At 64.1% G+C, this 112396-nt stretch carries 112 protein-coding genes (2 of these 112 cut by a window edge); 56 read left to right on the forward strand and 56 right to left on the reverse strand.

Annotated features, from left to right (window positions below; all coding sequences use genetic code 11):
* From KAK11_RS11185 to fliF, 7 genes are all read right to left on the reverse strand, one after another.
* A protein-coding gene (locus KAK11_RS11185) for a flagellar basal body-associated FliL family protein (RefSeq protein WP_210809212.1) crosses the window boundary here: on the reverse strand, positions 1-552 show its 5' portion. It extends 84 nt beyond the left edge of the window; 552 of the gene's 636 nt are visible here — the first part of the coding sequence; the start codon lies at positions 550-552; the stop codon falls past the left edge of the window.
* Positions 553-691: 139 nt separating this feature from the next.
* The gene (locus KAK11_RS11190) at positions 692-1825 is read right to left on the reverse strand and encodes a flagellar hook-length control protein FliK (RefSeq protein WP_210809213.1); all 1134 of its coding nucleotides are present in this window, start codon (positions 1823-1825) and stop codon (positions 692-694) included.
* Between the two features lie 10 nt (positions 1826-1835).
* Entirely contained in the window at positions 1836-2291 is a 456-nt protein-coding gene (fliJ, locus tag KAK11_RS11195) for a flagellar export protein FliJ (protein WP_210809214.1), read from the reverse strand.
* Between the two features lie 10 nt (positions 2292-2301).
* Complete coding sequence (gene fliI, locus KAK11_RS11200; RefSeq protein ID WP_210809616.1) at positions 2302-3645, reverse strand: flagellar protein export ATPase FliI; 1344 nt, start codon at positions 3643-3645, stop codon at positions 2302-2304.
* A gap of 68 nt (positions 3646-3713) precedes the next feature.
* The gene (locus KAK11_RS11205) at positions 3714-4556 is read right to left on the reverse strand and encodes a FliH/SctL family protein (RefSeq protein WP_210809215.1); all 843 of its coding nucleotides are present in this window, start codon (positions 4554-4556) and stop codon (positions 3714-3716) included.
* The gene (gene fliG / locus KAK11_RS11210) at positions 4556-5554 is read right to left on the reverse strand and encodes a flagellar motor switch protein FliG (protein WP_210809216.1); all 999 of its coding nucleotides are present in this window, start codon (positions 5552-5554) and stop codon (positions 4556-4558) included. Before fliG ends, KAK11_RS11205 begins: the two co-directional genes overlap by 1 nt.
* Before the next feature lie 24 nt (positions 5555-5578).
* Entirely contained in the window at positions 5579-7270 is a 1692-nt protein-coding gene (gene fliF / locus KAK11_RS11215; RefSeq protein ID WP_210809217.1) for a flagellar basal-body MS-ring/collar protein FliF, read from the reverse strand.
* Between the two features lie 172 nt (positions 7271-7442).
* On the opposite strand from fliF, the gene fliE reads away from it, so the two are divergent.
* Positions 7443-7784, forward strand: a complete 342-nt coding sequence (fliE, locus tag KAK11_RS11220; protein WP_210809218.1) for a flagellar hook-basal body complex protein FliE — start codon at positions 7443-7445, stop codon at positions 7782-7784.
* Between the two features lie 6 nt (positions 7785-7790).
* Here fliE and KAK11_RS11225 read toward each other — a convergent pair whose 3' ends face one another.
* The 7 genes from KAK11_RS11225 to KAK11_RS11255 form a co-directional block, all read right to left on the reverse strand.
* On the reverse strand, positions 7791-8555 hold the full coding sequence (locus tag KAK11_RS11225; protein ID WP_246498827.1) for a flagellar brake protein: 765 nt from the start codon (positions 8553-8555) through the stop codon (positions 7791-7793).
* Between the two features lie 19 nt (positions 8556-8574).
* Entirely contained in the window at positions 8575-8874 is a 300-nt protein-coding gene (locus tag KAK11_RS11230) for a flagellar protein FliT (RefSeq protein WP_210809219.1), read from the reverse strand.
* 28 nt (positions 8875-8902) lie between these two features.
* The gene (gene fliS / locus KAK11_RS11235; RefSeq protein WP_246498829.1) at positions 8903-9322 is read right to left on the reverse strand and encodes a flagellar export chaperone FliS; all 420 of its coding nucleotides are present in this window, start codon (positions 9320-9322) and stop codon (positions 8903-8905) included.
* Positions 9323-9570: 248 nt separating this feature from the next.
* A complete protein-coding gene (gene fliD / locus KAK11_RS11240) occupies positions 9571-11055 on the reverse strand; it encodes a flagellar filament capping protein FliD (protein WP_210809221.1) in 1485 nt (494 codons plus the stop codon).
* Between the two features lie 145 nt (positions 11056-11200).
* Positions 11201-12049: a flagellin domain-containing protein gene (locus tag KAK11_RS11245; RefSeq protein WP_210809222.1), complete on the reverse strand. Its 849-nt coding sequence runs from the start codon at positions 12047-12049 to the stop codon at positions 11201-11203.
* A gap of 329 nt (positions 12050-12378) precedes the next feature.
* A complete protein-coding gene (locus tag KAK11_RS11250; protein ID WP_210809223.1) occupies positions 12379-13224 on the reverse strand; it encodes a flagellin domain-containing protein in 846 nt (281 codons plus the stop codon).
* A 329-nt stretch (positions 13225-13553) separates the two neighbouring features.
* Entirely contained in the window at positions 13554-14399 is an 846-nt protein-coding gene (locus KAK11_RS11255; protein WP_210809224.1) for a flagellin domain-containing protein, read from the reverse strand.
* Between the two features lie 253 nt (positions 14400-14652).
* On the opposite strand from KAK11_RS11255, the gene KAK11_RS11260 reads away from it, so the two are divergent.
* Together KAK11_RS11260 and KAK11_RS11265 are read left to right on the forward strand one after the other, a co-directional pair.
* Positions 14653-15801: a glycosyltransferase family 2 protein gene (locus KAK11_RS11260; RefSeq protein ID WP_210809225.1), complete on the forward strand. Its 1149-nt coding sequence runs from the start codon at positions 14653-14655 to the stop codon at positions 15799-15801.
* On the forward strand, positions 15798-17714 hold the full coding sequence (locus tag KAK11_RS11265) for an O-linked N-acetylglucosamine transferase, SPINDLY family protein (RefSeq protein ID WP_210809226.1): 1917 nt from the start codon (positions 15798-15800) through the stop codon (positions 17712-17714). The genes KAK11_RS11260 and KAK11_RS11265 overlap by 4 nt, the downstream gene beginning before the upstream one ends.
* 13 nt (positions 17715-17727) lie before the next feature.
* On the opposite strand, the gene KAK11_RS11270 is transcribed toward KAK11_RS11265, so the two are convergent.
* Positions 17728-17931 (reverse strand): hypothetical protein, encoded by a 204-nt coding sequence (locus KAK11_RS11270; RefSeq protein ID WP_210809227.1) that lies wholly within the window; start codon positions 17929-17931, stop codon positions 17728-17730.
* A 76-nt stretch (positions 17932-18007) separates the two neighbouring features.
* On the opposite strand from KAK11_RS11270, the gene KAK11_RS11275 reads away from it, so the two are divergent.
* Positions 18008-18229, forward strand: a complete 222-nt coding sequence (locus KAK11_RS11275) for a hypothetical protein (protein WP_210809228.1) — start codon at positions 18008-18010, stop codon at positions 18227-18229.
* Between the two features lies 1 nt (position 18230).
* On the opposite strand, the gene KAK11_RS11280 is transcribed toward KAK11_RS11275, so the two are convergent.
* The 11 genes from KAK11_RS11280 to KAK11_RS11330 all read right to left on the reverse strand — a co-directional run bounded on the left by KAK11_RS11280 (position 18231) and on the right by KAK11_RS11330 (position 26425).
* The gene (locus KAK11_RS11280) at positions 18231-18611 is read right to left on the reverse strand and encodes a hypothetical protein (protein WP_210809229.1); all 381 of its coding nucleotides are present in this window, start codon (positions 18609-18611) and stop codon (positions 18231-18233) included.
* Positions 18612-18668: 57 nt separating this feature from the next.
* A complete protein-coding gene (locus KAK11_RS11285; protein ID WP_210809230.1) occupies positions 18669-18947 on the reverse strand; it encodes a hypothetical protein in 279 nt (92 codons plus the stop codon).
* 346 nt (positions 18948-19293) lie between these two features.
* Positions 19294-19506: a hypothetical protein gene (locus tag KAK11_RS11290; protein ID WP_210809231.1), complete on the reverse strand. Its 213-nt coding sequence runs from the start codon at positions 19504-19506 to the stop codon at positions 19294-19296.
* A gap of 651 nt (positions 19507-20157) precedes the next feature.
* Positions 20158-20643 (reverse strand): DUF2147 domain-containing protein, encoded by a 486-nt coding sequence (locus tag KAK11_RS22285; protein WP_375140680.1) that lies wholly within the window; start codon positions 20641-20643, stop codon positions 20158-20160.
* Positions 20631-21095: a hypothetical protein gene (locus tag KAK11_RS11300; protein WP_210809233.1), complete on the reverse strand. Its 465-nt coding sequence runs from the start codon at positions 21093-21095 to the stop codon at positions 20631-20633. The genes KAK11_RS22285 and KAK11_RS11300 overlap by 13 nt, the downstream gene beginning before the upstream one ends.
* A gap of 119 nt (positions 21096-21214) precedes the next feature.
* Complete coding sequence (locus KAK11_RS11305; protein ID WP_210809234.1) at positions 21215-21784, reverse strand: hypothetical protein; 570 nt, start codon at positions 21782-21784, stop codon at positions 21215-21217.
* A 72-nt stretch (positions 21785-21856) separates the two neighbouring features.
* Positions 21857-22351: a GNAT family N-acetyltransferase gene (locus KAK11_RS11310; RefSeq protein ID WP_210809235.1), complete on the reverse strand. Its 495-nt coding sequence runs from the start codon at positions 22349-22351 to the stop codon at positions 21857-21859.
* A gap of 160 nt (positions 22352-22511) precedes the next feature.
* Complete coding sequence (locus tag KAK11_RS11315) at positions 22512-24071, reverse strand: IS1182 family transposase (RefSeq protein WP_210809236.1); 1560 nt, start codon at positions 24069-24071, stop codon at positions 22512-22514.
* Between the two features lie 183 nt (positions 24072-24254).
* Entirely contained in the window at positions 24255-24953 is a 699-nt protein-coding gene (locus KAK11_RS11320) for an ankyrin repeat domain-containing protein (protein WP_210809237.1), read from the reverse strand.
* Between the two features lie 120 nt (positions 24954-25073).
* Positions 25074-25550 (reverse strand): hypothetical protein, encoded by a 477-nt coding sequence (locus KAK11_RS22365; protein WP_510606743.1) that lies wholly within the window; start codon positions 25548-25550, stop codon positions 25074-25076.
* 50 nt (positions 25551-25600) lie between these two features.
* Positions 25601-26425, reverse strand: coding sequence for a hypothetical protein (locus KAK11_RS11330; RefSeq protein ID WP_210809239.1), 825 nt, complete (start codon positions 26423-26425; stop codon positions 25601-25603).
* 234 nt (positions 26426-26659) lie between these two features.
* On the opposite strand from KAK11_RS11330, the gene KAK11_RS11335 reads away from it, so the two are divergent.
* A complete protein-coding gene (locus KAK11_RS11335; protein ID WP_210809240.1) occupies positions 26660-27766 on the forward strand; it encodes an IS110 family RNA-guided transposase in 1107 nt (368 codons plus the stop codon).
* A gap of 427 nt (positions 27767-28193) precedes the next feature.
* Here the strand turns inward: KAK11_RS11335 and KAK11_RS11340 are convergent, their stop codons facing one another.
* Complete coding sequence (locus KAK11_RS11340; protein ID WP_210809241.1) at positions 28194-28802, reverse strand: hypothetical protein; 609 nt, start codon at positions 28800-28802, stop codon at positions 28194-28196.
* A 252-nt stretch (positions 28803-29054) separates the two neighbouring features.
* On the opposite strand from KAK11_RS11340, the gene KAK11_RS11345 reads away from it, so the two are divergent.
* The 3 genes from KAK11_RS11345 (at position 29055) to KAK11_RS11355 (ending at position 32499) form a co-directional block, all read left to right on the forward strand.
* Positions 29055-29618 carry a phage integrase N-terminal SAM-like domain-containing protein gene (locus KAK11_RS11345; RefSeq protein ID WP_210809242.1) on the forward strand — a complete coding sequence of 188 codons (564 nt, stop codon included), beginning with the start codon at positions 29055-29057 and terminating at the stop codon, positions 29616-29618.
* 102 nt (positions 29619-29720) lie between these two features.
* Positions 29721-31289, forward strand: coding sequence for a class I SAM-dependent methyltransferase (locus KAK11_RS11350; protein WP_210809243.1), 1569 nt, complete (start codon positions 29721-29723; stop codon positions 31287-31289).
* A gap of 25 nt (positions 31290-31314) precedes the next feature.
* Positions 31315-32499 (forward strand): glycosyltransferase family protein, encoded by a 1185-nt coding sequence (locus KAK11_RS11355; RefSeq protein ID WP_210809244.1) that lies wholly within the window; start codon positions 31315-31317, stop codon positions 32497-32499.
* A gap of 45 nt (positions 32500-32544) precedes the next feature.
* On the opposite strand, the gene KAK11_RS11360 is transcribed toward KAK11_RS11355, so the two are convergent.
* The gene (locus KAK11_RS11360) at positions 32545-33075 is read right to left on the reverse strand and encodes a class I SAM-dependent methyltransferase (protein WP_210809245.1); all 531 of its coding nucleotides are present in this window, start codon (positions 33073-33075) and stop codon (positions 32545-32547) included.
* A gap of 25 nt (positions 33076-33100) precedes the next feature.
* Positions 33101-34915, reverse strand: a complete 1815-nt coding sequence (locus tag KAK11_RS11365; RefSeq protein WP_210809246.1) for a capsular polysaccharide export protein, LipB/KpsS family — start codon at positions 34913-34915, stop codon at positions 33101-33103.
* Positions 34916-35269: 354 nt separating this feature from the next.
* On the opposite strand from KAK11_RS11365, the gene flhD reads away from it, so the two are divergent.
* From flhD to KAK11_RS11430, 13 genes are all read left to right on the forward strand, one after another.
* On the forward strand, positions 35270-35593 hold the full coding sequence (flhD, locus tag KAK11_RS11370; protein WP_210809247.1) for a flagellar transcriptional regulator FlhD: 324 nt from the start codon (positions 35270-35272) through the stop codon (positions 35591-35593).
* 133 nt (positions 35594-35726) lie between these two features.
* Positions 35727-36311 (forward strand): flagellar transcriptional regulator FlhC, encoded by a 585-nt coding sequence (gene flhC, locus KAK11_RS11375; RefSeq protein ID WP_210809248.1) that lies wholly within the window; start codon positions 35727-35729, stop codon positions 36309-36311.
* A 284-nt stretch (positions 36312-36595) separates the two neighbouring features.
* Positions 36596-37450, forward strand: coding sequence for an HDOD domain-containing protein (locus KAK11_RS11380; protein WP_210809249.1), 855 nt, complete (start codon positions 36596-36598; stop codon positions 37448-37450).
* 217 nt (positions 37451-37667) lie between these two features.
* Positions 37668-38525: a flagellar motor stator protein MotA gene (motA, locus tag KAK11_RS11385; RefSeq protein WP_210809250.1), complete on the forward strand. Its 858-nt coding sequence runs from the start codon at positions 37668-37670 to the stop codon at positions 38523-38525.
* 4 nt (positions 38526-38529) lie between these two features.
* Entirely contained in the window at positions 38530-39456 is a 927-nt protein-coding gene (motB, locus tag KAK11_RS11390) for a flagellar motor protein MotB (protein WP_210809251.1), read from the forward strand.
* A gap of 27 nt (positions 39457-39483) precedes the next feature.
* Positions 39484-39879, forward strand: coding sequence for a chemotaxis response regulator CheY (gene cheY, locus KAK11_RS11395; RefSeq protein WP_210809252.1), 396 nt, complete (start codon positions 39484-39486; stop codon positions 39877-39879).
* Positions 39880-39899: 20 nt separating this feature from the next.
* Positions 39900-40541, forward strand: a complete 642-nt coding sequence (locus KAK11_RS11400; protein ID WP_210809253.1) for a protein phosphatase CheZ — start codon at positions 39900-39902, stop codon at positions 40539-40541.
* A 21-nt stretch (positions 40542-40562) separates the two neighbouring features.
* Complete coding sequence (locus KAK11_RS11405; RefSeq protein ID WP_210809254.1) at positions 40563-41411, forward strand: alpha/beta fold hydrolase; 849 nt, start codon at positions 40563-40565, stop codon at positions 41409-41411.
* 72 nt (positions 41412-41483) lie between these two features.
* Positions 41484-41894, forward strand: a complete 411-nt coding sequence (locus KAK11_RS11410; RefSeq protein WP_210809255.1) for a heme-binding protein — start codon at positions 41484-41486, stop codon at positions 41892-41894.
* A 75-nt stretch (positions 41895-41969) separates the two neighbouring features.
* Entirely contained in the window at positions 41970-42854 is an 885-nt protein-coding gene (locus KAK11_RS11415; protein ID WP_210809256.1) for an HDOD domain-containing protein, read from the forward strand.
* A gap of 27 nt (positions 42855-42881) precedes the next feature.
* Complete coding sequence (locus tag KAK11_RS11420; RefSeq protein WP_210809257.1) at positions 42882-44117, forward strand: GGDEF domain-containing protein; 1236 nt, start codon at positions 42882-42884, stop codon at positions 44115-44117.
* Between the two features lie 521 nt (positions 44118-44638).
* Entirely contained in the window at positions 44639-45262 is a 624-nt protein-coding gene (locus tag KAK11_RS11425) for an SCO family protein (RefSeq protein WP_210809258.1), read from the forward strand.
* A 31-nt stretch (positions 45263-45293) separates the two neighbouring features.
* The gene (locus KAK11_RS11430) at positions 45294-47207 is read left to right on the forward strand and encodes a galactose oxidase-like domain-containing protein (RefSeq protein ID WP_210809259.1); all 1914 of its coding nucleotides are present in this window, start codon (positions 45294-45296) and stop codon (positions 47205-47207) included.
* Positions 47208-47273: 66 nt separating this feature from the next.
* Here the strand turns inward: KAK11_RS11430 and minE are convergent, their stop codons facing one another.
* The 3 genes from minE to minC form a co-directional block, all read right to left on the reverse strand.
* The gene (gene minE / locus KAK11_RS11435) at positions 47274-47546 is read right to left on the reverse strand and encodes a cell division topological specificity factor MinE (protein WP_210809260.1); all 273 of its coding nucleotides are present in this window, start codon (positions 47544-47546) and stop codon (positions 47274-47276) included.
* Between the two features lie 5 nt (positions 47547-47551).
* The gene (minD, locus tag KAK11_RS11440) at positions 47552-48367 is read right to left on the reverse strand and encodes a septum site-determining protein MinD (protein ID WP_210809261.1); all 816 of its coding nucleotides are present in this window, start codon (positions 48365-48367) and stop codon (positions 47552-47554) included.
* A 68-nt stretch (positions 48368-48435) separates the two neighbouring features.
* Positions 48436-49260 (reverse strand): septum site-determining protein MinC, encoded by an 825-nt coding sequence (gene minC / locus KAK11_RS11445; RefSeq protein WP_210809262.1) that lies wholly within the window; start codon positions 49258-49260, stop codon positions 48436-48438.
* Between the two features lie 335 nt (positions 49261-49595).
* Here minC and KAK11_RS21800 point away from each other — a divergent pair, with 335 nt between their 5' ends.
* A complete protein-coding gene (locus tag KAK11_RS21800; RefSeq protein ID WP_310737788.1) occupies positions 49596-51143 on the forward strand; it encodes a methyl-accepting chemotaxis protein in 1548 nt (515 codons plus the stop codon).
* A gap of 3 nt (positions 51144-51146) precedes the next feature.
* Here KAK11_RS21800 and hutG read toward each other — a convergent pair whose 3' ends face one another.
* The gene (gene hutG / locus KAK11_RS11455) at positions 51147-52073 is read right to left on the reverse strand and encodes a formimidoylglutamase (RefSeq protein WP_246498832.1); all 927 of its coding nucleotides are present in this window, start codon (positions 52071-52073) and stop codon (positions 51147-51149) included.
* Positions 52074-52153: 80 nt separating this feature from the next.
* On the opposite strand from hutG, the gene KAK11_RS21805 reads away from it, so the two are divergent.
* Complete coding sequence (locus KAK11_RS21805) at positions 52154-52780, forward strand: type II secretion system protein (RefSeq protein ID WP_246498834.1); 627 nt, start codon at positions 52154-52156, stop codon at positions 52778-52780.
* 20 nt (positions 52781-52800) lie between these two features.
* On the opposite strand, the gene hutI is transcribed toward KAK11_RS21805, so the two are convergent.
* Positions 52801-54015, reverse strand: a complete 1215-nt coding sequence (hutI, locus tag KAK11_RS11465; RefSeq protein WP_210809264.1) for an imidazolonepropionase — start codon at positions 54013-54015, stop codon at positions 52801-52803.
* Positions 54016-54017: 2 nt separating this feature from the next.
* Positions 54018-54626 carry a HutD/Ves family protein gene (locus KAK11_RS11470; RefSeq protein WP_210809265.1) on the reverse strand — a complete coding sequence of 203 codons (609 nt, stop codon included), beginning with the start codon at positions 54624-54626 and terminating at the stop codon, positions 54018-54020.
* A 99-nt stretch (positions 54627-54725) separates the two neighbouring features.
* On the opposite strand from KAK11_RS11470, the gene hutU reads away from it, so the two are divergent.
* Positions 54726-56417 (forward strand): urocanate hydratase, encoded by a 1692-nt coding sequence (gene hutU / locus KAK11_RS11475; RefSeq protein ID WP_210809266.1) that lies wholly within the window; start codon positions 54726-54728, stop codon positions 56415-56417.
* 43 nt (positions 56418-56460) lie between these two features.
* On the opposite strand, the gene KAK11_RS11480 is transcribed toward hutU, so the two are convergent.
* Both KAK11_RS11480 and KAK11_RS11485 read right to left on the reverse strand, forming a co-directional pair.
* Positions 56461-57438 carry a Bug family tripartite tricarboxylate transporter substrate binding protein gene (locus KAK11_RS11480; protein ID WP_210809267.1) on the reverse strand — a complete coding sequence of 326 codons (978 nt, stop codon included), beginning with the start codon at positions 57436-57438 and terminating at the stop codon, positions 56461-56463.
* A 48-nt stretch (positions 57439-57486) separates the two neighbouring features.
* Positions 57487-58656 carry a DUF5005 domain-containing protein gene (locus KAK11_RS11485; protein WP_210809268.1) on the reverse strand — a complete coding sequence of 390 codons (1170 nt, stop codon included), beginning with the start codon at positions 58654-58656 and terminating at the stop codon, positions 57487-57489.
* A gap of 92 nt (positions 58657-58748) precedes the next feature.
* Here KAK11_RS11485 and hutH point away from each other — a divergent pair, with 92 nt between their 5' ends.
* The 3 genes from hutH to KAK11_RS11500 all read left to right on the forward strand — a co-directional run bounded on the left by hutH (position 58749) and on the right by KAK11_RS11500 (position 62176).
* A complete protein-coding gene (gene hutH / locus KAK11_RS11490; protein WP_210809269.1) occupies positions 58749-60296 on the forward strand; it encodes a histidine ammonia-lyase in 1548 nt (515 codons plus the stop codon).
* Between the two features lie 638 nt (positions 60297-60934).
* A complete protein-coding gene (locus KAK11_RS11495; RefSeq protein ID WP_210809270.1) occupies positions 60935-61249 on the forward strand; it encodes a hypothetical protein in 315 nt (104 codons plus the stop codon).
* A gap of 690 nt (positions 61250-61939) precedes the next feature.
* Positions 61940-62176: a DUF1653 domain-containing protein gene (locus KAK11_RS11500; protein ID WP_210809271.1), complete on the forward strand. Its 237-nt coding sequence runs from the start codon at positions 61940-61942 to the stop codon at positions 62174-62176.
* A 28-nt stretch (positions 62177-62204) separates the two neighbouring features.
* Here KAK11_RS11500 and KAK11_RS11505 read toward each other — a convergent pair whose 3' ends face one another.
* The 4 genes from KAK11_RS11505 to KAK11_RS11520 form a co-directional block, all read right to left on the reverse strand.
* Positions 62205-63491 carry an NAD(P)/FAD-dependent oxidoreductase gene (locus tag KAK11_RS11505; protein ID WP_210809272.1) on the reverse strand — a complete coding sequence of 429 codons (1287 nt, stop codon included), beginning with the start codon at positions 63489-63491 and terminating at the stop codon, positions 62205-62207.
* Positions 63492-63552: 61 nt separating this feature from the next.
* Entirely contained in the window at positions 63553-63972 is a 420-nt protein-coding gene (locus KAK11_RS11510) for a DUF6691 family protein (protein WP_210809273.1), read from the reverse strand.
* 10 nt (positions 63973-63982) lie between these two features.
* Positions 63983-64426 carry a YeeE/YedE family protein gene (locus KAK11_RS11515; RefSeq protein ID WP_210809274.1) on the reverse strand — a complete coding sequence of 148 codons (444 nt, stop codon included), beginning with the start codon at positions 64424-64426 and terminating at the stop codon, positions 63983-63985.
* A complete protein-coding gene (locus KAK11_RS11520; protein WP_210809275.1) occupies positions 64416-64775 on the reverse strand; it encodes an ArsR/SmtB family transcription factor in 360 nt (119 codons plus the stop codon). Before KAK11_RS11520 ends, KAK11_RS11515 begins: the two co-directional genes overlap by 11 nt.
* A 52-nt stretch (positions 64776-64827) precedes the next feature.
* Here KAK11_RS11520 and KAK11_RS11525 point away from each other — a divergent pair, with 52 nt between their 5' ends.
* The 13 genes from KAK11_RS11525 to KAK11_RS11585 all read left to right on the forward strand — a co-directional run bounded on the left by KAK11_RS11525 (position 64828) and on the right by KAK11_RS11585 (position 75928).
* On the forward strand, positions 64828-65691 hold the full coding sequence (locus KAK11_RS11525; RefSeq protein ID WP_210809276.1) for an MBL fold metallo-hydrolase: 864 nt from the start codon (positions 64828-64830) through the stop codon (positions 65689-65691).
* Positions 65688-67406, forward strand: a complete 1719-nt coding sequence (locus KAK11_RS11530) for a SulP family inorganic anion transporter (protein WP_210809277.1) — start codon at positions 65688-65690, stop codon at positions 67404-67406. The genes KAK11_RS11525 and KAK11_RS11530 overlap by 4 nt, the downstream gene beginning before the upstream one ends.
* Before the next feature lie 10 nt (positions 67407-67416).
* Positions 67417-67809, forward strand: coding sequence for a hypothetical protein (locus KAK11_RS11535; protein ID WP_210809278.1), 393 nt, complete (start codon positions 67417-67419; stop codon positions 67807-67809).
* Between the two features lie 92 nt (positions 67810-67901).
* Positions 67902-69335, forward strand: a complete 1434-nt coding sequence (locus KAK11_RS11540; protein ID WP_210809279.1) for a TolC family protein — start codon at positions 67902-67904, stop codon at positions 69333-69335.
* 14 nt (positions 69336-69349) lie between these two features.
* The gene (locus tag KAK11_RS11545; RefSeq protein WP_210809280.1) at positions 69350-70753 is read left to right on the forward strand and encodes a multicopper oxidase family protein; all 1404 of its coding nucleotides are present in this window, start codon (positions 69350-69352) and stop codon (positions 70751-70753) included.
* The gene (locus KAK11_RS11550; RefSeq protein WP_246498836.1) at positions 70722-71288 is read left to right on the forward strand and encodes a cupredoxin domain-containing protein; all 567 of its coding nucleotides are present in this window, start codon (positions 70722-70724) and stop codon (positions 71286-71288) included. The genes KAK11_RS11545 and KAK11_RS11550 overlap by 32 nt, the downstream gene beginning before the upstream one ends.
* A gap of 121 nt (positions 71289-71409) precedes the next feature.
* Positions 71410-71919, forward strand: a complete 510-nt coding sequence (locus tag KAK11_RS11555) for a GNAT family N-acetyltransferase (RefSeq protein WP_210809281.1) — start codon at positions 71410-71412, stop codon at positions 71917-71919.
* A gap of 535 nt (positions 71920-72454) precedes the next feature.
* Positions 72455-73048 carry a hypothetical protein gene (locus KAK11_RS11560; protein WP_210809282.1) on the forward strand — a complete coding sequence of 198 codons (594 nt, stop codon included), beginning with the start codon at positions 72455-72457 and terminating at the stop codon, positions 73046-73048.
* 137 nt (positions 73049-73185) lie between these two features.
* Entirely contained in the window at positions 73186-73560 is a 375-nt protein-coding gene (locus KAK11_RS11565) for a DUF5329 family protein (protein WP_210809283.1), read from the forward strand.
* An 18-nt stretch (positions 73561-73578) separates the two neighbouring features.
* Entirely contained in the window at positions 73579-73947 is a 369-nt protein-coding gene (locus tag KAK11_RS11570) for a bleomycin resistance protein (protein ID WP_210809284.1), read from the forward strand.
* Positions 73948-73965: 18 nt separating this feature from the next.
* On the forward strand, positions 73966-74307 hold the full coding sequence (locus KAK11_RS11575; protein WP_210809285.1) for a hypothetical protein: 342 nt from the start codon (positions 73966-73968) through the stop codon (positions 74305-74307).
* Positions 74308-74340: 33 nt separating this feature from the next.
* Complete coding sequence (locus KAK11_RS11580) at positions 74341-75450, forward strand: SMP-30/gluconolactonase/LRE family protein (RefSeq protein WP_210809286.1); 1110 nt, start codon at positions 74341-74343, stop codon at positions 75448-75450.
* A 16-nt stretch (positions 75451-75466) separates the two neighbouring features.
* Positions 75467-75928, forward strand: a complete 462-nt coding sequence (locus KAK11_RS11585; RefSeq protein WP_210809287.1) for a pyridoxamine 5'-phosphate oxidase family protein — start codon at positions 75467-75469, stop codon at positions 75926-75928.
* A 13-nt stretch (positions 75929-75941) separates the two neighbouring features.
* Here KAK11_RS11585 and KAK11_RS11590 read toward each other — a convergent pair whose 3' ends face one another.
* A complete protein-coding gene (locus KAK11_RS11590; RefSeq protein ID WP_210809288.1) occupies positions 75942-76553 on the reverse strand; it encodes a hypothetical protein in 612 nt (203 codons plus the stop codon).
* A 233-nt stretch (positions 76554-76786) separates the two neighbouring features.
* Here KAK11_RS11590 and KAK11_RS11595 point away from each other — a divergent pair, with 233 nt between their 5' ends.
* Entirely contained in the window at positions 76787-79006 is a 2220-nt protein-coding gene (locus tag KAK11_RS11595; protein WP_246498837.1) for a heavy metal translocating P-type ATPase, read from the forward strand.
* Between the two features lie 47 nt (positions 79007-79053).
* On the opposite strand, the gene KAK11_RS22195 is transcribed toward KAK11_RS11595, so the two are convergent.
* Both KAK11_RS22195 and KAK11_RS11605 read right to left on the reverse strand, forming a co-directional pair.
* Entirely contained in the window at positions 79054-79566 is a 513-nt protein-coding gene (locus KAK11_RS22195; RefSeq protein ID WP_310737789.1) for a type II secretion system protein, read from the reverse strand.
* A gap of 53 nt (positions 79567-79619) precedes the next feature.
* Positions 79620-81026, reverse strand: a complete 1407-nt coding sequence (locus KAK11_RS11605; protein WP_210809289.1) for a response regulator — start codon at positions 81024-81026, stop codon at positions 79620-79622.
* Positions 81027-81219: 193 nt separating this feature from the next.
* On the opposite strand from KAK11_RS11605, the gene KAK11_RS11610 reads away from it, so the two are divergent.
* The 8 genes from KAK11_RS11610 (at position 81220) to KAK11_RS11645 (ending at position 89675) form a co-directional block, all read left to right on the forward strand.
* A complete protein-coding gene (locus KAK11_RS11610) occupies positions 81220-82107 on the forward strand; it encodes a DUF2167 domain-containing protein (protein ID WP_210809290.1) in 888 nt (295 codons plus the stop codon).
* A gap of 70 nt (positions 82108-82177) precedes the next feature.
* The gene (locus tag KAK11_RS11615) at positions 82178-82789 is read left to right on the forward strand and encodes a rhodanese-like domain-containing protein (RefSeq protein WP_310737790.1); all 612 of its coding nucleotides are present in this window, start codon (positions 82178-82180) and stop codon (positions 82787-82789) included.
* Positions 82790-82811: 22 nt separating this feature from the next.
* Entirely contained in the window at positions 82812-83177 is a 366-nt protein-coding gene (locus KAK11_RS11620) for a carboxymuconolactone decarboxylase family protein (protein ID WP_210809291.1), read from the forward strand.
* An 88-nt stretch (positions 83178-83265) separates the two neighbouring features.
* Positions 83266-84558: an O-acetylhomoserine aminocarboxypropyltransferase/cysteine synthase family protein gene (locus tag KAK11_RS11625; RefSeq protein WP_210809292.1), complete on the forward strand. Its 1293-nt coding sequence runs from the start codon at positions 83266-83268 to the stop codon at positions 84556-84558.
* Between the two features lie 140 nt (positions 84559-84698).
* On the forward strand, positions 84699-87029 hold the full coding sequence (locus KAK11_RS11630; protein WP_210809293.1) for a methyl-accepting chemotaxis protein: 2331 nt from the start codon (positions 84699-84701) through the stop codon (positions 87027-87029).
* 51 nt (positions 87030-87080) lie between these two features.
* Positions 87081-87860, forward strand: a complete 780-nt coding sequence (locus tag KAK11_RS11635) for a 5-oxoprolinase subunit B family protein (protein WP_210809294.1) — start codon at positions 87081-87083, stop codon at positions 87858-87860.
* Complete coding sequence (locus KAK11_RS11640) at positions 87857-88900, forward strand: 5-oxoprolinase subunit C family protein (RefSeq protein ID WP_210809295.1); 1044 nt, start codon at positions 87857-87859, stop codon at positions 88898-88900. The genes KAK11_RS11635 and KAK11_RS11640 overlap by 4 nt, the downstream gene beginning before the upstream one ends.
* Position 88901: 1 nt before the next feature.
* The gene (locus tag KAK11_RS11645) at positions 88902-89675 is read left to right on the forward strand and encodes a LamB/YcsF family protein (protein ID WP_210809296.1); all 774 of its coding nucleotides are present in this window, start codon (positions 88902-88904) and stop codon (positions 89673-89675) included.
* A gap of 16 nt (positions 89676-89691) precedes the next feature.
* Here KAK11_RS11645 and KAK11_RS11650 read toward each other — a convergent pair whose 3' ends face one another.
* From KAK11_RS11650 to exaC, 3 genes are all read right to left on the reverse strand, one after another.
* On the reverse strand, positions 89692-91158 hold the full coding sequence (locus tag KAK11_RS11650; RefSeq protein WP_246498839.1) for a cytochrome P450: 1467 nt from the start codon (positions 91156-91158) through the stop codon (positions 89692-89694).
* A gap of 82 nt (positions 91159-91240) precedes the next feature.
* The gene (locus tag KAK11_RS11655; RefSeq protein ID WP_310737792.1) at positions 91241-91636 is read right to left on the reverse strand and encodes a DUF779 domain-containing protein; all 396 of its coding nucleotides are present in this window, start codon (positions 91634-91636) and stop codon (positions 91241-91243) included.
* 104 nt (positions 91637-91740) lie between these two features.
* A complete protein-coding gene (gene exaC, locus KAK11_RS11660; protein ID WP_210809298.1) occupies positions 91741-93264 on the reverse strand; it encodes an acetaldehyde dehydrogenase ExaC in 1524 nt (507 codons plus the stop codon).
* 303 nt (positions 93265-93567) lie between these two features.
* Here exaC and KAK11_RS11665 point away from each other — a divergent pair, with 303 nt between their 5' ends.
* Positions 93568-95532 (forward strand): sigma-54-dependent Fis family transcriptional regulator, encoded by a 1965-nt coding sequence (locus KAK11_RS11665; RefSeq protein WP_210809299.1) that lies wholly within the window; start codon positions 93568-93570, stop codon positions 95530-95532.
* Positions 95533-95536: 4 nt separating this feature from the next.
* Here KAK11_RS11665 and KAK11_RS22200 read toward each other — a convergent pair whose 3' ends face one another.
* Positions 95537-97084 carry a methyl-accepting chemotaxis protein gene (locus KAK11_RS22200; RefSeq protein ID WP_310737793.1) on the reverse strand — a complete coding sequence of 516 codons (1548 nt, stop codon included), beginning with the start codon at positions 97082-97084 and terminating at the stop codon, positions 95537-95539.
* A gap of 134 nt (positions 97085-97218) precedes the next feature.
* Positions 97219-97758: a DUF2478 domain-containing protein gene (locus KAK11_RS11675; protein WP_210809300.1), complete on the reverse strand. Its 540-nt coding sequence runs from the start codon at positions 97756-97758 to the stop codon at positions 97219-97221.
* 155 nt (positions 97759-97913) lie between these two features.
* On the opposite strand from KAK11_RS11675, the gene modA reads away from it, so the two are divergent.
* The 6 genes from modA (at position 97914) to KAK11_RS11705 (ending at position 102384) form a co-directional block, all read left to right on the forward strand.
* Positions 97914-98681, forward strand: coding sequence for a molybdate ABC transporter substrate-binding protein (gene modA, locus KAK11_RS11680; protein ID WP_210809301.1), 768 nt, complete (start codon positions 97914-97916; stop codon positions 98679-98681).
* Positions 98682-98691: 10 nt separating this feature from the next.
* A complete protein-coding gene (gene modB / locus KAK11_RS11685) occupies positions 98692-99387 on the forward strand; it encodes a molybdate ABC transporter permease subunit (protein ID WP_210809625.1) in 696 nt (231 codons plus the stop codon).
* Positions 99384-100070 carry an ABC transporter ATP-binding protein gene (locus tag KAK11_RS11690; protein ID WP_210809302.1) on the forward strand — a complete coding sequence of 229 codons (687 nt, stop codon included), beginning with the start codon at positions 99384-99386 and terminating at the stop codon, positions 100068-100070. Before modB ends, KAK11_RS11690 begins: the two co-directional genes overlap by 4 nt.
* A gap of 18 nt (positions 100071-100088) precedes the next feature.
* On the forward strand, positions 100089-100910 hold the full coding sequence (locus tag KAK11_RS11695) for a TOBE domain-containing protein (protein WP_210809303.1): 822 nt from the start codon (positions 100089-100091) through the stop codon (positions 100908-100910).
* Positions 100907-101620, forward strand: a complete 714-nt coding sequence (locus tag KAK11_RS11700; protein WP_210809304.1) for a hypothetical protein — start codon at positions 100907-100909, stop codon at positions 101618-101620. The genes KAK11_RS11695 and KAK11_RS11700 overlap by 4 nt, the downstream gene beginning before the upstream one ends.
* 104 nt (positions 101621-101724) lie before the next feature.
* Positions 101725-102384, forward strand: coding sequence for a glutathione S-transferase family protein (locus tag KAK11_RS11705; RefSeq protein ID WP_210809305.1), 660 nt, complete (start codon positions 101725-101727; stop codon positions 102382-102384).
* Between the two features lie 7 nt (positions 102385-102391).
* Here the strand turns inward: KAK11_RS11705 and KAK11_RS11710 are convergent, their stop codons facing one another.
* The 7 genes from KAK11_RS11710 to KAK11_RS11740 form a co-directional block, all read right to left on the reverse strand.
* Entirely contained in the window at positions 102392-103057 is a 666-nt protein-coding gene (locus tag KAK11_RS11710; protein ID WP_210809306.1) for a tRNA-uridine aminocarboxypropyltransferase, read from the reverse strand.
* Between the two features lie 260 nt (positions 103058-103317).
* On the reverse strand, positions 103318-104868 hold the full coding sequence (locus tag KAK11_RS11715) for a tryptophan halogenase family protein (RefSeq protein ID WP_210809307.1): 1551 nt from the start codon (positions 104866-104868) through the stop codon (positions 103318-103320).
* Between the two features lie 4 nt (positions 104869-104872).
* On the reverse strand, positions 104873-105874 hold the full coding sequence (locus tag KAK11_RS11720) for a cupin-like domain-containing protein (protein ID WP_210809308.1): 1002 nt from the start codon (positions 105872-105874) through the stop codon (positions 104873-104875).
* Positions 105867-106577 (reverse strand): SapC family protein, encoded by a 711-nt coding sequence (locus KAK11_RS11725; protein ID WP_210809309.1) that lies wholly within the window; start codon positions 106575-106577, stop codon positions 105867-105869. The genes KAK11_RS11720 and KAK11_RS11725 overlap by 8 nt, the downstream gene beginning before the upstream one ends.
* A gap of 1 nt (position 106578) precedes the next feature.
* On the reverse strand, positions 106579-108123 hold the full coding sequence (locus KAK11_RS11730; protein ID WP_210809310.1) for a tryptophan halogenase family protein: 1545 nt from the start codon (positions 108121-108123) through the stop codon (positions 106579-106581).
* A 25-nt stretch (positions 108124-108148) separates the two neighbouring features.
* On the reverse strand, positions 108149-111172 hold the full coding sequence (locus tag KAK11_RS11735; protein WP_310737794.1) for a TonB-dependent receptor: 3024 nt from the start codon (positions 111170-111172) through the stop codon (positions 108149-108151).
* 163 nt (positions 111173-111335) lie between these two features.
* Positions 111336-112396, reverse strand: partial view of an Ig-like domain-containing protein gene (locus KAK11_RS11740; protein ID WP_210809311.1) — the 3' portion only. The gene runs 418 nt beyond the window's last position; the window shows 1061 of its 1479 coding nt (coding positions 419-1479); its start codon lies off the right edge, out of view; the stop codon is at positions 111336-111338.

Genomic DNA, 112396 nt, shown 5'->3' on the forward strand with positions numbered 1-112396 from the left:
GCCGGGGGCAGGGGCCTCTTCGACCTCGTCCTCGTCTTCCAATTCAATGCCCATGGGCAGCACGGCCTCGCGCAGAATCTGGCGCGCCAGCTTCTCTTTGCCTTCGACGGTGTTGAGGTCTTGCGATGTCTTGTGCGCCAGCAACATCAGGATGTTGTTGCGGATGGCCGGCATATAGACCTTGAGGTCTTCACCAGCTTTGGCGTCCGTCACCTGCAAGGTGACGCCAATCTGGGCATAGCGGTCGGCCTCGCGGTCCGCCAGGTTGACCACAAACGGGTCCAAGGGCACGAACACGGGCAGGACGGGCTTGTCGTCCTTCTTCTTTTCTTTCTTCTTTTCCTTCTTGGGTGCGGCGTGCGCAGCGTCACCGCCCTCTTCAGCCAAAGCCGCCTCTTCTTCGGCGTGCTTCTTTTTCATGTAGAAGGCTGCGCCCCCACCGCCCAAGGCCAGCACCAGGCCCACCACGGCGAGGATGATGATCAGCTTCTTCTTGCCTTTTTTGGGGGCGGCATCGCCGTGCTCGGCGGCAGCGGCAGCGGGTGCGGACATCGCGGCTCCTTGTTCAAATCACGCTGTGGCCTGCCCGCTGTCACAGACGGCACCACAGCACGGGACTGAAGCCATTATTGGGAGGAGCCCCTCCACGCGATGCCCCGAAAAGCGGGGCAAAAGACCGCGATGACGCCCCTCAGGCGACCAAGTCCACCAGGCTGCGCGGGCGAATCGCCGCCCGCGTGGGGTCTGCGCCGTCCGATCCGGCGGCGGCTCCCTCGGCGCGGCCAAAGGCCTGGGCCAGGGCGGCCAGGGCGGCCGAAGGTTGGCGCCCGCCCTCTTGCTGGGCCTGGCGCTGTGCGCTGTTTTGGTCGGACAGCCCGGAGCCTGCCAATTGCACGCCCACCTCACCCAAGGCCTCTGAGAGGGCCGGCAGGGCCTGAGCCAGGGCGTCGCGGGTGCTGCTGACATCGGCCCCCAGCTCGATGCGGGCCTGGCCGTCGCGCATCGCGATGCGCACTTCAATCGGGCCCAGGTCGCGCGGGTTCAGCTCCAACTGCGCCATCTCCACGCCTTCAGCCACCCACACACTGAGCTGCGCGCCCAGGGCGGCCGTGAAGGCCGGCGTGCCGGGGGTTTGCTCCAGCGTGGCTTGGGTGGGCACAGGCCATGGCGCTGCGATCTCGGCGGGCAGCGGCTGGGCGCCCACGCTGGCCGCAGCCTCGGGCTGCGGCGAGGCCACGGGCAGAGGCTCAGCCAACACTGCTTGGGCCAGCGGTCGCTCGGGGCCATCGGCCGCACGCAGCGGTGTGGCGGCGTCGGGGGCTGGGGTCAGGGCCAGGGCCTCGCCAAAGCGCAAGGCGCCGTCGGCCTGGCGGCCTTCTTCGGCGGTTTCCAGACGCAGGTTCAGGTCCGCCGCGCCAGTGCGCTGGGCTCGGCCCTGGGCGCCCAGGCGCGCGGCAGCGTCACGGGCCCGCTCGGCCAACAGATGGGTCGGGGCCGCCACCGCTGCGGCGGGGCGTTGATCGGGGCTCAGGTCTTCGGCAGCCAGTTGCAGCTTTTTGGGCAGCTTGCTCTTGTCGGCCGTCTCGGTCTCTTGAGCGCTGTCAGACTCGGCCTGGGCTTCATCCTCTTCTTGGGGCTTGGGCTGCTCGGACTTGCAGGCCGCCGCCTCGGGCGGCGCGGGCTCATCGGCCTGGGCCTGCAGACGCAGCAGTTGGGCAAAGTCATTGCCGCTGGGCTGGGCCGAGCCGGTGCTGGCTTTGCGGGCCTGCGGGCCTGACTTGTTCATCGGCGTCAGGGCTTCGGAGGTGGCCGGGGTGATGCTCATCAAAAACTCCTTACATCGGGGCCAAGGTCAGCCCGGCGCGGCGCACGCGCTGGGCGGCCTCGTCGCTGGCTTTTTGTTCGCGGCGTTGCAGCACCTGCTGGGCGGCACTCAGGCGGCGGTCGATCAGGCGCTGCACGGTGGCCAGCTTGATCTCGCGCTGCTGGAGCCGCTCGCGAGCCGCCGCCACGCGGGCGGCATGTTGCTCGACCGTGGCTTGTTGCGAACCAATGGCTTGGTCCAGGCGCTCCACAAAGCCTTGGTAGCAGCGGATGATCTCAATGGGCGCTGCTTGCTTGAACTGGGTGGACCAGCGCTCGCGGTATTCGCTGCGGTAGGTCTCCAACGCTTGGGCCTGGGCCCCTGCAGCCTCGGCCTGCCGCACGGCCTCTTGCCACTGCATCAAGGCTTCATCCCGGCGTTTGCGATCTCGGTCTTCCAGCAAGCGGAGTAAGGCGACGCGGTCCATGGCTTAACTTTCAGAGGTCGGGGTTCAAGGCCAAAAGCTGGGCTCGGCAAGCGGCCAGCGGCGCGGCCTCATGCATGTCTTGTTGCAGCAGGCGCACCAGGCCCGGGCGCACGCGCACGGCGGCGTCCAGCTCGGGGTCGCTGCCCGGCGTGTAGGCGCCCAGTTGAATCAGGTCGTGCGCTTTGTTGTAGCGCGCCAGCCATTGGCGAGCGCGGCGCGCGCCTTCCAGGTGCTCGCGCGTAGCCACCGAGGTCATGACCCGGGAGATGGACTTCTCGACATCGATGGCCGGGAAGTGGCCGCTCTCGGCCAGCTCGCGCGAGAGCACGATGTGGCCGTCCAAGATGCCGCGCGCTGCATCCGCGATCGGGTCTTGCGGGTCATCGCCCTCGGTCAGCACGGTGTAGAAGGCGGTGATGGAGCCCACGCCGTTCAGGCCATTGCCACTGCGCTCTACCAGTTGCGGCAGCTTGGCAAAGCAGCTCGGTGGATAGCCCTTGGTGGCCGGCGGCTCGCCGATGGCCAGGGCGATCTCGCGCTGGGCCATGGCATAGCGGGTCAGCGAGTCCATCAGCAAGAGCACATGCTTGCCTTTGTCGCGGTAATGCTCGGCAATGGCCGTGGCGTAGCTGGCGCCTTGCATGCGCACCAGGGGCGGTGCGTCGGCCGGGGCTGCCACCACCACCGCGCGCTGGCGGCCCTCTTCGCCCAAGATGTCTTCAATGAATTCTTTGACTTCACGGCCCCGCTCGCCGATCAGGCCCACCACGATCACATCCGCCGCGGTGTAGCGCGCCATCATGCCCAGCAGCACCGACTTGCCCACGCCGGTGCCTGCGAACAGGCCAATGCGCTGACCGCGGCCCACCGTGAGCATGGCATTGATGGCCCGCACGCCGGTGTCCAGCGGCTGGCGCACGGGGTCGCGGTCCATGGCGTTGATGGGGCGGCGCTGCATGGGCTCGCGCAGCACATCGGCCAGCGGTCCTTCGCGGTCCAGGGGAAGGCCATGGGCATCGACCACGCGACCCAGCAAGCCATCGCCCATGGGCAGGTGCAAGCCACGATCTTCGCTGCGGCGCCAGGGGTGGTTCTCCACGCCCAGGCGCGGGGGCAGATGCGGCACCGGCAGCGGCACCACCTTGGCGCCACTGGCCAAGCCATGCACTTCGCCGGTGGGCATCAAATAGGCACGGTCCCCACTGAAGCCCACGACCTCGGCGGTGATGCTCTCGGTGTCGCCGGGCACGGTCACGGCGCAGACGGCCCCCACCGGCACGCGCACGCCGGTGGCCTCCAGCACCAAGCCGGTGACCCGCACCAGCGAGCCCTGCATCTCCAGAGGCTGGGGCATGCTGGCGTAGTTTTGAATGTCGGCCAGGTAGCGGTCCCAGCGCTGGCGGCGTTCGGTGGTGGCCGTGCTCACAGCTCAGGCTCCTGGTTCAGGTCGGGTGCGGCGGCAGCCAAGGTCTCGCCGGGAGCCTCGGTGACGGGGGCCTGAGGCGGCTGGGGCGCTGCCGCTGGGGCCGCAGCCGGTGCCGCAGCGGCACCACGGCCTTTGGGCGGCGCGGGCGTGTCCCAATCCAGGGGTAAGCCAAACAAGCCGGCGGCTTGCTGCCAACGGCTCTCAACGCGGGCATCGACTTCGCCCATATCGGTTTCCACCACGCAGCCGCCACGGCTCAGGGCCGCATCGGCCAGCAGCAGCACATGGCGGGCGCGCAGGTCCTCACCCGCCCCGGACTCGATCAAGGCCAAGTCCTGCGGGTGCATGCGCAAGCGCAGGTGTTGGGCCGTCAGCAGCACCGCAGACACCGCCTCGCGGGCCACCTGGGCCACAGCCTCGGGCCGCAGAGCCAGCTCGCTGCGCACCACTTGGCGCGCCAAGCGCAGGCTGGTGTCCAGCACCGCTTGGGCCATGCGGTCTTCCAAGGCCGCCACATCGGTTTGAAACGAGGCCACCAAGCTGGCCATCTCGGCACTAGTCGCTTTAGCGAACTGGCGCTTGGCCGCCTCCAAGGCTTCGAGCCCATCGCGGTAGCCATCGTGATAGCCGGCTTGGCGGGCCTCTTCAATGCGGGCCATCCACTCCTCAGGGGTGGGCGGCGGTGGCTCGGGGGGCTCTGGCGGTAGCTCGGGTTCGGGCTCGACCTTGGGCGCGCCAAAGCTGTCAGGGCGCCAGGCGGCAAAGCCTTTCAACTCCTCGCGCGGAATGAAGCGCGCATAGGGGTTGTGAGGGCGAGTGGTGGTGTCGGTGTCAGCCATCACAGGAAGTCATCCGCACCACCAGAGGCCAACACGATCTGGCCTTCGTCGACCAGACGCCGCACGATCTTGAGCATCTCTTTCTGCTCGGCCTCGACCTCGGAGACGCGCACCGGGCCGCGGCCTTCCAGGTCTTCCTTGAGGGTTTCGGCCGCGCGGCTGGACATGTTCTTGAACACCTTTTCGCGCAGCTCGGGCGTGGCGCCTTTGAGGGCCAGCACCAAGGACTCGCTCTGCACCTCTTTGAGCACGGCCTGGAAGCCCTTGTCGTCGAGCTTGCTGAGGTCGTCGAAGGTGAACATGTTGTCCATGATCTTCTGCGCCAGGTCGGCATCGGCCTCGCGGATGAAGTCCAGCGCCGAGGTCTCGACCGACGAGCCGCAGAGGTTGATGATTTCCGCCGCCGCTTTGACACCGCCCAGCGAGGCTTTTTTGGTCCGGTCGCCGCCGGCCAGCACCTTGCTCATCACTTCGTTCAGGTCTTTCAGTGCTGCCGGCTGAATGCCGTCCAGCGTGGCAATGCGGATCAGCACTTCATTGCGCTGGCGCTCGGTGAAGGTCTTGAGCACGGTGGAGACTTGGTCTTGGTCGAGGTGAACCAAGATGGCGGCAATGATCTGCGGGTGCTCGTTGCGCAGCAGCTCGGCCACCGAGGCTCCGTCCATCCACTTCAGGCTTTCGATGCCGCTGTTGTCGTCGCCCTGCAAGATGCGGTCGATCAGCATATTGGCCTTGTCTTCCCCCAAGGCCTTGCGCAGCACGTTCTTCACATAGGTGTCGGTGTCGGCCACCAAGATGTGCTGGGCTTCAGCCTCATCGGTGAACTTGTCCAACACCACCTCCACACGCTCCCGTGGGATGACCTTGAGCTTGGCAATGGTCTCGCCCAGCTTCTGCACTTCTTTGGGGCCCAGGTGGCGAAAGACCTCCGCGGCCTCTTCCTCGCCCAAGGACATCAGCAAGATCGCGGCATCTTCAATGGTGGATTCGTCAGCCATGAATCATTCCTTTGGGGGTGGGCCTCACGCCTCGCCCGTGACCCAGTCGCGCACGATATTGGCCACAGCGGTGGGGTTCTCGCGGGCCAGCTTGCGAGCGGCCTCCAGCTTGGCGTCCTCTTTGGGCGCTTCCAGGGCCGGCAGTTGGTTCTGGCCGTCTGCGCCGGGCAGCTCTTGCGCGTCGTCCACCACGGCATCCAATGCCGTCACCTCCGACTTGGCCTCTTCAGGCGGCGGCGGCGGCGGGGCCAAGGCTTGGTTGACGGCGGGCCGGATGACCCCAAAGATCAGACCCAAGGCCACCAAAGCCAGTGCCAGCGGCACACCGGCGGCACGCATCAAATCTTGTGCCCAAGGCTGCTTCCACAGCGGCACGGCTTCAGGCTCGACGGGAGCCTCCACCTTGAAGGGGGCGTTGATGACCTTGACCGAGTCACCGCGCTCCTTGTTGAAGCCAATGGCCTCTTGCACCAAGGCGGTCAGCTTGTCCAATTCCTCTTGTGGCAGCGGCACGGTGCTGGTCTTGCCCTTGGCATCCGTGGTGGTGCGGTGGTTGACCACCACCGCCGCATTGATGCGCTTGATGGCACCGGTCGCGTTGCGGGTCACCTTGACGGTCTTATCCACCTCAAAGTTGGTGACGTTTTCGCGGCGGGCACCGCCACCGGCCGCCCCCATCTGCGCGGGCTGCAGCGGGGCCGACGCACCATTGATCGGGGCCTGGGCCGGCTGGGGCGGCTGGTTGGTGGCGGCACCGGGCACGCCCGAAGGTGCGGCTTGGCCGGGCTGCGTGGACTCCAGCGTTTGCTGGCTGCGCACCGCGGCTGGCTGGTCACCTTGGTTGGGTCGATATTGCTCGGAGGTGGCTTCGCTTTGGCTGAAGTCGATGTCGGCGGTGACGGTGGCGCGCAGGTTGTCGCGGCCCACCACCGGCTCCACGATCTCGCGCACCCGCTTCAGGTAGCTGTCTTCAATCTGGCCCACATAGCGCAGTTGCTGCTCGTCCAGGCTCTTGGCCGCGTCTTCACCAGGGCCACTGAGCAAGCCCCCACGCTGGTCCAGCACGCTGACGGCCTTGGGGTTGAGCTCAGGCACGCTGGACGAGACCAAATGCACGATGCCGGCCACTTGGGCGCGGTCCAAGGAGCGGCCTGGGTGCAGCGTCAGCATCACACTGGCGCTGGGCTTTTGCTGCTCCCGAAAGAAGCCATTCTGGTTGGGCAAGCCCAAATGCACGCGGGCTTCTTCCACGCCGTCGAGCTTGCTGATGGTGCGCACCAGCTCGCCTTCCAAGGCGCGCTGCATCATCACCCGCTCTTGGCGGTCGGTCTGGCCCAGGCGCGGGTTGTCCAGCAGCTCGTTGCCCGCCACCACCGACTTGGGCAGGCCGGCCGTGGCCAGCTTCATGCGCACCTCATGCAGGCGGTCGGCCGGCACCAGCAAGGCTTGGCCGCCTTCGCCGTGGCGATAGGGGACATTCAATGCAGAGAGCTGTGCGACCACCGCGCCCGCATCTTTATCGGGCAGGTTGACAAACAAGACCTTCCAGTCGCCCTGATTGGCCCAGAGGCTGACAGCCACCACCACAGCGGCCAGCGCAGCCACACCGATCCCGAGCTTCATGCGCGTGGCCATGGGCAATGCGCCGAGCTTGGCCATCACACCGCGGGGTGCTTCTGCAGGGACAAGAGGGGTCGGGACAGTGAGTTGATCCATGTGTACAGCCATGAGCGCACGACAAGCCCCGCGCTAAAGGGGTGAACACATTGTTGGCGAGCCCCTCGATCCTCCATGGCCGCAAAAGCCGCCCATTCCACGGACATCTCGTGTCTATATACGGATCAACCCTTGCCTATGATCCATGTCATCCCCCTAAGGAGGGCACACCATGGACGTCAAGCTCAAACCCTTTGATTTCGCACAAGCCGCTGCCCGCGCCGGGCTGTCGGTGGATGGCACACCGCTGGCCAAAACCCGCGCGCCTGCCAGCCCTCAAGCGACAGAAGGTGCCAACTTTCAGTCGGCGATGACACAGGCCTTGAAGTCGGTCAGTGCGCAGCAGATGGAGTCCGCGCGCATGCAGCGCGAGCTGCAACTCGACAACCCGTCCGTCAGCCTGGAAGACACCATGATCGCGATGCAAAAGTCGCAGATCGGCTTCCAGGCCGCGGTGTCGGTGCGCAACCGGATGGTGCAGGCCTACACCGACATCATGAACATGCAGGTCTAAGTCGGCTCAGTCGAGCGACATCATCCGACGCCGCTTCTGGGTTTGGTCGATGTAGTGCAACAGCACCCGCTGCGCGTCGGTGTCCAGGTTCAGCAGCTCACAGCCCAGGCGAACGCCTTGAGCCTGTGGTTGAACCGAGGTGATGTGGTGGATCAGCAGGCTGGCTTTGATCTCGGTGTCCGAGTCCAGCTCCACCGTGATGCCGTTGATCAAGGAGCCGGGCTCAACCGGCGGCAAGTCATTGGGCATGAACAAGGCGCAGCCGCCCGCGCTCAGGTCCAGCACCCGCAACTCCAGTTGCACATCGGGCATGGCCGGGTGACGGAAGGTGGCGGTGGGCGCCGTGCGCTCCAGGGTGCGCACGCGGTAGGCATTGCGGCGCTGGAAGCGAAACATCTCGCGCGGCATCATGGCCTGCATCACACAGCTTTGGTTGCCATGGACCAGCATGCGGTCATAGACGTCGAACTGCAGCTTGACTTGCTCCAAGTAGCACACCGCCACCGCCTCATCGGCCTCAATCAACCGGTGAATGGAGGGGGAGAGTAAGTCGGCTGAGAAGGAGATCTTCTCGCGGTTGCTGTCCACGGCCCAGAGCTGGGCAGTGTGGGCGCTGCCATCGGAGCCGCTGATGATGACCGGAATATTGCGGTCCATCACCGACTTCAGCAAGCTGCGGATCTGGGCCATCCCCGTCACCCGAAACGTATCGAGCTCGGGCAAAGGCATGGCTTCCAATTCGGCGGGGCGGGTGTCAGCGAAGTTCATCATGACAGGCTCCAGGGCGCCCTCAGTGCAAGACCTTGGGGCGGCCGTTCATCATCTGGTCCAGGTCTTCGAGCCAAGGCTCGGCCAGGTGCCGGATCTCGGCATCATTGAGCAAGATGCGCTGCATGATCTTGGACTTGGTCTTGGCCTCTTCGGCGCGCAAGGCATCGGTCTGGGCGGCGTTCTTGAGCTGCGAGATCAAGACGGCGCACGCGCCTTCGAGCTTGACCACCTCGTCCCAGTTGCCGGTGCGGGCGGCCTCCAGCATTTCTGCGCTGGCACGTTCGATGGCTTCGTAGTAGTTCAACAGCGTGGTACTCATGGCTGTAGGTCCCGAATGCGAATTGAGTTCAGTGCGTTCCATGATCCACCTGGTCTTTGATGTCACGCCAGGCTTGGCGAAGGGGCTCGATCAAGCTCACGCATTCGTCCAAAATGGCCTCATCGTTGCGGATATTGGCCAAGGTCAAGCGCATGGTCACGTATTGGTAAAGCATCTGCAGGTCTTGCGCCAGCGCACCACCTTCTGACAAGTTCAAGCCTGCTTTGAGGCCCTCGTCAACAATCCGGGCAGCTCGGCCAATGCATCGGCCCTTGCGCTCGATCTCCCCTTCTCGCATCGCGCCGCGCCCTTGCGCGATCGCCTCCATGTAGCCGTCAAACAGCATCATGATCAGCTGGTGGGGTGAAGCGCCCTGCACCGCCGTCTCGACGCCAACTCGGCGGTAGGCCATGGCCATCGCGTTGGGGCGCCCGAAGGCTGAATTCATAGTGGGATTGAACATCTGTGGTGGGTGGTAAAGCTGGTACAACCGTTGAGAAGTTATCGACGCCACCCTGGCGCACTTGAGAGCGACTCATGTCCTGAAAGCCCTGAATTGCATGGGGAAATCCCGCAGCCTTCAGCCCTGTTCTCGCCCCCCAAATCGACCCCTTCAGAACGGCACAAGGCGCCATCGAGGCGCCTTGTGTGCGGCCGCCCAAAGCGGCCTGTTCAGCGGAGCTGGTGGCTCAGTGCTCAGGCACTGGTATTGAGCGAGCTCAGCTGCTGAGAGACATACTGCTGCAGTGCCGACAGGCGGCTCATCTGCGTGTCCAGCGCCTGATAGCGGGCCCGCAGGTTCTCTTCCTTGCCGGTGAGGCGCTCTTCCATGTCGGCTTTCTTCAAGCCCAAGCGAGAGATGTTCTTCTGCAGGTACTGCCCCCGCACTTCCAAGCTGCCCTCGAAGGACAAAACCCGGTCGCCCACATCGCGGAAGCGGTCCATGAAGCCCGAGTTGGCCGCGCTGGTGCCATCGGTGGCCAGCAGCTTGCGCAGCTCGTCGGGCTTGGCCAAGGCGGCCGTCAGCTCGGAGGACTTGGTCTCCAGCGTGCCGTCTTGCTTCATCACGATGCCAATCTGGCTCAGCGCCGACCACTGGCTGGACACGGTGCTCGTCTGGTTGACCACACTGCGCAGCTGCCACTGCAAGTCCACCGCCGCGCGGTCGCCCTGCAGCGGGCCGCCTTTCATCACCACATTGGTGTTGCCGGCCGAGGTGGTGGAGCTGCCCGTCGCGGGCTCAACTTTGGTCTGGTCCCGCAGGTAGGTGGCCAGCTCGTTGTAGGCCTTGATGAATTCGTCGATGCTGGTCTTGATGTTGCCGGTGTCTTGGCTGGTCACCAGCTCGACCGGCGTGGCGCTGACCTTGCTAACGGTCACACTCAGGCCATCAGCCACCTCGGCAAAGGTGTTGGTGGTCGAGTTAACCACGATGCCGTTGATGGTGGCTTGCGCGTTGGCCGAGCGCTGGTTCAGCGCCATGGGGGAGCTGACCGCGGTGGCGTCAAAGGCCAAGGCACTGAGGCCTGTTGCGGCCGCACCGTCATCTGAGGTCTCGGTCGCCGAGATGCGAAAGCCGTTGACCTCGCCCGTGGCCGTGGAGCGCAGCGACAGGCGCGCGCCGTTGGCATCGTTGACGATGGTGGCGGTGACGCCCGCCCCCGCCGCGTTGATCTTGTCGCGAATGGCAGACAGCGAGGTCTCGCCGGCACCGATATTGATGGTCACGGCCGAGGCGCCCGGCTTGGCGGTGAAGCCCGTGGCGGGGGTGCCCGAGCCCTGGTAGCTGCCCAGCTCAATGGTCAGGCTGCCCTCGTTGAGCGTGCTGCTGCTGTTGGCGAACTGGCCTGAGGTGATGGTTTGTGCCGCCGCCAAGGCCTGCACCGTGACGGCATATCGTCCCGCCGGCGAATTGGCGGCCGCACTGGCGGTGACGGCCGTGGCATCCGTGGTGGTGACGGCCATCTTGCCCCAGGCCGTGGTCGAGGTCAGCGCAGCGGCTTTGTCGCGCATCGCGGCGACCAGGCTCTTGAGCTTGCCGATGGACGAAAGCTTGGTGTTGAGACCATCCATTTGGGTCTGCACCAGGCTGATGGGCCGGCGCTCCACAGCCATGAGCGAAGCCACGATGTTCTCCGCATCAAGTCCGCTACCTACGCCGAGTGAGGTGATGGCTGGCATGTCAAAGGCTCCGCTTGCATACGAGGTTGTCGGCCTCGGGGCTTATGGCTTGAGGACTTTCGTCGCAACAGACTGCAACAGCACGCTCAGGCCTGACGAAAAACGGCCGGGGATCGCCCGGCCGTTGTGGGAGGAGATTCGGGCGTCAGCCTTGCAGCAGACGCAGCACCTGCTGGGGCAACTGGTTGGCCTGGGCCACCATGGCCGTGCCCGCCTGTTGCAAGATCTGCGCTCGACTCATGTTGGCCGTCTCCTGCGCGAAGTCGGCATCCATGATGCGGCTGCGGGCGGCGGCTTGGTTCTCCACCGACTGCTGCAGATTGGAGATGATGGCGTCGAAGCGGCTCTGCGTCGCACCGAAGGTCGCGCGGGTGTCGTTGACGGTGTCCAGTGCGGTGTCGATGGCGTCGATCACCGTGGCGATGGCACCAGCCGTGGCCGCTGCACCAATCGACGCCGACGTGCCGGTCACGGCGGTGATGTCCGTCGCGCTCTTCATGTCTTCGGTGGTGACGTTGATCACGTCATCATTGGTGGTGTTGGCACCGATCTGGAAGGTCAGCGTCGTCGCCTCCGTACCCAGAATGTGCTTGCCGTTGAAGGTGGTGCCGCCCAAGACACGGCTGATTTCAGCCTGCAGCTCGGCAAATTCTTTGTTCAGCGAGTCTTTGTCAGAGCTGCTGTTTGTGGCGTTGCGGGCCTGCACCGCCAGCTCACGCATACGCTGCAGGGCGTCACCGACTTTGGAGAGCGCACCTTCTGCGGTCTGCGCCAGCGAGATGCCGTCGTTGGCGTTTCGGATCGCCACATTCATGCCGCGCACCTGGGCATTCATGCGCTCTGCGATCGCGAGGCCAGCGGCATCGTCTTTGGCTGAGTTGACACGCAAGCCCGAGGACAGACGCTGCATCGACACAGCCAGTGACGACTGCGACGCGTTCAAGTTGCGCTGCGCGTTGAGCGACGACAAGTTCGTATTGATGGTCTGTGGCACGTTGGCACTCCTGAAGATACAACCACATCCGGCGGACTGCCGGCTTGTTCAAACCCGCTGCCGAAGCAGTGGGAAGCCTAAGCCCGGCAACCTAGACACCGTGACCTGAGTTCCGGTGCTTGTCGGACGACGTCTTTCAAGTGGAGAGACGTTGGTGTGATTCTGTCGAGGAGGCCTCGGCACTAAAGCACCGAAATGAAGTGATTTGTGCGGCTATCTTCAGGCCCTCTGAACGAGGCAACGCCCCGTGCAGACGGTGCTGCATGGGGCGTTGCGACGGGCTTTGCGAGGGGCTTGCCCGAGAGGGCCCGGAGACCCTGCGCCGGGGCTTATCGCAGCAGCGACAAGACCTGCTGCGGCAACTGGTTGGCCTGGGCCACCATGGCCGTGCCAGCCTGCTGCAGGATCTGCGCTCGACTCAGGTTGGCGGTTTCTGTCGCGAAGTCGGCGTCGGTGATGCGGCTGCGGGCAGCGCTCTGGGCTTCGACCGACTGTTGCAGGTTGGCAATGATGGCGTCAAATCGGCTCTGAGCGGCACCGTAGTCAGCACGCTGGTCGTTCACCGTGTCCAAGGCCACGTCGATCGCGTCGATCACCACGTCAATGGCGCCTGCTGTGGCGGTGGAGGCAATCGAGGCGCCCGTGCCAGTGACGGCAGTGATGTCAGAGCGCGCGTTCATGTCCTCGGACGCCACGGTGATGCGGTCGTCGCCGGTGGTGTTGGCACCGATCTGGAACTCCAGCGACGTAGCGCCCGTGCCCAAGATGCTCTTGCCGTTGAAGGTGGTGCCGCCCATGACGCGGGTGATTTCCGCCTGCAACTGGCTGAACTCCTTGTTCAGAGAGTCCTTGTCAGAGCTGCTGTTGGTGGCATTGCGTGCTTGCACGGCCAGCTCACGCATACGCTGCAGTGCGTCGCCTACTTTAGAGAGGGCGCCTTCTGCGGTCTGCGCAAAAGAGATGCCGTCGTTCGCGTTGCGAATGGCGACGTTCATGCCCCGCACTTGAGCGTTCATGCGCTCGGCGATGGCCAGGCCCGCAGCGTCGTCTTTGGCGGAGTTGATGCGAAGGCCCGAAGACAGGCGTTGCATCGACACCGACAGTGACGATTGCGACATGTTGAGATTGCGCTGCGCGTTGAGCGAAGCAATATTGGTGTTGATGGTTTGCGGCATGTGATACTCCTTGAGGTTTCCAAAAGCCTCCGGTAAAGCACCGGCGTAAACAGTACTGCTTGCGTCAGCGCCAGGTGCTCCTCCGATCGGGTGATGTCTTCACATCGCCTGACCCTTGGGTCTCTCACCGGACCGCAGTGATCGCGTTGGCGACCCCTGTTGTGCTGGATATCGGAGTAGTCAAAAGCAAACTTGAGATTTTTTTTAAGCGCTAAGAACAAGGTGCTTTTTGGAGAGCACCTTGTTCAAGGGATGGGCCGGTTCCGGCTTACGAAGAATTGTTGATAGCCGGGGGCGCCGGCGATCCCTTACCCGGGATCAGGAAACCGTCATCGAAGCAGTGAGAGCACAGTCTGAGGCAACTGGTTCGCCTGGGCCACCATGGCCGTACCCGCTTGTTGCAAGATCTGCGTGCGGCTCAGGTTGGCCGTCTCCGCCGCGAAGTCGGCATCCATGATCCGGCTGCGCGCTGCGCTCTGCGCCTCGACCGACTGCTGCAGATTACCAATGATGGCCTCAAAGCGGCTCTGAGCGGCACCAAACTCAGCGCGCTGGTCATTGATGGTGTCGATGGCGGTGTCAATGTCGTCGATCACTGCATCAATGCCGCCCGAGGTCGTCGAGGCACCAATTGCCGCGCTTGAGCCCGTGACGGCCGAGATGTCGCTGTTGCCCACCATATTGGCGGTCGACACGGTGACGCGGTCGTCTGCAGCGGTGTTGGCACCGATCTGGAACTCCATGTCCGTGGCCGTGGTGCCCAGCAAGCTCTTGCCGTTGAAGGTGGTGCCACCCAGCACGCGGCTGATTTCGCTTTGCAGCTGGGTGAATTCCTTGTTCAGCGAGTCTTTGTCGGAGCTGCTGTTGGTGGCATTGCGGGATTGCACCGCCAACTCACGCATGCGCTGCAGCGCGTCGCCCACCTTAGAGAGTGCGCCTTCAGCCGTCTGCGCCATGGAGACGCCGTCGTTGGCATTGCGCACCGCCACATTCATGCCGCGCACTTGGGCGCTCATGCGCTCGGCAATGGCCAGGCCGGCAGCGTCGTCCTTGGCAGAGTTGATGCGCAGGCCTGAGGACAGACGCTGCATCGAGGTGGACAGCGAGTTCTGCGAGGCGTGCAAGTTGCGCTGGGCGTTCAGCGAACCGATGTTGGTGTTGATCGTCATGGGCATGTCAGTACTCCTTCTCGGGGTATCAAAAAACGAGGTCCTGGTGGACTTTCGGTTGCGCCCCCGGATGAAAGTGGTTGGGGCCGTGATTTGCTTTTCGGAGGGGTGATCGCGGAACTTGAGGGTTTTTTGTGCCGCTTTTCATCGCATCAGTTTTGGCGCCTGGTGCCGAGCCCCCCGCTTCGCTGTGAGATGGCGGCAAACCTGCCTTCTTTTCGGCGCTTATCGCGCGGGTCTGAACCCTCAAGCTCAGGCGATGACTGCCTTGCCCCCTTCCGCCCTGTACCGCGTGGCGCTGGTGATGATCGTGCGCGACGAGGCCCCCCGCATCAGCCGCGCCATTCACAGCCTCAAACCCTGGGTGGATGAATGCGTGGTGCTGGACACCGGCTCGCGCGACGACACCGTGGCGCTGGCCCAAGCCGCTGGCGCCCGCGTCGGCCACTTTGTGTGGTGCGACGACTTTGCCGCCGCCCGCAATGCAGCGCTGGAGCTGGCCGGCGCCGACTGGCATGTGGTGCTTGATGCGGATGAATGGCTCTCCAGCGGCGGGGCCAGCATTGCCGCCCTGCGCAAGCAGGCCCCTGCCTTTGTGGGCCAAGTGATGGTGGACAGCCACTTTGGCCACGAGGGCGAGCGCGCCCCAAGCTGGCTGCCCCGCGTGCTGCCCGGCTGGGTGCGCTATGAGGGCCGCATCCATGAGCAACCCCGCCGTGGCCCACCTACCCAGCGCCTGCCGGTGGTGTTTGAACACCTGGGCTACGCCCCGGCAGCCTTGGCGCAAAAGGCCGGCCGCAATGCCGCGCTGCTGGGCGAAGCCCTGAAGGACAGCCCCCACGACCCCTATCTTTGGTATCAGCTGGGCAAAGACCACGATGTCTATGAACGCTGGGCCCAAGCCATTGATTGCTTTGAGCAGGCCTGCAAGGCCCTGCCACCGCAAGCCCCCCTGCCGAGCTGGCGGCACGACCTGGAAGTGCGCTGCTTGCATGCTTTAAAGCGCGCCGGCCGACATGCCGAGGGCGTGCTGCGCGCCGAAGCTGGGCTGGGCCTGTGGAGCCACTCGCCAGATTTCTTCTTTGCACTGGGCGACCTGCTGCTGGACTGGGCCACCCAAGACCTGGGCCGCGCCGAGGAGCTGCTGCCCATGATTGAAGATGCTTGGCAGCGCTGCCTGATGCTGGGCGAGCGCCCAGACCTCGAAGGCTCGGTCGCCGGGCGTGGCAGCCACTTGGCGGCCCGCAACTTGGTGCTGCTCTATCAAGTGATGGAGCGCCCCGAAGACGCCGCTGCGCTGATGGCGCTGGCCCAGCCGCCCGCCCCCACCCGTTTGGAACAAGCCCAGCCGGGAGCCGCTTATCAACCCGCTGCTGCCCCCGCGGCTGCGGCAGCATCTGCCCCATGAAGAACACCCGCCAACGCGCCGAGGCGCACCGCCAAGCCGGCCTCAAAGCCATGCAGGCCCGCGCCTGGGCGCAAGCCCGCAGCGAGTTTGAACGCGCCACCCAGCTCGCCCCGCAAGATGGCCTGATGTGGATGAACTTGGCCCGGGCCTACTTGCAAACCGGCGACTTGCCCGCTGCCACCGAGGCCGCCCAACGCGCCTTGCAAGTCACCCCCAAAGACCCGCTGGCCTGCCGCTTGGTGGCTGAGTGCCTGAGCCGCACCAACCGCTTTGACGAAGCGGCGGTGGTGTTTGACCACTTCCCCGCCGACGCGCCGCGCGACCACGACTGGCACAACGCCCACGGCAATGCCTTGTTCCAATCTCGCCGCCTGCAAGACGCCGTCGGCGCCTTCTTCCAAGCCCTGGCCTTGAAGATCGACGCCCCGCTGGCGCACTACCGCTTGGGGCTGTGCTTCAAAGACCTGGACATGGTGGCCGAGGCCACCGAGTGCTTCCGCACCGTGGTCACGCTGGACAAGGGCTCAACACGCGCGCTGGCGCTCTCGCTGCTGGTGCACGAGGGCCGCCAGAGCTGCGACTGGAGCCGCGTGGAAGAAGACACCGCTGCCCTGCTGGCTGCGCTGGACGACACCGACACCAGCGTGGGCCAACTGCTCTCGCCCTTTGCCTTGCTGGCCGTGGACGCCAGCCCCGCCCAGCAAAAGCGCATTGGTCAGCTCCGCACCCAAGGCTTGGCCGGCGCGGCCCAGCCCATGCCGGCACCGGGCCCACGCCGCCCCGGCCCCATCCGCATTGGCTATTTGTCCAGCGACTTCCACCAGCACGCCACTGCCGTGCTGATGACCGAGCTGCTGGAGCGCCGCGACCGCCAAAACTTTGAAGTCTGGCTCTACTCCCACAGCGTGGACGATGGGCATGCCATCACCGCCCGCGTGCGCGCGGCCTGCGACCACTTTGTCGATGTCAACCATGCCCAAGGCGGCGAAATTGCCCAGCGCATGCGCGACGACGACATCGACATTGCCATCGACTTGAAAGGCCACACCCGCGGCAGCCGCTTTGAGCTGCTGGCCTACCGGCCCGCCCGCGTGCAAGTGGCTTACCTGGGCTACCCCGCCACCACCGGCGCAAATTTCATCGACTACATCATTGGCGACCCGGTGGTCACCCCGCTGGCACACGCCGAGAACTACACCGAACACATCGCGCAGTTGCCCGACAGCTACCAGCCCAACGACCGCCAGCGCGCCCTGCCCCCGGCCCCCAGCCGTGCCAGCTTGGGCCTGCCCGACGACAAAGTGGTGCTGTGCTGCTTCAACCAGACCTACAAGCTCTCGCCCCACATGCTGGACCTGTGGGCCAAGATCTTGCACCAAGCCCCCAACACCGTGCTGTGGATGTTGGCCTGGAACCCCCAAGCCCGCGCCCGCCTGGACGCCGAGCTGGCGCAGCGCGGCATCAGCCAAGCGCGCGTGTTCTGGGCGCCCAAGCAAAACCTGGCCGAACACATCGCCCGCCTGCGCGCCGCCGACCTGTTCTTAGACACCTGGCCTTGCAACGCCCACACCACCGCCAGCGAGGCCCTGTGGGCCGGCGTGCCCGTGCTGACATTGCCGGGCGCCACCTATGCCTCCCGCGTGGCCGCCAGCCTGGTGACCGCCTGCGGCCAAGCCGAGCTGGCCTGCGAGAGCGAGGCCGACTACGTCCACACCGCTGCCGCCCTGGCCCAAGATATTCCCCGACTGCGCGCCCTGCAGCAGCACCTAGACACCCAACGCCTGCACCTGCCGCTCTTTGACACCAACCGCTATGTGCGCCACTACGAGGCCTTGCTGAGCCGCATGTTTGAGCGCCAGCAAGCGGGCCTGGCGCCAGGAGCGCTGAAGGCGGAGTTGTTGGTGCGGGCGTGAGCTTCAGGGGAGGTCAGCCCCCCGGGTTCTTCTTTTTGGGGCCTTGTGCAACAGGCTCCTTCTGTTCCTTCTTCTTTTGTTTCGGCTTTTGCTTCTGAGCGGTAGCCGACTCGGTCTTTTGCTTGCTGACGGCCGACCCGTCATCAGCCGCCATCGCTGTGGGTGACAGCAAGCTACTGACGACTACCGCCGTGCAAAACGCTAAAGAAGTCTTCATGATTCATCCTTAATGCCCGAGTCGAGAGAAACAAGCATAAGCGTGAATCACAACTTATGCCAAGCATGGGCTCACATTGAAGGTTGCAGATGCCGCCCTGGCCCAAGACCTACCCCGCCTGCGCGCCCTGCAGCAGCACCTGGACGCCCAACGCCTCCACCTGCCGCTCTTTGGCACTAACCGCTATGTGCGCCAGGACCAGGCCCTGCTGAGCCGCCTGTTTGAGCGCCAGCGAGCGGGCTTGGCGCCGGGGGCGCTGAAGGCAGCGTTGTTGGTGAAGGGCCGACAGGGCGCCTGAACTACTTCAGGGTGCCAACCGCAACTTTGCGCCCGCCCTCAAAGACGACAAAGGCCTTGTCGCCAGCACGAACCTTGAACTTCTCGGCGCACACCAAGCTCAGGTCTGCCGTTTGCCCGGGCTCGACCTTCTCAAGCGCTTGGGGCACGCGGACCGTGCAAGTCACCGCGTCGCCTTCGGCAGAAAACTGAACTTGCGGACGGTAGTTGTCGTAGAAGGGGTTATCCCGGCCCACCTTGCCCTCCCGTGCCAACAGCGTGAGGGTGACTGGGGTGCTGACGCCTCCCGGATAGACCACGACCGTTTGGTCAGCCGCCTGGGCGACGCTCGCGGTGCTGAGCGCACACGCTGAAATGAGGAACAAGCCAAGTGTTTTCATCATGGCTTGAGTGTAGGGCCACGACACCGCCTGACGCGGCCCGCCTTCAGACTCGTGGCCTCACTTGGGCACGAACTGAACAATCTCGCCGTTATCGCGCTTGTAGTGCATCACGCCCTTGAGCAGGCGCACCTCGTTGCACGTTCTCTCCCGGCCACGAAGCTGGCCGCAAAGCTTGCCGTCTTCAACCTGCCACTGGCCGTCCCCATTGAAGCCACGGCTGGTGTTGATGAAGAAGTAGCCATTCGCCTTGTACTCCAGCCGCCAGCTCGTGCCATCGGCGAGCTTCACATCGTGGACCTTGTCCTCGACATACTTGCGAATGTCCCCGCTGCTCATGGCTTCTCCGCCCTGAGGAAACTCTTGGGCCAGCGCCGCGCCCTGAAGCGCCATAAGGGTCACAAGGGCCGCAGCGGCAAGCCCATTCATTTGCTTTGACATCGTCTCTACTCCAACAAAAGTTTTCGAGAGACAGAATGGTCAAGCTCGAAGCTGCGCAAACCGGCAGCGCGGTGTTTCTCAAAACACAGCGAGTAGCGCCATCAGCGCCTCCTGATGACGCCGATTGTGAGCAGCATCGAGCTCTGCAGCCTCCTCAGCCTTAAGGAGGAAATGATCAAACGTCGAGGGTCATTACCCCAAGCAGCGACTGGCCATGGCTGCATCGCCCTACATCTGGGAGCGGTCAGCCCCCCGGGCTTCCTCCGCGTTTGGTGCCCTCCGCAACAGGCTTCTTTTCTTCCTTTTTCTTCTGCTTCTGTTTCGGCTTTTGATTCTGAGCTTTCGCTGAGTCAGCCTTTTGCTTGTTGACCGCCGCCCCGTCATCAGCAGCCATTGCTGTGGGTGAAAGCAAGCAACCAACGACCATCGCCGTGAACAACGCTAAAGAAGTCTTCATGATTCAGCCCTCAAAAGAGTCTGGAGAAACAAGCACAAGCATGACTCAAAAACTTATGCCGGGCATCGGCTCACCTTCAAGCTCGCCAACACCGCTCTGGAAGGGAAACCATGACGGTTGACGCTTGACTCAACGGGAAGTCCCTGTGAGGGTTAGGCACCTGTGTGCTCAAGAAGCTGCGCCTGTTCGACGGAGGGATCACCTTCGGGATAGTGATACCACTGGCCATGCGGGGAAAGCTCGCCACAAGCGGGACACTGGGTTTTTGGCCACTTGTAGCTACAGCCCGGACACACGCCACCAGTCCAGAAGGTATGCCATGTCGTGCCGCAACTAGGAATGCAGTCCCATCTGTCCTCAGGCTGGGGCCTGTATTCGCATTTCGGACAGTAGATCTCTGGGTCATTCTTCATGTAGTGCCTCGTGACTGGTGCAGGGCTGGCCGCCTGAGACGCCGTTCGCGGCCAGAAGGGATACACAGCAAGGGAGTGGGCACGGCGGTAACCCTTCTGCGACAGCACTGTCACGCCGAGCGAATTGAACCCATGCATTGGATCATCTTCAACGTATCAAATGCAGGCTCAGAAAGAAAACACCTCTAGCGCTTGACGAGAAGGGAAGTCCCTGTAGAGGGGTTAGACGTCACTCAAGTTACGGTTGGGGCTGCGCAGGGGCGCGCTCCCAATAGTCGGTCCCACTGAGCCACCGAAGCCACAAGTACCCGAACAGCTTGACTCGTCCTTGCAACAACTCAATCTCGCAGTTGGCGATCGTGCCTTGCATTGGACCTGGCCGAAGGTCGACGACCTTCCCGCCTACCCACTTGTCGCCGCTCCTGCGTAGCCCGGTGATGAAGATCGCGCCGACAACTTTCGCATCCTTGAGAGCACCCTTGCATCCAGTGCAGATTGGGTCGAAAACTTCCCCATCCTGCGTCCGCAGGGACACGATCCTGCCATACATCTGATCGCTCTCCAGGAACAACTCGATCGTTGATTCAACGCCACTTGATGCATCCCTAGCGAGCCATCTGCCAGCAAGGGGCTCGCTAGCGACTGCAAGCGTCGAGACTGCAGGAAGTGAGCATGCAGCCGCGATAGCGGCCACTCGCGGGCACTGAAGCGCTAGACGCCACATGTCTTCGGGAACACCAGCAGATACTTAACAGCGAGAAGCGAGAACACGCCAACCAATAGTGTGAACTGACCGAACAGGCCGCACCAATACATTCCTCTAGAGACTTTGAATCTAGCAAAGAGGGCGCTCTCGTAGCCAAGGTCGCAAAGCACTTCGTAAGATGCCTGGCCTCTCTCGTACACCACGTTAAAGAGGTACGCGAGCGCGAAGAAGCCTGCCACTGTGCACCCAAGCGCAAAGTACACCATGTATGGCACGTGGCAAAGCATGGTGAGCGGGTTATCTTTGCCTGCGAACCATCCAATGACTACAAGCAGAATTCCGGCAATCTTCTGATTCGCATCGATGAGTTCCTTGTACGCCTCCTTGAGTGCTTCAAGGTGCACTTCGAAGATCTTCTTCTCATCGAGCTTTGGCGCGATTGGTGAATCGGAGTTGGCGACAGTGGGCATTGGCAGTGGTTGTGACGTCTAACGTTGAAGCTGAGCCTAGAGCGGCGGCCTGCCGACGCGAGTCGGCTCGAGCGATGGGTTAGGCCGATAGTGTTGCATTTGGAGTGGCGAACCGCGCTTTACTTGCCGACCAGCGCGTTTGACGCGTACTTTTCCCAGCCCTCCCAGGAGATAAGGGCCGGATTGTTTCCTGGTGAGTCTGGCCAACGAACCGCAACTGCCGTTGTCAATACTTCCTGCTGAAACTTGGATTCAGAGTAAAGCCTATGCGCGGGTCGAGCAAAGACTCGTACCCCGTTTCCGGAGTAAACCTCAATTGGCTGAGCCGGGCGACTAAAGCAGAGCCAGCTGAGCCAACTATCACTGTAGTCGGTCGGCATGAACCAAACCTCCAGCGCCTCTTGGGCAACTATTGTCTGCCGCTCTTCACCTGTTGCAGTCGTCCACTGCACCTTAACTGGCTTCGGCCCTGCGAAGACAATCTTTGTGCCGAGCGGTCCGGAATGAGAGCTACAGAAGTAATGCCCCCACGGGTACTGATTCTGGTCGCGCTGTGCGATCTGCCAGCCCGGAGGCAGACTCGCAACAAACCTCGAGATCGCTTGTTCTTGCTGCCGCGTGTCTTCGGCGCTGGCCACTGTTGCCAGAGTAAGCACAAGAAGCGAAGCTGAAAGGGCCGCGGTGCGCATGATTCTGTTCGTAGTGCCTAACGTTCGACGTAAGTGGCGGCCCGCTTGCGGGACGTCCCCTTGACGGAGGGGTTAGGTTGCAGCTTGGCCATGGGCAGGCCCCGCAAAGTAGATACTTTGCTCAGCGCCGAAACGGACAACCTTGCGGAGTAGACGAAAGCCAAGGTGCTCAAGAAGACGAACTGAAGCGGTATTGGCCGATTGCGTTTCGGCAACTATACGGCGAAGGCCCAGCGTGCCAAAAGCTCGGGCGACGACTTGGCGAACGGCTTCCGACGCATAGCCCCGCCCCCAATGCTCTGGCAGGAAGAGATACGAAACCTCGAGGTCTTCGAGTTCGTGATGCCGATCGAGCACTACAACACCGAGCAGTGGGCTACCAAGGCTCTCACGCACAGCCCAGGCGTGGGTCGACTGCTTTGCAAGCTCGGCTGCTCGCTGCTCGGCCAGTTGCGGGCTGAGCGGACCACCCAGAAACGCTCGCACTTTGCACTCGGAGAACAGGCGGGCGACCGACGCGAGGTCGGCTACTTGAATGGAATCAAGAACGCATGCAGACGTGACCATGCAACCTAACGAGGCTGTCCAAAAACCCCAAATCCACCATCACCCTCACCTCGGAGAGCGATTGAAGCTTTGCAATGGCGGGTTTCTGGGTTCATCGCTGAATTCGAGTCTGTGCGCCGCATGTTGCGGCTCTTGAGCCATTGTGCGGCAGTTACTGGCCTTACTGAAGCCCGGTTTGCCCGAAGCCCGTTCTCTGCAGCCTCTCGATGTTGTGCACCATGCAGTACAGGCTCCACTGCGTCCTGACCTTGGCTTGCCCGCGCAGGTTCAGACGATTCATCCGCTTGTTGTGCCGCAGGTTCGCAAAGACCGGCTCCACGGTGCCGATACGCTGGCTGTACAACTGCCTGCCTCGGGGTGAATCGATGGCCTGGCGCATCCGTTCGCTGGGATGGCTGAGGTCCACGGGCCTGGCAAAGAAGCGCGTGACTTGTCGGCCTCGCTCGTCGTTGGCACCCTCTTTGGATCGCCTCCTCTTCAGGCATTGCCCGCGTAGCGGACAAGCTGCGCAGTCGCTGGCTTGGGCGATGTAGGTTTGGTAAGGGTGCCCGCTGGCCGAGACATGCACACGGCCTTTTCGGTTCAATACTTGGCCTGCTGGGCAGGTGGCCGTTTTGTCGTCATCATTGAAGCTGAAGTCCTTGGGCCTGAAGAACTTGATCTCTGGAGGTTCTCCGTTGGCCTTCTTCTCCGACAGGGGATCAGGCTTTGCCTTGTGTTTGTCTCGGCCTTCAAAGCGCTCATCGCGTTTGCGCATCTGGCCGTCGGCGATCAAGGCGGGGGTGTTGCTGTCATGCAGTTGCTGCACATTGGCATCGCTGTGATAGCCCGCATCGGCGGTGACGAGCGTATCGCTGTCGCTCCAGGGCTTGGCTTGTTCGATCATAGGTGTGAGCATGGCTTGCTCGGAGCCCGAGCCCACCACATCGGCCGCGATGATGACTTGGTGGGCACTGTCCACCGCTGCTTGTGCCGCGTAGCCTTGGATCACGCCCTTGTTGGTCGCCATCTTGGCGCTGTCGGGGTCGGTGATGTTGGACTTGAGCTCCTGGCCCTTGTTGTTCAAGCGCTTGGGGCTCTGCGAGACAAAGGCCCGCGTGCGCTCCGCCTCTTGGCGCAGTGCCTCAATACGGGCTTGGCGCTTGGGCTCCAGTGCTTCTTGTGCACCGGCTTTGTCTTGGGCCTGGTGCAGGGACAGGATCTTGTCCGCAGCCTTGTCCAGGCGCTCAGCCCGATGGCGCAGTTCTTCATGCGTGCCGCTGCGCTCCTTGCTGGCATTGCTGGGGAGCTTAACGCCGTCGATGGCAAACATCTCGCGCCCGATCAGCCCCTGGGCATCACAGGTCATCAAGACTTGGCTGAACAGCGGCTTGATCTGATCGCTCAGTGACACCACGAACTTGGCGATGTGAGCATGGCTGGGTTGGCTGTCACCGCTGATGGCGATGAACTGGACATTGCGCGCACAGGCCGCTGCGATGCTGCGGCTGGAGATCAACCCTTGGCTGTAGGCCAGCAAGACAATCTTGAGCATGACGCGTGGGTCATAGGCGCTGGCCCCCACCTCATCGTTCGAGAAGCGGGCATCGAGCTCGCTGAGGTCTAGCTCATGATCTACCAAGTAGTCCAGCGCAAAGGCAAAGCTGCCAGGCACGATTTGCTCCGACAGCACCACCGGCAGCATCAGCGCGTGGCAATCACTGGGTTTGTAGCGCGGCATTGTGGCCTCCTCAACGCGTTGATGTATTTGACGCGTCAGGGGCCCAACAATGAATCGGGGCCGGCCCGATTGGGAGGCCTTTTTTTACAGCCTCAACGTTTGACATAACCGGCTGGCGCGGCTTTATCGCGCCAGTCCGTGTTGATGGATGGGTTGGGCGTCTGCATCGAGAAGTGCCCTGATTTATACGAGACGAATAACAGGAAAACCTTTCTCAGGCGGCGGTGCGCCTCGCTTCTGCAATTCGTCAAATACCTTCTGATCGCATTGACCCCATAGAGCGAACTTGACAGCACTCATGCCGTCGCTTGAACGGACGTACGAAGCGTCGGCTCCAGCATTCAGCAAGAGTAGCGCAATGCTACTTCCCTTCTTCTTGCCTTTCGAACAAGCCAGAAGTAGCGGTGGCATTGCGAGTCCTGAATCTACTATTTCGTTCACTGGGGCTTTTGCTTCAAGAAGCACCTTGACGACATTTTCGTACGCTCCGTCAACGGCAGCGGATAGTGCACCGGAAAGGTCTGCCCCTGCATGAATTAGTAGTTTGACTAGAGGAAGCTTCCCGTGGCCGGCGGCGGATGTGAGAGCCGTTCGACCTCTTTTGTCGCGTTGGTCAATGGTCGCGCCATGCTCAATGAAAAACTTTGCAAGTGCCAAGTTCCCCATTGATGCAGCAATGCCCAGTGGCGTGCCGTTAGGGCCTTCCCTATCCACTGAAGCGCCTTTGAAAACCGCGTGGAAAACGAAATCGTCGCAAGAGTACCAAGTTGCGATGCAGAGAGATCCGCTTTTGTCGGTCGAATAGTCGTAGCCGTCCCCGAGGATCTGAATACCTGCCTCCGAGGCTTTCTCACGGAGCAATTGATTTAACTGTCTGTCCATCTTGGCTCCAAGGACGCCCAACGTTGGAGCTGAGGGGCCGGAACCAGCTGGCCGCGCGTAGCGAAGATCAGCTGCCGAGCGTAGCGCGGCCAGCTGGTGGAGGTCCACTCGAGCGACCGGTTAGCCACCTGATTTCCCCGCCACACTTTCGTTGAACCGGACCTGAAACGCCAAGAACGCCTTCAGAGCGTCGCCACCTTGATACTGGGCGCCGATGCATTCGGCAATGATCACGCCGTAGAGATTGGCCTGAGCTTCCGAAGTAAGCATTTCCGGAATGGAGACCTCCGGTACTTGCGTGGTGCAACGCGTGAACAGCACATCAAGTTGCTTGGGGCAATCACCGGCTTCGCCCTTGTAGATTTTCATAAGTGGTGATTGCGCCGAGCACAAGCCACCTGTCATTACCGGGCGGAGATTGCTCAGCCATACGTTCTTGGGCGTCGCGACGCCTTGAGCGTGAGTCCCGAACGAAGTAAGCAGGATTGAAGTCAGGAGGAATGCGCGCATACGGATTCGCAGGTGGCTAACGTCAAGCTCAGCCGCCCGCGGAGGCGTGACGACAGGAACGGCCGGGCCAGAATGCCCGAAGGGCATGCCCTGCCGTGAGTGGCGGCACGCCGTAGCGGGTCGGCTGCAGCGCCAAGTTAGGCGTCATCGAGGATGGACGCAACGTCCTTGACCTTCGTTCGTGAGATGTCAAAGTTTTGATACTCAACCTCAAGAAGGGCCAGGAAGCCGTGGGCCATGGCACCTCCTTGATCTCTGGAAACACGCTCAGCAAGAGCGCGTGCGTGTTTCCTCAGATAGTCTGATGCGCCCCACGTCCCCGTGCCGCGAATCCCGGCCACGACGAGAACGGACTTCGTTTCGCTCCTTGGATTGGGGCGACGGAGGATAAGTGCAACGTCTTTGCTCGTAGCGCGCGGCTGGTCCGATGTTGCCTCGTCATAGGAAGGTGAGTGATAGACGGTTGTCGGTCCGCGGTGAAGCTCTACTTGGTTGGGATGAATCGAACTACGGACGAACTCAAGAATGTCGCCGTTGACGGGCCACCGAAGGACCTCGGCGGTGAAAGCGTTGCGAATCGAGCCTCCTATGGTGATGATGTTCTTCTTGAAGTCTGAGTCGTCGAGGTTCTCGGGATGACGAATCTTCGGATTTTTGATTCCGATCTCAGCCAAGACGTCGAAGATGTTTCGAAGGGCAAGTACATCTTCGACTGCAAGTTGTGGAAGACGCCGGCTGTGCGGTCCCGGCTGATGCGGGACGACGATGATCACGTCGGCTCCGTTCAACTGCAGCAAGTCTCGAACTGCACCGCCTTCCACCCTCTCAGTGAAGCGCTTGGTATGCGGCCCAGCCAAGACGCTCGCGAGATACCCGAGGGCGAAGCCGACTATCGACGAAACTAGAAGACCAATCCAGAAGAAGGCGTTGGCAGATGCCCAGAAGTCGGCAAGCGCGTTCATGGTGACAGGTACTGCGCGGTAGAAGTTGAATGACGCCAAATGTTGAAGCTAACCGGCCAGCAGCGGCGTGACGCGACTGGCCGAGAATGAAATGACGGCCAGACGTGGCATGCCGTCGCGGGTCCGGTTGAGCGAATACGAAGGGACTTCCCACCTTCTGGCAACGGCGTCAATGCGCCAAGATTGGTGATGCGAGTCGATCAATCTCAAAGCCCATTTGAAAGGGGAAGTCCCATGCAGGAGATTAACCGAAATCTGATTTGCCGCGTCAGCGTGGATCTGGCCAAGCGGGTTTACCAAGTGCATGCCGTCGATGGTTTCGAGAAGGTGGTGCTGGCACGGTCCATGGCACCTGAGCGGTTCTTTGAATGGTGCCAATCTCTGCAGCCGGGCTGCGTGGTGGCCATGGAGAGTTGCAGTGGTGCACACCATATCTGCCGTCGGCTTCGCTCCATGGGTTTGGATGCTCGCATCCTGCCTGCGCAGCACGTCGGCGCCTATCGCGTTGCTGGAGCGCGGTCCAAGAACGACGCCACCGATGCGGCCGCTATTTGCGAAGCAGCCTCTCGGCCTCATCTTCTTGCCGTGCCCGTCAAGTCAGCGGCCCAGCAAGGCACCTTGTCCATTCACAAGCTGCGCGAGGGATTCAAGGAAGAGCGCACGGCCTTGATCAACCGTATCCGTGGCCTGCTGGCTGAGTTTGGCCTGGTGTTTGCCCAAAGCCCCGATGCGCTGCATGCCGCCCTGCCCGATGTGCTAGAGGACGCCAGCAACGAGCTGCCGGGTGATCTGCGCCTGGCGCTTGATCGCAGCCTGAAGCACTGGGGCCGTCTGGACGAAGAGATGGCCTGGTGCGAGCAGCGAATCACCCAGCATGCACGCTCGGACGAGAGGGCCAAGAAGGCGTCGGAGTTGCTTGGCATTGGTCCTATCACTGCATCGGCTGTGGTCGCCACGGTCGATGACTTCACGCAGTTCAAATCGGCCAAGCAGTTTGGCGGCTGGACGGACCTGGCACCCAGCCAGAACTCATCGGGTGGCAAGACCAAGCTCGGAGGCATCACCAAACGTGGCGATGTTTACTTGCGAACCCTGCTGATTCAGGGCGCCAAGTCGGCGGTGATGACCGCCCACAAACGCAAAGACCCGATCAGCCTGTGGCTGGTCCAGCTCAAAGAACGGGTCGGTTGGCAAAAGACCATCGTGGCCCTGGCCAACAAGAACGCACGCATCTTGTGGTGTGTGATGACGCGAGGGGATAGGTTTGATCCAAACCATGTTCCCAAGCGGTCTCACGCGGGAGAAGAGGTCATCACAAGATCCGCCGGGGCAGCAGCATGAAGCAAGCACTCAGTTCTTGACGGGCGTGCGCGCAAGGATGTGCTGACAGGTCAGACCGGCGGTGGGAAAACTCGATAACCCTTCTGTGCTGGCATCGCGCCAGCGACACGGCGAACGAATAGAGCCCCACCGAGCGGTTCATATCCTGGGCCGAGGAAACCCCTCAACAAGCCCGTCTGTAGAAGTGCAGTCTGTCTCTCTCCGCCCATCCACAAAGCGCCAACGTCACCACTCAATTCAGAGCCGATGCCTGGTCAACTCGATAACCCGTCTGCGACAGCACCGTCACGCCGAGCGAATGGAACCCATGCATTGGCTCATCTTCAACGTATCAAATGCAGGCTCAGAAAGAAGACACCTCTAGCGCTTGACGAGAAGGGAAGTCCCTGTAGAAGGGTTAGGTCGCAACTTGGTGCGACAGGAAACCTTAGATCTTCTTTGCGCTATCAGCAATGCTTTTTGCAACGGTACGATTTGCGAGAATCACTTGATTTAGGCGACCTATTTCGGCTGTCAATTCAGCGATTCTTTGATCTTTCTGAGAAGCAGCTGCAACTGCAGTCTTCTCGTCAAGACTGGCAACACGCAGTTCAGCGTCCGCCAGCCGCGAGTACAGCGCACGCAATTTCGCATCAATTTCGGCTTTCGCTTCGCGCGACTGCGCAGTTCGAAAGGCTTCAAGTGTCTCCTGAATATCAGCCTTTATCGATTCCTTGTGTGCCACAAGTTCTGTTCTCAGGCGGTTTATCGCTTCGACGGAGCGGTCTATGTGATCGCTGTACTCCTTCCCAGTGGAAGTTAACTGCGCCAAATAGTTGACTGCAACAAGTCGCTCTTCAATATGACGTTCGATGAAGTAGTAGATCGCAAGAAAAACGATGAGTGATGCAATCAGGTTTGGAATGATCTGCTGCACCAAGTCTGCAGTATCCGCAAAGAATCCAGCTTTTCTAAAGGCCACCGCGTTCAAAAGAACCAATGCGCCTGCCAGCACGGCTGAAATGAGGGCTAGAAGGTGTCTGTCAGTCTTGGTCATTACTTTGAGCGCGTGAGTTGTTGAAGTTGCGGCCTAACTTTTTTGTGTGGCGACAGATGCCTGTCGCCCTAAAAAGCCCTGTCGCCAGCAACAGGCTGGGCGAGCAGCTGTTAAGTGCTTGTCGATACTGACGTATTGCGCTTTAAACTGGATAAACATACAGTATTAATAAATCGGCATTTTGGCGCAGGGAGTGGGCAGCACTATAGCCCCGGGCGATCACTTTTGGACACGCTTTGAAGGGAGGTCGGGATGGGCAGTAACCCTCAATTTGGGCTGGTCTCAAGCCTGCCGGCTTTGAAGGCGGTGAAGGTGCTGGACCAACTGCGCGAGCGCATTCGCACCCTGCACTACAGCCGCCGCACCGAGGAGGTGTATGTGCACTGGTGCCGAGATTACATTCGCTTCAGCGGTGTGCGGCACCCGGCCACTTTGGGGACGGCGGAGGTAGATGCCTACCTTTGTGATCTGGCCGTGCGCCGGCAGCTTTCCACCAGCACCCACCGCCAGGCTTTGTCAGCCTTGCTGTTTTTGTACACCAAGGTGTTGGGCATACCCTTGCCGGGGGCAGAGAACTTGCCCCGGCCCCAGCCCAAGCGGCGGCTGCCAGTGGTGCTGAGCCGGGACGAGTTGGCTGCTGTGTTTGGGCACCTGAGTGGCCAGCATTTGCTGCTGGCGCAATTGCTTTATGGCACGGGCTTGCGCATCAACGAGGGGCTGCAATTGCGGGTCAAAGACCTGGACTTCGCCCACCGCACCATCATCGTGCGAGAGGGCAAGGGCGGCAAAGACCGGGCCTGGGCGCCTAGCGGATAAACCCCTCATTTCCCCTGCTGATCCGGTCATGGTGGCCCTCAAGCCAAACCTAAAGTCAAGGCACCGTGCCTATTGGTACGCCCTTGCCTCGGAAGGCCACTCATGGATCTGCCCCGCATTCACATCGCCATCATGCAGCCTGCGGGCTATGTGCACTCACTCGGCTTTTTGGACCAAGCCCGCTATGCGCGCTATCAGTTCCGCCGCATGGGCGCCGAGGTGACGCTGGCCAAGAATCGGCTGCGTGAAGATGCCGTCAACCTGGTGTTTGGGGCGCATTTGGGCTTTCCCAAAGATTGGCAGCAGCGCCACACCTGCATCTTCTTCAACCTTGAGCAGCTCGGCCATGGGGGCGCCAAGGTCAACGAAGATTATGTGAACCTGCTGCGCCACTCGGCCGTGGCCGACTACGACGCCGCCAATGTGGCCGCCTATGCCAGCGACCCGGCTGATGTGCCCTTAGTGCCTTTTTTGCACGCACCCTACCTGGACGGCACCTCGGCCCCGCCGCTGGAAGAGCGCCCCATTGACCTGCTTTTCTTTGGCAGCATGAACCCGCGCCGCCAGGCCTTCATCCAGCGCGTCGAGGCCTGCGGCTTGAACGTGGCCACCTTTGACTACCCGCTCTATGGCGCTGAGCGGGACCAGTTCATCCGCCAAGCCAAGGCGGTGCTGAACTGCCACTTCTACGAGACCAGCCGCTTCGAGCAGGCGCGCGCCTTCCACACCCTGTCGCTGGGCACGCCTTTTGTGTCAGAGCGCACCGCACGCACCGTGGCCCCGGCCGCCTTTGAAGACGCAGTGACCTGGGTGGATGACGCCCACTTGGAGCACTTCTTCACCACCCAGTTCGCCACGCCCGCTTGGTTTGAACAAGCCCGCCAGCAACTGGACCGCTTCACCCAGCATGACCCGATTGAAGCCTGGGCCGACCTGCTGGCCTTTGCCGCAGGCTACCACCAGCAGGTGGAGAGCCAGCGCAGCGGCCTGCCCTGGCAGCCCGCCCGCATGAACCTGGGCTCGGGCAAAGACTACAAGCCCGGCTGGCTGAACGTGGACATCTTGGCGCGCGCCCAGCCCGACATCGTGCTGGACCTGGGCCAGCCGGTGCAGTTCCCGGTGCACACCACCACCCTGGGGGGCGGTGAGGTGCTGCTGCAAGCCGGCAGCCTGGAGCGCATCTATGCCAACAATGTGTTGGAGCATGTGCCCGACCTGCCCTGCCTGATGACCAACCTGCTGGCCCTGCTGCAAGAGGGCGGCGTGATCGACATTGAAGTGCCTTATGAAAAGGCCCTGACCGCTTGGCAAGACCCGACCCACCTGCGGGCCATGAACGAGAACTCTTGGCTCTACTACACCGATTGGTTCTGGTATTTGGGTTGGTTTGAGCACCGCTTTGAGCCCGTGCAAACCGGCTGGCTGGACAGCCAGTTGCAGCCTTGCCCAAAAGACAAGGCCGCCTTCATGAAGCTGAGCCTGCGCAAGATCGAGACCTCGCTGCGCGAGCGCACCGTGGCCCGCACCATGCGGCCTGACTTTGGGGGTGTGCAAGACGACATGCCGCCCGAATGGCAAGACGACCTGGCCGCGCTGGACAACCAGGCCAGCACCTGGCCCGAGCTGCAAGCAGAGCACACCCTGCGCGACGAACTCACCGAACGCGCCTGACCCACCGCACCGCCACGCACCGCTCATGTCTGCCACGCCCACCGCACCGATCCACCTCGTCCTGGCCTTCGACCACCCGCTCAATGCGGTAGAAAGCGTGGCCGACGCCCTGGCCGCTGGGCTGGCCGCCTTGGGCCAAGCCCCCCGCGTTTTGAGCCTGCCCCGTGATTTGAATGCCCTGGCCAGCCTGAAGCCCGAAGATGTGGCCAGGGTCTATTCGCTGGGCTCGGTGCCCTTAACGTTCAAGATCGGCAACCAATGGCTGTGGCAGCACTTTGCCTGCCCGGTGTCGGCCTACTTGCTCGACGCGCCCATCTATGACATTGGCCGCGTCCCCGCCTTTAACCGCTTCTTGGCCGACGCCCGCCTGGACAGGCGCCTCAGCCTGTGTGCGCCCGAGACCGGCTACCGCGACTGGCTGGGCTCCGCCCTGAATGTGTCTTGGCACCATGTGCCCTTTGCGCCCTTTGCAGCCCCCGACGCCCCCCTGCCCGCTGCCCAAGACGTGCAGCAGCGCGTCTGCGTGATCGGCACCGTAGGCTCGGAGCTGGGCGGCCAATGTGACCTGCCGCTGGCCGACGCCCTGCGCGCCTGGTTTGGGGCAGAGATGCCCCCCAGCAGCGCCGACGACCTGGCCGCAGCTCTGCTGGCCCAAGAGGCCGACCCACTGCCCGCCCGCCAACTGAGCCAAGCCCTGCGGTGGGCGCCCCAAGAGTGCCTGCAGCCGCAGCGGCTCAAGGGTGTGCTGGCCCTAGACAGCTGGGTCAAACGCCACCGCCGCTTGTTGGCCGTGCGCAGCCTGGGTCACCTGCCGGTAGATTTTTTTGGCACGGGCTGGCAAGCCTTGCTGGGTGCGCAAGCCCACCACCGCCACGTGGGGCAAGTGGCGCACCAAGACATTGCCCGGCTGATGCCGCACTACCAGGCCGTGCTCAACTTTGACCCGAACTGGCAAGGCGGCGTGCACGACCGCGTCTACACCGCAGCCGCCATGGGTGTGCCGGTCATCACCAACGAGGCCACACCGCTGCCCGCCTTGCAGCAGCAAGGCGCCGCCTTGCTGAGCTATGCCAGCAACCGGCCTCACCTGGAAGAACACATCCGAGCCTGGCCGGCGTGGCAGGCGGCGCGCAGCCCACGCCCACCGCACTTCGGCTTCTTGGCCCAGCACAACTGGGCCAGCCGCATGGCCTTGTGGCAGGCGGCCTGAAGCCGCATCACGAGAACTGGGTCGCGAGGCCGCCCCCGGCCGCACTCAGCGCGCCGCAGCGCGCACGGCCACCATGTGCAGGTTCCAGGGCTTGTCCTCGACACGGCGGGGCTCTGAGAACTCGGCTTGGGTCAAGAAGGCACTCAGCGCCTCTTGGTCGTAGCCAGACTTGTGGATGTCCCACATGGCGGTGTCTCCCTCGCGCTGCCAGCCCCAAAACCCAGCAAACGCATGTTGCCGCTGCGTCCACTCAGGGTTGGCTGCAGAGGGGGCCGCAGGCTGCGGGCACAGGTATTGCCATACGTGGTACTTCAAGTCGGGCACCACAATCTCCAGTTGCCCGCCGGGCTTGAGCGCCTGGCAAAAGGCACGCAAGGTCAGCAAGGCTTGCGCAAAGCTGAGGTGCTCCAGAAAGTGCCGTGTGTAGATCTCGGCGACCGTGCCCGGCGCCACATGCTGCAGCAGGTCTTTGGCTTCGCAGACGATTTGCACGCCGGGCTCGGGCCGGATGTCCACACCGATGTAGCCGGGGCGGCAAGAGGGGCCGCAGCCGACGTCTAGCTTGAGGTCTTTCATGAGTGCTCCAAAGGGGTTGCCGGCGTCAGTCTTGAGGGACGCACCAGTTGGTGATCACACAGACCACCTTGTTGACATCGCCATGGCGCACGGTCAAGTCGAAGATGTGATAGCGCTGGTCGAGGCGCCTGAACATGTGCAACCACTCGTCAGGGTGGAAGATGGACAGATGGCTGTGGCCATCGTCATAGCAGGCGATCACATGGAAGTTCACGGTGGCCGAGCGGTGCAAACGGGCCAGGGTGTCGTTCAAGGCCTCGAAGGGCAGATGCTCCAGCACATCGGCCGAGCAATTGACATCCACCTCGGGCAGATCGACCTTGGTGATGTCCGCCTGCTGGAACTCAATGCCCGGCTTTTGCGGCAGCAGCGGCGAGCGCGCCCAGTCCACACCAATCACCAAGGGAATGTGGGCGCTGGCAGCGTCCAGAAACGCACCGTTGCCGCAGCCAATCTCGCGCAGGGTCTGCACGCCCGCCCCGGTGAAAACAGCCAGGTACGGCACCAGCCAGTTGTTCTGCTGAAAGGCCGAGTCTTTGTCGTGCAGCTTCTGGTAGTACTCGGGGCTGAAGGCCTGGCGAGAGGCTTTGCCGCCACGGTTGACCGCTGCCAGGGCCTCCAGGCTGCGTGCAGGCGAGGCCAAGCGCTCGTACAAGGTGGTGATCAGCGCATAGCACTCAGCATTGGTCTGCATCAGCTTTTCTTGCGCCTGGGCCAGCTCGGCCGAGGCGGCAGCATCGGCCTGGCGCGGCTGCGCTCGGGGCTCCGCGCCCCCCAAGGCGTGCTGCAGGGCTGCGCCCACTTTGTCGCGGCGCTGGCGCTCCAGCTCGGCAAAGTAGCGCACGGACTCCAGGTGCACATAGTCATCGGCCGCCGTTGGGCGGCTGGAAGTCTCAGCCTCTTTGACGGCCAGGGCGATGCGCTGCTTCAGCGCCTCGACATTGCTCGCGTCGACGCAGTAGTGGTTCAAGTAGAACGCCACGAAGCGGTGCGCCCGCGCGGTATCCCAGGGCACCGACCCAAAGCATTGAGCCACCTGGCTCTCGCTGTGCAGCGGGTGGGTCACGGCCTGGTAGTCGCAGTGCCCAGCGGTGAACACCGGCTTGCCATGGATCAGTGCCTCAAAGCCCACGCCGGAGTTGACTGTCACCACCGCCCGAGCGCCACCAATCAAGGCATGCACGGACGCATTGCTCACCACCACGCCGTCTTGGGCCGCGCTGCGCAGCAGCTCGCTCATGGCCTGGCTGCGGCACAAAGGGTGACGCTTCACCACCAAGCGCACGCCGCTGCGCTTGGCTTCTCTGGTCAGGGCCGCCAGCAGCGAGAACAGGCCCACGCGAGAGAGCCGCGCCACGCTGTCATCGGCCATTTGCAGGGGGAAGAAGACATAGCCCGGCTCGGGCGCAGCCTCACTGCCTTGTTGGTACTTGGAGTCGTTGTGGCGGGTCAGCCTGTCCCGCAGCGCCGCCACAAAGGCATCGGCCTCTGCCTGGGGCACGCCGTCCATCGCCTGCGCCAGTTCAGGGTCGTTGGCAATTTGTGCCCAGCCCGAGTAGCCCGTGCGGTCGAAGTAGTAGTAAGGCGCCACGTAGGACTCTTTCAAGCGCCAGACATTGGGGGCCGCACCCACCGAGTGGTAGGACAGCAAGACCTTGCCCGGCGGCGCCACCCGTGGGGCGAAGTCACCGCCAAAAGGAATGTCAGCCATGTCAAAGCTGAGGTCGCATTCGGTGATCGCCAGCATCAGGTTCGCGAAGAACTGGCGGTGCCGCTGGCCGTCGATGGGGCTGGAGAGCCACGGGGCGGGGCGCTCAATGGCGACATTGATTTTTTGCATGGACGGGTCCGTCGAGGGGTTGTTCAGGAATCGCCCCTATCTTTGCGTTAACTCCCCGCGCCAGACTGCGGGATAAGAGCGGCAAATCACGCTCAGTTGAGCCCTGTCAGCACGGTGGGCAAGGGCCACGCGAGCGCCAAACAGGGCCACCACAGCCCTCGGCGGCCCTCCAAAAGCCGCTGTTCAGGCGCTTTGGATGACAGGCTTTGTAGGAATTTGTCTGACACGGTGTCAGGCGATAAGCGGACTCAAGCCGTGGAATTGAACCGATGTTTCCAGCCTGTTTCGATGCTTACAGTTCATCCCATCGCAAGACAAAACCCCTCACGACAGACCACCCCAAGGAGCACGAACATGGAAACCACTCAAATCCTCGCCGAGATCCGCGAAGCCAACCTGTCCTACCTGATGCTGGCTCAAAGCCTGATCCGCTCGGACCGCGAACAAGCCCTGTTCCGCCTGGGCGTGTCTGAAGAAACCGCCAACATGATCTCGCTGCTGACCCCGGCGCAGATGATGAAGATTGCCACCACCAACACCCTGCTGTGCCGCTTCCGCATGGATGACGACCTGGTCTGGGGCCTGTTGACCAACCATGGCAAGGCCGCTGCCAACGACAGCGTCTCTCGCCTGCATGCCTCCATCTTGCTGGCTGGCCGCCATCAAGAAGCTGCATGAATGTGGGCCCCCGGCTCGGCGGGTACGCCGAACCACCCCCCAAGGGGGTAGCCGGGCCCGCTTGGGAGCGGCCCGGCGCTGGCCCGGCGATCCCACCGCAACATCGAATCATCAATTAGGACGGAGAACCACCATGGCACGCACCAAGAGCATCCTGACTGAAGCCAAGCAAATTGAGCGCGCAGTCACCCTCATCAACCTCGGCGCCCGCTTGCAGGTGCTGGAGTCTGAGACGGATCTCTCTTACGAGCGCTTGCTGCGCTTGTATAAGGAAGTGTCGGGTCGCAGCCCCTCCAAAGGCCAGCTGCCGTTCTCCACCGATTGGTTCATGACTTGGCAGCCCAATATCCACGCCAGTCTCTTCCTGAACATCCACGAGTACCTGAACAAGACCTCGGAGATGGAAGAGATTGACACCGTCATCAAGGCCTATCAGCTCTACCAAGAGCAAACAGCGGCTCAGAACCTGGAGCCCCTGCTGTCGGTGACCCGCGCTTGGCGCTTGGTGAAGTTTGTCGACAACGGCATGCTGACCATGACCAAGTGCACCAAGTGCGGCGGCCACTATGTGACCCACCCGCACGAGATTGCCAAGCACTTTGTCTGCGGCCTGTGCAACCCGCCCGCCCGCGCTGGCAAGGGCCGCCAAGCAGGCGCCCTGCAGATGCCCAGCACCGGCCGTCGGATGGCCGCGGGCGAAACCTGCGACGTCCATTGAACGCTTCGTGACATTTGACAGGTTGTTGGCCCCTTGGGTGTGACGCACACTTAAGTTGAACAAGGCCTAGCCGATCACCTGTCCATTGAGATTGGTTGAACTTGTTTGTCTCCTCCTAGCACAACCCCTGTGCTTTCAGGCGGGACCTTGATGGTCCCGCCTTTTTTCTTTGTGCGCCTGAAACGCACGCTTACACCTGCAGCCCTCTGGAGGCCTCAAGCGCTGTGTGCCCTCGGTCGATAGGCATGGATACCCTGTTTGTTGTTGCTCAAAGGACCTCGCCCATGACCGGAAATCTGGCTCTGGAAGTCATGACCCGGCGCATGGCCGACCTGCCCGCCTTGCCCAAAGCGGTCACGGAGGTCTCCCGTGCGCTGCAACGCGACGACCTCTCCACCACACGCTGCGTCGAGCTCATCGAAACCGACCCGGCCCTGGCTGCGGCCACGCTGAAGCTGGCGAACTCGCCGCTCTACGGCTTGTCGGGGCGCATCGGCTCCATCAACGACGCAGTGCGCATGCTGGGCCTGCGGGCCGTCTCCGGCCTGCTGACCACGGTGGCCCTGCGGCGCGCCTTCCGCATCGACCCCAAAGTCAATTTCAAAGCCTCGGAATACTGGCGCCACGCCTTTGCCACCGGCTTGCTGGCCCGCGCTTTGGCGCGCCGAGGCGATCTGGACCCGAATGAGGCCTTTGTCACCGGCCTGATGCATGACGTGGGCCAGCTGGTGCTGGCCATGTACTACCCGATGGAAGCCGGCCGCGCGATTGCCTTGGCGCAAGCCGAAGGCCTGGACACCTCGGCCGCTGAGATCAAGAGCATGGGCATCAGCCATCCGCAGATCGGCGCCATGTTGGTCAAGCACTGGTACTTTCCGGTGCACATTGAGGTGGCCATCGCCCAGCACCATGAGCCCCAGCCCTCGGCGCTCGGGCGCTGGGACCACCTGGGCGCCATCATCCACGCCGCAGAGGCCTTGGCCCATGCGCTGGATGCAGGCGGCAGCCTGAAGGCGGCGGTGGCAGCCATGCATCCGCCCATCTGGCGCGAGCTGGCCCTGAGCGAGGACGACGCCTTGAACTTGCTCAAGGACATTGAGCAAAGCCTCAAGGAGTTCTCCGCCGCCATGAGCAGCTGACGCTGCCCCTTAAGGCAGGCGGCCATCGGCCGAAAACGGGCGACGACATCAGCGGCGTGTGCATCACGCCGCTGATGCGTTTGGAAAGCAAAAACAGACTGCTTTCTGAGGTGCTTTCCACAGGGCTTGCGGCCTCAAGGCGCGTAAGACTCGGACCGATATTCCTCACAAGGACTCATCCGAGTCCGCATTCACGTTCAGGTGAAGCGAGAAACTCATGTTTGTCATCATCGGTTGGGTTGTCGTGCTGGGTTGCGTGTTCGGCGTGTTCATCGCGCACGGCGGCAACATGGGCCCGATCATCAAAGCCTTGCCCTGGGAAATGGCCATGATTGGCGGTGCAACGCTGGGTGCGTTCATCGCCAACAACCAAATGACCGTGATCAAGTCGACCATGGCCGGCTTGGGCATGTGCTTCAAGGGCAGCAAGTACACCAAGGACCGCTACATGGAGCTCTTGGCGCTGCTCTTCGACATCTTGCAGAAGGCGCGCAAGGAAGGCTTGATGTCCATTGAAAAGGACGTCGAAGACCCCCACAGCTCGGCGCTGTTCCAAAAGTACCCCACGGTGGGCAATGACCACCATGTGACCGAGTTCGTCACCGACTACCTGCGCATGATGGTCTCTGGCAACCTGAACGCGCATGAGATCGAGTCGCTGATGGACAGCGAGATTGAGACTCACCACCACGAAGCTCATGCGCCGGTGGCTGCCATCCAGCGCATCGCCGGTGGCTTGCCCGCCTTCGGGATTGTGGCGGCCGTGTTGGGCGTGGTGAAGACCATGGGCTCGGTGGGCCAGCCCCCGGCGGTGCTGGGCGCGATGATTGGCTCGGCGCTGGTGGGTACCTTCCTCGGGATTCTGCTGGCCTACGCGTTCGCAGAGCCTCTGGCGGGCTTGTTGGAGCAAAAGATCGAAGAAAGCGGCAAGGAGCTGCAGTGCATCAAGACCACGCTGCTGGCCTCGATGCAAGGCTATGCGCCGCAGGTGGCCATTGAGTTTGGCCGCAAGGTCTTGCTGTCTACCGTACGGCCCACATTCGCTGAGCTGGAAGCTCACGTGAAGAAGAAGTAAGACCATGGCCGGCGACGCAAAAAAACTTCAACCGATCATCGTCAAGAAGATCAAGAAGGGCGGCCACGCTGCACACGGTGGTGCCTGGAAGATCGCTTATGCCGACTTCGTGACGGCGATGATGGCCTTCTTCTTGTTGATGTGGCTGCTGGGCTCCACCACCGAAGGCGACAAAAAAGGCATCGCCGATTATTTCCAGTCGCCGCTGAAGGTGGCGCTGGGTGGCGGCTCCGGCTCGGGCGACGCCTCGCATGTCATCAAGGCGGGGGGTGAAGACCTGACCCGTTCGGGCGGACAGGTCAAGAAAGGCGATGTGGAAGCCAAGCGCAAGACCTTCAACCTGGCAGCCCTGAAGGCCGAGCAGCGCCGCGCTGAGATCGCCAAGCTCGAAGAGGTGAAGAACACCATCGAGGAAAAGATTGCCGCCAGCGAACGGCTCAAGGCGCTGAGTGGGCAGCTCCGCTTGGACATGACGCGAGATGGCCTGCGCATCCAGATCGTGGATGAGCAAGAGCGGCCCATGTTTGACTCCGGCAGTGCGGTGGTCAAGCCCTATATGCGCGAGCTGCTGCAGGCCATTGGCGAAATCCTCACCGAAGTGCCCAACTTGCTGACACTGGAGGGGCACACCGACGCCACCCCCTTCCCGGGCGGAGAGCGGGGCTATAGCAACTACGAGCTCTCGGCAGACCGAGCCAATGCCTCGCGGCGCGAGCTTTTGGCCGGCGGACTGACCGAGCGGCGGGTGCTGCGCGTGCAAGGCTTGGCGCACAGCCAGCCCTTCAAGCCCGAAGACCCCACGCACCCCAGCAACCGGCGCATCAGCATCATTGTGATGAACCGTGATGCCGAAGACCGTGTATTCCGTCCCAATGTGGACCCTGAGGCGAACCCTGAAGAGCCTCAAGCGCCCACTGTTTCCAACCGATAAACGCCACAAGACCATCTCGAGGACACCATGAGCACCACCGATCTGAAATTTCTTGTTGTTGATGACTTTTCGACCATGCGTCGCATCGTGCGCGGCTTGCTCAAAGAGATGGGCTGCAACAACTGCGAAGAGGCGGAAGACGGCGCCGTGGCGCTGAACATGCTGAAGACCAACAAGTACGACTTTGTGGTCAGCGACATCAACATGCCGAACATGAATGGCTTTGAGCTGCTCAAGGCCATCAAGGCAGAGGAGTCGCTCAAACATCTGCCGGTCTTGATGGTGACGGCCGAAGCCCGCAAGGAAGACATCGTGCTGGCAGCGCAAAGCGGCGCGGCGGGCTACATCGTCAAGCCTTTCACCAAGGCCACGCTGGAAGAGAAGGTCACCAAGATCATGCAAAAGTTCGGCACGCCCGCCTGAACACGCCCGGGAGCAGCAACATGAAGATGGAAAACATGGCGGCCGTGAGCCCCAGCACTGCCTCAGATCCCGGCGCTGTCTCGGCCGACGTGTTTCAACAGTTGGGCTCGCTGACGCGGCTGCTGCACGACACCATGCACCAGCTGGGCGTGATGCCTCAGCTCAAGATCGCCAGCGAGGGCTTGCCTGACGCCCGCAGCCGGCTGAACTTCATTGCCAAGAAAACCGCCGAAGCGGCGGACAAGGTCTTGACCTCGGTGGAACAAGCCAAGGCCGACCACGCCCACATCACCGAAGCCACCCGTGAGCTGGCCAAAGCCCTGACCACCGACCCGGTGCGCGCCGTGGCCACCGGCTCGGTGCTCAACTTCGTGGAAGACATCGAGGCCAGCACGGCCCGCATCGATGCCCACCTGACCGACATCATGTTGGCGCAGGACTTCCATGACCTGACCGGCCAGGTCGTGACCAAGGTGATCGCGCTGGCCAATGAGCTGGAAGACCATCTGGTCAAGCTCTTGGTGCAAGTGGTGCCGCCAGACCAAAAAGACAAGGTGGACCCCACGGTGCTGCATGGCCCGGTGGTGGATGCCGAAGGCCGCACGGACGTGGTGACCAACCAAGGCGAAGTGGACGACCTGCTGGCCAGCTTGGGGTTCTAAGGGCTGGCTATCATCGATGCCATGCGCATCGAAATCAGCCCCGGACACCGCCTCTACGTGGACATCACTGGCTTTGGCCAGGTGCCCCACGGCCCCACCCTTCAAGACAAGCCCGTTTTGCTGTGCCTGCACGGCGGACCGGGCTTTGATCATTCCAGCTTCAAGCCGGCGTTCAATGCGCTGGCCGACATCACCCAAGTGGTGGTGTATGACCACCGCGGCCACGGCCGCAGCGACCGCCGCCCACGGGAGGAATGGACGCTGGACACCTGGGCCGACGACGTGGTGCGGCTGTGTGACGCGCTGGGCATCAGCAAGCCCATCGTGCTGGGGCAATCCTTCGGAGGCTTTGTGGCCCAGCGTTACCTGGCCCGTCACCCGGCCCACCCAGCCAAGGTGATTTTGTCGTCCACCTCCGCAGCCTTCAACCTGCCGCGCAAGCTGGCCATGTTTGAACGCCTGGGTGGCCCGTCGGCCCGAGAGCTGGCCGAGCGCTTTTGGTTGGACCCCACGCCTCAGAACATGGCGGACTATCTGCGCGAGCTGATGCCGCTCTACAACCCCACCCCCAGCAGCGACCCCGACAGCGGCGCGCGCAAGATTGCGGTGTGGGAGATCCTGGACCACTTTGTGCGCACCGAGATGCCCAGCATGAACTTGGCGCCGGGCTTGGCCAAGGCCCAGTGCCCGGTGCTGGTCCTGGCCGGTGAGGACGACCCCGTCTGCCCGCTGGCTGACGCTCAGGACATCGCCCAAGCCCTGCCCGAGCACTGGCGCCAGTTTGTGAGCCTGCCGGGCTGCGGCCACGGCACCTGGCGTGACCGGCCTGAGGCAGCCTTTGCCGTGCTGCGCGAGTTCATTCAGTCCTGACTTGCGTGCAGGCAATCGCCCTCAGCGCCACCGCCATACTCTCGCGTTTTCGCCAATCTCTGGAACCACGCCATGAAGACCAAGCCTTTCCTCAGCCACGACGATGTCGTGACCCTGCTCAACGGCGCCCGCGCCGAGGCCCAAAAAAACCAATGGGCCGTGACCATTGCGGTGGTAGATGACGGCGGCCACTTGCTGGGCCACTACCGCCTGGACGGCGCCGCCCCCATGTCCGCACGCATGGCCCCAGCCAAGGCCCGCACCGCCGCCCTGGGCCGACGCGAAACCAAGGTCTATGAGGACATGATCAACAACGGCCGCACCGCCTTTTTGAGCGCCCCGGACCTGGACGGCATGCTCGAAGGCGGCGTGCCCGTGCTGGTCGACGGCCATGTGGTGGGCGCAGTGGGCGTCAGCGGTGTGAAATCGACCGAAGATGCCCAGATTGCCAAAGCCGGCATCAGCGCCCTCTTGGGGACCTAATTTCTCACGGCGGGGGGTATTCATCCGCTGGCGAAGGGGCCGATAAAGCCTCATACCGCCAGCACACCCCCCATCATGATTGACGCCCCTGTCGCTTCGTCCAGCACCCAAGCCATTGCCAAAGAGTTGGACGATGCCCGCAAGCGCGGGCCGCTGCAGACCATCGCCATCCCGCCCAGCCCGGCCATTCTGGAGCGCATGCGCAATGCGATGGCCTCGGCAGAGCCGGACCTCAACGAGATCGCCAACATCGCCACCAGTGACGTGGCCATGTCGGCACAACTGATCAAGTCGGCCAACAGTCCTGCCTACAACACGGGCCAGCCCGTGCAAACCATTGGCCAAGCCATGAACCGGCTCGGCTTGGACATCACCGCGGCGGAGATGACCCGCTTCATCGTGGCGCATGCCCTGCCTGTGCGCAGTGCTCAGCTCACACGGTTTTGGGAGCGCTCGTCCAAGCGGGCGGTGGCCATGGGTTTCATTGCCACCAAGCTGCCGGGCATGTCCCTTGATGTCGCCCACACCTACGGCCTGTTTTGCCATGTGGGCATGCCGGTGATGCTGCAAAGTGTGCGCGGTTATGCCGGCACGCTGGTGGAAGCCAACGCCCGCATCGACCGCTCCTTCATCGCCACTGAAAACGCCAACCATCGCACCGACCACGCCGTGGTGGGCGCATTGGTGGCGCGGATGTGGAAGCTCTCCCCCACCGTGATGGCCGCCATTCGCCGCCACCACGACTTGGACATGCTGGGCAATGACGGCGATGACGCCGAAATGCACACCTTGGTGGCCACCGGCCTGGTGGCCGAGCACCTGATGCGCCGCCACGAAGGCCTGGATGCCGACGCTGACTGGAAGCAGCATAAGGAGCGTGTGCAGGCCTGGCTGCTGGTGGATGACGACGAGCTGAGCCACTGGGAAGACGAGCTGGCCCCACTGCTGGACATCACCTGAGCGCTTGCGCGCTCCTCAGGGCCGACCATGGCCGCACCAGCACCTGCCACACCTCAGCACGAGGCGCCCAGCTACCGGCTGCAGCGCGAGCAGGGCTTTCGCTGGCTGAACTTCAGCCCAGAGCTGGAAGTGGCCTACCGCCGGGCCCCCAAGCCGATGACGGACCATCAGTCCAATGTGGCCTTGTTCTGCGGCTTGGTGATCTGGCTGGCCTTCATCGGCATGGACGTGATTCGGCTACAAGATCGCGCCACCGACCTGTTCTCCAACCCCAGGCTGCTGACCTTGGTGCAAGTGCGCATCACCGTGCTGATGGCACTGGCAGGCTGCTGGTTGGCGCTGCTGCAAACAGACCCTCGCTTCAAACGCCCCTGGGTGGTGGCGGGCATGCTGTATCTGCTGACCTTGGGAGGCACCATCTCCAATGACACCCATGCCGCGCTCGGCACCCCGCACGAGAACAACGTGCTGATCTTGCTGATGGTGGTCATCTTCCTGCCCCTGGGCTTGCGCCTGAAGGAAGCCACCGCAGTGGCTGTGCTGTGCCTGGTCAGCGTGCTGCTGGTCAGCCTGGCCAATCACCCCGAAGGCCAGCGAGAGTCGATCTTCTATCGCTTGTTCTACCTGCTCGTGGCGGCCTGCATCGGCGGCATGGGCGCCTATTTGCGCGAATACGCCCAACGCGAGCAGTTCTTGCTGCGTGCGGAGTTGGAGTGGCTGGCCCGGCGAGATGCCTTGACGGGCTTGCACAACCGGCGGGCCTTCAATGAGCACCTGGAGCTGGCGCTCTCTGTGGGGCGCCGGGACAACCAACCGGTGGCCTTGATGATGATCGACGCGGACCACTTCAAGCTCTACAACGACGCCTACGGCCACGCCGCCGGCGACCATGCCCTGCAACGCTTGGCGGAAGTCTTGCAGAGCCTGTGCCGCCGCCCCTTGGACCATGCCGCACGCACCGGCGGTGAAGAAATGGCCTTGGTGCTGTACGGCGTCAACGCCACTCAGGCTCAGGGCTTGAGCGAGCAGTTGGTGCAGCGTGTCCGCGCCCTGGCGTTGGCGCACAAAGCCTCACCCACGGCCGAGCATCTCACGGTCAGCGTCGGTTGCGCCATTTCATTGCCCCTCGAAGAAGGCAAGTCGCTCTACACCCGCGCCGATGCCCTGCTCTACCAAGCCAAACGGCAAGGGCGCAACAAGGCCATCGCAGACATTGATGCCCTGAGCTCATCGGCGCAGCGACCCACTGAACGCCCGGTCTAGCGCCGGGCCAGCCAGACGCTGTCTCGACGGCAAGACTCACCCTCAAAATCGTCACCGCGTGCCGGCCTTCTAAGGGCGCAGGGCAGACTGGACAAGGCCCGGCACGGCCGCGCTTGCGTCTGGCCGGCTTACCGCGCCAGGGGCCACCGCGTGTGCTGCTCGGCCGCCGACGCCGAGGCCTCAGCCCGCGCCAGGCCAACGCACAACTGGACACATCTGCGAAATCTGACGCACTTGCTGAATGCGGGGTGGCGATCAAGCGCAACTTTTTGACGCGCGCTTTCAGCCATACCCTGTATCGTTTCAGTCATTCCTCAAGCTTGACTCAATGCAGCGCTGCTGGGCAGCTGCCACGCCGTGCTGCACGAGTTGCTTTCCCTGACCTCCCCGACACACTGGGCTTTTCGGCCCGTGTGGGGTTTCTCACGTCCCAATGCAGTATGTGGAATATTGAGAATAAATCTCGGCACAAAACCGGGAGCAGCCCTCGCCAATCAGATGGCGTCCCTGGACTCGCAGCCTTGCTCCTCGCCGTGTGCGGCGGCCTCTGGGCCCATGGTGCTGCCGCCAAGGAACCCGCCAACACCGGCATGTCCTCAGCCTGGCGACAACTCAAGCCCAGCAAGGCCGTGGAGCCTCGCTTCCAGGCCAACAGCTTTGGGCTGCCATTGGCCCCCAACAGCCTGATCCGACAAGACGGCAAGCCGATGGACTTGGCCCGCTTTCAGGGCAAGCCCGTGCTGCTTAACTTCGCCTTTACCGACTGCAGCACCATTTGCACCCCCACCACCTTGCACTTGGCCAAGGTGCGGCAAGACGCGCTGGCGGCCGGCATAGCGCTGGAGTTGGTGACCATCACCGTCAACCCCTTGGGCGACACGCCAGAGCGACTCAAGGCCTTCGCGCAGGCGCGTCAGGCCGACCACAGCAACTGGCATTGGCTGACAGGCCAAGCGGAGCTTGTGTTCCAGGTCATAGACCACTACGGCGCCTTGGTGGGCAAGCGCCGCAAGCCGGATGACCACCGCACCAGCATCTACCTCATCAACCGCAACGGCGAAGTCTTCAATGACTTTCCCGTCGGTGACTTTGACCATGAGCGCATGCAACGCGAGTTGCGCGGCATGAGCAACACCACGTACTGATCCCTCTCACCAGCAGTTCTAGGAGAACCCGATGAAAAGAAGAAGCCTCTTGCAAGCCGGCGCCGCAGCCCTGACCACGGCAGGACTGATGCCCGCACGTGCCAACACAGAGGTCAGCGTCACCGCACCGCAGACCATGACGCACTTGATGAAGTACATGCCAGGCGGCCGCATCCCAGACGATGCGCACCGTAAGGGGGTGTGGCTCAGGCTGCCCACCATCACCGGCCTGTCGGGCGGTCGCAGTTGGCCCATCAACCCCATCCACATGGCACTGCTGCCCAACGGCCGGGTGCTGAGCTATGGCTCGCGCGGCGATGTGCTGCAGCAAGGCGTCAACGGACAAGACGGCTCGCAAAACGTGGTGTGGAACCCAGACGACTGGACCAACGCCAGCACCTTTGGATTTGACTGGTACACCAACACGCGCGGCCAGCGCGTCCCCTTCCAGGACTACACCGACCGCTTGACGGCCAATGTGCAGGACGCGCGCAACAAGTTCAACAGCTTCTGCAGCGGTGGCACCTTGATGCCCAACGGCAAGCTGCTGATGGTGGGCGGCTCTGGCGGGCTATATACCGTGGGGGCCTCGACAGCCGCCTCCAAGATGACAGGCACCTACGACTATGTGACCAAGACCACCGTGAAGGTGCGGGACTCGGTGGACGGCGAAGGCCGCTGGTATGCCACCTTGATCACCCTGGCCGATGGCCGCCAACTGGTGTTGGGGGGCATGGAGCCCTATGCCGAAGACTATATGGACGCCAACCTGCGCGCCCCCGGACTGGTGGCACGCAACACGGCCCGCGCGCCCATGGTCTACAAAGATGGCCAAGGCTGGACCTCCTTGTCGGGCATTCCGATGACGACCTACAGCCAGTTCTTCGAGCTGTATGAATCCCGCGCCGAGTACCCCCGCGCTTGGGTGGCGCCGGGCGGCAAGGTCTTTGGCATCTCGACCGACTTGATGTGGTCACTGGACCCGAACGGGATCGGCAACTTGACCGCTGCAGGTAACGGCAAATTCAGCAATGAAACCTTGGTCGCCAATGACAACCGGCGTCCCGCCAGCGAGCTGCCCAATGTGGGGTCCGGCTCCAGCTCGGCCGTGATGTACGACAAGGGCTTGGTGATGCAAGCCGGCGGCAATGGCTATTGGGTGCTCAACACCTCGCGCGCCAGCAGCAAGGCCACAGTGGTGGACATTCGCGGCGGGGCGGAAAGCGCGCGGGTCATTCCCCAGCCCCCGATGAAGCATGCCCGCAAGTTTTTCAACACCACCGTGCTGCCCACAGGCAGTGTGCTGGTCAACGGCGGCACGACCCAAGCCAACATCAACGCAGCCCAGCATGTGCGTGAGGCTGAGATGTTTGTGCCCGACGTCAACAACCCCGCCAGCGGCAGCTTTGTGCCGATGGCCACGCAGGCCTTCTCGCGGGTGTATCACGCCACGGCCATCTTGCTGCCCGACGGCACCGTGCTCTCGGCCGGCGGTGGCAACCCCCATGTGGTGCAGCGCAACGGCGAGATCTTTTTGCCACCGTATTTGTTCACCGCCCAAGGTACAGGCGCGACCTGGTCCCAGCGCCCCACGCTGACCCGATACACCGCCGGCAATGCCTTGCACGGCACCTTGCTCTCGCCGTTCTATGTGGAGATGACCGACACGTCTGGCGCCAACAGCATCAAGGACGTGGTGCTGGTGGGCTTGTCGACCGTGACCCACGGCTTCAACACGGGCCAGCGGCGCATCGCGCTGGAGCGCAGCGACTGGAGCATGGGCGTGGACAGCAACAAGAACCATGTTCGCATCGACCGCTTCCCTGCCAAGGACTTGACCCCTCCGGGCTACTACATGCTGTTCTTGATCAACCACAGCGGTGTGCCCTCTCGCGGAGTGATCGTGGCCGTGGGGGCTGGCACGGCCGCCCCGCAGCCCGCCTAAAACGACAAGGCGCCCGGCACCTGAAGGTGCCGGGCGCCTGTGGCGGCCTCTGGCCGCTGTGCGGACTCAGGACTGGGCTTTGCCCAGCTCAGGCAGCTCGATCTTCACCTCCAGCACTTCAAGGTTGTCCTGGCGTTCCAATTGCACCTTGATGTCGTCGGCGTTGATCTTGACGTACTTGGAAATCACCGCAACCAGCTCGCGCTGCAGCGCAGGCAGGTAGTCGGGCGTGGCGGCACTGCGGCCGCTGCGCTCGTGGGCCAAGATGATCTGCAAGCGCTCCTTGGCGACCGAAGCGGTTTGCTTCTTCTCGCCCAGCAAAAAGGAGAGAAACGACATGGCGCTCACCTCCCACCAAACAGTCGCTTGAAGAAGCCGGGTTTGACCGCTTCGGTAAAGCGCATCGGGCGCTCTTCACCGCAGAAGCGAGCCACCACGTCTTGATAAGCCTCAGAGACTTCGGTCTCTTTGAGGTGGATGGCGGGCAGACCTTGGTTGGAGGCGTCCAGCACACTCTCCGACTCGGGGATCACGCCGATCAGATCGATGCGCAAGATCTCTTGGATGTCTGAGAGCGACAGCATCTGGCCCGTATCGACCCGGCTCGGGTTGTAACGCGTGATCAGCAGATGCTCTTTGATGGGCGCGCTGCCTTCAATGGCGCGCTTAGTCTTGGACGACAAGATGCCCAGGATGCGGTCGGAGTCGCGCACCGAGGACACCTCGGGGTTGGTGACCACCAAGGCCTCGTCGGCAAAATGCATGGCCATCAGGGCGCCGGTCTCGATGCCGGCAGGCGAGTCGCAAACGATGTACTCAAAGCCCATGCCCTTGAGGTCGTTCAGCACCTTCTCCACGCCGTCTTGTGTCAGCGCGTCTTTATCGCGGGTTTGGGACGCCGCCAGGACAAACAGGTTGTCGCAGGTTTTGTCTTTGATCAGCGCTTGGTTGAGGTTGGCCTCACCGTGAATGACGTTGATCAGGTCATAGACCACACGGCGCTCGCAACCCATGATCAGGTCCAGGTTGCGCAGGCCGACGTCAAAGTCAATCACCGCCGTTTTGTGGCCGCGCAGGGCCAAACCCGACGCAAAACTCGCACTGGTGGTGGTCTTGCCGACCCCGCCTTTGCCTGAGGTCACCACGACAATCTTGGTCATCGGAACACTGTCCTTTCTTTCTTGAAACGCAGGGCCCACTCAGGAGCCTCCCCTATCTATCGAGCCCCTCAGAACTTGAGCGGCTCAAACAAAATCTTCTCGCCATCGAGCTTGACCTGCGCCGGTTTGCCCGCCACCTCAGCAGGCAAGCCCGACTCAAACGTGCGCCAAACGCCACCGATGGACACCAACTGCGGCTCCATGCAGGCCGCAAAAATGCGCGCCTCCGTGTTGCCCCGCGCACCCGCCAGCGCACGGCCACGCAGCGGGGCATACACATGGATGTTGCCGTCGGCGATCACCTCTGCCCCATAGCTGACCACCGCCAGCACGATCAGATCACCACCACGGGCATAGACCTGCTGGCCCGAGCGCAGTGGCTTGTCGATGATCAAAGTGGTGCTGGCCGGCGCGGCAGCCGCAGGCTCGGCGCTGGGTGCTTCGGCCGCTGCAGCGGCCAGTTGAGCGTCGGCCGCGTCAAACAAGTCGGGCGGCACGGTGTCGGCGAACTCGGCTTGCACCTGCACCTCGCTGGGCGCAGCAGGCTCTGACCGTGGGCCGCCCACCTCGGGGGCCTCCGCCAGTCCCGCCTGCAGGGCCGCAGCCATCTGCTCGGGGGAGCCCCCTCGCGCAGACATGGGGTTGAAGCCATAACGACGCAGCAAAGCCACCAATGCGATGGCATCCAGGGGCACGGAGTCATCACGCACCGCGGCCAGGTCCACACACACGGGTTCGTGCTCGAACAAGCCCGGCGTGGCGCCATATCGGGCGTCCAGGGCCTCGGCCAGAGCGTCGAGGTCGGTGGTCTTGAGCAACAGCGCCAACACGCTGAGCGTGGCACTTTTGAGGTCAAACAGGGCAGTCGCGTGAGCCTTGGAATGCAGGGCCATGAAAAAAGCGCAGGGTCAGAGCAATCAGCCAATGTTTCTGGCGGCCGGCGCGAGGCACGGGCCAGAGCGTGGCGAGAGTGTATGTCAAGGCTCAGAGCAGCCCGCCGCCCGCAGCCGGGGGGCCGCGCCAATCCCAAGAGATGGCGCGGCTCCACGGTTCAAATTCATCCAATCTCAAATACGAGACTAGGTAATCTCAGGACTTCGTCAACCCCACAGCGACGAGTGAAGTACATCGTCCCCCCTATCGCAGTACTCACCAGAAGGAAGCCGCCGTGACGCTCTCCCACCTTAGCCTAGGTCGCAAACTGATGCTTGCCGTCGGACTGCCCGTCGTGTCCACCGCCATCTGTATGGCGGTCGGACTGGACCGCGCGACGTGGTTGTCCCAAGAACTGGCCGACATGGCCACGGAGGACATGCCGATGTCGACCTTGGCCGCCAACATCGACGGCAACCTGATGGACGAGGTCATCGAGTTTGAGCATGTGCTGCGGGCCTCTGCGGGCTTGCGCGCCAATGACCCCGAGGCACAAGCCTTTCTGGAGGCGTCCATTGCCGAATTCCACAAGTTGGGCAAAGCCTCTGAGGCTGACTTTGCAGCCATGAAGGCCCTGCTCAAAAAGGCACAAGAGGACGATGACCCGGCGGTGGTCGCCATTTATGCGGGTCTGGAGAAGCAGGTGCAGGACATTGACGACGCCCAAAGCGCCTACGAAAAGTCAGTGGACGCAGTGATCGCCTTGGTCAAGCAAGGCCAGCATGATGCAGCCCAGGCCGCGATCAAGGGCGTGGTGGCCAAGCGTCAGGGGGTGGAGCAGTCACTCTCAGCGTTTCAGGACCACATCGCCAAACTCACCCAAGCCAATGCGCAGGCCGCCACCGAGGGCGCACAACGGGCGCGGACGATCTTGCTGACAGTCGGGGCTCTGGCCATCATCGCCGCCATCGCATTGGGGCGTCAGATCTCCGGCAACATCATCAGCAATGTGCAGCAGGCACAGCAGACCGCAGAGTCGATTGCGCAAGGTGACTTGACCAGCCGTATCCCCCAAGGTGGCAGCGACGAGATCGGCATGCTGCTGCGCGCCATGCAACGCATGCAGGCCTCTTTGCAGAAGGTGGTGAGCACCGTGCGCGATAACGCCGAAAGCGTGGCCACGGGCAGTGCTCAGATCTCGCAGGGCAACCAAGACCTCTCGGGCCGCACCGAGGAGCAAGCCAGCGCCCTGCAGCAAACCGCCGCCACGATGGAGCAACTGGGCACCACGGCGCGCCACAACACCGATAACGCTCAACAAGCCAACCAATTGGCGCAAGCGGCCTCTCAGGTGGCCAGCGACGGCGGCACCGTGGTGAGCCAAGTGGTCGACACCATGCAAGGCATCAACCAAAGCTCCCGAAAAATTGCCGACATCATCACCGTGATCGACGGCATCGCCTTCCAAACCAACATCCTGGCCCTCAACGCTGCCGTGGAAGCCGCCCGCGCAGGCGAGCAAGGCCGCGGCTTTGCCGTGGTGGCCGGCGAGGTGCGCAGCCTGGCCCACCGCTCCGCCGACGCTGCCAAAGAGATCAAGGCCCTGATCTTGGCCAGCGTGGAGCGGGTCGAGCAAGGCACCAGCTTGGCGGACAAAGCCGGCCAAACCATGGCGGAAGTGGTGAGCTCCATCCAGCGCGTGTCGGACATCGTGGCCGAGATCACGTCGGCCAGCGCACAGCAAAGCTCAGGGGTAGACCAAGTAGCCCAAGCCGTAGGCCAGATGGACCAAGCCACCCAGCAAAACGCAGCGTTGGTCGAAGAAAGCGCAGCAGCGGCCGAGAGCCTGCGTCAACAAGCCCAACAATTGGTGGGCGCCGTCAGCGTCTTCAAGCTGAGCTGAGCTTCAGCGCCGCGCCACTTTGGCGATCAAGCGCGCGGCAATGCGCGCAGTCAGACCGTCTCTGTCCAAGCTGGGGTTCAGCTCCGCCACATCAAAGGCGGCCAGCTTGCCACTGGCCACGACCTGCGCCACCACCGCCTCGACGGCGGCCAGGGGCACCCCCAAGGGCGACGGTGCCGACACCCCCGGCGCTTGCGCGCCTGGCAACACATCCAGGCATGCGGTCAGGTACACCGCCTCACAGGCGGCCAGATCCTGCGCCAGCGCTTGCTGCGCAGCGGCCAGACCCGGCGCGTCTTGCAGGTCTTCGTCCAGCCAATAACGCACGCCCAAAGCCTGCGCCCGGTCGAACAGCGCTCGGGTATTGGCATAGCGGCTGATGCCCAACACCCGGTAGTCAAAGGGCAGGCCCAAGGCTTGACAGCGCTGCTGGATTTGCAAGAACGGCGTACCTGAGTTGGCCGCCGCTGCATAGCGCAAATCAAAGTGAGCATCCAGGTTGATGATGAGCCAGCGCTGGACCTCGGGCCGGCCCTGGAGCAAGCCTTGGAACGTACCCCAGGCCACTTCATGGCCGCCGCCCATCACCAGCGGCAGGCAACCCTGCTGCAGGCTGGCCGCCACCTGCCCCGCCAAGCGGGCCTGTGCGGCCTCCAAGGCGCCGCCGTCGCAGCGCACATCACCCGCATCCCACAAGGCCGGTTCGCCCATCAGCGGCATATTGGCCAAGAACTTGCGGCAGGCCGCTGGCCCCTCCGCCGCACCGGGCCGCCCACCGTTGCGGCGCACGCCCTCGTCCACCGCAAAGCCGATCAAGGCGCAGCCGCTGGTGGCGCCTGGCCCCCAGGCTTGCATCACCTGGTGCCAGCGACGGCTGTCGCCCGTCTCCTCGGCATCGATGCGGCCCTGCCACTCAAAAGAATGCTCCATCCGGTCCATGCGCTGCGTCCTCAACTTCCAAGCCAAACCACCGATAAGCGCTGAAACGACGTTCACGCGCACTGCGTTTTATGCCATCACCCTCCGCACCGCTCAGACGCCTGAGGCAAGCTGCCGGCTTCACGCTGGTGGAGTTGATCGTCGTCATTGTGATCTTGGGCGTGCTCGCCGCCACAGCACTTCCCAAATTCATGAGCCTGGGCGGCGATGCCCGCACGGCGGTGGTGAATCAGATGGCTGGGCAATTGCAGTCCTTGATCAACACTGCGCCCTCGCTCTCGGCGCTCCGGGGCGCAAGCTCCGGCCTGCCGGCCACCACGCCGTTTGATGGCTGCCCATCCAGCACCGCCTGGCGAACCATGAACTGGGATGCGAACACCCCTGTGTTGGTTGGCGGCTTGTTTGCCAACGCTTGCACAGCAGGTGCGGCCTTGCATCTCCATGTCTTCTACCTCCCCCAACTGGTGGGCGTGACTCGTCAACCCATCGTCAGCTACCACCTCGGTACCACCAGCGCCAATTACGTCAGCGGTGCCACCACCGACGATGGCCAATGGATCATGACCTTCTCGGGCAACAACGCCATGAGCTTGCAGCTCAAGAAAGCGCCCAACCCGGCCGCCTGCGCCATCTCGGTCAACGCGCCCTTCAGCTACAGCTCGATGGCCACCCTCTCCAAGGTCACCACCGGTTGCTGAGCTGGGCCCCGTAGAGGTCATCAAGCCCACCGGCCCGCCACCACGCGCCGGCAATCCGGGCGCTGGCCAAAGGCATAGGCCAACTCATTGGGGTGCTTCAGGCCCCACACCGCCAAGTCAGCCCGGCTGCCGGCCAGCAAGCGGCCGCGGTCGGCCAAGCCCAGCGCCTTTGCCGCGTGCTGGGTCATGCCGCGCAAGGCCTCTTCCGGCGTGAGTCGGAACAAGGTACAGGCCATATTGAGCATCAGCAGCGGCGAGAGCGTGGGCGAGGAGCCGGGGTTGTGGTCGGTGGCGATGGCGATGGGCACGCCCGAGGCGCGCAAGGCGGCAATGGGCGGCAGCTTGGTTTCACGCAAGAAGTAGTAGGCGCCAGGCAAGAGCATGGCCACAGTGCCGGCCTGGGCCATGGCGGCAATGCCCGCGTCGCTCAGGTACTCCAGGTGGTCGCAAGAGAGCGCACCGAAGGAGGCCGCCAGCGCCGCGCCGCCTTGGTCGCTGAGTTGCTCGGCATGCAGCTTCACCGGCAAACCCAGGCGGTGGGCCACCTCAAACACCCGCTGGGTTTGGGCGGGGCTGAAGGCAATGCGCTCGCAAAAGGCATCGACGGCATCCACCAAGCCTTCGGCGTGCAGCGCTGGCAGCCACTGGCAGACCGCGTCGATGTAGTCGTCCGCCCGGCCGGCAAACTCGGGCGGCAGGGCGTGGGCTGACAAACAGGTGGTGCGTACCGTCAGGGGCAGCTCAGCCCCCAGGCGGCGCGCCACACGCAGGCAGCGCGCTTCATGCTCGGCGCTGAGTCCGTAGCCAGACTTGACCTCCAGCGTGGTCACGCCTTCGGCCATCAAGGCGTGGGCGCGCTGGCGCGCGCTCTGCCACAGCGCTTCATCTGACGCCGCCCGCGTGGCCGCCACCGTGGAGACAATGCCGCCGCCCGCCAGCGCAATGTCTTCGTAGCTGGCGCCTTGCAGGCGCATCTCAAACTCGCGCGCGCGGTCTCCACCGTAGACGAGGTGGGTATGAGCATCCACCAAGCCGGGCGTCACCAGGGCGCCGCCCAGGTCGTGACGCTCGGGAATGTTGAGGCCGGGCGGTAGGTCCGCCTCGGCGCCCACCCACTCAATCCGGTCGCCTCGGGTCAGCAGCGCACCTTGGTCGATCAGGCCCCAGCCCTGCTCGGTCGCCAGGGTCACCAAGCGTGCCCGGTGCCAAAGTGTGAACGCCTGAGATGTCGTCATGTTCATTCGTCTTTCATATCGGCGCTCAGCCACCAAGCACTCGGGCCGGGGCCAAGGGGCATCAGGTCAGGGGCCCACCAGATCTCGGCGGGTGCAGCATCAAACCAACACAGTGTCTCCGCCCTCAGCGGCCAACTCAGCAAATCACCGCCGCCGGCCCCCGGCCTCGCCCAGCAAACACCCGGCTGCGTTGCAAACAGGCCGGCGGCGCGGTGAGCCGGCGCAAACAGGTGGCCCGCCACGGCAGGGCGCAGCTCACCGGGCAGGCCTCGGCACATCAGGTTGAGGTCCCGCACCGGGCCGTCCAGCAGCGAGGCCGAAATGCGCCACTCGCCCTCAAAGGCCCAAGCCGGGCTCGACGGGGTGAGCGTGATCGGCTCGGCGCCGCCCTCTTCTCGGTGCAAGGCCAGGCCAGCCCCCTGCCACACCGCCAGGTGGCGCTGCACACCGGGGTATAGCGAGAAAGGCCCCTCCTGGGCCACATCGGCCACGCTGATGCGCAGGCGCCAATCCACAGCCTCAGGCCATGCCAGCAACTCGCGGGTTTGCCCACCGCCATTGCGCCACGCTTGCGCGGGCCGGCTTTGCAGGGGAATCAGGCGCGGTGTCATGGGCGGCGAGTCTACTTGTGTAAACCTGTCTAGACAAGTAGAGGGGCTTGCGTGCAGAATCCGCCCCACTCCTTAGCTCCACCCCTTGAGGCATCCACCATGAGCGCTTCCACTCCCCAGGCCGCCCGCCCCGTCCGTGCCAACCGTGGTACCGAGCTGCATTGCCAAAGCTGGCTGACCGAAGCCGCCTATCGCATGCTGCAAAACAACCTGGACCCGGAAGTCGCCGAAAACCCCGATGCCTTGGTGGTCTATGGCGGCATTGGCAAGGCCGCGCGCAACTGGGCCTGCTTTGACCAGATCCTGGCCACGCTGCGCACCCTCAAGGACGACGAGACCTTGCTCATTCAGAGCGGCAAACCCGTTGGGGTGTTCCGCACGCACGCCGACGCGCCACGTGTGCTGCTGGCCAACTCCAACCTGGTGCCAGCCTGGGCCACCTGGGAGCACTTTCATGAGCTGGACCGCAAGGGCCTGATGATGTACGGCCAGATGACCGCCGGCTCCTGGATCTACATCGGCAGCCAAGGCATTGTGCAAGGCACGTATGAGACCTTTGTCGAGGCGGCCAAGCAGCACTTCGGCGGTAACGCCCAAGGCAAGTGGATCTTGACCGCAGGCTTGGGCGGCATGGGCGGCGCCCAGCCCCTGGCCGCCAGCTTTGCCGGCTACAGCTCGCTGAACATCGAATGCCAGCAGTCGCGCATCGACTTCCGCCTGCGCAGCCGCTATTTGGACGAGCAAGCCAGCGACCTGGACGACGCGCTGGCTCGCATGCAGCGTTATGCGGCCGAGGGCAAGGCCATCTCGGTGGGCTTGCTGGGCAATGCGGCGGAGATCCTGCCCGAGCTGGTGCGCCGTGCCCAAGCCGGTGGCGTGAAGCCCGATTTGGTCACTGACCAAACCAGCGCCCACGACCTGATCCACGGCTACTTGCCGGCCGGCTGGACGGTGGCGCAATGGCAGGCTGCCCAAGCGGACGCCAGCCAGCACGCCGCCCTCAAGGCCGCCGCCGCCCAAGGCTGTGCCGTGCATGTGCAAGCCATGCTGGACTTCCAAGCCATGGGCATCCCCACGGTGGACTATGGCAACAACATCCGCCAAGTGGCGCTGGACCAAGGCGTGAAAAACGCCTTTGACTTCCCCGGCTTTGTGCCGGCCTACATCCGCCCACTGTTCTGCCGCGGCAAGGGCCCCTTCCGCTGGGTGGCGCTCTCGGGTGACCCGGAGGACATCCGTAAGACAGACGCCAAGATGAAAGAGCTGTTCCCCGAAGACAAGCACCTGCACCGCTGGCTGGACATGGCCGGTGAGCGCATCGCCTTCCAGGGCCTGCCCGCCCGCATCTGCTGGATTGGCCTGGGCGAGCGCCACCGCGCCGGCCTGGCCTTTAATGAGATGGTGAAGAACGGCGAGCTGAAGGCCCCCATCGTGATCGGCCGCGACCACCTGGACAGCGGCTCGGTGGCCAGCCCCAACCGCGAAACCGAAAGCATGAGGGACGGCTCAGACGCGGTGAGCGACTGGCCGCTGCTCAACGCCTTGCTCAACACTGCGGGCGGCGCGACCTGGGTCAGCCTGCACCACGGTGGTGGCGTGGGCATGGGCTACAGCCAGCACAGCGGTGTGGTCATCGTCTGCGACGGCACCGACGCCGCCGCCAAGCGCATCGAGCGTGTGCTGTGGAACGACCCCGGCACCGGCGTGATGCGCCATGCCGATGCCGGCTACGAGATCGCCCAAGCCTGCGCCCGCGAGCAGGGCTTGAACCTGCCCATGCTGGGCCGCTGAGCGGCGCCGCCTCCAGCTCGCTCAGGCCCGCCGCATGTTGCGCTCAGTCCAGCTTGGTTCCCGAGTCTTTGACGGCCTTGGCCCAGCGCGGCATGTCGGCTTTCAAGAACTGGGTGAAGCTGGCGGCGTCCAGAAAGGCCGGGTCGGCGCCTTGCTGCACCATCTTCTGGCGGATGTCCGGGCTCTCCAACACCGCCTTGAAGGCGGCGGAGAGCTTGTCCACCACCGGCTTGGGCGTGGCGGCCGGGGCCAACACGCCGTAAAAGCCCACCACATCAAAGTTCTTCAGTCCCGCCTCGTGCAGGCTGGGCACGTCGGGCAAGGCTTGGTTGCGCTCTTTGCTGGTGACCGCCAGCGCGCGCAGCTTGCCGGCCTTGACGTAGGTGGCGGCTTGCGGAATGGACTCGGCCATGACCTGCACCTGCCCGGCCATCAGGTCGGTGAAAGCCGGTGCGCTGCCCCGGTACGGGATGTGGACGATGAAGGTGCCGGTGGCCGACTTGATCATCTCGGGCACCAAGTGGCTGATGCCGCCGTTACCGGCCGAGCCGTAATTGAGCTGCCCCGGCTTTTGCTTGGCCAAGGCCACCAGCTCCCCAAAAGTCTTGGCCGGCACTTGCGGGTTGACCAGCAGCACCAACGGCTGCTGCGCCGTGCGCGCAATGGGGGCAAAGTCGCGAAGGGTTTGATAGGGCAGCTTGGTGTAGACGGCCGGGTTGATGACCATGGTGCCGGTGTTGGCCATCAGCAGGGTGTGGCCGTCGGCCTCACTCTTGGCCACAAACTCCGCGCCCACCGAGCCGCCTGCGCCGGCCTTGTAGTCAATGATGACGGGCTGGCCGAGTTTCTCGCCCAGCTTGTCGGCCAAGAGCCGCGCATGGCTATCCAGCGGGCCGCCCGCCGGGAAGCCGATGATGATCTTCACCGGCTTGGTCGGGAAGGCCTGAGCCTGAGCCCAAGCGGGCAGGCAGGCAGCAGCCACAGCAGCCAGGGTCAGGGCACGACGATTGAGTCTCAACATAAAAACATCCAGATCTTGGGTGGGTGTACATCGGCACGCGGCGTGGGTTCAACGCAGCGGCACTTTCAAAAAGCGGGGCCGATAAATCTCGACACCGCCGGCGCGGAAGTTCTCCGCAAAATCAAAGGTATTGACGTGGTAGCTCACCAGCAACTCGGTGGGTGTGGAGAGGTGCGGGTGTGCCTTGGCGCCGTAGACAAAGGTGTTGGGCGTCAAGCTGGCTTCTGGGCAGTCCCACAGGATCACATCCTTGCCCCAGGGGCCGACTGGGCTGTCGCCATAGCGCACCGCCACTTGCTTGCCCAGGGTGTCGGTCATGTGGGTCAGCATGAAGCGGCCATCGGGCAAGGGGTGCACGCTGAACTCAGAGCTCACGCCACTGGTGACGGCCGCCGCACTGCGGATGTCAGCGTTCCAAGCTTTGCCGTCCCAAAAGCGATAGGCCGCAAAGCTGCCGATCTTCTCGGGCTTGACCCGCGCCACCAGCAGGCGCTTGACGTACTCGGCGCTGCGTGTGCCGAACACATACAAATAGCCATCCGCCCGAGGCGCGCCAGCGGCTGCCGTGTGCAGCATCACCGCCTGGCCAAACGAGGATTCACCGGCCCCGCCGGCCACCGCCGGCACGAACAGCGGCGCATCGACCTGCTTGTAGCTGGCACTGAAGGGCGCGGCCTCCAGCGCCGAGGCCGACAGCAGGCTGATGCCGGCGGTGGCGAAGGCAAAGGGCGGGGTGTCCGCAGACTTCATGCGCAGCGCAAAGGTATAGACCCGCGAGCCGACCACCACACCGTCATTGGGCCAAAACCATTGGCTGGCATCGGGCGGCTTGACCATGCTCTGCCAGCCGCTGCCCTTGTGCCGCACCTGAAAGCTCAGGCTGCTGGCGTCGGGCATGGCGCCATCAATGACCGCCGTGGTGTTGTTGACCATGGTGGTGGCCGTGCGGCTGCCATCGGGGCGGACCGTGCCCACAAAGGTGTCGCTGAACCAAACCAGTGTGCGCTGGCTGGCGCCGCTGCCGGGGCGCTCGTCACCCGCGAGCGGAATGCTGTAGACACCATCGGCCCCCGTCCAGCCGCTGCTGCGCTTGAACAGCGCCGTCCAGTCGGCGGCAGGCTGCGCCGTGAACGGGTCCACTTGGCTTTGCGCCCACACCGGGCTGTGCGTGAGGGCGGCCAAGAGGCTCAGGCCCAGCACACGATTCATAACCTTCATCGTCTCACTCCAACGCTGTGTGGCAAGCTGCACTCTGTGCGCAGCCGCCACGCCTTCTTTCCTTCAACGCGGCTTTTTTCATCCTCTTCATCATGACACAGCACGTCCTCACCCCTGGCCAACTCAACCTCGAACTGCTGCAGGCCGTCCACGCCCGCGGCGAGGCCGTGACGCTGGCCCCCGAAGCGCGCGCCAACATCCGCGCCAGTGCGGCCGTGGTGCAGGCCGCCGCCGCTGGCGATGCGCCCGTCTATGGTGTCAACACCGGCTTTGGCAAGCTGGCCAATCAGCGCATCAGCGCGGCCGACCTGGCCACCTTGCAGCTCAACCTGATCCGCTCGCATTCGGTAGGCGTGGGTGAGCCCTGCAACCCCGGCGTGGTGCGCCTGATGCTGGTGATGAAGGCGGCGAGCCTGGCGCGCGGCTACTCGGGCGTGCGCGAGGTGGTGATCGACACGCTGCTGGCGGTCTATAACGCTGGCCTCATCCCTTGGGTGCCCGAGAAGGGCTCGGTCGGCGCCTCGGGCGACCTGGCCCCGCTGTCCCACATGACACTGGCCCTGCTGGGCGAGGGCGACTTTTTGGTGGACGGCCAGCGCCGCCCGGCTGGCGAGGTGCTGCGCCAGCACGGCATCACCCCCTTGGCCCTGGAAGCCAAAGAAGGCCTGGCCCTGATCAACGGCACACAAACCTCCACCGCCTTGGCCCTGCACGCCTTCTTGAGCTTTGAGCCGGTGCTGGAAGCCGCCTTGGTGATCGGCGCGCTGACGGTGGACGCCGCCCGTGGCAGCGACGGCCCCTTTGACCCGCGCATCCACGCCCTGCGCGGCCAGCCCGGCCAGATCGACGTGGCCCAGTACTACCGTGCCCTGCTCAAGGGCAGCGCCATCCGCGCCAGCCACACCGAAGGCGACGACCGCGTGCAAGACCCGTACTGCCTGCGTTGCCAGCCGCAGGTGGTGGGTGCTTGTCTAGACCAGTTGCGCCATGCCTCTTTGGTGCTGTTGCGCGAGGCCAATGCCGTCACCGACAACCCGCTGGTGTTCTTTGAAGACGGCGCCATGATTTCGGGGGGCAACTTCCACGCCGAGCCCGTGGCTCTGGCCGCTGATGCCATGGCCACCGCCATTGCCGAAGTGGGCGCGATTGCCGAGCGCCGCATTGCCATGCTGATCGACAGCAGCGTCTCGCGCCTGCCGCCCTTCCTGACCGAGAACGCCGGCCTGAACAGCGGCTTCATGATTGCCCACGTGACCGCCGCCGCCTTGGCCAGCGAAAACAAGTCCCTGGCCCACCCCGCCAGCGTGGACAGCCTGCCCACCAGCGCCAACCAAGAAGACCATGTGTCCATGGCCACCTTCGCCGCCCGCCGCCTGCAGCCCATGATCGCCAACGTGGCGCACATCTTGGGCGTTGAACTGCTGGCCTCCGCCCAAGCCATCGAGTTCCTGCGCCCGCTGGCCAGCTCTCCCGCCCTGGAGCAAGCCCACGCCCTGCTGCGCGAGCACTGCGCCCCGATGATGACCGACCGCTATTTGGCGCCGGACATGGAAACTGCTGCGTCGCTGGTGCGCAGTGGCGCGCTTAGCGGCTTGTTCCGTGCGCTGCCGGGGCTGCCGCCGCTGTGGGTGCCGGTTTGAGTTGGAGGGCTTGAATGGGCGGGCGGCTTTGCTCGCCTTTTCTGAGCGTTGCGTGCGGACTCGACTGGAGCGCTGTGTAGGTCGACGCGTGCGCTGCCACAGGCCATGGCCCGGGGCTCATGCATCGGCGGTTGGCTGCGCCAACTGCCCTCGGTGCTCGCTCAAGGGCGTGCGCCGTCAAACTCCCTCCGCTCGCGTTCCGCTCGCTGTGGTCAAACAGTGACGGCGAGTGAGTTCTTGAAGCGCGCGTGACCGCGCGCCACGCCCTTTCCCTGCGCGCCTCGGCGCCGAAGAAATCGCCCCGGGCCACGGCCTGCGGCAGCGCAGGTCCATCGGGGGTAGCCTGCACGATTGGGGTGATGTGAAGTGCGGTCATTGGCGACAGGGGGTTGCAAATCCACACATTCAGAAGATCGCCGAACAAAGTACGCTAGGTTTGAAAGCATATGGCTCTGTAGACTCTTGGCCGCTATAGTGCCGCACACCTTCGCACCAAGGTTTCGGCCCGGTAGTTTCGTTCAGAAGTCGAATCGAACCGCGGTACACCAGGCAAGAAATGCACTTAAAGTGTCCTGTAGGCCGCCTTTTGGCTTCAGGATTGATCGGTCTGAACCCCACATAAAACGTAGGTAGCGCCCATGAAAGCCTCGACCATCACTGCCATTGCTGCGCTCTTGTCGCTTTCATGTCGCCCATCGATTGCGGTCAGTTTCAGTGACGCCGCTGGAAACTTAGTCCTTTTCGAGTACGCCGCACTGAGCGCAGAGTATTGCGAACAGCGTGGATTTCCGAGCCGTTCTATCTATTCAACGTGGCAACAAAAACATGCCCCTCTGCAAAAAGAGTCGATGCAACGCATCTTGGCAGAGGCCGAAAGTCGTGGCCTACCGAAGAACGAACAGGAGCATGTGCTGTCTGAAGCCCTGGCGAACCAAAGGAAGCTGGCCAGTTAAGCAATTGCAAAGAAGGGGGTTCTATGTCCACAGTACAGGGCTTTCTTGGATGGGTTCCAGTCACTCCTCAAGAAGTGAATGCGCCCAACAAGTCGGCCCAGCTCAGATAGCCTACGTCTGCCGCTGATCTCCAACGTTGCACAGTCGACGATTGCACCTACTTTTGGAAGTCGAGGACACCTTCTGCATCCACGTTTTCGGCGATCTCATGGTGGTGTCCGGCACGCTCGGTCAGGACAAGTCTGCAAGCAAGCATGTCGCTCCAGCGGTTTCGCCTCCCAGTGAGCTTGGACTCTTTACACGATCCCCACCCCTTCATCGCGACAGCGGCTTGCTTGGTAGCCTGGCCGAGTGAGTCTCAATCTCTGATAACTGGAGGCTGGCTACCCCACCCACCGCCCTGTCGCGGGGTGGGCCACAGGGCGATTTGAGAGGCGCGGAGGAGCGCAGGGCAAGGGCGTGGCGCGCGGTCACGCGCGCTTCAAGAACATATTCGCCGGAAGGGTTTGACCACAGCGAGCCGAAGGCGAGCGGAGGGAGTTTGACGGCGCACGGTCTTGCCCGAGCACCGCAAGGCAGTCGGCTTGAGCCGACGGCCTCTCGCATGAGCCCTGGGGCCAACGCCGCGTCAGGGCACGACAGTCCTCCACCCGCAAGCCCAAAGGCCAACAAGCCAGTAGCATCACCCCCATGACCGACGACCTCCCTCCCCTGCCCGACACGCCCACCGGCCGCTACCGCCACTACAAAGGCGGTGAGTACGAAGTGCTGGGTGCCGCCCGGCACAGCGAGACGCTGGAGCCGCTGGTGGTCTATCGGCCGCTCTACAACGCCAGTGGCTTGTGGGTGCGGCCGCATGCCATGTTCTTTGAAACGGCGGAGTTTGAGGGCAAGGTTCAGCCGCGCTTTGCGCGCATGGCGGATTGAACACGGCGCTGAAGGCGCACGGACAAGATCAAAGATAGTCCCGCAGCCGGTAGTAAGCCATGCCCACGGCTTGGCTGAACCCACCCAGCGTCTCGCCCCCCGGGAAGCGCCGCTTGGGCAGGCGCTCGAACAAGGCCAAATCCTCGGGCCTACCCAGCAGCGCCTCGGCCAAAACCCGGCCCGCCACTGCCGTGGGCACCAGGCCGTGGCCGGAGAAGCCCTGGGCCCAATAGACGGGGCCTTCGTGGCCAAAGTCGGGGGTGCGCGGCACGGTGATGTCGATGTGGCCGCCCCAGGCGTGGGCGATCTTCACGTCCGCCAATTGGGGGAACACGCGCAGCATGTCGGCCCGCATGGCCTCGGCCAAGTTATGCGGCGTGCGGCCGGTATAGGTGCACTTGCCGCCAAACAGCAGGCGGTGGTCTTGGGTGAGGCGGAAGTAGTCGAGGATGAACTGGTTGTCCGTCACCGCCAAGCCGGTAGGCAGCAGGGCTTTGGCGCGGGCCTCGCCCAAGGGCTCGGTGCCGATCATGTAGGTGCCCACGGGCAGCACGCGGGCGCGCAGCGCAGGGTTCAGGGTGTGGATGTAGGCATTGCAGGCCAGCACCAGTCGGTCGGCGCGCACCTCGCCGTGGGCGGTGCGCACGCGCACGCCGTCACCCTCTAAGCTGTAGCTTTGCACCGCACTGCCGTCATGCAGCACCACGCCGGCTGCCTCGGCCGCGCGCGCCAAACCCAACACATACTTGAGGGGGTGAAGGTGCCCGCCTTCAGGGTCGAGCAGCCCAGCTTGATAGCGCTCACTGGCCACGTGCTCAGGCAGCTCGGCCTTGGGGATGAAGCGCAGGCGCTCATAGCCCCAGCGCTGGGCAGCCTCTTGCTGCCAATGCGTCAACAGGCTCACGCGGCGGGGCAGCACAGACGTCCACAAATGGCCGTCGCGCAGCTCACAGTCGATTTGGTGGGTGGCGACATGCTGGCGGATCTCAGCCGCGGCCTCGCGCACCAAGCCCCAGACGCGCCGCGCGCCCTCCAAGCCCAAGGCACGCTCAAAGGGCGGCATGTCACACGAGAAGCCCAGGATGACTTGCCCGCCATTGCGGCCTGACGCACCCCAACCCACACGTGAGGCTTCCAGCACCACCACGCGCTGGCCGGCCTGGGCCAGGCGCAGCGCGGTGTAGAGCCCGGTGAAGCCGGCCCCGACGATGCACACATCCGCCTGTACGGCGCCTTGCAGCGCAGGCTGCAGCGGCGGCAGCGTGGCGGTGGCGGCATAAGTGGACGGCGGAAACTGGGTGTCAGATAAATACATAAGGCCCTGATCCACTAGGGTTGAGGGCCTGATTGTGCGGGGCGCGGGGGCGCCCGGCGGCTCAGTGTTTGCGCTCAGCGACGAGGTCGTAACCGGCCATGCCCACCAGCATGGTCACCACAAAGATCACGGCCTCAGGAATGCCCGCCGACGCCGCCACGATGCCCGGGCCGGGGCAGAAACCGCCCACCCCCCAGCCGGTGCCGAACAGCACGCCGCCCAGGATCAGGCGCTTGTCGATCAGCGTGGTGTCGGGCAGGCGAATGAGGCTGCCGTTCCAGGCCTTGTCCCTGCCGGCGGCCAGCCGGAAGGCGAAGAAGCCCACACCAATGGCGCCGCCCATCACCAAGGCGAGTGAGGGGTCCCAGGCGCCGAAGAGGTCCAGGAAGCCGGCCACCTTGGTCGGGTTGGTCATGCCACTCGCAATCAGGCCCAAGCCGAACACCACACCGGCGAGCAACGCCGTCAACAGACTTTTCATGATGAGGACCTCACAGCACGTGGCGCAAGACCGCCACCGTCACAAACCCAGCGCCCATGAAGGACAACACGTTCACCAAAGAGCGCACCGACAAGCGGCTTAGGCCGCACACGCCGTGCCCACTGGTGCAGCCATTGCCCATGCGCACGCCTACGCCCACCAGCAAACCAGCGATGGCCACCATGGCGGGGCTGGCCACCATCTGAGCAGCCGGCAGCGGCTTGACCACCTGCCACAGCCAGGGCGCCAGCATCAGGCCACCGATGAACCACCAGCGCTCGCCCTGGCCCTTCAAGCCCTGGCCCTTGCGCAGTGCATGCCAGGCCATGCCCACCACGCCCGCAATGCCGGCGATGCGGCCATTGGCCAAGAGATAAATCGCTGAGGCCAAGCCAATCAGCACCCCGCCGGCTAAGGCCGCCCACGGGCTAAAGGCATTCCAGTCAATCGTCACGTTGCTCGTCCTTCTTGTTCATGGGCTTGGCGGGGCCGCAGTAGTGCCCATAGAGTGCTTGCAGCACCACTTGAACACCCTCCGACGCCACGCGGTAATGGATGAACTTGCCCTCACGGCGCGTGGCCACCAGGCCCTCGGCACGCAAGATGCCCAACTGCTGCGACAAGCTGGGCTGGGCCACACCCGTGGCTTCACCCAGCTCGGCGACACAGCGCTCGCCTTGCGAGAGCTGGCACAAGAGCATCAGCCTGTCCGGGTGCGCCAAGGCCTTGAGCAAAGCCGCCACCTCCACCGCCTTGGCTTGCAAGGCTGCGAAAGGGTCTTGATCGCCATCAGTTGCATTCATCGTAAAGTGATTATATGATGATTGCAGAATTTGTAAAGTGACAGGAATCGTCATGAACACCACCGCCCAGATCAAGACCTTTTTCGACCCCGCCACCTACACGGCCACCCACATCGTCTCGTGCCCCACGACACGCCGTGCCGCCGTGATCGACAGTGTGTTGGATTACGACCCCAAGTCGGGCCGCACCAGCACCCGCTCGGCCGAACAAGTGCTGGCCTATGTGCAGCAAGAGGCCCTGAGCGTGGACTGGCACTTGGAAACCCACGCCCACGCCGACCACCTCTCGGCCGCCCCCTGGCTGCGCGAACGCCTGGGCGGCCAAATCGCGATTGGCGACCACATCCAACAAGTGCAAAAGGTCTTCAAGGGCGTGTTCAATGCGCCGGACATCAGCGGCGACGGGCGCGAGTTTGATGTGCTGTTCAAAGGCGGCGACCAGTTCAAGATTGGTGAGCTGACCGTGGACGTGCTGCACACCCCCGGCCACACCCCGGCCTGCGTCACCTACCTGGTGGGCGACGACGCCTTTGTCGGCGACACGCTCTTCATGCCCGACTACGGCACGGCGCGCTGCGACTTCCCTGGCGGCAATGCCAACACGCTGTATCAATCCATTCACCGCCTGCTGGCCCTGCCCGGCCACACCCGGCTGCACATGTGCCATGACTACCAACCCGGCGGCCGCGAGGTCAAGCTGGTGAGCACCGTGGCCGAGCAGCGCGCCGCCAATGTGCATGTGCACGAGGGCATCAGCGAAGCCGAGTTCGTGGCCATGCGCACCGCGCGCGACAAGACCCTGGACATGCCGGTGTTGATCCTGCCCTCGGTGCAGGTCAATGTGAGGGGTGGCCATTTCCCGCCGGCTGAAGACAATGGCGTGAGCTATCTGAAGATTCCATTGAACGCCCTGTGAACACCCTCGCCGCCACCGCAGCGCCACCCCTCAAAGGCTGGGCCGCCTACAAGCAAGCCCTGCCAGAGGACATGCTGGCCGCGCTGATCGTCACCGTCTTGCTGGTGCCGCAAAGCCTGGCCTATGCCTTGCTGGCGGGCTTGCCGCCCATCGTGGGCGTGATGGCCAGCTTGCTGCCCATCGTGGCCTATGCCCTGCTGGGCTCCAGCAGCACCTTGGCGGTGGGGCCGGTGGCCGTGTTGGCCATGCTCACGGCCCAGGCGGTGGCGCCGGTGGCGCAGGCACATGGCATCTCGCCCTCCTTGGCGGCGCTGGTGCTGTCAGTGGAGATGGGGGCTGTCTTTCTGATCGCCGCCGCGCTGCGCCTGGACGTGCTGGCTGCGCTGCTGAGCGCGCCGGTGCTGCACGGCTTTGTCAACGGCGCCTCATTGGCCATTGCCATCGCCCAAGTGCCTGCGCTGCTGGGCTTGCCCATCAAAGGCAATACCCTGCCTGAGCTGTGGGCCAGCGCCCAGGCCCAGCCCAGCCTGCAGCCGCATTGGGGCACGGTGCTGATGGGGGGCGCCGCCCTGCTCTTGCTGTGGAGCCTGCGGCGTTGGGCCACCCCGGCCCTCAAAGCGGTGGGCCTGCCGGCACGCAGCGCGCAACTCTGGGGCCGCATGGCCCCCATGGTGGTGGTGGTGGCCTCCATTGCCGCCATCATGAGCGCGCCCCAGGCTTGGCAAGGCGTGGCCTTGGCAGGGGCCATTTCTTTGGGTGACGGCCTGCAGTTCGCACCGCCCTGGCAAGCCCCACTGGCAGTGTGGCAAGACCTGCTCACCCCCGCGCTCTTGCTGGGCTTGGTGGCCTATGTCGAGAGCTTGGCCGTGGCCGAGGCCCTGGCGGCCCGCCGGGGCGAGGCCATCTCACCGCGCCGCGAGCTGCTGGGCCTGGGGGCCGCCAATGTGGTGGCCGGCGTCAGCGGTGCGATGCCGGTGACCGGTGGCTTCTCGCGCAGCATCGTCAACTTTGATGCGGGTGCTCGCACTCGCTACGCCGGCATCTGGACAGCCTTGTTCTTGGGCATCGCCATGGCCACCTTGGGCGGCTTTCTCTCGGCCTTGCCCAAGGCCGTGCTGGCCGCGACCATCTTCATCGCGGTGCTGTCTTTGGTGGACTTGCATCACTTCAGCGCGGCCTGGCGCTATCACCGCCTCGAAGGCGGCTTGATGATCACCGTGGCGCTGGCCACCTTGTTCTTGGGCGTGGAGCCCGCCTTGGGCCTGGGCGTGGTGCTGTCCATCGTGCTGCTGCTGCAGCGCACAGCCAGGCCGCATTGGGCCGAGGTGGGCAAGCTGCCCGGCACCGAAGTCTTTCGCAATGTGTTGCGGCACAAGGTCGAGACCCTGCCCCACCTGTTGCAAGTGCGGGTGGACGAGAGCCTGGTCTTCACCAACACCCGCTGGCTGGCCGACACCCTGGGCACGCTGGTGCACCAACGACCCGCCGTCAAGCATGTGGTGCTGATGATGCCCGCGGTCAACTTCATTGACCTCTCGGGCTTGGAAGGCCTGCAAAAGCTCAATGAAGAGCTGCGCAGCCGGGGCGTGACGCTGCACCTGTCGGAGCTGAAGGGCCCGGTAGCCGACAGGCTGATGGCCGGCGGCTTGGCGCAGTGGCTGACCGGCCGCATCTTCTTGACCGAGGCGGAAGCCTGGAACGCGCTCAAGGCGTAGACTCCCGCCCATGCTGCGATTCTTTGTCTGTCTATTGCTTTGCCTGAGCCTGCCCGGTCAATCGGCCTGGGCGGCGTGGCGCATGGCCAGCAGCCCGGTGTCGCAGAGCAGCCTTAACGCCGCCGCAGCCATGCCTTGCCATGGCGATGCCAGCATGATGCAAGACAGCGTTGGCGGCCCTGGCCAAGAGGGCTTGGCCAACGAGGCGCAGCCACTCAAGGCCAGCAGCACCTGCCCGCATTGCGGCACCTGCGCCGCCTGTGTGATGGCCCACGCCCTGCCCGCTAACCCCACGGTGACGACGGCGATCTGGCAGCCCCAAGCGGCTCCGCCCGAGCCTACAGCGGCCCGTGTGCCGCCCTTCACCACCGCCGGCCCTGACCGGCCTCCCCGAGAAGTTTGATCTCGCTGCACCGCGGCCTTGCCCCGGTGCCCAAGCGCTGGCCCGCACTCTGCCGCGGCCAGCCCCTCACGCGTGATCACTGACAACTCACCATGACTCACCTCTCCTTGGGCCGCCCCACGGCGTGGGCGGCCACCCTGGCCGCCGCGCTGCTGACGGGCTGCGCCAGCTTGCCCGATGACGACGGCTTTGGCCGCGCCGACCGCATCGCCCGCCAACACCTGGGCACCCCCTTGCAACGTGCAGATCGACCCGCCGCGGCCCCAAGCGCGGCTGCCGCCCTCAACACCAGCTTGGCTGAGCCGCTGACCGAACAAGCGGCGGTGCAGATCGCCGTCACCCAACACCCCGGCTTTCAGGCCGACCTGGAACGTCTGCGGGCCGAAGCGGCCGAAGGCGCGCTGGCGGCCAGCCTGCCCGCCCCAGGCTTCACGCTGCGCCGCACCCGCGCAGGCGAAGACCTGGAATGGGAAGCCAGCCTGCATGCCAGCCTGGCGCGGCTGATTGCCCTGCCCTGGCTGCGGGAGCACGAGGCCCAGCGCCTCACAGAGGCCGGCCACCATGCCGCCATCCGTGTGCTGCAGCACGCCTTGCAGGCCCGCAGCGCCTGGCTGGAGGCCGTCGCGGCGCGCCAGCAAGCGGCCGTGGCACAGACCGCGCTGGAAAGCGCCCAAGCCAGCAGCACCTTGGCCGAGCGCATGCAACAGGCGGGCAACTTCAGCGCCCTGCAAGCCGCACGCATCCACTTGGCGCAAGCCCAAGTCAAAGCCGCCGCCTTGGCCGCAGCGGCCCAGCAGCGCAGCAGCGAGGCCCGCCTGCGCCTGGCCTTGGGCCTGCCGGCCCGCACCGCGCTGACGCTGCCCGACGCCCTGCCCGAGCTGCCCGCCCAAGCCCCCGCCGATCTGCCCGACAGCGCCCAGCAACTGGCCCAGCGCAGCGATGTGCAAAGTGCCGAGGCCCGCTGGCAGGCGCTGCAAAGCGGCGCCCGCGCCGACCAGGCCCAGCGTTGGCTGGCCGATGCAGAAATCGCCCCGGAATGGGCCATCGAAGGCCCCTTGCGCAGCGGCCATCTGCACAGCCGAACCTGGGAGCTGGGATTGCGCCTGCCCTTCTGGGACAGCCGTGTGCGCCAAGTCGCAGCCGACAGCCGCGTGCGAGTGGCCGCGCTGGAACTGCAGCACACCCAACTCAATGCCTTGGCCGAGATCCAAGAAGCCCACGAGGCCGCGCGCCTGCAGTGGCAAATGGCGCAGCACCAACAGACCGTGGCCTTGCCGCTGGCGCGCCAAATGGCCCAGCAGAACCTGCTGCGCTACAACGGCATGTTGATTGGCGTGTTTGAGCTGCTCGACTCGGCCCAGCAACGCCTGCAAGCCGAGCAAGCCGCCGTGATGGCGCTGCGCGACTACTGGCTGGCCCAGGCCCAGTTGCAGACCGCCCTGATCGCACCACCCGGCCGCCCCTTGCCCGCCGCCGCCTCTGCCTCTTCTTCCAATCGCCCCGCTGCCGACAGCGCCGGCCACTGAAAGCGACCCTCACCATGATCAATCGTCGCCGCTTCTTCGCTTCCAGCGCATCGGCCTTGGCGGCCACTGCGGCCGTGGCCGCGCCCGTGCGCTCCACCAGCCTGCTGGGCCTGCCCGAGCCGGTGCTGCGCAGCACGCCTGACACCGCGCCCCCGCTGCAGCCCGCCACTGGCCGCCCCTACAACCCGGTGGTCACCCTCAACGGCTGGACCGCCCCTTGGCGCATGAACCAAGGCGTCAAAGAATTCCACCTCGTGGCCGAGCCCGTCAAGCGCGAGATGGCGCCAGGCTTTGTGGCTAATCTTTGGGGTTACAACGGTCAGAGCCCTGGCCCCACCATCGAGGTGGTCGAGGGTGACCGCGTGCGGCTCTACGTCACCAACAAGCTGCCCGAGCCCACCACCATGCACTGGCACGGCCAGCGCCTGCCCTGCGGCATGGACGGCGTGGCGGGCCTGACCCAAGCGCCCATCGGCGTGGGCGAAACCTGGGTCTATGAGTTCACCGCCAAGCGCCCGGGCACCTTCATGTACCACCCGCATGCCGATGAGATGGTGCAAATGGCCATGGGCCTGATGGGCTTGTGGATCACCCACCCCAAGGCCAAGCACCCGCACATCGCCGAGGTGGACCGCGACTTCTGCTTCCTGCTCAATGCCTATGACATCGAGCCCGGCAGCGCCACGCCCAAGGTGATGACCATGCTGGACTTCAACCTCTGGAGCTGGAACAGCCGCATCTTCCCGGGCATCGACACGCTGAATGTGCGCCAAGGTGACCGCGTGCGCTTGCGCGTGGGCAACCTCACCATGACCAACCACCCCATCCACATCCACGGCCATGAGTTCATGGTCACCGGCACCGACGGCGGCCCGGTGCCGCCGAGTGCCCGCTGGCCCGAGGTCACGGTGGACATCGCCGTGGGCCAGATGCGGCAGATGGAGTTCATCGCTGATGAGCTGGGCGACTGGGCCTTTCACTGCCACAAGAGCCACCACACCATGAACGCCATGGGCCACAACGTGCCCACCATGCTGGGCGTGGAGCAGCGCGACGTGGTGCGCAGCATCAACCGCGCCACGCCCGGCTTCATGGCCATGGGCAGCGAGGGCATGCACGAAATGGCCGAGATGCAAATGGAGCTGCCCGCCAACACCGCCCCCATGATGACCGGCGACGGCCCCTTTGGCGGCATCGGCATGGGCGGCATGTTCAGCGTGCTCAAGGTGCGCGCCGATCAGCCCAAGGGCGACTACCGCGACCCGGGTTGGTTCAAGCACCCGGCGGGCACGGTGGCCTTCCCCGTGCCCCAGGCCGCCGCTGGCCAGGCCTCGTCAGCCGCACCGGCCACCAGCACGCCCCCCACCACTCCCAGCGTTGAAGTCAATGTTCACCGCAGCAGTCAACATCACCATTGAGGCCACCATGAAGCACCTACAAGCATTACGCAGCCGCATCGGCACTGGAGCACTGGCAGGCGTGCTCGCCCTCTGGCTGCCCCTACTCGCCCACGCCCATGGCGACCAGGCCCATGCGGCCAAAAGGCCCCGATTCGACGCCAGCAAGGTCGAAGACACGCCCTTCGGCCGCCAAGGAGACCCGGCCAAAGTCACCCGCACCATACAGATCGACATGAGCGATAGCATGCGCTTCAGCCCTGCTTCGCTGCAGGTCAAACCGGGCGACACCGTTCGCCTGGTCGCTCGCAACCGGGGCAAGCTTCTGCATGAAATAGTCTTGGGTCATGCCCAAGCCTTGCAAGAACATGCCGAGCTGATGAAGAAGTTTCCGGACATGGAACATGACGAGCCGCACATGGTCCACGTCAAGCCCGGCAGCCAAGGCGAAATCATTTGGCAATTCACCCAGGCTGGCACCTTTCAGTTCGCCTGCCTGCTGCCGGGGCACTTTGATGCAGGCATGGTGGGGAGCGTCACCGTGAAAGGGCCGTAAAGTGAGCCTGGCGGCCGCCGAAGTGGGAGGTAAGAGCTTCGTACATGGGCCACGAACGAACCTTGCTGGCAACACAGGGGCCAGCCCGCCAACGCCATCACAGCAACCTTTTTTCTACTTGATGCCTGAACTGCTCTACGCCCCGCTCCTTGAGAGCGACCTGGAAGAACTGGCTGAGTTGCTTCACTGTGAAGCCGTCTATGAGTTCATCGGGGGCATGCCCAGCAGAGAGGAATTCGACCTCTGGCTGCGCAGGTCGATGGCGGGCCCACCAGACGGCCCCACCGGTGAGACCTGGATCAACGTGGTGGTGCGCCTTGCTGCCACCGGCCGGATCATCGGGCGGCTCGAAGCCAATGTTCACGATGGACTCGCTGAAGTGGCCTTTCTGTATGGCCCCACACACTGGGGCAGCGGCTTTGCCTCCCAAGGCCTGCTTTGGCTGCATGAGCACCTGCGCCAGCATTCGGAGGTTCGAACACTGTGGGCGACCACACACCCCGACAACTACCGCAGTGCTGGCCTGCTGGCCAAGTGCGGCTATACGGCAATACCGACCGACGCATTGCCGGTGCTCTACTCTTACGACGAAGGCGATGTGGTGTTCCGGCGCACCGCTGCTGAGCTCTAGGGGTGTGAGAGGCTGAACGACAGCGTGGGCAGCGTGGCCGGTTAGGGTGCCTTGGTGTTCGATGGGTGAGCGCACCTTCATGCAGAACTGAAGACTGCGGCCTTCGATGGACAAGACGTCCGCCTGTCCACAATTTGCTAGGGTCTGTTGACATATGAATCCTGCCCGCGCAGGAGTGTCCAAGGGCGCTGGCGTAGGCGCGGCCCGCAGCCCGGGCTGACGCCCAGGCAAGAGACACAACACCCGCCAGCGCCCTTGGCCGCCCTGCCCGGAGGGTGAGCCCTGCAGCCCACGCCATTCGTTGTTGCGCCGCCCGCACACCAGTGCGGGCGGCGCAGCGCGCCTAGACTGACATGGGCTGAAGGGCTCACGCGGGCAAGATTCATATGTCAACAGACCCTAGGGATATGGCCCCTGCACAGGAGCTTTCCCCATGCGGCTGGGAGCCTCGTGTGAAGCAGAATTGAGCGGGCGTCGTCATCAACAGCAATCTCGACACCCTCTGAATGGCCTGCTGTACCAAGACTGTCTATCCATGAAAACTACATTTCGATTGATCATTGCCGCGTTGGCGACCTCGTTACTGGTGGGATGCGCGGGGACCAACTTCAAGCGCCCCGACCCCGGCGTGCTGGAAGTCGGAAAGTCCACCGTGGCCCAAGTGAATCAGGTCATGGGGCCTGCGCCACAAACGGGCGAACTGATGAAGAACGGGGAGAAGCTCAAGTCCCTACGCTATGTCTATGCTGAAGGGGCTGGTGCCGGAAAGTATCCAGGGGTGGTACCTGCACGTGCCATGGTCTACCTGACCCACAACGACCTCCTGGTCGCTGAAGAGTTCGTCAGTTCATTCCCGAACGACGCCACAGACTTTGATGACTCAAAGGTCTCTGCCATCGTCAAGGGAAAGACCACTCGATCCGAAGTGGCCTCTCTGCTTGGGGCCCCCAACGGCAAAGGTGTTTACCCCTTTGTCAAAACCAAAGGTGATGCTGCGGTCATCTACAGCTATGCCCATGCCAAAGGGAATGCCTTCAACATGAAGTTCTACAACAAGGCACTGGTTGTTTCCTTCGACGCCAACGGCATCGTCACCGACGTTGAATACATCTCCAACGGCGAGAAGTAATCCGTGGCCTAAGGTCGGTGGCTGGGGTACTCCAGAGTCTTCTTGCGCGAAGGCCTGAGCACTCCGCAACCGACCGGCTGGCGCGCCGGGTGCCGCGGAACAAAGCGCGAGGCGCCTCATGCGCATAACATAGCCTCATGAAGGCTGCTCTCTCTACCCTCGCGCTGCTGCTCAGCGCCCTCCAAGCGCTCGCCGCCCCCACCCCCGCCCCCATCCGCGCCGAGATCGACGCCTTGATGGGCAAGCTGCTGGCCTCGGGCTGCCAGTTTGAGCGCAATGGCTCGCTGCACAGCGGTGAAGAGGCCAAGGGCCACATCTTGCGCAAGCTGGATTATTTGGAAGGCAAGCGCACGCTGCAGAGCACCGAGCAGTTCATCGAGCTGGCGGCCAGCCGCAGCAGCAGCTCGGGCAAGCCCTACTTCGTGAAGTGCGGCAGTGCGGCAGCTGTCCCAAGCCAGCAGTGGCTGCTGGGGCAACTGCAAAGCCTTCGCGCCAAAACCAAAGGCCAATGAACCCGCCAAGGAGCGCAGATGCCACCGCAAGACAAAGCCATCCCGCAGTTGCCCGCACGCGCCATGGCACGCACCCTGGCGTTCTATGCGCGCTTAGGGTTTGACGGCGAGATCGCAGCCCCGGACGGCAGCTACGCCATCATGGACCGGGGCGACCTGGAGATTCATCTCTTTGCCTACCCGGACTTGAAGCCGGAGGAGTCGTCATTTGGCTGCTACTTGCGGGTGCAAGACGTGGAGGCCCTCTACCTGGCCTTTGCCGAGGCCAAGCTGCCCGCGCAGGGCATACCGCGCATGACGCCGCTCGAAGACAAGCCCTGGGGAATGCGGGAGTTTGCAGTGATCGACGAGGATGGCTCGTTGATCCGCATAGGCCAAGAGCTTTGAATAGTCCACACTCAGCTCATGACTTCTGAATGCACCGCCTGCGCCATCATTGGCTTCATTGTTTTGCCTCTGCTGATCGTGGCTTCCATCCCTATGCCGCTGTACCTGGTGTGGAATGAAGAGCACGCTTCAGTGCGGGTCAAGCTTCAATGGTGCGCGGCCATCGCGCTGTCCCTTTTCTTGGCGTATCTGAGCGGCAGCGACCATGGCCGCTTGCAGAAGGCTGCGGGGGTGAACCGCCTACTTGGCCAGAACGGCATTTTTGCGTTTTTCGCACTGGCTTGGTTCCTCAGCCTGACCTTCAGATTCCGCCAGTGGAGGAAGCACCGCAAAGAGGCGTCACTCCATCAAGCTCCCTGACTGACCGCGTTAAGGCACACACGAGGTGAATGAATGATCAAGAAGCTCCTCCTGGGCCTGCTGGCCCTGCTGCTGTGCGCCACCGCCTACCTGCTGCTGTGGCCCGTGCCCATCCAGGCCCAGGTGTGGGTGGCGCCACCGGCGCCGGGCTATGTGGGGCCGCATGCGCCCAACACCCGGCTGGCGGGTTTGCAGATGATCAGCCTGGGGGCTGAAGAAGGGCCGGAGCATGTGGCCATGGGGCCGGATGGTTGGCTCTACACCGCGGTGGGCAGTGGCAAGCTCTTGCGCATGAAGCCCGATGGCAGTGAGCTGGCCGTGTGGGCGCAAACCGGTGGGCGGGTGCTGGGCTTTGACTTTGATGCCCAGGGCCGGATGATTGCGGCCGATGCCATGCGCGGGCTGCTGGCCATCTCGCCCAGCGGCGAGGTCAGCCTGCTGACCGACCACGTGGGGGACTCGCCCATCCTCTATGCCGACGCGGTGGTGGTGGCGCAAAGCGGTGAGATGTTCTTCACCGATGCCTCCACTCGCTTCGGGGCCAAGGCCCTGGGCAGCACCTTTGAGGCCAGTGTGTTGGACATCCTGGAGCAGTCGTCCACCGGCCGGGTGCTGGCCTACAACCCGGCCACGCGGCAGACGCGCCTCATGGCGCAGGGCCTCTCTTTTGCCAACGGCATTGCCCTGAGTTCCGACCAAAGCCAGCTCTTTGTGGCCGAGACGGGCCGCTACCGCGTCTGGCGCATCAGCACGGCGGCCACGGGGCTGGATGTGCGCCAAGCCTCGCCCCAGGCCCAGGTGCTGCTGGACAACCTTCCCGGTTACCCTGACAACCTGATGCGTGGCCTGAACGGCAAGATCTGGATGGGCTTGGTCAAGCCGCGCAACCCCAAGATCGACAACATGGCCGGCAAGCCTTGGTTGCGCGAGCTGACGCTGCGCCTGCCGCGCTCGACCTGGCCGGTGCCCAAGGCCTATGGCCATGTGGTGGCTTTCTCAGAGCAAGGCCAAATCCTGGCCGACCTGCAAGACCCCAGCGGCGCCTACCCCGAGGCTACGGCCGTCACCGAGACACCCGAGCGCCTGTATGTGCACAGCCTGCATGCGCCGGCCTTGGGCTGGCGGCCCAATGACCTGAAGTGAGAGGCGCGAGCCCACCATGCTCAATCATGACGTTATAAATTCAGCTCAGAGCAGCGTGCTGTGCTGGCTCGCCACGGTCGATGAGCAGGGCCAGCCCAATGTCTCGCCCAAAGAAATCTGGGCAGTGCTGGATGAGCAACACGTCGTCATCGGCCACATCGCCTCGCCCACCAGCGTGCGCAACATCGCGCAGCACGCCAAGGTCTGCGTGAGCTTTGTGGATGTGTTTGTTCAGAAGGGCTTCAAGGTGCAGGGCGAGGCCCGCATCATCGACAAAGGCCAGGCCGAGTTTTCAAAATGGGCGGCCCCGCTGCTGCCCATGGCGGGCGAGCGCTTCCCCTTGCACGCCGTGATCGTGGTGCGGGCCACGGCGGTGGCGCCCATCGTCGCGCCGAGCTATCGGCTTTATCCTCAAGAGACGACCGAAGCCTTGCAGGTGCAGGCGGCGATGAAGACTTACGGTGTGTCGCGCCACTAGCCCTGGCGGGCGCTCAGGCTCCGCTACCGGCCAAACACCTGAGGACCAGGCCAGCGGCCTCGTCCCTCAGTTGCTCATACTGCGCAAAGGTGGAAAAAGCTCGATCACTACCGTCTTGGTTGAGCACATACATGGTCGCGATCATCGACTTGACCGGCACGAACATGCTGTAGAAGGACAAAGGCCCTCTTCCATCGAGGCTGGGTTGATGCAAAGCCAGTACTTCAACATCTCCATGCACGCTGCGCGCCAGTGGCTGCTGATCTGGCGTGCGCTTGGAAGAAAACGCCTCCATCTGCGCCACCACCGCTTCGCGGTCTGAGGCGGCCTGCGCTGCAGCGGACTGCTCAATCTTGAGATTGACGAAGGGCTTGCCCTGTGCGGTGGTCAAGATGACGCGGTAGCCATCCACCATCGAGACAGACTTAGGCCCCGTCAAAGTCTCCACCGATCTGGCTTTCACGGCCTCGGGCAGTCTGTTCACTTCTTTGGCAGCGAACTTCCCGCCGCCGAAGCACTGAACCACAGGTGCCAGCGCATCAGCCTCGCGTTGGGCCATGCTGGATGCCGAGCCGGCCAGCAATGCGCAGAAGAGCGCAGCCTTGAAGCCATGAAGTGGTGCCATGAAGAATCCTCCTTGTCTGTTGTTTAACTGTGCTGCCAAAGGCCCCAGAGCCTAGCGCCAAGGCCTTCTTGATGGAGGCATTGAAATCACCATATCACGCCAAAGCTAAGCTGATGTAAAGCTCAACCGCGCTCCTTCAACAGGTTCGATGGCCCTCATCGTGGCCAGCCAAGCAAGCGCCTCCACTGCTAAAGATAGACAATTCCGTTTTGCTCGCCGACACCTCAAACCCCATGCCCTCCCCTCTCAAACTCCACATCACCGAGATGAGTTGCGCCGCCTGCGTCGGCCGGGTGGAGCGGGCCGCCTTGAAGGTGCCGGGCGTGGCGGTGGCCCAAGTCAACCTGACCACCGAGCAAATGCAGGTGGAGTTGGCACCGGGGCACAAGCCCGCTGTGGTGACGCCCGCCTTGCTGGCCGCTCTGGCCGACGCTGGCTACCCGGCGCAAGTTCTGGCGGACAACGCTCACTTGCCCTCAGAGGCTCCCGTGGCACCCGCCCTGCTGTGGCTGGGCTTGGCGTTGTCTTTGCCGCTGACCCTGCCCATGGTGGGCATGCTGTGGGGCGCGCATTGGATGCTGCCGGCCTGGGTGCAGTTTGCGCTGGCCACCCCCGTGCAGGTGCTGCTGGGCGCGCGCTTTTACAAAGGGGCTTGGAGTGCGCTGAAGCACGGCAGCGCCAATATGGACGTGCTGGTGGCCCTGGGCACCTCGGCGGCCTATGGCTTGAGCTTGGTGCAGTGGGCGCGGGGTGAAGGCCCGCACGCCTTGGCCTTTGAAGCCAGCGCCATGGTCATCACCCTGGTGTGGCTGGGCAAGTGGCTGGAGGGCGTAGCCAAGCGCCGAACCACCGACGCCCTGCGGGCGCTGCAAGACCTGCGCCCCGTGACGGCCCGCGTTCGCACGCTAGAGGGCGACGAGCGCGAAGTGCCCCTGGAGCAGGTGCGCGTGGGCGACCTGGTGGTGGTGCGACCCGGCGAGCGCGTGGCCGTGGACGGCGTGGTGGTCGAAGGGGCCAGCCAGGTGGACGAGGCTTTGATCACCGGCGAGAGCCTGCCCCAAGCCCGCCACCCCGGCGACGCGGTGGTGGGTGGCGCCATCAATGGCGAGGGCGCACTGCTGCTGCGCACCACCGCCATCGGCGCCGAGAGCACCCTGGCCCGCATCGTGCGGTTGGTAGAAAGCGCCCAGTCCCGCAAAGCACCTATTCAGCACTTGGTAGACCGGGTCGCGGCCGTGTTTGTGCCGGTGGTGGTGGGCTTAGCCTTGCTCACCTTGCTGGCTTGGGGCTGGCTGGGCCAAGGCGCCACGCCATGGGCCACGGCCTTGATGCATGCCGTCACGGTGCTGGTGATTGCCTGCCCCTGTGCGCTGGGACTGGCCACGCCGGCGGCCTTGATGGTGGGCATGGGTGCGGCGGCCAAGCACGGCATCTTGATCCGCGACGCCGAGGCGCTGGAGCGAGCCCATGAGGTCAAGGCCGTGGCCTTTGACAAGACCGGCACGCTGACGGAAGGCCGCCCCCAGGTCCTGCAAGCCCTGGGCTTTGGCTTCACGCGCGAGCAGGTCTTAGGCTTGGCGGCTGCGCTGCAAGCCCACAGCCTGCACCCACTGGCCAAGGCCGTCACCCAAGCCTGGGCCAGCGCACAAACGCCGTCTACGGAGGGCGCTTGCCCGCTACCGCCGCCGTTGGCCCAAGAGGCGAAGGCTCATGCGGGCTTGGGCGTCAGCGGCGTGATCGATGGCGAGCGTGTGCTGCTGGGCAGCGAGCGTTGGATGCGCGACTTGGGCGCGGACCTGCAAGCCGCCAGCGCTGCCGCGCAAGCCGAACAGGACCAAGGCCGCACCGTCTCTTGGCTGGCCAGCGAGCAGCCCGGCGCCCCACCCGAGCTGCTGGGCCTGATCAGCTTTGGCGACACCCTCAAGGCCGACGCCGCGCAGGCCATCACTCGCCTGCACGCCATGGGTGTTCACACCCTGCTGCTCTCCGGCGACAACGCCGGCGCTGCGAACGCCGTAGCCCAGCAATTGGGCATGAGCGAGGTGCGTGCGCAGGTGCTGCCCCAAGACAAGGCCCAGGCCATCGCCGAGCTGCGCAGCCGCGTAGGCGGCCCCGTGGCCATGGTCGGTGATGGCATCAATGACGCGCCCGCCCTGGCCGCCGCCGACATCGGCTTGGCCATGGGCAGTGGCACCGACGTGGCCATGCAAGCCGCCGGCATCACCCTGATGCAAAGCCACCCCTCGCGCGTGGCCGACGCGCTGGACATCGCCCAGCGCACCAGCGCCAAGATCCGCCAAAACCTGTTCTGGGCCTTTGCCTACAACGTGGTGGGCATCCCGCTGGCCGCCTTGGGGCTGCTGCACCCCATGTTCGCGGGCGCAGCCATGGCACTGTCCAGCGTGTTTGTGATTGGCAATGCGCTGCGGCTGGGGCGCTGGCGGCCTGCCTGATCGGACGCTCGCCAGCGGCAGCGTCGCCCAGCACGCTCAGCCTGGGGTCAGCACCCCGTCGTGACGATGATGGTGGTCGGGCCAGCCCCCAAAGAGACCGCCTCGGTGTACCGCACCAAGCAATTGGCAGGGTCCGACGCTGAGGGCTCGCGAAACTCGGTCACCGAAGTGTTGACTTCGACCACTGTCAGCCCGCCGACATTGACCCACTCCTTGATGCCGAAGAACCCCCAGGTGCCCGTTCTCAACTGCCCCGTCGGGTAGCCGTTGTACATGAAACCCACCCGACCATCGGGTCCGCTCAGCGAAGCCCCCTTGCCAGAGGCCACACAGCCACTGACCAGCAAGCACTTGGAATAGGCCAAGTTGGCAGCCCCCGCCACCTCCACTCGTGCCCGGGTGACGACGGCAATGCGTGCGTCGGCGCTGAGGCTCATGAACTTGGGCAATGCCGTCGCGGCCAATACGCCCAGGATGACGATCACCACGATCAATTCGATCAGGGTGAAGCCGCCATTCGATACCGGCAGGGATCTCGCTTGCTGAACACGCATCGTCATTCCAGGGTCCGCGGTGGGCCAAGGGTCATGCTCCTGATCTCGGCTCGGCGCGCTCAATCTTGAGGTCCATCCCCCTCACGCGGCGGCAACCATCGCAACACCGTGCACAGCAACGCCTCGGGGTTCACGGGTTTGGAGATGAAGTCATTCATGCCCGCCGCCAAGCAGGCTGCCCGGTCTTCCGCGAAAGCATTGGCGGTGATGGCGATCACGGGCAGCGTGGCCAGATGCGGCTGCAGGCGCAGGCGGCGCGTGGCTTCTAGGCCGTCGAGCTGAGGCATTTGGACATCCATCAGCACCAAGTCAAAGCTCGCCTCTGCCAAACACTGCAATCCAGCGTGGCCGTCCTCAGCCATCTCCACCACCAGGCCGGCGCCCTGCAAGATGTAGGCGGTGATCTCGCGGTTGACGGGCTCATCCTCCACCACCAGCACGCGCTGCCCGGCGTGCTCGCGCTGCAAAGTGTCTTCGGCAGGTTCGGGGCGCGGCGCCACCGGGGGCGCGCTCTGCACCGGCCCCTTGAGCAGATGCGCTGTGAACCAGAACGTGCTGCCTTGGCCAGGCTCGCTGTCAGCTCCCGCCTCCCCGCCCATCATCTGGGCAATGCGGCGGGTGATGGTCAGCCCGAGGCCCGTGCCCCCAAACTGCCGCGTGATGGCCGTGTCAGCCTGCTTGAAGGGCTGGAACAACTCGGCCAAGGTGACCGCATCGATGCCCATGCCTTGGTCTTGCACCTCAAAACGCAAGTGGATGCTGTCGGTGCTTTCAGACAGCACGACCACGCGCAGCACAACCTCGCCTGATTCGGTGAACTTGACGGCATTGGCCACATAGTTCAGCAAGGCCTGCTGCAAGCGCATGGGGTCACCACGCAAGCGCTCAGGCAAGGGCGCCAGCTCGGTGCGCAGGGTCAAGCGCTTGGCCTGGGCGCGTTCATGCACCATGGACAGCACATTGCCCACCAGGCTTTCAATGCGCACTTCGGCCTCATCGAGCTGGAACTCGCCAGCTTCGATCTTGGAGTGGTCCAGCACCGCCTCAACAATCCCCAAGAGGTGGCGGCCCGCAGCCTCCAACTTGTCCAGGCGTTGGTCTTGCTCAGGGTTGACGCTGCTGCGGCGAATGAGGTGCGCCATGCCGGTGATGGCGTTCAGCGGCGTGCGGATCTCATGCGACATATTCGCCAAGAAGGTGCTCTTGGAGGCATTGGCCGCGCGAGCTTGGGCTTCCGCGCGCTGCAGCATTTGAATCAAGCGCGAGACCACCAAGGCCACGATCACCGAGACCACCGAGGCGGTCACTAAGCCGGTGATGGCGTAGTCCAGCCGCCATTCACCGTGGAAGAACCAGCTCATGGCCGAGACCAGCACTTGCGAGCCCAGCGTGGAAAAGGCCAGGATCGCCAAGAAAACGCGCAAGCCTGACCAGCGCTTCAGTTGGTCAAAGGTTCGGTCAAGCATGGCGCGGTGGCGCAGCGGCAGTCATGGCAGATCAAGGTGGTGGCCCAGGGGTGCCCATCACACCCTTGGGGGCATCCGTCTATCGTCCTCCAAAACGAAGGCTAAAGCGCTCCCCAGGGGCGCCGGCTGTGAGTTTTGCCACTCGCCAGCGTGGCCTCTGCGAGAATCTGCCCCCTTAAAGGGAGGTTTCCACATGAACAAGACTATGCACTGGCTCATCGCCACACTCTGGATGGCCTGCGCCACTTGGGCACAGGCCCAAGGCATGAGCCCGGAAGAACAAAAGCGCGTTTTTGCCGATGCTGAGCAGGTTGCGCAAAGCGGCCCTGCCGCCATCGCCCTGGCCCAGCAAGCGCAACTGAAGCTGCCTGAAGGCCACACTTTTGTGCCCCAGCCACAGGCCCAGAAGCTGCTCAACGCCATGGGCAACCCGGGCTCAGACCCCCGCCTGCAAGGCCTGATCTTTCCCAAGGGCGACGGACAGTGGTTCATGACCGTGCGCTTTGAAAACTCGGGCTATATCAAGGACGACGACGCCAAAGAGTGGAACGCCGACGACCTGCTCAAAAGCTACAAAGAAGGCACTGAAGCCGCCAACGAAGAGCGCAGCAAGATGGGCGTGCCAGCGCTGGAAATCTTGGGCTGGGCCCAGCCCCCGCAGTACGACGTGGGCACCCACCGCCTGGCCTGGGCCATGTCCTCACGCGAGAAAGGCGCCCCGGCCGGCGCGGAGCAAGGCGTCAACTACAACACCTATGTGCTGGGCCGCGAGGGCTACTTCACGATGAACTTGGTGACGGATTTGAAGCAGTTGGACGCCCACAAGCCCGCCGCCCACACCCTGCTGGCCGCACTGAACTTTGACGAAGGCAAGCGCTATGCCGACTTCAACCCCAGCACCGACAAGGTCGCCGAGTATGGCTTGGCTGCGCTGGTGGTGGGGGCGGCGGCCAAGAAGCTCGGCTTGCTGGCCACGCTGGGCTTGTTCCTGGCCAAGTTCTGGAAGATTGCCCTGATTGGGCTGGCCTTTTTGGGCGGCCCGCTGCTGAAGCTGTTCAGGCGCAACAAGGCTGAGGTTTGATGCAGCGCACGGCTTAATTCCGTGTTTGCTTATAGAGTTTGCCGGTTCCCACACTAGACCGGAGACTCTCGTGCTGACTTCCTTGCTTCGCTCCCTGGCGCTGACGGCGCTGTGCAGTGTCTGCATCGTGGCCACCGACGCCACCGCCCAAACCGCCGCCCCCGCAGCGGCCAAGCGCCTGCGTTTCTTCACCGAGGACGCATCGGACACGAGTTTCACCGTCAGGCGCGGTGGCAAGACGCTGGAGATCACCCGCGTGATGACCGGCTGCGCCAAGAACGAAGGCTGGTTCCAGCCTTTGGTACCAGTGCCTGGCGTCACTCCGGTGGGCGAGGCTGAGATGCTGCACGCCCTGAATGACCCCGAGGCGATGATCGTGGACATGCGCTCCATGCCGGAGTTCTTGGTGGCCACCATTCCCATGGCCATCAACATCCCATTCACCGAGGTCGCGCTGCGCATGAATGAGCTCGGCTGCGACAAGGCGGCCGGCGGCCAATGGAATTGCACCAAAGCCAAAAAGCTTTACGCCTTTTGCAACGGGCCTGTCTGCCCGCAAAGCCCGATTGCCATCCGCGCCATCACGCGCGACGGCTTCCCGGCCAGCAAGATTTTCTATTACCGTGGCGGCATGCTCGACTGGATGGCCCTGGGCTTGACCACCCAACCCGGCGAGTTCTGACCCCTCTTTTCCGGAGAGCCTGATGAGCGCACAAACCCCTGACTACGCCCAACTGACCGCCGACATCTCGGCCCACCTCAAGCCCTTGCGCACCGACACACCGGCCGTGATGAAGGCCTTTGGTGAGTTGGGCAAGGCCGCCATCACCACGGGCGCTCTGGACGAGAAGACCAAGGAGCTGATCGCGCTGGCTATTGGGGTGACCCAGCGCTGTGACGGCTGCATCGGCTTTCACGTCAAGGCCCTGGTGCGCTTGGGCGCCACCAAGGCTGAGTTGGAAGAGATGCTGGGCGTGGCCACCTATATGGGCGGCGGCCCGGCCCTGATGTACGCGGCCAACGCGCTGGCGGCCTGGGACCAGTTCACGGCAGCACAGGCCAGCGCATAAGCTTCTGCTCATTGCGTCCAAGCGCTGTCAGCGCTGTCGCAGCCATCGCGTCTAGACTTCGAGCTCCCCCAAAGAAGAGGAGTTCCCCATGACCCGAGACAGCAGCGCCTGGCGCTTTGAGACCAAATCCGTGCACGCCGGCTGGGCCGGCGACCCCACGACCAAGGCCGTGGCCGTGCCGCTCTACCAGACGGTGGCCTATTCCTTCGACAGCGCACAGCACGGCGCCGACCTGTTCGACCTGAAGGTCGCGGGCAATATCTACACCCGCATCATGAACCCGACGCAGTCGGTGTTGGAAGAGCGGGTCGCCGCCTTGGAAGGCGGCATTGCCGCGCTGGCCCTGGCCTCGGGCCAAGCCGCCATCACCTATGCGATCCAGACCATTGCCGAAGCCGGTGACAACATCGTCTCCAGCAGCGCGCTCTATGGCGGCACCTACAACCTGTTCGCCCACACCCTGCCGCAGTACGGCATCCAGACCCGCTTTGCCGACGCCGCCAACCCGGCCAGTTTTGAAGCCTTGATCGACGACAAGACCAAGGCCATTTATTGCGAGTCCTTGGGCAACCCGCTGGGCAACATCACCGACATCGCCGCGCTGGCCGCCATTGCCCACCGGCACGGTGTGCCGCTGATCGTGGACAACACCGTGCCCAGCCCCTATCTATGCCGCCCCATTGAGCATGGCGCCGACATCGTCGTGCATTCGCTGACCAAGTACATCGGCGGCCACGGCACCAGCATCGGCGGCATGATCGTGGACAGCGGCAAGTTCCCCTGGGCCCAGCACAAGGCGCGCTTCAAGCGCCTGAATGAGCCCGATGTGAGCTACCACGGCGTGGTCTACACCGAAGCCTTGGGGCCAGCCGCATACATTGGCCGCGCCCGCGTGGTGCCGCTGCGCAATATGGGCGCGGCCATCTCGCCCTTTAACGCGTTCTTGATCCTGCAAGGCCTGGAGACCCTGGCGCTGCGCATGGACCGCATCTGCGACAACACCTTGGCCGTGGCCCAGTTCCTGAAAGCTCACCCCAAGGTGAAGTGGGTCAACTACTCGGGCCTGCCCGACCACGCCGACCACGACCTGGTGCAAAAGCAAATGGGCGGCCGCGCCTCGGGCCTGCTGACCTTTGGCGTGCAAGGTGGCCGTGAAGGCGGCGAGCGCTTCTTGGACGCGCTGCAGCTCTTCACCCGCTTGGTCAACATCGGCGACAACAAGTCCCTGGCCACCCACCCGGCCTCCACCACCCACCGCCAACTCTCGCCCGAGGAGCTGGCCAAGGCTGGCGTGACGGTGGACACCGTGCGCCTGTGCGTGGGCATCGAGCACATTGAGGACTTGAAGGCCGACTTGACCCAGGCCTTGGCGGCAGCCTGAGCGCGCTCAGGAGGCCCCACCGCACCACATCGGGGCGAGCTGGGGCCTCCTGCCGCCAAACACGGGGGTTTGGGCGGTTTTTCTACAGATCATCCCTGCTGCAAACTCGTTAGCGTGAGGGTATTCGTTGGAGACCCTCTGTGAATCTGCCCAAACCTGTTGAATGGCCACTCTGGCGGCCAGCCGCCGCCCTGATGCGCCAATGGCGCTTCCCCACCAAAATGGCCCTGATCTCAGCGGCCTTTCTGATGCCGCTGGTCTGGCTTTTGGGCAGCTATTTGCTGGTCGCCAAAACCCAGCACGCGTTCACGCAGGACGAGCGTCATGGCGTGTCGTTTGCCCAGAGCGCCCTCCAACTGATGCAAGCCTCTGAGCACTGGCGCTATGCACGACGGGCCGTGCTGTTCGAAGAAGCGGGGCCAGATGTCCAAGGCGCTCGGCAGCAGTTTGAACAGCGGCTCAAGGCGGTGCAATCAGAGTTCCGAGACCACGGCGAAGCTTGGCGATTGACCGAGCCTTGGAAGGCGCTGGAGTCGGCAGTGGCCGACGCGGACAAGCTCGACAGCAAAGACCCCAAGCGCACCTACGAGGTCATGCTCGGCATAGACCGGGCCATCGGCACGCTGATTGCCGCCGCTGTAGACCACTCAGGCCTGACCCTGGACCCGGAGATGGCCACCTACTACCTCACCAGCGCTGCACTGATGCGCGGCCCCGAGGTCATCCGCAGCACCGGCGAGCTGCGCGGGCTGGCGGTGGGCGCCTTGCGTGCCGGCGAAATCACTGCGGAGCAGTCACAGCAGTTGGCCAGCCTGATGGCCGTGCTGGAGCATGAGCTCCATGCCGCCGCTTCCGACCTGAGCAAAGCCCGCACTGCGCTGCAAGGCACAGCGCTGCAGATGGAAGCCGCCGCGCCTCAAGTGACCTTTGACCTGCTGCAAACCATCAAAGCGGCCTTCCCCGCGGGCAGCACCACCGTGCAAGGCGATGCCAAAGCCCTGCTTGCACAGGCCAACCGCACGCTGGAACAGCAGTTCGCACAGGTCAGCAAAAACCTCAGCGTGCTCGACGCTGCACTGGCCCAGCGCCAAGCGGGGTTCTTATCTCAGCTCTACCTCACGCTGGGCATCACCCTGCTCAGTGTCTGCTTGGCCGTGTTTCTGGCCATGGGCTTTTATCGCTCGCTGCATGGCGGCTTCAAAGCCCTCAAAAAGCACATCATGAACATCAGCCTAGGCGATCTCCGAGCCGACATTCCGCGCCGGGGTGGGGACGAGGTCAGTGACCTGCTGCGCGAAGTGTTTTACATGCAAAGCGCGCTGCGCCTGACGGTCAAACAAGTGCAGTCAGCCAGCGATGCCGTGGTGGACACCAGCAAAGAGATTGCCAATAGCACCCAGGACCTCTCCTCGCGCACCGAGGCGGCTGCGGCCGCCCTGGAGCAATCCTCGGCCGCCCTGGAGCAAACCTCCGCCACCGTGGGGCAGACCGCCGACTCCGCCAAGGAGGCCTCGGTGATTGCCGTGGACAACGCCCGCGTCGCCGAGCGCGGCGGCGCAGTGATGCAGCAAGTGGTGCAGACCATGGAGCGCATCCAGACCTCTTCTCGCAAGATCAACGACATCATTGGGGTGATTGACGGCATCGCCTTTCAAACCAATATCCTGGCGCTCAATGCGGCCGTCGAAGCCGCCCGCGCGGGCGAGCAAGGCCGCGGCTTTGCAGTGGTGGCCGGAGAGGTGCGCAGCTTGGCTCAACGCAGCTCTGCCGCCGCCCGCGAGATTCGGGGCTTGATCTCCTCCAGCGTCGATGATGTGGACGGTGGCATGAACGTGGTGCGCGCCGCTGGCGACACCATGCACGAGATTGTGCAGAACGCCGATAAAGTGCGGCTGCTGCTCGACAGCGTGGCCAACGGCGCCCGTGAGCAAAGCCTGGGCGTGGCGCAAATCGGCGAAGCCGTTCAAGACCTGGACCGCAACACCCAAGCCAATGCGGCCATGGTGGGTGCCACTGCCACCGCGGCCCAACACCAGCGCCAATCAGCCATCCGCATGGCCGCCCAAGTGGATGAGTTCCGCCTGCCCACCGAGCCCGGCCACAAGCCCACCCTCGTGGAGGGCGTGGATGTGGACGCCATGATCGACGCCCACCGCCAATGGAAGGTCAAGCTGCGCCATGCCATTGAGCACCGCGAACACGTGGACACTGCCACCTTGTCACGCGACGACTGCTGTGCGCTGGGCAAATGGATTTACGGCGATGGCCAAGGCCTGCGCGAGCGCAGCACCTTCACCGCTCTGTTAGAGCGCCACAAACGCTTCCACAGTGTGGCCGCGGGCGTGGGCCAGTTGATCAACCAGGGCCAGTACCTCGACGCCGAAGAAGCCATGGCGCCAGGCTCCACCTTCTCTCAAGCCACAGGCGATGTGGCCAATGTGCTTTCTACAGCCAAGCGCATCGGCTTTTGACTCACCACGTTGGCCTGAGCAAGCCTAGACTTTGTGGCAGCATGGTCTGCCATGAACCTCTCCACGCCTGCCTCGCCACCTCGCCTGTTGCCGCTGGGCGATGCCGCCTGGACGCTGGAGTTGGCCCCTGGGTTGGATGACACCGCCAACCGCCGCGTGATGGCGCTGGCCGACGCCCTGAGAGCCGCACGGCGCTGTGAGCCTTCACTGGCCGACGTGACGGATGTGGTGCCTAGCTTTCGCTCACTCACCGTTCACTTTGACCCTCTGCGCGCGGATGCGGACGCACTGGGCCAGTGGCTGCTGACCGCCGCTCAGGCCTCTGCGGCTGCGCCCCACACCCCGCGCTGCTGGCGCCTGCCCCTGTGCTGCGACCTGAGCGTGGCGCCCGACCTGGCGGACCTCGCCGCGGCCACCGGCCTGAGCGTGGAGGCCGTGGTCAGCCTGTTCAGCCAAGCCCCTTTGCGCGTGGCCATGATTGGCTTCATGCCCGGCTTTCCCTACATGACCGGACTGCCGCCCGCCTTGGCCCGGCCCCGCCGCGCCACCCCGCGCAAAGCCGTGCCAGCGCGCTCGGTGGCCGTGGCCGGTGAGATGGCCTGCATCTACCCCTGGCAAAGTCCCGGCGGCTGGCACCTCTTGGGCCGCTGCCCGCTGCCGATGTTCGAGCTGGCCCACCCGCAGCAGGCCGCCTGGCTGCAAGCCGGCGATGAAGTGCGCTGGCAGGTGATCAGCCTGGACGCTTTGACGGCCCTGGAGCAGCGGGTGCAGCGCGGCGCGTGGCGGCGCGAGGACTTCCTCATCCCCAGCGTTGAGGCGGCCACCTCATGAGCGCCACCTTGCGGGTGATCAGCGGCGGTGCCGGCTGCACGGTGCAAGACGCCGGCCGCACGGGCCAGCGCCACCAAGGCATTCCCACGGCGGGCTGGCTGGATGCGCCGCTGGCCCATGCCGCCAATGCGCTGGCGGGCAACCACCCAGAGGCCGCTGCGGTGGAGCTGCGCGGGCCGGGCCTGGCGCTGCGCGCTGAAGCAGGGCCGGTGCGTGTGGCCATGGCCGGGGCCGTCAGCGCCAGCCTGCGCACCGCCCAGGGCAACGAGATGGCCCTGCCCGCTTGGCGCAGTGCCACCTTGGCCGAAGGCGACACGCTGAAGATCAGCGCGCTGCAACAGCCGCAGATGGGCGGCTGCGCCGTGCTGGCGGTGGCCGGCGGCGTGCAGGTGGCGCCTGTGCTGGGCAGCCGCGCCACTTACGCACGCGCGGCCCTCGGGGGCTTTCAAGGGCGCATGTTGCAGGCGGGCGATGGCCTGCCGGTGTGCGCGGCCGACACCAGCGCGCCCGAGCGCCGGTCTGCCGCCTCCTGGGCCTTGCCAGACGCACCGCTGCGCGTGATCTTCGGCCCGCAAGACGACCATTTCAGCCCCGAGGTGGGTGCTCAGCTTTTGGCCACCGCCTGGCAAGCCACGGCCGAGCAAGACCGCATGGGCTGGCGCTTCAGCGGCCCACCGCTGCAGCACCTGACGCCCGCCCATGCCGACATTGCGTCCGATGCGGTGACGCCCGGCGCCATCCAAGTGCCCGCCAACGGCCTGCCCATCATCTTGGGGCCGGACGGGCAAACCGTGGGCGGCTACCCCAAAATCGCCACCGTGATCCGGGCCGACCTGCCCCGCTTGGCGCAAGCTTGGCCGGGCCGCACACTGCGCTTTGTGGCCGTCAGCCGCGAAGAGGCGCTGCAGGCCCTGCGAGACCTCTCTGCGCTCGAGGCCCGCTGGGCGGCGCAGCTTCAAAGCTGCCCCCCCTTGGGCGGGCTGGACGAGCAAGCGCTTTACAGCCAGAACCTCATCAGCGGCGTCGTTTTTAAAGACTGATATGAGCCAAAAATTCATCAATTTGAATGCCGACCTGGGCGAGAGCTTTGGCGCCTGGACCATGGGCGCCGACGAGGCTTTGCTGGGCATCGTCAAGAGCGCCAACATCGCTTGCGGCTTTCATGCAGGCGACCCGTGGGTGATGCGCCAGACGGTGCAGCGTGCCCTGGCTCAGGGCGTGAGCCTGGGGGCCCACCCGTCCTTCCCCGACCTGCAGGGCTTTGGCCGCCGCCGCATGGACATCCCGGCCCGCGAACTGGAAGCCCTGCTGATCTACCAAATCGGCGCGCTGCAAGCCCTGGCCGCCGCCGAGGGCGGGCGCGTCAGCCATGTCAAACCGCATGGCGCGCTGAGCAACATGGCCTCGGCCGACGACAGCTTGGCCGACACCGTGGCAAGGGCCGTTCGGGCGCTGGACCGCGATTTGATCTTGCTCGCCCCCGCCCACTCGGCGCTCGCCCGCGCGGGCGAGCGCGCTGGCCTGCCCGTGGCGCTGGAGGTCTTTGCCGACCGCGCCTACCAAGACGACGGCCAACTTGTGCCCCGCAGCCACCCGCAGGCCATGGTGCACGGCGCCGCCGCAAGCTGGGCGCACGTGGAGCGCATGCTCAGCGAACAAGCCTTGATCAGCCTGAGCGGCCAGCGTCTGCCCACGGCCATCCACAGCATCTGCGTGCATGGGGACGGGCCGGAGGCGGTGGAGACAGCGCGGTATTTGGCCGAGCGCCTGACGCAAGCGGGCTGGGCCTTGGAAGGCCTGCCGGGCGTGATCTGAGTGCGTGATCTGAGTTCTAGTTTACGCACTCCAGCGCCGCCAGCGCCTCTTGAAGCCTGCGAACTTGGGCCTGCTGCCGTGCATGGTGGATCCGGCGCGTCAACATCACCGGCACCGCCCCTTCAGGCCTTAAGGTCACGTTGAGCTTGGGCACGCAGGCCTGGGCCTGGGCGGGCAAGGACAGGTTGAAGCGCTGCAACAGCATGGCGGCCAACAGCGTCATCTCCAGCATGGAGAAGTGCTGGCCGATGCAGACGCGCGGCCCGGCCCCAAAAGGCATCCAGGCGCCGCGTGGGATGGGCGGTGCCTCGGGCATGAAGCGCTGGGGCATGAAGCGCAGCGGGTCGGGGAAGTTGCGCGCATCGCGCTGCAGCACCCAGGGCGTCACGCGCAGCACCCAGCCTTTGTGAATGTGGCGGCCGCACAGGCTGAAGTCTTCGGTGGCACGGCGCAGCATCAGCGCGCCCACGGGCGGGTAGAGGCGCATGGCCTCTTTCAGGGTGGCACTCAGCCAAGGCAGGCGGGCCATATCGTCCGCCTCGGGCTCGCGGCCTTGCAGCACGCTGTCCACCTCATCCTGGGCACGCTGCGCCAATCCTGGGTGCTCGGCCATCAAGCGGGTCCACCACAGCAGGGCGGTGGCTGTGGTCTCATGCCCAGCCTGGAAGGTCACCATGCATTGGTCAAACACCTCGACGGGGCTCAGCGGCTCGCCGGTCTGCTCGTCGCGCAGCGCCAGCAACATGGCCAACAGGTCTTGGCGTGGGTCATCCGCCGGAGCGTGGCGGCGCTCGTCGATGTGGCGGCCCACCAGCTCGCGCATCATCTCCAGCGCCTGCACCTTGGCGCGCCGGCCCGGCAGCGGTAACCACGCGGGCAAGGCAAAGGGCCGCATCATCTCTTGCATGGCGGCTGCGCCCAGCACTTGCACAGCCTGGCCTGCGGCACGCGCGTCGTCCGGCGCGCGGCTGGAGAAGAGCGTGCGCAGGATCACGTCCATGGCCACAGTGGTCCACAGCTCGTCCACATTCACTGTCGCGCGGTGCTGCTCGGGTGGCAGCACCTCATCCAGGGCACTGCGCGCTGCGTCCGTCATCAGCCGCGCATAGCCCGCCACTTTCTTGGGCGTGAAGGCGGGCTGCAGCATGCGGCGCTGCCGCTGCCAGGTCTGCCCTTCGGTCACCAGCACGCTCTGGCCCATCAATTGGGCAAAGACGGCAGGGCCGCGTTCCCAGCGGGTGATCTGGGCCGCATGGTCCACCAAGAGCTCACGGGCCAACTCGGGGTGGAAGACGTCGACCACGGTCTCGACGATCAAGCCCATTTTGGAGATGTCGCCAAAGCGCCGATGCAACTCGTCCAAGGTGCCCAGGTAGTCGCGGCGCATTTGGCGCGAATGCCGCAGCGCACGCCACAAGCCCATGCGGGGCCCGGGGATCTCGGCCGAGGGCGGCAGCGGCTGGGCAAGAAGCGGGGCAGGCATGGACAGGCCTTTGCTGAGAAGTAGGTCTCAGCACAGTGTGCCCAGCCCGGGAAGGCCTCGATCCTCGAAAAACAGCCCTGCTTTACCGCCGCTTTTCAGGCAGACCTTCAAGAGGATGTTGCTCGAGCCAGGCATATACCTCCTCTGTCCAAGCGCGGCTTGCCGTCTTGAAATACTGGCCTTCGCCATCTTCCAAAGAGAAGGTCCCCAAGCTGCCCTGGCCCACATCCAAGATCAGTTGGGTGCCGATGGTGTAGTCCACCTGGGTGCGGCCCATCCACAAGGGTGTGCCATCTACTTCCGCGTAGAGCAGGTCGTCACGGCCCAGGCTCAGCTCGGCGGGCTTGAAGGCCATAGGCGTGGAGCCATCGCAGCAGCCATGCGATTGGTAGATCAGGATCTCGCCGTGCTTGGCGCGCAAGCGGGCCAGCAGGGCTCGGGCGGCCTCGGTGGCCACAACGCGGGGGACATCGGCCACACGCATTCTCCAAAGAAAAAAAGGAGCAGCCCGCAAGCTGCCCCCGCAAGAGACCGCCCAAGGACTTCCCTCCTTGAGCCGACCCGATCACGAACCGTGATGGTTTAGAAGAAGCCCAGCGCGTTGGGCGAGTAGCTCACCAGCAGGTTCTTGGTCTGCTGGTAGTGGTCCAGCATCTGCTTGTGGGTTTCACGGCCGATGCCCGATTCCTTGTAGCCGCCGAAGGCTGCGTGCGCCGGGTAGGCGTGATAGCAGTTGGTCCACACACGGCCCGCTTGAATGGCGCGGCCCATGCGGTAGGCGCGGCTGCCGTCACGGCTCCACACGCCAGCGCCCAAGCCATAAGGCGTGTCATTGGCGATCTGCAGCGCTTCTTCTTCGGTCTTGAAGGTGGTCACGGCCAGCACCGGGCCGAAGATTTCTTCGCGGAAGATGCGCATATTGTTGTGGCCCTTGAACAGCGTGGGCTGGATGTAATAGCCGCCAGCCAGGTCGCCGCTGAGCTTGGCTTGGTCGCCGCCGATCAGCACTTGCGCGCCTTCTTGCTTGCCGAGCGCCAGGTAGGACATGATTTTGTCCATCTGCATGGCCGAGGCTTGCGCGCCCATCATGGTGTCGGTGTCCAGCGGGTTGCCTTGCTTGATGGCCTTGATGCGGTCCAGGGCGCGCGACATGAATTTGTCGTAGACCGATTCTTGGATCAGGGCGCGGCTGGGGCAGGTGCAGACCTCGCCTTGGTTGAAGGCGAACAGCACCAGGCCTTCGATGGCCTTGTCAAAGAAGGCATCGTCTTGGGCAGCGATGTCGTCAAAGAAAATGTTGGGGCTCTTGCCACCCAACTCCAGTGTGGCTGGGATGAGGTTGCTGGCCGCAGCTTGGGCAATGACCTTGCCGGTGGCGGTGGAGCCGGTGAAGGCGATCTTGGCAATGCGCTTAGAGGTGGCCAGCGGCATGCCCGCCTCACGGCCAAAACCGTTGACCACGTTGACCACCCCTGGAGGCAGCAGGTCGGCAATCAGCTCGACCAGCACCAAGATGCTGATGGGGGTGGACTCCGCCGGCTTCAAGACCACGCAGTTGCCTGCGCCAATGGCGGGGGCCAACTTCCAGGCCGCCATCAGGATGGGGAAGTTCCAGGGGATGATCTGGCCGACCACACCCAGCGGCTCATGGAAGTGATACGCAATGGTGTTGCCGTCGATCTCGCTCAAGGCACCTTCTTGGGCACGCAGGCAGCCCGCGAAGTAGCGGAAGTGATCGATGGTCAGGGGGATGTCGGCGTTCAGCGTTTCGCGCATGGGCTTGCCGTTGTCCACCGTCTCGGCATAGGCCAGCACTTCGAGGTTTTGCTCCAGGCGGTCCGCAATCTTGAGCAAGAGATTGGCGCGCTCGGTGATGGGCGTGCGGCCCCAGGCCGGTGCGGCGGCATGGGCGGCGTCCAGCGCCAGCTCAATATCGGCCTCGTTCGAGCGGGCGGCCTGGGTGTAGACCTTGCCGCTGATGGGCGTGATCACATCAAAGTACTCGCCGCCCAGTGGGGCCACGAACTTGCCGCCGATGAAGTTGTCGTAGCGGGGCTTGTAGGCGACTTTGGCGCCAGGGGTGTTGGGCTGTGCGTAAACGGTCATGGCTGTCTCCGGTTCTTGAGGTCAGTGGCTCTGGGCAGACCCTCTGCTTGAGCACGGGCACTGCTTTGCACCCCTTGTGCCAACTTGGTTTGCGCACAAGCCCGGCGTTGGCTGCGCAAACCGTGGCCCAGGACTTGCAATCTGTTCAGCCCGTGCGGCGGTGCACCGTGCAGATGTTCAAAACCTGAACAGCCCAGCCGGCACATCACGCTCAAACGCATCAGCTTGGAGAGGCCACGCACACTTCACCAAGGAAGACCCCTATGAACACAAAAACATAACTGCGACAGGGCGATACCCACCATGCCATTGACACCATCTCCACTTCCAAACACCAGCCCCACACCCACTCATGCCCTGAAACTGGCGCGGCAGCAACTGCAAGACCAAGGCCTGGTGCAAGCCGGTTTGATCAGCGAGCGCCTGAACCAAAGCTGGCAGCGCAGCCTTCAGCATGGTTTGGCCCCGGCGGGCCGCCCACCCGGAGCGCCGCACGCCTCGGCACCCCAACTGGCGCGTGCGCTGGAGCAGCAGCAAGCCCTGGTGGCCCATGCCCGCCCGGTGATGGAGTTCTTGGCCGAGCAAACCCGCGACACGAACAGCATGGTGATCCTGGCCGATGCCCAAGGCATGTTGCTGCAAGCGCTGGGCGATGCGCCCTTCTTGGACCGCGCCCAGCGTGTGGCCCTGCGCCCGGGTGCCAATTGGCACGAGCAATGGCGCGGCACCAACGCGATTGGCACCACACTGGCCGATGGCGCCCCCACCGTGGTCCACGGCGGTGAACACTTCTTGGCCCGCAATGGCTTTTTGACCTGCACCGCCGCGCCCATCTTTGACCCGGCCGGCCGCACCCTGGGTGCACTGGACATCTCTGGCGACCACCGCAGCTACCACCGCCACACGCTGGGCCTGGTGCGCACCGCCGCCAACATGATCGAGCACCGCTTGTTCGAACACCAGCATGCCGGCCATCTCAAGCTGCGCATCCACAGCCAGCCCGAAGGCATTGCCACCGTGGCCGAAGGCCTGCTGGCCCTGGACGACAGTGGCCGCTTGGTGGGTGCCAACCGCCAAGCCCTGGTGCTGCTGGGCTTGCTGTGGGATGCCCTGCACAGCAGTGCCATCGAGCGGGCCTTGCAAACTCCCCTGAGCACCTTCTGGGCCTGGGCACGCCAGGATGGCGTGGCCCCGCGCCGCGTGGTCAGCGCGCGAGGCCAGGTGCTGTGGGTGCGCGCCGAGGCCCTGCGCAGTGTCTCTGCCAGCGTGCCGCGCAGCGCCACCGGCGCGCAGGACTTGCCGGCACGCAGCGCCACGCGCGTGGCCAGCCACCCCAGCAGCGACGACCTGGCCGCGCTGGACACGGGCGACCCCACGCTGCAAGCGGCCGTGGAGCGCGCACGGCGCGTCATCGACAAGCCCATTGCCATCCTGCTGCAAGGGGAGTCCGGCGTGGGCAAAGAGGTGTTTGTGCGCGCCTTGCATGCCAGCGCCCGCACCCAGAACGGGCCGCTGGTGGCCGTCAACTGCGCCGCTATTCCTGAAAGCCTGATCGAAGCCGAGCTGTTTGGCTACAAGGGCGGCGCCTTCACTGGGGCCAGCCGCGAGGGCGCACCCGGCCGCATCCGCGAGGCCAACGGCGGCACCTTGTTCCTGGACGAGATTGGCGACATGCCCCTGGCCATGCAAGCCCGGCTGCTGCGGGTGCTGCAAGAGCGCCACGTCACCCCCCTGGGCGGCGGGCAGCCGGTGCCGGTGAGCTTCCGCCTGGTGTGTGCCACCCACCGCCAACTGCGCAGCGAAATGCAGGCCGGGCGCTTCCGTGAAGACTTGTACTACCGCCTCAATGGCCTGACGCTGAACCTGCCGCCCTTGCGCGAGCGCCAAGACTTTGCGGCCCTGGTGGCCTTGATGTTGGGGCGCTTGTGCCCTCAGCGGCCGGTGAGCCTGGCGCCCGAGGTGGCCACCGCCTTGGCCGCCTACCGCTGGCCCGGCAACCTGCGCCAACTGCACAACGCCCTGCAAACCGCCTGCGCCTTGCTGGGCGACGACGAGGCCGAGCTGAGCTGGGGCCATCTGCCCGAAGACTTGATGGATGAACTGCGCCCTCACCCGCAGGGCAGCGCCCGTGTCGCGGTGCCCCCGGGCGGCCTGCGCGAGCAAGCCCGCCACACGGTGCAGCAAGTGGTGCAAGACTGTGGCGGCAACCTCTCTGAAGCCGCGCGGCAGTTGGGCATCAGCCGCACCACGCTCTATAAGCGCCTCTAGGGCATCAGGCCAGCTTGAACACGCCGACTGCGCTGACCAACTGCTGAGCTTGGTCGCGCAGGCTTTCGGCAGCCGCGGCGCTTTCTTCCACCAAGGCGGCGTTCTGTTGCGTCACTTTGTCCATCTGACTGACGGCGTCGCCCACTTGCTGGATGCCTGAACTTTGCTGCACGGTGGCATGGGTGATCTCGGCCACGATCTCACTGACACGTTGGATGGAGTGGACGATCTCACCCATGGTCTTGCCCGCTTGGTCGACCAGCACCGTGCCGTGCTCTACCTGGTCCACGCTGCGGCCGATCAACGCTTTGATTTCTTTGGCCGCTTCAGCACTGCGCTGGGCCAGCGTGCGAACCTCTGCCGCCACCACAGCAAAGCCGCGGCCCTGCTCACCGGCGCGGGCCGCCTCCACCGCCGCGTTCAAGGCGAGGATGTTGGTCTGGAAGGCAATGCCGTCAATGACGCCGGTGATGTCACCAATCTTGCGGCTGCTCTCACTGATGCCCTGCATGGTGCTCACCACTTGGCCCACCACCTCTCCGCCTTGCGTGGCCACCACCGAAGCACTCTGGGCCAGACGGTTGGCTTGCTCGGCACTATCGGCGTTGTGTCGCACGGTGGTGCCCAACTGCTCCATGGTGGCTGCGGTTTGCTGCAGGGCGCTGGCTTGTTCTTCGGTGCGCTGACTCAGGTCACCATTGCCCTGTGCGATTTGGGCGCTGGCCGTGGCCACGCTCTCAGAGTTGTTGCGCACCCCACGCACGATGGAGGCCAGATGGGATTGCATGGTGCTCAGTACCGCCATCACGCTGACGCTGTCGCCGGGGCGTAGTGCCACGGGCACACTCAAGTCGCCCGATGCCACTCTCTGCGCCAAGGCCACGGCCTCGTCGGGCTCGCCCCCCAAGTGGCGCATCAGGCCACGGGTGATCCACACGCCAATGCCAATGCCCGTGGCGGTGGCGGCCAGCACCAAGATCAACATCAGCGTCATGGCGGCGTGATAGTTGTCTTGAATCCCTTGAATGGCACGCTGGCCGTTCTCTTCCTTGAGTTGGGTCAGTGCGCTGAGTTGCTCGTCCATCTGAGCCACCACCTTGCCGTACTCCCCAAACATATAGGTCGTGGCTTCGTGCTGCTGGGCAAGCTCTGCTTGTGATGCCAAGGTCTTGAACTTCTGCAGGCTGGCCTTGTACTGGCCCCATTGCGCCTCTAGCTTCTCAAACTCCTGCTGGCCCTTGGGGCTCCAGAACAAGGGCTTGGCACTGTCCAGCAGCTTGCGCATCTCGGCCACGTCGGACTCTGCCTTCGCAAACGCCGCATCGCGCTGGCCTTCGCTGCTGGACAGCAGCGCGTTTCGCACTGAACGCCCCACATACAGCAGGTGGATATTGGCCTCCTTGATCTGTGAGATGGCCACCAACTCCAACTTATAGAGCTTGTCTGCAGATTCATTCATCCGCGACATGTTGTAGATGCCCACGGCGCTCACCAGCGCACCGGCAGCACACACGCCCACAAACGCCGTCAACAACTTGCTCGCAAGCTTCATGGAATCAGGACTCCAGGTCTAAGGGTTGGACAGACACGCACGAGGCAAGGCAAAAGCACCATACCCCGGGGCGTTAGTGTGTCCAGGGGCACCCGGGGGCAATCTCGGAAAGTGCAGACCGAATCGGGGGCACTTCAGCCCACAGCCACGGCCCCTGCAAGCTGCGGCCCGAGGCCCGCCCAGCGCCGCACCACCTCGGCCTCAGCGGCCAACACCGGCGCTCCACCCGTAAAGGTGTCCCAAGCCTCGCGATGCTGGGCCGAGACGACCGTGAGCACCGGCACCTCGGCGCTGAGCAAGGCCATCAGCTCGTCGGCAAAGCCCTCGCCCAGGCTCTCTAGCTTGCCAAAGCGGTTGGACACCGCCAGCGCGGCCGGCGCGTCCGCTGCACGGCGCAGCACTTGGCTGGCGCGGGCAAAGCCTGCAGGGTCGGCGCGGCAGCCTTGGGCGTCTTTGCCCAGGTTTTGGCTGATCAGGTATTCGTCCCCTGTCACCACATCCACCAGCACCATGTCGGCGCTGCAGGCCGCACCGGGTGGGCCCGGGCGGGTCACCAAGCCCTGCACATCGCGACCCTGGGCGCGCCACTCGGCGACCAAGGCACGCAACAGGGCGTGAACATTGCCGGTGCCGTCGTCGTGAAGCGCGGCCATTTTGATCTCAGGGTGCTGCATGGTGGGCATCATAGCCAGTGGCTTGTCATATCTCGTTGGCTACATCGCCTGGATGTCAGCGCTTCGCTTGGACTCAGAATTGAAATGCGCTTGCGCAATGCAGACCGGCGCTATCGCTATATATACTTGGATATATCGCATCCCTTCTTCGCCCCATGTTGCCGACCCTGCTACAACGTCTGTCTCGCCTTGCCCTGCCCCTGGCGGTGAGCCTCAGCGCCTTCGCGGTGCAGGCCGGCGAGTTGACCGTCAGCGCCGCCGCCAGCCTGACCAACGCCTTCAAAGACCTGAAGCCGCTGTACGAGGCCGCCCACCCCGGCAGCACGGTGCAGTTCAACTTTGGAGCCTCGGGGGCACTGCTGGCGCAGATCAGCAAAGGAGCCCCGGTGGACGTGTTCGTGAGCGCCGACCCAGAGACCATGGACCAAGCCCAAGGCCGGGGTCTGTTAGAGGCCGGGCAGCGCAAAGACATCGCCTCCAACACCTTGGTGCTCATCGTGCCCAAAGGCGCTGCCGACACGCCCAAGACCACCGCCGAGCTGACCACCGCCCGCTACGCCCGCATTGCCATCGGCCTGCCCGCCAGCGTGCCGGTGGGCCGCTACACCCAAAGCGTGCTGCAGGCCGAGGGGCGCTGGGCCGCCATCGAGGCCAAGATGATTGGCGCCAACAATGTGCGCCAGGCCTTGGACTATGTGGCCCGCGCCGAGGTGGACGCTGGCTTTGTCTATGCCACCGATGCCGCCCTGATGCCCGACAAAGTGCGCGTGGCCTTCACCGTGCCCACGCCGCAGCCGGTGCGCTACCCAGCCGCGGCCTTGAAGGCCGCACCCAACCCGGTAGACGCCCAGCGCTTCATGGCCTTCTTGCTCAAGCCAGAAGCCCAAGCTGTGCTCGCCAAACATGGCTTTGGCAAGCCCTGAGCCACCCATGCTGGACGGCGTCTGGACCCCTTTATGGCTGACCTTGAAGGTGGCCGGCTGGGCCACCGCGCTGAACCTCGTCTTGGGGGTGGGTGCAGGCTGGGCCCTGGCCCGCTTGGGGCCGCCACGCTGGCGTTTGGCGCGCGACCTGATCGACGCCCTCTTGACCCTGCCCATGGTGCTGCCGCCCACCGTGCTGGGCTACTACCTGCTGGTCTTGATCGGCAGCCAAGGGCCGCTGGGCGCGTGGCTGTTGCAGACCTTTGGCATTCGGCTCATCTTCACCTGGCAGGGCGCGGTGATTGCTGCCACCATCGTCGCCTTTCCGCTGGTCTTCAAAGCCGCCCGCGCGGCCTTTGAGGGCGTGGACGCGGCGCTGGAAGACGCCGCCCGCAGCCTGGGGCTGTCTGAATGGGCGGTGTTCTTTCGGGTGTCTTTGCCCTTGGCGTGGCGCGGCATCTTGGCCGGCCTGCTGCTGGCCTTTGCCCGCGCGCTGGGTGAGTTTGGCGCCACGCTTATGGTGGCGGGCTCGATTGCCGGCAAAACGCAAACCCTGTCGATTGCGGTGTACGAAGCCGTGCAAGCCGGGCAAGACGACGCCGCCTTGCAACTGGTGTGGGTCATCTCGGCCGTCTGCATCACGGTGCTGCTGCTGGCCGGGCGGCTCTCGCCCTGGCAGGGCCGCGCGCCAGAGAGCCTGCGATGAGCACCCACACGCCCCCCACCTGGGACCTGGCCCTGCGCAAGCATTGGCCCCACGCCCAACACCCCTTCACGCTCGACGTGGCGGCGCAGTGCCACGCGCCGCGCCTGATCTTGCTGGGCGAAAGCGGCAGCGGCAAAACCCAAACCATGAAGATGGTGGCCGGTGTGCTGCGGCCCGATGCCGGCCATGTCCGCCTGCAGGGCCACACCTTGTTCGACCACGCCGCCGGCCTGCACACCCCCGCCCACCAACGCCGCTTGGGCTGGGTGGCGCAGGACTATGCGCTGTTTCCCCACCTCAGCGTGGCGCAAAACATTGGCTTTGCGCTGCGCACCGGCTGGCGCAACCCGACTGCCGGGCACACGCCAGCGGCTGTCACTGACATGCTGGCCCGCATGGGCCTGAGCGCCGTGGCCCAGCACTTACCGCACCAAATCAGCGGCGGGCAAAAGCAGCGCACCGCCCTGGCCCGCGCCCTGATGAGCCAGCCCCGCGCCCTGCTGCTGGACGAGCCCTTTGCCGCGCTGGACCCGGCCTTGCGCCAACGCCTGCGCGACGACCTCGCCGCCCTGCTGGCCGAGCTGGCCTTGCCGGTACTGCTGATCACCCATGACGAGCACGACGTGGCCGCCCTAGGCGCCCTGAGCGGCGAAGTGCTGCGCCTGCCCCCGCCCCAGCGCTGAAACTGCACCCCAACCACCATGGCCCGCCCTCCCAAACGCCCTCGCCTCAGCCTGCAAGGCTCCATGTGGCTCACCGCCGGTGATCAGCCCCTGGGCGGCCACGGCCGCATCGCCCTGCTCAAGGCCGTCGCCCAGCATGGCAGCATCACCGCAGCGGCCAAGGCTTTTGGCATGAGCTACAAAGCCGCCTGGGACGCCATCCACGCCATGAACGAGCGCGCCAGCCAGCCGCTGGTGGCGCGCAGCACGGGCGGCCGGGGTGGTGGCGGCGCCAAGCTCACAGATTACGGACTGGCTTTGATTCAGCGTTATGAAGAAGTGGACGCCGTCCACCAACGCTTTGTGAGCCAGCTCGACCAACATGGGCTGGACCTGAGCCAGCCCTTCAGCCTGCTGAATGTGATGACCATGAAAACCAGCGCCCGCAACCAATGGGTAGGCAGCGTGGCCGCGCTGCGCGCCGGGGCCGTGAACGACGAGGTAGAACTGGCCCTGCCTGGCGGCCAGCGCCTATGGGCCACCATCACCCACGAAAGCACCCAAGCCCTGGGCCTGCGCCCCAAACAAACCGTCATCGCCCTGGTCAAAGCCAGCGCCGTGATGCTGGCCACCGAGGTGGGCACGGGCACCAAGCTCTCTGCCCGCAACCAATGGCCCGGCACTGTGGCCCAAATCACCCCCGGCGCCGTCAATGCAGAAGTGCTGGTGCACAGCGCCCACGGCGCCCACATTGTCGCCATCATCACCCAAGCCGCCGTGGCGGACATGGGGCTGCAGGTGGGCGGCCCCGTGGTGGCGCTGGTGCAGGCGTCGGAGGTGGTGTTGGGGGTGGTGAATTGAGACTGCACCAGCATCCGAAGACGGCGGCGCTATTCACGTTGATGCTGGGCCTGAGCGCCGCCTTTGGTGCCCGCGCCACGCCGTGTGAGGATAAGCTTCAGCAGGCGCGGCAACGCGACGGCAACACCATCATTGTCAGTACCCGCGAATGCACAAGGCCCACCGAACGGCGCATCACGGTCAGCCTCCAACGCGCTTCCGGCGCCCAAACGGTTCTGCACCGATTTCGCCAATCCACCGATCGGGCTCCGACAGGTGGCGCCACACTGAAGGACATCGACGGTGACGGATTCAGCGAACTGGAGCTGACCGGAGCTTGCGGATCGGGCTCGGTTTGCCAGCGAGCGCTATACAAGCTCAACGCCGCTGGAACGGAACTGTTCTTGCTGTATGCCGGCGGGACCTCAGAGGTCGAGGTGATCAGCGGCTACTTGATCGAGGGCGGCAAAGCCGGCTGCTGCACCTGGCACTTCCAGGCCTACAAGCTGCCTTCACAAGCCCGCCTCATTAAGGACACTGACCTTCACTATCGGATTGACGTTGGCCTGCTTGATGCAGCCATCGGCGCTTCGAACGACGGGCCCAGCCCCGACTGTCGCTTCACCACGAAGTCGGCAAACCGGTGGGTCGTCGTCGCGCCCCCCTCCAAGGCGCTGGAGAAGGTCTGCGAGGTCTATGGGCCTGACTATGTACTGGACAAAGCTCGCTGACGCGCGTGCGACGCCTCTGTACCACTTCGCACGCGTCGGGCCGATGAAGCGAGGCACTGACCTAGGCCCAAGCTGAGTCGCCGCTATGGCACCATGCGTCCACCATGATCACCTTGCACCACTGCGTCAGCGCCCGCTCGTTTCGCCCTCTTTGGCTGTTGGAGGAGTTGGCGCTGCCCTACACGCTGAAGATGTGGCCGTTTCCGCCACGGGTGCAGTCACGGGACTATCTGGCGCTGAACCCGCTGGGCACGGTGCCGCTGCTGGAGGTAGAAGGCGTGCGGCTGACCGAGTCGGCCGCGTGCTGCCAGTTCTTGGCGGCGCGCTTCAGCCCTGGGGTGCTGGAGGTGGCTGCGCATGACCCCGCTTATGGTGCCTATCTGAACTGGCTGCACATGAGCGACGCGACCCTGACCTTTCCGCAAACACTGGTGCTGCGCTACAGCCATTTTGAGCCGCCAGAGCGACAGCAGCCTCAGGTGGTGGAGGACTACAGCCGCTGGTTTGGAGCGCGGCTGCGGGCGGCAGAGGCGGCTTTGCAAGAGGCCGACACGCTGTGCGCCGGGCGCTTCACGGCCGCCGATGTGGCGGTGGGCTATGCACTGATGCTGGCCGAGCTGATCGGGCTGAGCAGCGCGTTTGGCCCGAACGTGGCGGCCTATTGGCAGCGGCTGCAAGCCCGGCCTGCGTATCAACGGGCACTGCAGGCGCAGCGAGACGCAGCCTTGGCGCAAGGGGTGTCCCCGCAGCCTGCAACTGCTTAGGGGCCGGTTAGGACTGGGCCGCGAACTCACCCTGCGCCGCCACAAAGCCCGCAAACGCCGCCAACAGCGGCTGATAGCGCGCCGCGTCGCCTTCTAGCTGCTGCAGGGCCAGCGCGGTGGCCTCCAGGGTGGAGCGTTGGTGCTGCGGCTGCTGCGCCTTGCGCAAAGGGGCATAGAGGCTGGGCGGTGGCGCCTGCAAGCTCAGGCGCGGGAGCGTGCCAAGCAAAGGGTTGCAGTGCAGCAGCTTGCGGCTTTTGCGCCAGGTGGCGTCCAGCACCACCAGGCAGAGCTGGCTCAAGTTTGTGGATGCGCTGGGCGTGAAGTGCCGCATGGCGGTGGCGTCGGCCACATCCAGGCTGCGGGGCTCGGCCGGGGGTGTGGCGGGGTAGAGCAAGACGGCCTGCCCTGGTGGGCCGAGCCACTGCTGCAGTGCGGCCTCGTCAAACTGCTCACCCACCTCCCACTGAGCCCGCGCCAAGCTCAGGCGCAGCAGCGTGGCACTGCCTTTGGCTTGGCCGGCCTCCAGCGGGTGCTGCAAGATCAACACCCGCGCTTGGTTCGGGGTGGGCCGCACCCAGGGGCACAGGCAGGCGCGCAAGGGGCGGCTGCAGCGCGGGCAAGTGGGGCGGCGGGTGGGGCTGCGGGCGGGGCTGAGATGGGGCAAGGTCGTCATGGGCGGGTGCCTGCACCCTAGTGTGGTGTTCGACGCTATCTGGAACATAAAGCCGCGTCTTTTGCGCCATGGCGGCGTTGCAAATCCTCGCGATACCACGGGGTATCGCTGCGGTTTGCGCCTTGCCCTGACCCAAAATCCATCGACTTTATTTGTTCCATCAAGCGTCAAACACCACACTAGCGCAAGTCTGCGCCCGCCTCAGTCACCCGGGGGCGCAAGGCCGCGTGCGGCGGCCCAATGCGCTCATGTGAGGCACCTCAGGGCGCCATGGCCGGGCAAAAGCGTTTGACATAGCTCTGGTGGCTGGGCAGGTGTTCCAGCGCCGCCTCCACCCCCTCGCGGATCTGCCCCAGGAAGTGGCTCAGCTCCTCGTCGCCCATCAGGTCCGCGCTGGGGTGGTGCTGGCGGGGCCAAAGGCCTTGGCCCAGCATGACCTGGATCCAGGAGTTCTCGGCAAACAGCTCATTGCCCTTGCGGAAGACCCGGCCGGTCTCTTGAAACAGCTCGATGCGGTGCTGCAAGCTGGGCGGGATGCTCATGTCGCGGCAGGCCTGCCAGAAGGGCGTGTCGGCGCGCTGGGTCACCTTGTAGTGCAGGATGATGAAGTCGCGGATGTGCTCGATCTCGTCACGGGATTGGGCGTTGTATTCGGCCACATCGCTGGGGCTGATGCCCTCGTTGGGGAACATTTGCAGCAGCCGCACAATGCCGCGCTGGATGAGGTGGATGCTGGTGGACTCCAAAGGCTCCAGGAAGCCGCTGGCCAGCCCCAAGGCCACGCAGTTGCCCACCCAGGTCTTCTCGCGCTGGCAGGGCTCGAAGGAGATGGGGCGCAGCGGTGTCAGCACCTCGCCGCTGATGCGGCCTTGCAGGGTCTGCTGGGCCTCGTCGTCACTCATGAAGCGGCTGGACCACACCAGGCCATTGCCCACCCGGTGCTGCAGCGGAATGCGCCACTGCCAGCCCGCTCCGTGCGCCATCGAGCGGGTGAAGGGCACCGGCTCGCCCGTGCTGGTGGTCTGCACAGCCAGGGCACGGTCGCAGAACAACCAATGCGACCAATCCTCGCAAGGCACTCCCAAGGTTTCGCCAATCAACAAGCCGCGAAAGCCGGTGCAGTCGATGAACAGGTCGCCCTCCAAGCGCGAGCCGTCGGTCAGTTGCAGGGCGCTGATGTGGCCGGAGTGGGGGTCTTGGTGGACAGCGCTGATCTTGCCCTCGCGGCGCTTGACGCCAAAGCCCTCGCTGAAGCTGCGCAGAAAGCGGGCATAGCGGGTGGCATCCAGATGGAAGGCGTAGTTCAGCGGGGTCTGTGGCCCGCTGCTGGGGCGGTGGGCAAACTTGCTCTCTTGGGCCGCGCGCAGCTCCAGGCAGTAGTCGCCATAGTCGCCCGCCAAGCCGCGCTCACGCCCCTTGCGCCAAAAATGCTGAAAACCCGCCGTCCAATGGTCTTTGCCGGTCAGGCCGAAGGAGTGGATGTAATCCTCTTGCACCTGACGCCAGCTTTCAAACTGGATGCCCAGCTTGAAGGTGGCTTGCGTGGCCGACATGAAGGCCTGCTCTTGGATGCCCAGCAATTGATGAAAAGTCAGCAGTGTCGGGATGGTGGCCTCGCCCACCCCCACGGTGCCAATCTCATCGGACTCGACCAAGCAGATTTCGAGCCGTTTGCCCAGGGTGCGGCCCAGGGCGGCGGCAGCCATCCAGCCGGCCGTGCCGCCCCCAGCAATCACCACTTTGCGAATGGGCTTGGGGCTCGCCGCAGCAGTGGCCTGTGTAGCGGGTGTTGGCAAAGTCGGCTGGGTCATGGTGTCAGCGGTTCAGAAGTTGCAGCAAGCGCGCCCGCAAGGGCCGAACCCGCTCGGGGCTCAGGGGGCCGAGCAAGCCCAGGGCGTGTGCCGGAATATGGGCGTGGCGGGTGGGCGGGTCAGCAAACACATAGTGGTGGAACTGCGCCGCCCAGGCTTGGCGCTGGGCCGGCGGCAAATCGCGTATAGACGACAGCGCCAGCAGCAATGCCGCCATCGGCGGGTCCATGAAGGCGGGGCTGGACCGCCACCAGTAGTTCAGCAACAGGTTGACGCTGTCCAAGGCCTCGACCTGATGCCACCACAGGCTGGGGATGAAGAGCGCATCGCCCGCCTCCAGCTCAAACACCTGCGCCGCCTGCTGAGCCTGTGCAAAGCGGGGGTAACGCGCTAGATCAGGCTCTGTCATGTCCACCAAGCTGATGGGCTGGCCCGCAGGCGTGAAGTCGAGCGGGCCGATGTAGAGATTCGGCAACTGCTCGGGCGCAAAGAGGGTGAAGCGCCGCCGCCCGGCCGCGACGCACGCCAGGTTGTCGGGCACATCTTGATGCGCGGCAATGCGCGTGCGGTTGCCCATCCAGAGGCTCATCAAGGCCTCTTGTGGCAAGCCTGATACGTCGTTCTCCCCCTGAAAGCCTGGGCAAACGCGCTCCACGGTGGTGGAGCCCACATAGAGCGCATCGGCCTGGGGCTGGCCAGCGCCCGCCACGAGCTGGCTCAGCACTTCATCTAAGCGGGCATGCTCGGCCGCAAAGTTAAAGCCGTCAAAGCGTTCGTTATAGAAAAAGCGCCCATGTGCACTGGCGGGCGCACGCCAGAGCGTGACCACCTCAGGCTGGCAAAAGCGCTTCACATAGGCCGCAAGTGCCACTGGGGACTGCCGCGCGGCCTGCACCACCGGCCAGTGGCTCACCAAACCCTTGAGCAGCACCGGCTGGCTGGGTGCCGGGCCTGACCAGGGCAGTGCCGGCGCCAGCCCTGCGGGCGATGCAGCGGGCTCAGACATGCGCAGCGAGCGCCCGTGCTTGACGCTCCATCAAGCTCGCAAATTGCGACTGTGAGGCCAGCATCATGTAGAGGCATTGCAGGTGGCCCTGCGCATGCAGCTCCGCCAAGTCTGCGGCCTGCAAGGCCGCCAAACGGTCCTCATGGACGGTGTAGAAGCCACCCAACTTGTGCGCTTGGCCCTGGGCGTCCTGGGTTTCCAGCACAAAGGGCTCCAGCAAGTCGTGGCTCAAGAGCGCACGCAAGAACTCATCGGCCTGCTGCACACCGTGGTGGATGGCGCCCAAGATGTCACTGATGCGCTGAAGGTAAGGCGCAGTTCCGCCATGGGGCAAAAACAAAGGCTCACCCTGGCTGCGGCTGAGGCGCGGGCTGTCCAGGTCCACATGCACTTGCAAGCCTTGACCGTCGCGCCCAATCAAAAAAGGCAGGCGCTGCAGGGCCAGCGGGATGTAGGCCGCGTCCCAGCCCTGCGCGTCCAAAAACAGGTTTTGGCCGGGCTGAAGGCCCAGCAGGGCCACCGCTTGAAAGCTCAGGCCATCGGCCGTCTTTTGGTAAACGATGGGGTAATGGGCCTGCAGCGCCCGGAACTCCGCCGGAAAGGTGTGGGCCAACATCACCGCATCGCCCAAAGCGGCATCCCGGCGGGTGATGACCCGCAGGTCGTGGTGCTCGACGTTGTTGAGCAAAACGTGTTGGGCCATCTCAGATCCTGTGCTGTCCGTGACGGACGATGTGTTGCAAAAGCTCACGCGGCGTGGGCAATGCCGCGGCCATTCGTTCGGTCTGGTGGCGAGCGTGCCGCATCAGGTGCATCACCTCGGCCGACAAGGGCTGTGCCGCGAGGCCCTGTGGCTTGACCCCCATGCCATACAGAATGTACTGGTAGCTGGCCGCGGGGAAGACCTCGTCGATGCGCCCAAAGTCATGCCGTGAGGGCGGGCGGGCGCGCCACAGCAAGAGTTGTTCGGCTAGACGCGCGGGGATGCTTTCGGCCTCTCGGTGCTCCCGCCAATAGGCCTCGTCCTGTCGCCGGCTCAGCACATAGTGCAGCTTCAGGAACTCAATCACCCGCCCCCACTTGTAGTGCATGGCCTCGTTGAAGCGGGCGGCCACCACCGGCATGTCCTCGCGGCTCGCGGGCAAGGTGTCGCTCAAAAGGGCGGCCGCCATCTCCACCATGGCCAGGGCCGAAGCTTCCAGCGGCTCAATAAAGCCTGAGGACAAACCGATGGCCACGCAGTTGTGCTGCCAAAAGCGCTCTCGATAGCCGGGCTCGAAGCTGATCTTGCGGGGCGTCAACGCCGCAACACCGTTGGCGCTGCGCTCCACATAACGCTCTAAGGTGGCCAGCGCTTGCGCATCACTGCAGTGCGCGCTGCTGTAGACCAGGCCGACGCCCCGGCGGCTCTGCAGGCCAATGTCCCACACCCAACCTGCCGCCTGGGCCGTGGCCACCGTCTGCGTGGCGATGGGACTGTCCGGCGCGGTGTAGGGCACTTGGGTGGCCCAGGCGCTGTCATTGAACAGCACAGACTTTTGTGACTTGAGCCCGACGCCCAAGTGTTGCCCCAGCAGCAGGCTGGCCATGCCCGTGCAATCCACGAAGAGGTCGCCCGGCACCTCGCCGTGCTGGGCCGTTTGCAGGCTCAGGATGTAGCCCTGCTCATCGCGCGTGATGCCCTGCACATCGGCAATGAGGTGGCGCACGCCAAGTTGCTCAAGGCAATGCCGCTTGAGCACTTGGCCAAACTTGGTGGCGTCGAAGTGATAGCCGTAGTTGGTGACGGCGGCGTACTGCGGCGTTTGCGCCTGCTTGGGTGCTCTGCCCGCATTGCACAGCACCGCTTGGGGGCAAGCCCATTCGGCAAAAGCTTGGTCGGGGAAATGGGTGGCCCAGGGCGTGACCACATCCAGCTCGCCAAAGCCTTCGGGCACGGAGAAGGGGTGGTGATAGCGGTCCTCAGGCGCACCGCTCACCCACCCGTCAAAGCGAGAGCCTTGCTTGAAGGCCGCGTCACACTCGGTGAACAGGGCATCTTCGGGCAGACCAATGGCTCTCAAGGTGTCGCGCATGGAGGGCCAGGTGCCCTCCCCCACCCCGATGATGGGCACGGCGGCAGACTCGATGAGCAGCACGCTCAAAGGCCGGGCCTGGTGGGCTTGGTGGGCTGCCGCCAGAATGGCCGCCACCAGCCATCCGGCGGAGCCCCCGCCCACCACCACCAGCCTCTTGACGCCTGCGCTCACGACAAGCTCACTCGCTGGATTCAGCTTAGAACTTGTAGCGTGCACCCAGCATGTAGCGTGGCCCCGTCTGCGTCACCGCGATCAGCTGCTCTTGCGTCCGGCCATGCAAGCGCTGAACCCCATCGTTGAGGTTGATGGCCTCGGCTTGGAAGCTCAGGCGATCGTCATACTTGTAGCCCACAGTCATATCCACCTGGCCATAAGCCTGGGTATAGACGGGGTTGGCCAGGCCGCTGCCATCGAACAAGCCGGTCAGGAACTTGTCGCGCCAGTTGTAGGCCAAACGGACTTGCCACTTGTCGCTTTCATAGAAGCCCACCAAGTTGGCCGAGTCACCCAAGCCCAGCAAAGCAAACTGCGCCTCGCGACTGGCGTTGTCGTACTTCAAGCCCGAGGTGACCTTGGTGTAATTGGCGGAGACGCCAAAGCCGCTCTTGCCGAACACGTGTTGCCAGTTGAACTCCAAACCCTTGATGCGGTCAGAGCGCTGATTGACCGGTGTGGAGATGGCAAACGTCGCCACCGGGTCCCCGGGCTGCCCAGCAATCGTGCCGGTCTTGTTGCCGTTGGCGTCATCTGGGCCGCGCGTCACGCCTTTTTGGCCGTCGTAGTTGGTGAAGATGTAGTTGCGAATGCAGGTCAGGTCGCTCTCGGCGCAGCCTTGCGCCACAGCTTCCTTGAACAAGGCGCCATTGGCTGGCGTGGTCAGGTTGAAGGGCGTGCCTTGCGTGGTGGTCACACCGATGAAGTTGTCGACATTCTTGACGAAGAGACCCAGAGCCACATAGCTGGCCTTGGCGTAGTAATACTCGGCCGAGAGATCGAAATTCTTAGACTTCAAAGGTTTGAGCGCCGGATTGCCTTGTGCGCCGGTGCCGCCGTCCAAGCGTGCCAACTGGTTCAGGGTCTGCCCGCCTTGAATGGCATCCCAGCTGGGTCGGCCAATGGTCTCGCCATAGCTGGCACGCACCTTGGTCTGGCTGTTGAGGTCCATGTCCCAGTCAATGCTGGGCAAGAAGTGCGAGTAGCTGCCGGTCAGGGTGGTAAAGCCGGGCGCGCCAAACTGGACCGTGAACTCGTTGTTACCCACCCAATTGATGCCGGTGGCCGTGGGCACCAAGGCGGTGGAGGTCACGTCCGTCTTCTCGTAGCGGCCGCCCACGGCAAGCTGCATGGGGACGACCAAGTCAAAGCCTATGTTGTATTGCAGGTGAGCGCTCTGGGACTTTTCCTTCACCCGGCGGTCCGTGGTGAAGACATTGGAGGCCAGATACAGCGACGGGTCACCACTGGCCTTGGCCGCCAGTGCACGCACTGTCTCAAAGTCGAAGGTGTAGAACTGGTTGAACAATGCTGGGTCGCTGCTGCCATTGATCTGGCCAAAGTACTGGCGCAGCGAGTCGAGCTTCCAAACGCTGTCGGGGTAGTCGGCCGCGCTGGTGGCGCCGCCCCAGGTGTCGCGCTGCACATTCGAGAAGGCAGTGCGGTTGTTCACCGTGGTGCTGGCCACACCGAAGTCCAGGCCAGAACCGTTATCGAACTTGTACTTGCCCTTGAACTGCACTTGGTCCACGCCGGACTTCATGTAGCTGTTGCGGAAGGTCGAGCCGGTGACCAGCATTGTGGAAGGATCAAGCGGCGCTGCAACGATGCTCAAGACGGGGAAGTCTTTGGTGAAGTCCACGCTGGTGGTGCCACGGGTAAAGGTGGCTGTGCCCAAGCCCGCGCTGGAGCCATAGGGGCTGTCTGCGCCCGACGTGGCGGTGGAGCTGTGTGCATCCAATTCCAAGCGCAGCTTGTCGGTGGCTTTCCAAGCCAGGTTCAGGCCTGTGGACTTGTTTTCGTTCTTGGTGGCGTACTGCGCCCCGGCCATCGCAATATCACTGGTGGCCGGGTTGATGGTCTCCGAGTAGAACTTGGGCGCGGCCACCGGGCCGTCCGTCCAAGAGCTCACAGATGGCCCGAAATTGAACCACGCCGACAACTCGTGGCGCTTGTTCTGCAGCTTGTTCTGGGAGTAGGTGTAGTCCAGCGTCGCGGTCAGCTCTTTGATCGGCGCATATTGCAGCGTGAGCTGGCCGTTGGTGCGCTGGCGCTTCACCGCGTTCACGCCGTACATGATGTTCTGCGGCACCGAGTAGATGTCGCTGGGCTTGGGCCGGTTGGTGATGTTCTCCGAGCCGGGCGTGCCAGGCTGAGGAATGGTGCCCCAGTTGTTCTCATCGCCCGCAAAGGGGCGCCAACCATTGGGCACCGACGCTTGGTTGAAGCCCAACTCACGCTCTTGGTAGCTGCCGGTGATGGCAACACCAAACTTGCCATCGGCGAAGGTGTTGCTGTAGATGCCCGACAACTCCGGCGTCACCGAATTGCCCTGCAGCGCTTCAGGCAGGCGGCCCGCAGAGTTGTCGAACACACCCTTCAGGCCCACGCTGGCCTGCAGTCCGGGGTTGTCAAAGGGGCGCGCCGTCTTGATGTTGACCACCGCCCCAATGCCGCCCGAAGGGCTAGAGGCACGGCTGGTCTTGAACACCTCCAGGGCGCTCACCGACTCCGAGGCCAGGTTCGCAAAGTCAAAGGCACGCGAATTCGATGCGCCGGTGTCGGCAATGCTGGCGCCCGGCATTTGGCGGCCGTTCAGCAAGATCAGGTTGTAATCGGGACCAGCGCCTCGCACCGTGATGCGCGAGCCTTCACCAATGGAGCGGTCAATCGAGACACCGCTGATGCGCTGCAAGGACTCGGCCAGGTTGGTGTCGGGGAATTTGCCGATGTCCTCCGCCACGATGCCATCCACCACGCCCTGTGCGTCACGCTTCAAGCCCATGGTGGTTTCCAGGCTGCGGCGGATGCCCTTGACGACCACACGCTCCACCGAGGCATCGGCCGCACTGGCTGCTGATGCAGGGGCTGCGGGCTGGGCTTGCTGCGCCATAGCGCCACCCGCGCCAAGCGTCATCAACAAGGTGGCGGCCGTCGCCACCTGGGTCATCACAAATCGGTGGCGAGGCTGAGCCAACATGCGGCTCTGGCTGAAGCGTGGGGTCACAGTGTCTCCTTCGATGTGCCAGAGGCTGTCGCTCTGGCCATTCCGTTTTGTCAGGGTCTGCTCGGGTCTGCCCAGCAATGAAAGCGCTTTCATTACTGGGCGTGAAAAGGCACCTCGCTCAGAGGTGCCGGTGCGGGGGCGATGCGTCGCCCCCGGCTGGTCGTCAGTTCACAAAGGCCAAGTCATCAAAGTAGAAAGTGCCACCGCCGCCATTGGCGCCCGTGGTCCCGAAGTTGAAGAACACCGACGCCTTGTTGTAGGTGTAGCTCAGGTTCAGGGCCGCCGTGCCGGTGGCTTGATTGGCAAAGTTGAAGGTCAAGGTCTGCCAACCGTTGGCCACCGTGGTGGTGGCCTCGGTCTCGACACTGCGGGTGCCGTCGGCCGCGTCCTCCACCTTCAGGCGCACCGGAATGCCGGCGGTCGGCGACCAGACGCGCAGCGTCATGCTGGTCTTGGTGGCGGTGAAGGGAATGGTGTCCAGCGTGAAGTTCGCACCGGTCGAAATGGTGGTGCCTGCCCACAGTTCGGCCGTGTTGGACTTGGTCGCACGGCCCACCTTGTTGGCGGCGTTGGTGGGGTCTACCACCACGGCAGAGTCCTCGGCGCCGCCAAAGCCCGTCAGGGTGTAGGTCACCGCAGTATTGTCAAAGCTGACGGGGAACACGCTGGCTGGTGGTGTGGGGCAAGCCACTTGGAAGCTGGAACCAACGAAGGTCAGGTCGTCCATGAAGTAGACCTTGTCGCCACCGTTCTGGGCGCCGGTCTTGCCAAAGGCGAAGAAGATCGAGGCCTTGTTGTAGGTGGTGGCCAAGTCCAGCGCAGCAGTGCCGGTGGCCTGGTTCGCGAAGTTGAAGGTCAAGGTTTGCCAGGTGCCCGCTTCGGCTGTGGTGGCCTCTGTCTCCACACTCTTGGTGCCGTCACCCGCGTTTTCGACCTTCAGGCGAACGACGGTGTTGGCATCAGGACTCCAAACGCGAGCAGTCATGGTCTTGTTCGCGTCGCTGAAGGGCAGCGTGACCAGCGAGTTGCTCGGGCAGATCGCCACGGTGGTGCCGGCCCACAGCTCCGCGCCCGCAGCCTTCAGCACGCGAGCAACCTTGTTGGCGGCGTTGGTGGGGTCCGCCACAATGGTGGCGTCCTCTGCCCCCCCAAACCCGGCGAAGGTGGGCGCGGTGGTTTCGTCAAAGCTGACCAGCGTGGTTTTGGTCACCGGCGGCACGGTGT

The organism is Ideonella paludis, assembly GCF_018069865.1.
Classification (GTDB): domain Bacteria; phylum Pseudomonadota; class Gammaproteobacteria; order Burkholderiales; family Burkholderiaceae_C; genus Ideonella; species Ideonella paludis.

Coding starts and splice junctions, on each gene's coding strand:
- KAK11_RS11345 (WP_210809242.1), top strand. CDS start 29,055: ATGGGCAGTAACCCTCAATTTGGGCTGGTCTCAAGCCTGCCGGCTTTG.
- KAK11_RS11330 (WP_210809239.1), bottom strand. CDS start 26,425: ATGAACGCGCTTGCCGACTTCTGGGCATCTGCCAACGCCTTCTTCTGG.
- minC (WP_210809262.1), bottom strand. CDS start 49,260: ATGGCCCTGCATTCCAAGGCTCACGCGACTGCCCTGTTTGACCTCAAA.
- KAK11_RS11550 (WP_246498836.1), top strand. CDS start 70,722: ATGTTCACCGCAGCAGTCAACATCACCATTGAGGCCACCATGAAGCAC.
- KAK11_RS11610 (WP_210809290.1), top strand. CDS start 81,220: ATGAACAAGACTATGCACTGGCTCATCGCCACACTCTGGATGGCCTGC.
- KAK11_RS11225 (WP_246498827.1), bottom strand. CDS start 8,555: ATGATGAACTTCGCTGACACCCGCCCCGCCGAATTGGAAGCCATGCCT.
- KAK11_RS11535 (WP_210809278.1), top strand. CDS start 67,417: ATGCTGCGATTCTTTGTCTGTCTATTGCTTTGCCTGAGCCTGCCCGGT.
- KAK11_RS11250 (WP_210809223.1), bottom strand. CDS start 13,224: ATGCCGCAAACCATCAACACCAATATTGCTTCGCTCAACGCGCAGCGC.
- KAK11_RS11725 (WP_210809309.1), bottom strand. CDS start 106,577: ATGGCCCAACACGTTTTGCTCAACAACGTCGAGCACCACGACCTGCGG.
- KAK11_RS11625 (WP_210809292.1), top strand. CDS start 83,266: ATGACCCGAGACAGCAGCGCCTGGCGCTTTGAGACCAAATCCGTGCAC.
- KAK11_RS11585 (WP_210809287.1), top strand. CDS start 75,467: ATGCTCAATCATGACGTTATAAATTCAGCTCAGAGCAGCGTGCTGTGC.
- KAK11_RS11430 (WP_210809259.1), top strand. CDS start 45,294: ATGAAAAGAAGAAGCCTCTTGCAAGCCGGCGCCGCAGCCCTGACCACG.
- KAK11_RS11500 (WP_210809271.1), top strand. CDS start 61,940: ATGACCGACGACCTCCCTCCCCTGCCCGACACGCCCACCGGCCGCTAC.
- KAK11_RS11260 (WP_210809225.1), top strand. CDS start 14,653: ATGACTGCCTTGCCCCCTTCCGCCCTGTACCGCGTGGCGCTGGTGATG.
- KAK11_RS11335 (WP_210809240.1), top strand. CDS start 26,660: ATGCAGGAGATTAACCGAAATCTGATTTGCCGCGTCAGCGTGGATCTG.
- fliD (WP_210809221.1), bottom strand. CDS start 11,055: ATGCCAGCCATCACCTCACTCGGCGTAGGTAGCGGACTTGATGCGGAG.
- KAK11_RS11355 (WP_210809244.1), top strand. CDS start 31,315: ATGTCTGCCACGCCCACCGCACCGATCCACCTCGTCCTGGCCTTCGAC.
- fliJ (WP_210809214.1), bottom strand. CDS start 2,291: ATGGACCGCGTCGCCTTACTCCGCTTGCTGGAAGACCGAGATCGCAAA.
- KAK11_RS11350 (WP_210809243.1), top strand. CDS start 29,721: ATGGATCTGCCCCGCATTCACATCGCCATCATGCAGCCTGCGGGCTAT.
- KAK11_RS11645 (WP_210809296.1), top strand. CDS start 88,902: ATGAGCCAAAAATTCATCAATTTGAATGCCGACCTGGGCGAGAGCTTT.
- KAK11_RS11270 (WP_210809227.1), bottom strand. CDS start 17,931: ATGAAGACTTCTTTAGCGTTTTGCACGGCGGTAGTCGTCAGTAGCTTG.
- KAK11_RS11710 (WP_210809306.1), bottom strand. CDS start 103,057: ATGACGACCTTGCCCCATCTCAGCCCCGCCCGCAGCCCCACCCGCCGC.
- minD (WP_210809261.1), bottom strand. CDS start 48,367: ATGACCAAGATTGTCGTGGTGACCTCAGGCAAAGGCGGGGTCGGCAAG.
- KAK11_RS11415 (WP_210809256.1), top strand. CDS start 41,970: ATGATTGACGCCCCTGTCGCTTCGTCCAGCACCCAAGCCATTGCCAAA.
- KAK11_RS11590 (WP_210809288.1), bottom strand. CDS start 76,553: ATGGCACCACTTCATGGCTTCAAGGCTGCGCTCTTCTGCGCATTGCTG.
- KAK11_RS11540 (WP_210809279.1), top strand. CDS start 67,902: ATGACTCACCTCTCCTTGGGCCGCCCCACGGCGTGGGCGGCCACCCTG.
- KAK11_RS11665 (WP_210809299.1), top strand. CDS start 93,568: ATGCCATTGACACCATCTCCACTTCCAAACACCAGCCCCACACCCACT.
- KAK11_RS11410 (WP_210809255.1), top strand. CDS start 41,484: ATGAAGACCAAGCCTTTCCTCAGCCACGACGATGTCGTGACCCTGCTC.
- KAK11_RS11525 (WP_210809276.1), top strand. CDS start 64,828: ATGAACACCACCGCCCAGATCAAGACCTTTTTCGACCCCGCCACCTAC.
- minE (WP_210809260.1), bottom strand. CDS start 47,546: ATGTCGTTTCTCTCCTTTTTGCTGGGCGAGAAGAAGCAAACCGCTTCG.
- flhD (WP_210809247.1), top strand. CDS start 35,270: ATGGAAACCACTCAAATCCTCGCCGAGATCCGCGAAGCCAACCTGTCC.
- KAK11_RS11505 (WP_210809272.1), bottom strand. CDS start 63,491: ATGTATTTATCTGACACCCAGTTTCCGCCGTCCACTTATGCCGCCACC.
- KAK11_RS11205 (WP_210809215.1), bottom strand. CDS start 4,556: ATGGCTGACACCGACACCACCACTCGCCCTCACAACCCCTATGCGCGC.
- KAK11_RS11365 (WP_210809246.1), bottom strand. CDS start 34,915: ATGCAAAAAATCAATGTCGCCATTGAGCGCCCCGCCCCGTGGCTCTCC.
- KAK11_RS11715 (WP_210809307.1), bottom strand. CDS start 104,868: ATGACCCAGCCGACTTTGCCAACACCCGCTACACAGGCCACTGCTGCG.
- fliS (WP_246498829.1), bottom strand. CDS start 9,322: ATGAATTCAGCCTTCGGGCGCCCCAACGCGATGGCCATGGCCTACCGC.
- KAK11_RS11320 (WP_210809237.1), bottom strand. CDS start 24,953: ATGGACAGACAGTTAAATCAATTGCTCCGTGAGAAAGCCTCGGAGGCA.
- motB (WP_210809251.1), top strand. CDS start 38,530: ATGGCCGGCGACGCAAAAAAACTTCAACCGATCATCGTCAAGAAGATC.
- KAK11_RS11640 (WP_210809295.1), top strand. CDS start 87,857: ATGAGCGCCACCTTGCGGGTGATCAGCGGCGGTGCCGGCTGCACGGTG.
- KAK11_RS11510 (WP_210809273.1), bottom strand. CDS start 63,972: ATGAAAAGTCTGTTGACGGCGTTGCTCGCCGGTGTGGTGTTCGGCTTG.
- KAK11_RS11565 (WP_210809283.1), top strand. CDS start 73,186: ATGAAGGCTGCTCTCTCTACCCTCGCGCTGCTGCTCAGCGCCCTCCAA.
- KAK11_RS11650 (WP_246498839.1), bottom strand. CDS start 91,158: ATGCCTGCCCCGCTTCTTGCCCAGCCGCTGCCGCCCTCGGCCGAGATC.
- KAK11_RS11575 (WP_210809285.1), top strand. CDS start 73,966: ATGACTTCTGAATGCACCGCCTGCGCCATCATTGGCTTCATTGTTTTG.
- hutG (WP_246498832.1), bottom strand. CDS start 52,073: ATGGAGCATTCTTTTGAGTGGCAGGGCCGCATCGATGCCGAGGAGACG.
- KAK11_RS11315 (WP_210809236.1), bottom strand. CDS start 24,071: ATGCCGCGCTACAAACCCAGTGATTGCCACGCGCTGATGCTGCCGGTG.
- KAK11_RS11690 (WP_210809302.1), top strand. CDS start 99,384: ATGAGCACCCACACGCCCCCCACCTGGGACCTGGCCCTGCGCAAGCAT.
- KAK11_RS11190 (WP_210809213.1), bottom strand. CDS start 1,825: ATGAGCATCACCCCGGCCACCTCCGAAGCCCTGACGCCGATGAACAAG.
- KAK11_RS11635 (WP_210809294.1), top strand. CDS start 87,081: ATGAACCTCTCCACGCCTGCCTCGCCACCTCGCCTGTTGCCGCTGGGC.
- KAK11_RS11580 (WP_210809286.1), top strand. CDS start 74,341: ATGATCAAGAAGCTCCTCCTGGGCCTGCTGGCCCTGCTGCTGTGCGCC.
- KAK11_RS11495 (WP_210809270.1), top strand. CDS start 60,935: ATGAAAGCCTCGACCATCACTGCCATTGCTGCGCTCTTGTCGCTTTCA.
- KAK11_RS11520 (WP_210809275.1), bottom strand. CDS start 64,775: ATGAATGCAACTGATGGCGATCAAGACCCTTTCGCAGCCTTGCAAGCC.
- cheY (WP_210809252.1), top strand. CDS start 39,484: ATGAGCACCACCGATCTGAAATTTCTTGTTGTTGATGACTTTTCGACC.
- KAK11_RS11300 (WP_210809233.1), bottom strand. CDS start 21,095: ATGCCCACTGTCGCCAACTCCGATTCACCAATCGCGCCAAAGCTCGAT.
- KAK11_RS11675 (WP_210809300.1), bottom strand. CDS start 97,758: ATGCAGCACCCTGAGATCAAAATGGCCGCGCTTCACGACGACGGCACC.
- hutI (WP_210809264.1), bottom strand. CDS start 54,015: ATGACGACATCTCAGGCGTTCACACTTTGGCACCGGGCACGCTTGGTG.
- KAK11_RS11620 (WP_210809291.1), top strand. CDS start 82,812: ATGAGCGCACAAACCCCTGACTACGCCCAACTGACCGCCGACATCTCG.
- hutH (WP_210809269.1), top strand. CDS start 58,749: ATGACACAGCACGTCCTCACCCCTGGCCAACTCAACCTCGAACTGCTG.
- KAK11_RS11360 (WP_210809245.1), bottom strand. CDS start 33,075: ATGAAAGACCTCAAGCTAGACGTCGGCTGCGGCCCCTCTTGCCGCCCC.
- fliF (WP_210809217.1), bottom strand. CDS start 7,270: ATGGATCAACTCACTGTCCCGACCCCTCTTGTCCCTGCAGAAGCACCC.
- KAK11_RS11570 (WP_210809284.1), top strand. CDS start 73,579: ATGCCACCGCAAGACAAAGCCATCCCGCAGTTGCCCGCACGCGCCATG.
- KAK11_RS22285 (WP_375140680.1), bottom strand. CDS start 20,643: ATGTGGCGTCTAGCGCTTCAGTGCCCGCGAGTGGCCGCTATCGCGGCT.
- fliI (WP_210809616.1), bottom strand. CDS start 3,645: ATGCCCCAGCCTCTGGAGATGCAGGGCTCGCTGGTGCGGGTCACCGGC.
- KAK11_RS11555 (WP_210809281.1), top strand. CDS start 71,410: ATGCCTGAACTGCTCTACGCCCCGCTCCTTGAGAGCGACCTGGAAGAA.
- KAK11_RS22195 (WP_310737789.1), bottom strand. CDS start 79,566: ATGACGATGCGTGTTCAGCAAGCGAGATCCCTGCCGGTATCGAATGGC.
- KAK11_RS11485 (WP_210809268.1), bottom strand. CDS start 58,656: ATGAAGGTTATGAATCGTGTGCTGGGCCTGAGCCTCTTGGCCGCCCTC.
- KAK11_RS11400 (WP_210809253.1), top strand. CDS start 39,900: ATGAAGATGGAAAACATGGCGGCCGTGAGCCCCAGCACTGCCTCAGAT.
- KAK11_RS11285 (WP_210809230.1), bottom strand. CDS start 18,947: ATGAGCAGCGGGGACATTCGCAAGTATGTCGAGGACAAGGTCCACGAT.
- KAK11_RS11545 (WP_210809280.1), top strand. CDS start 69,350: ATGATCAATCGTCGCCGCTTCTTCGCTTCCAGCGCATCGGCCTTGGCG.
- KAK11_RS11290 (WP_210809231.1), bottom strand. CDS start 19,506: ATGAAGACTTCTTTAGCGTTGTTCACGGCGATGGTCGTTGGTTGCTTG.
- KAK11_RS11310 (WP_210809235.1), bottom strand. CDS start 22,351: ATGGTCACGTCTGCATGCGTTCTTGATTCCATTCAAGTAGCCGACCTC.
- fliE (WP_210809218.1), top strand. CDS start 7,443: ATGGACGTCAAGCTCAAACCCTTTGATTTCGCACAAGCCGCTGCCCGC.
- KAK11_RS22200 (WP_310737793.1), bottom strand. CDS start 97,084: ATGAAGCTTGCGAGCAAGTTGTTGACGGCGTTTGTGGGCGTGTGTGCT.
- flhC (WP_210809248.1), top strand. CDS start 35,727: ATGGCACGCACCAAGAGCATCCTGACTGAAGCCAAGCAAATTGAGCGC.
- KAK11_RS11480 (WP_210809267.1), bottom strand. CDS start 57,438: ATGTTGAGACTCAATCGTCGTGCCCTGACCCTGGCTGCTGTGGCTGCT.
- KAK11_RS11380 (WP_210809249.1), top strand. CDS start 36,596: ATGACCGGAAATCTGGCTCTGGAAGTCATGACCCGGCGCATGGCCGAC.
- fliG (WP_210809216.1), bottom strand. CDS start 5,554: ATGGCTGACGAATCCACCATTGAAGATGCCGCGATCTTGCTGATGTCC.
- KAK11_RS11340 (WP_210809241.1), bottom strand. CDS start 28,802: ATGACCAAGACTGACAGACACCTTCTAGCCCTCATTTCAGCCGTGCTG.
- KAK11_RS11255 (WP_210809224.1), bottom strand. CDS start 14,399: ATGCCCATGACGATCAACACCAACATCGGTTCGCTGAACGCCCAGCGC.
- KAK11_RS11720 (WP_210809308.1), bottom strand. CDS start 105,874: ATGTCTGAGCCCGCTGCATCGCCCGCAGGGCTGGCGCCGGCACTGCCC.
- KAK11_RS11405 (WP_210809254.1), top strand. CDS start 40,563: ATGCGCATCGAAATCAGCCCCGGACACCGCCTCTACGTGGACATCACT.
- KAK11_RS11560 (WP_210809282.1), top strand. CDS start 72,455: ATGAAAACTACATTTCGATTGATCATTGCCGCGTTGGCGACCTCGTTA.
- KAK11_RS11420 (WP_210809257.1), top strand. CDS start 42,882: ATGGCCGCACCAGCACCTGCCACACCTCAGCACGAGGCGCCCAGCTAC.
- modA (WP_210809301.1), top strand. CDS start 97,914: ATGTTGCCGACCCTGCTACAACGTCTGTCTCGCCTTGCCCTGCCCCTG.
- KAK11_RS22365 (WP_510606743.1), bottom strand. CDS start 25,550: ATGCCCTTCGGGCATTCTGGCCCGGCCGTTCCTGTCGTCACGCCTCCG.
- KAK11_RS11265 (WP_210809226.1), top strand. CDS start 15,798: ATGAAGAACACCCGCCAACGCGCCGAGGCGCACCGCCAAGCCGGCCTC.
- KAK11_RS11605 (WP_210809289.1), bottom strand. CDS start 81,026: ATGCTTGACCGAACCTTTGACCAACTGAAGCGCTGGTCAGGCTTGCGC.
- KAK11_RS11305 (WP_210809234.1), bottom strand. CDS start 21,784: ATGCGCACCGCGGCCCTTTCAGCTTCGCTTCTTGTGCTTACTCTGGCA.
- KAK11_RS11695 (WP_210809303.1), top strand. CDS start 100,089: ATGGCCCGCCCTCCCAAACGCCCTCGCCTCAGCCTGCAAGGCTCCATG.
- KAK11_RS11230 (WP_210809219.1), bottom strand. CDS start 8,874: ATGAGTACCACGCTGTTGAACTACTACGAAGCCATCGAACGTGCCAGC.
- hutU (WP_210809266.1), top strand. CDS start 54,726: ATGAGCGCTTCCACTCCCCAGGCCGCCCGCCCCGTCCGTGCCAACCGT.
- exaC (WP_210809298.1), bottom strand. CDS start 93,264: ATGACCGTTTACGCACAGCCCAACACCCCTGGCGCCAAAGTCGCCTAC.
- KAK11_RS11470 (WP_210809265.1), bottom strand. CDS start 54,626: ATGACACCGCGCCTGATTCCCCTGCAAAGCCGGCCCGCGCAAGCGTGG.
- KAK11_RS11705 (WP_210809305.1), top strand. CDS start 101,725: ATGATCACCTTGCACCACTGCGTCAGCGCCCGCTCGTTTCGCCCTCTT.
- KAK11_RS21805 (WP_246498834.1), top strand. CDS start 52,154: ATGCCATCACCCTCCGCACCGCTCAGACGCCTGAGGCAAGCTGCCGGC.
- motA (WP_210809250.1), top strand. CDS start 37,668: ATGTTTGTCATCATCGGTTGGGTTGTCGTGCTGGGTTGCGTGTTCGGC.
- KAK11_RS11595 (WP_246498837.1), top strand. CDS start 76,787: ATGCCCTCCCCTCTCAAACTCCACATCACCGAGATGAGTTGCGCCGCC.
- KAK11_RS11280 (WP_210809229.1), bottom strand. CDS start 18,611: ATGATGAAAACACTTGGCTTGTTCCTCATTTCAGCGTGTGCGCTCAGC.